The 101,829-nt window shown below is 65.4% G+C and carries 95 protein-coding genes and 1 tRNA gene; 25 read left to right on the forward strand and 71 right to left on the reverse strand.

Annotation, left to right across the window (positions count from 1 at the left end; all coding sequences use genetic code 11):
- From Q8P46_03925 to Q8P46_03935, 3 genes are all read left to right on the forward strand, one after another.
- Nucleotides 1-215 (forward strand): hypothetical protein (locus tag Q8P46_03925; protein MDP2619311.1); only part of this gene is annotated, 215 nt, incomplete at its 5' end.
- Nucleotides 212-523, forward strand: a complete 312-nt coding sequence (locus Q8P46_03930) for a hypothetical protein (GenBank protein ID MDP2619312.1) — start codon at nucleotides 212-214, stop codon at nucleotides 521-523. The genes Q8P46_03925 and Q8P46_03930, both read left to right, overlap by 4 nt.
- Nucleotides 517-1,002: an MmcB family DNA repair protein gene (locus Q8P46_03935; protein MDP2619313.1), complete on the forward strand. Its 486-nt coding sequence runs from the start codon at nucleotides 517-519 to the stop codon at nucleotides 1,000-1,002. Before Q8P46_03930 ends, Q8P46_03935 begins: the two co-directional genes overlap by 7 nt.
- Before the next feature lie 69 nt (nucleotides 1,003-1,071).
- Here the strand turns inward: Q8P46_03935 and Q8P46_03940 are convergent, their stop codons facing one another.
- The 4 genes from Q8P46_03940 to Q8P46_03955 all read right to left on the reverse strand — a co-directional run bounded on the left by Q8P46_03940 (nucleotide 1,072) and on the right by Q8P46_03955 (nucleotide 4,818).
- Nucleotides 1,072-2,136 carry a CapA family protein gene (locus Q8P46_03940; GenBank protein MDP2619314.1) on the reverse strand — a complete coding sequence of 355 codons (1,065 nt, stop codon included), beginning with the start codon at nucleotides 2,134-2,136 and terminating at the stop codon, nucleotides 1,072-1,074.
- Nucleotides 2,137-2,191: 55 nt separating this feature from the next.
- Nucleotides 2,192-2,575 (reverse strand): hypothetical protein, encoded by a 384-nt coding sequence (locus tag Q8P46_03945; GenBank protein MDP2619315.1) that lies wholly within the window; start codon nucleotides 2,573-2,575, stop codon nucleotides 2,192-2,194.
- Between the two features lie 214 nt (nucleotides 2,576-2,789).
- The gene (locus Q8P46_03950) at nucleotides 2,790-3,335 is read right to left on the reverse strand and encodes an ActR/PrrA/RegA family redox response regulator transcription factor (GenBank protein MDP2619316.1); all 546 of its coding nucleotides are present in this window, start codon (nucleotides 3,333-3,335) and stop codon (nucleotides 2,790-2,792) included.
- A gap of 148 nt (nucleotides 3,336-3,483) precedes the next feature.
- Complete coding sequence (locus Q8P46_03955; protein MDP2619317.1) at nucleotides 3,484-4,818, reverse strand: ActS/PrrB/RegB family redox-sensitive histidine kinase; 1,335 nt, start codon at nucleotides 4,816-4,818, stop codon at nucleotides 3,484-3,486.
- A gap of 80 nt (nucleotides 4,819-4,898) precedes the next feature.
- On the opposite strand from Q8P46_03955, the gene Q8P46_03960 reads away from it, so the two are divergent.
- From Q8P46_03960 to mscL, 3 genes are all read left to right on the forward strand, one after another.
- Nucleotides 4,899-5,672 (forward strand): ABC transporter ATP-binding protein, encoded by a 774-nt coding sequence (locus Q8P46_03960; GenBank protein MDP2619318.1) that lies wholly within the window; start codon nucleotides 4,899-4,901, stop codon nucleotides 5,670-5,672.
- A gap of 11 nt (nucleotides 5,673-5,683) precedes the next feature.
- Complete coding sequence (locus tag Q8P46_03965) at nucleotides 5,684-6,502, forward strand: ABC transporter permease (GenBank protein MDP2619319.1); 819 nt, start codon at nucleotides 5,684-5,686, stop codon at nucleotides 6,500-6,502.
- Nucleotides 6,503-6,593: 91 nt separating this feature from the next.
- The gene (gene mscL / locus Q8P46_03970; protein MDP2619320.1) at nucleotides 6,594-7,013 is read left to right on the forward strand and encodes a large conductance mechanosensitive channel protein MscL; all 420 of its coding nucleotides are present in this window, start codon (nucleotides 6,594-6,596) and stop codon (nucleotides 7,011-7,013) included.
- A gap of 30 nt (nucleotides 7,014-7,043) precedes the next feature.
- Here mscL and Q8P46_03975 read toward each other — a convergent pair whose 3' ends face one another.
- Together Q8P46_03975 and Q8P46_03980 are read right to left on the reverse strand one after the other, a co-directional pair.
- Nucleotides 7,044-8,522 carry a DUF853 family protein gene (locus Q8P46_03975; protein MDP2619321.1) on the reverse strand — a complete coding sequence of 493 codons (1,479 nt, stop codon included), beginning with the start codon at nucleotides 8,520-8,522 and terminating at the stop codon, nucleotides 7,044-7,046.
- A gap of 216 nt (nucleotides 8,523-8,738) precedes the next feature.
- The gene (locus Q8P46_03980; GenBank protein MDP2619322.1) at nucleotides 8,739-11,873 is read right to left on the reverse strand and encodes an EAL domain-containing protein; all 3,135 of its coding nucleotides are present in this window, start codon (nucleotides 11,871-11,873) and stop codon (nucleotides 8,739-8,741) included.
- Here Q8P46_03980 and Q8P46_03985 point away from each other — a divergent pair, their 5' ends adjacent.
- A complete protein-coding gene (locus Q8P46_03985; GenBank protein ID MDP2619323.1) occupies nucleotides 11,874-12,320 on the forward strand; it encodes a hypothetical protein in 447 nt (148 codons plus the stop codon).
- A gap of 150 nt (nucleotides 12,321-12,470) precedes the next feature.
- Here Q8P46_03985 and Q8P46_03990 read toward each other — a convergent pair whose 3' ends face one another.
- The 3 genes from Q8P46_03990 to Q8P46_04000 form a co-directional block, all read right to left on the reverse strand.
- Nucleotides 12,471-12,764, reverse strand: a complete 294-nt coding sequence (locus Q8P46_03990; protein MDP2619324.1) for a hypothetical protein — start codon at nucleotides 12,762-12,764, stop codon at nucleotides 12,471-12,473.
- Between the two features lie 35 nt (nucleotides 12,765-12,799).
- Nucleotides 12,800-13,099 carry a hypothetical protein gene (locus Q8P46_03995; protein ID MDP2619325.1) on the reverse strand — a complete coding sequence of 100 codons (300 nt, stop codon included), beginning with the start codon at nucleotides 13,097-13,099 and terminating at the stop codon, nucleotides 12,800-12,802.
- Between the two features lie 77 nt (nucleotides 13,100-13,176).
- Entirely contained in the window at nucleotides 13,177-16,323 is a 3,147-nt protein-coding gene (locus Q8P46_04000; protein ID MDP2619326.1) for a type ISP restriction/modification enzyme, read from the reverse strand.
- A gap of 376 nt (nucleotides 16,324-16,699) precedes the next feature.
- On the opposite strand from Q8P46_04000, the gene phaZ reads away from it, so the two are divergent.
- Both phaZ and Q8P46_04010 read left to right on the forward strand, forming a co-directional pair.
- Nucleotides 16,700-17,929 carry a polyhydroxyalkanoate depolymerase gene (gene phaZ, locus Q8P46_04005; protein ID MDP2619327.1) on the forward strand — a complete coding sequence of 410 codons (1,230 nt, stop codon included), beginning with the start codon at nucleotides 16,700-16,702 and terminating at the stop codon, nucleotides 17,927-17,929.
- Between the two features lie 191 nt (nucleotides 17,930-18,120).
- Nucleotides 18,121-18,891: a SprT family zinc-dependent metalloprotease gene (locus tag Q8P46_04010; GenBank protein ID MDP2619328.1), complete on the forward strand. Its 771-nt coding sequence runs from the start codon at nucleotides 18,121-18,123 to the stop codon at nucleotides 18,889-18,891.
- Here Q8P46_04010 and Q8P46_04015 read toward each other — a convergent pair.
- The 11 genes from Q8P46_04015 to mutM all read right to left on the reverse strand — a co-directional run bounded on the left by Q8P46_04015 (nucleotide 18,888) and on the right by mutM (nucleotide 32,144).
- On the reverse strand, nucleotides 18,888-20,954 hold the full coding sequence (locus tag Q8P46_04015; GenBank protein MDP2619329.1) for a PBP1A family penicillin-binding protein: 2,067 nt from the start codon (nucleotides 20,952-20,954) through the stop codon (nucleotides 18,888-18,890). The two genes, Q8P46_04010 and Q8P46_04015, sit on opposite strands and share 4 nt — an antisense overlap.
- 497 nt (nucleotides 20,955-21,451) lie before the next feature.
- A complete protein-coding gene (locus tag Q8P46_04020) occupies nucleotides 21,452-21,751 on the reverse strand; it encodes a HigA family addiction module antitoxin (GenBank protein MDP2619330.1) in 300 nt (99 codons plus the stop codon).
- A gap of 12 nt (nucleotides 21,752-21,763) precedes the next feature.
- A complete protein-coding gene (locus Q8P46_04025; GenBank protein MDP2619331.1) occupies nucleotides 21,764-22,045 on the reverse strand; it encodes a type II toxin-antitoxin system RelE/ParE family toxin in 282 nt (93 codons plus the stop codon).
- A 194-nt stretch (nucleotides 22,046-22,239) separates the two neighbouring features.
- Nucleotides 22,240-24,672 (reverse strand): DNA topoisomerase (ATP-hydrolyzing) subunit B, encoded by a 2,433-nt coding sequence (gene gyrB, locus Q8P46_04030; GenBank protein MDP2619332.1) that lies wholly within the window; start codon nucleotides 24,670-24,672, stop codon nucleotides 22,240-22,242.
- A gap of 145 nt (nucleotides 24,673-24,817) precedes the next feature.
- Nucleotides 24,818-25,966, reverse strand: coding sequence for a DNA replication/repair protein RecF (gene recF / locus Q8P46_04035; GenBank protein ID MDP2619333.1), 1,149 nt, complete (start codon nucleotides 25,964-25,966; stop codon nucleotides 24,818-24,820).
- 4 nt (nucleotides 25,967-25,970) lie between these two features.
- On the reverse strand, nucleotides 25,971-27,089 hold the full coding sequence (gene dnaN, locus Q8P46_04040) for a DNA polymerase III subunit beta (GenBank protein ID MDP2619334.1): 1,119 nt from the start codon (nucleotides 27,087-27,089) through the stop codon (nucleotides 25,971-25,973).
- Nucleotides 27,090-27,238: 149 nt separating this feature from the next.
- Nucleotides 27,239-28,777 carry a chromosomal replication initiator protein DnaA gene (dnaA, locus tag Q8P46_04045; protein ID MDP2619335.1) on the reverse strand — a complete coding sequence of 513 codons (1,539 nt, stop codon included), beginning with the start codon at nucleotides 28,775-28,777 and terminating at the stop codon, nucleotides 27,239-27,241.
- An 88-nt stretch (nucleotides 28,778-28,865) separates the two neighbouring features.
- The gene (locus Q8P46_04050) at nucleotides 28,866-29,312 is read right to left on the reverse strand and encodes a rhodanese-like domain-containing protein (protein MDP2619336.1); all 447 of its coding nucleotides are present in this window, start codon (nucleotides 29,310-29,312) and stop codon (nucleotides 28,866-28,868) included.
- Nucleotides 29,313-29,949: 637 nt separating this feature from the next.
- The gene (rpsT, locus tag Q8P46_04055; protein MDP2619337.1) at nucleotides 29,950-30,216 is read right to left on the reverse strand and encodes a 30S ribosomal protein S20; all 267 of its coding nucleotides are present in this window, start codon (nucleotides 30,214-30,216) and stop codon (nucleotides 29,950-29,952) included.
- A gap of 178 nt (nucleotides 30,217-30,394) precedes the next feature.
- Nucleotides 30,395-31,168: an enoyl-CoA hydratase gene (locus tag Q8P46_04060; GenBank protein ID MDP2619338.1), complete on the reverse strand. Its 774-nt coding sequence runs from the start codon at nucleotides 31,166-31,168 to the stop codon at nucleotides 30,395-30,397.
- 94 nt (nucleotides 31,169-31,262) lie between these two features.
- Nucleotides 31,263-32,144 (reverse strand): bifunctional DNA-formamidopyrimidine glycosylase/DNA-(apurinic or apyrimidinic site) lyase, encoded by an 882-nt coding sequence (gene mutM / locus Q8P46_04065; GenBank protein MDP2619339.1) that lies wholly within the window; start codon nucleotides 32,142-32,144, stop codon nucleotides 31,263-31,265.
- A 100-nt stretch (nucleotides 32,145-32,244) separates the two neighbouring features.
- On the opposite strand from mutM, the gene ubiE reads away from it, so the two are divergent.
- The 5 genes from ubiE (at nucleotide 32,245) to moeB (ending at nucleotide 37,502) form a co-directional block, all read left to right on the forward strand.
- Complete coding sequence (ubiE, locus tag Q8P46_04070; protein ID MDP2619340.1) at nucleotides 32,245-33,012, forward strand: bifunctional demethylmenaquinone methyltransferase/2-methoxy-6-polyprenyl-1,4-benzoquinol methylase UbiE; 768 nt, start codon at nucleotides 32,245-32,247, stop codon at nucleotides 33,010-33,012.
- Nucleotides 33,013-33,021: 9 nt separating this feature from the next.
- Nucleotides 33,022-34,614, forward strand: coding sequence for a 2-polyprenylphenol 6-hydroxylase (ubiB, locus tag Q8P46_04075; protein ID MDP2619341.1), 1,593 nt, complete (start codon nucleotides 33,022-33,024; stop codon nucleotides 34,612-34,614).
- A gap of 16 nt (nucleotides 34,615-34,630) precedes the next feature.
- Nucleotides 34,631-35,869 (forward strand): bifunctional phosphopantothenoylcysteine decarboxylase/phosphopantothenate--cysteine ligase CoaBC, encoded by a 1,239-nt coding sequence (gene coaBC, locus Q8P46_04080; protein MDP2619342.1) that lies wholly within the window; start codon nucleotides 34,631-34,633, stop codon nucleotides 35,867-35,869.
- Nucleotides 35,866-36,330 carry a dUTP diphosphatase gene (dut, locus tag Q8P46_04085; GenBank protein ID MDP2619343.1) on the forward strand — a complete coding sequence of 155 codons (465 nt, stop codon included), beginning with the start codon at nucleotides 35,866-35,868 and terminating at the stop codon, nucleotides 36,328-36,330. The genes coaBC and dut overlap by 4 nt, the downstream gene beginning before the upstream one ends.
- A 332-nt stretch (nucleotides 36,331-36,662) precedes the next feature.
- Nucleotides 36,663-37,502, forward strand: coding sequence for a molybdopterin-synthase adenylyltransferase MoeB (moeB, locus tag Q8P46_04090; protein ID MDP2619344.1), 840 nt, complete (start codon nucleotides 36,663-36,665; stop codon nucleotides 37,500-37,502).
- 9 nt (nucleotides 37,503-37,511) lie between these two features.
- Here the strand turns inward: moeB and Q8P46_04095 are convergent, their stop codons facing one another.
- Nucleotides 37,512-38,510, reverse strand: coding sequence for a D-glycerate dehydrogenase (locus Q8P46_04095; GenBank protein MDP2619345.1), 999 nt, complete (start codon nucleotides 38,508-38,510; stop codon nucleotides 37,512-37,514).
- A gap of 249 nt (nucleotides 38,511-38,759) precedes the next feature.
- Between Q8P46_04095 and Q8P46_04100 the strand changes: the two genes are divergently transcribed.
- Complete coding sequence (locus tag Q8P46_04100; GenBank protein MDP2619346.1) at nucleotides 38,760-39,341, forward strand: SH3 domain-containing protein; 582 nt, start codon at nucleotides 38,760-38,762, stop codon at nucleotides 39,339-39,341.
- A 17-nt stretch (nucleotides 39,342-39,358) separates the two neighbouring features.
- Here the strand turns inward: Q8P46_04100 and Q8P46_04105 are convergent, their stop codons facing one another.
- Nucleotides 39,359-39,793, reverse strand: coding sequence for a Fur family transcriptional regulator (locus Q8P46_04105; GenBank protein ID MDP2619347.1), 435 nt, complete (start codon nucleotides 39,791-39,793; stop codon nucleotides 39,359-39,361).
- Nucleotides 39,794-40,077: 284 nt separating this feature from the next.
- Here Q8P46_04105 and fabA point away from each other — a divergent pair, with 284 nt between their 5' ends.
- From fabA to fabI, 3 genes are all read left to right on the forward strand, one after another.
- Nucleotides 40,078-40,611 (forward strand): 3-hydroxyacyl-[acyl-carrier-protein] dehydratase FabA, encoded by a 534-nt coding sequence (gene fabA / locus Q8P46_04110; protein ID MDP2619348.1) that lies wholly within the window; start codon nucleotides 40,078-40,080, stop codon nucleotides 40,609-40,611.
- A gap of 90 nt (nucleotides 40,612-40,701) precedes the next feature.
- Nucleotides 40,702-41,919 carry a beta-ketoacyl-ACP synthase I gene (fabB, locus tag Q8P46_04115; GenBank protein ID MDP2619349.1) on the forward strand — a complete coding sequence of 406 codons (1,218 nt, stop codon included), beginning with the start codon at nucleotides 40,702-40,704 and terminating at the stop codon, nucleotides 41,917-41,919.
- A gap of 43 nt (nucleotides 41,920-41,962) precedes the next feature.
- Nucleotides 41,963-42,811 carry an enoyl-ACP reductase FabI gene (gene fabI / locus Q8P46_04120; GenBank protein MDP2619350.1) on the forward strand — a complete coding sequence of 283 codons (849 nt, stop codon included), beginning with the start codon at nucleotides 41,963-41,965 and terminating at the stop codon, nucleotides 42,809-42,811.
- A gap of 316 nt (nucleotides 42,812-43,127) precedes the next feature.
- Here fabI and Q8P46_04125 read toward each other — a convergent pair whose 3' ends face one another.
- The 28 genes from Q8P46_04125 to mutS form a co-directional block, all read right to left on the reverse strand.
- Nucleotides 43,128-43,307, reverse strand: a complete 180-nt coding sequence (locus Q8P46_04125) for a hypothetical protein (protein MDP2619351.1) — start codon at nucleotides 43,305-43,307, stop codon at nucleotides 43,128-43,130.
- 66 nt (nucleotides 43,308-43,373) lie between these two features.
- On the reverse strand, nucleotides 43,374-43,643 hold the full coding sequence (locus Q8P46_04130) for a hypothetical protein (protein MDP2619352.1): 270 nt from the start codon (nucleotides 43,641-43,643) through the stop codon (nucleotides 43,374-43,376).
- Nucleotides 43,644-43,735: 92 nt separating this feature from the next.
- Nucleotides 43,736-45,895 (reverse strand): polyribonucleotide nucleotidyltransferase, encoded by a 2,160-nt coding sequence (gene pnp / locus Q8P46_04135; GenBank protein ID MDP2619353.1) that lies wholly within the window; start codon nucleotides 45,893-45,895, stop codon nucleotides 43,736-43,738.
- A gap of 157 nt (nucleotides 45,896-46,052) precedes the next feature.
- A complete protein-coding gene (gene rpsO, locus Q8P46_04140; protein MDP2619354.1) occupies nucleotides 46,053-46,322 on the reverse strand; it encodes a 30S ribosomal protein S15 in 270 nt (89 codons plus the stop codon).
- 32 nt (nucleotides 46,323-46,354) lie between these two features.
- On the reverse strand, nucleotides 46,355-47,281 hold the full coding sequence (gene truB / locus Q8P46_04145) for a tRNA pseudouridine(55) synthase TruB (protein ID MDP2619355.1): 927 nt from the start codon (nucleotides 47,279-47,281) through the stop codon (nucleotides 46,355-46,357).
- Nucleotides 47,282-47,403: 122 nt separating this feature from the next.
- Complete coding sequence (rbfA, locus tag Q8P46_04150; protein ID MDP2619356.1) at nucleotides 47,404-47,832, reverse strand: 30S ribosome-binding factor RbfA; 429 nt, start codon at nucleotides 47,830-47,832, stop codon at nucleotides 47,404-47,406.
- A gap of 24 nt (nucleotides 47,833-47,856) precedes the next feature.
- The gene (infB, locus tag Q8P46_04155) at nucleotides 47,857-50,397 is read right to left on the reverse strand and encodes a translation initiation factor IF-2 (protein ID MDP2619357.1); all 2,541 of its coding nucleotides are present in this window, start codon (nucleotides 50,395-50,397) and stop codon (nucleotides 47,857-47,859) included.
- 84 nt (nucleotides 50,398-50,481) lie between these two features.
- Nucleotides 50,482-51,123, reverse strand: a complete 642-nt coding sequence (locus Q8P46_04160) for an RNA-binding protein (GenBank protein ID MDP2619358.1) — start codon at nucleotides 51,121-51,123, stop codon at nucleotides 50,482-50,484.
- Nucleotides 51,124-51,143: 20 nt separating this feature from the next.
- Nucleotides 51,144-52,787, reverse strand: coding sequence for a transcription termination factor NusA (nusA, locus tag Q8P46_04165; GenBank protein ID MDP2619359.1), 1,644 nt, complete (start codon nucleotides 52,785-52,787; stop codon nucleotides 51,144-51,146).
- The gene (gene rimP, locus Q8P46_04170) at nucleotides 52,787-53,422 is read right to left on the reverse strand and encodes a ribosome maturation factor RimP (GenBank protein ID MDP2619360.1); all 636 of its coding nucleotides are present in this window, start codon (nucleotides 53,420-53,422) and stop codon (nucleotides 52,787-52,789) included. The genes nusA and rimP overlap by 1 nt, the downstream gene beginning before the upstream one ends.
- 156 nt (nucleotides 53,423-53,578) lie before the next feature.
- Nucleotides 53,579-54,280, reverse strand: coding sequence for a tRNA (guanine(46)-N(7))-methyltransferase TrmB (locus Q8P46_04175; protein ID MDP2619361.1), 702 nt, complete (start codon nucleotides 54,278-54,280; stop codon nucleotides 53,579-53,581).
- A 23-nt stretch (nucleotides 54,281-54,303) separates the two neighbouring features.
- The gene (metK, locus tag Q8P46_04180; protein MDP2619362.1) at nucleotides 54,304-55,500 is read right to left on the reverse strand and encodes a methionine adenosyltransferase; all 1,197 of its coding nucleotides are present in this window, start codon (nucleotides 55,498-55,500) and stop codon (nucleotides 54,304-54,306) included.
- A 125-nt stretch (nucleotides 55,501-55,625) separates the two neighbouring features.
- Nucleotides 55,626-56,030: a helix-turn-helix transcriptional regulator gene (locus Q8P46_04185; protein MDP2619363.1), complete on the reverse strand. Its 405-nt coding sequence runs from the start codon at nucleotides 56,028-56,030 to the stop codon at nucleotides 55,626-55,628.
- 154 nt (nucleotides 56,031-56,184) lie between these two features.
- Nucleotides 56,185-57,846 carry an apolipoprotein N-acyltransferase gene (gene lnt / locus Q8P46_04190; GenBank protein MDP2619364.1) on the reverse strand — a complete coding sequence of 554 codons (1,662 nt, stop codon included), beginning with the start codon at nucleotides 57,844-57,846 and terminating at the stop codon, nucleotides 56,185-56,187.
- 89 nt (nucleotides 57,847-57,935) lie between these two features.
- Nucleotides 57,936-59,015 (reverse strand): hemolysin family protein, encoded by a 1,080-nt coding sequence (locus Q8P46_04195; GenBank protein MDP2619365.1) that lies wholly within the window; start codon nucleotides 59,013-59,015, stop codon nucleotides 57,936-57,938.
- Nucleotides 59,012-59,527 carry an rRNA maturation RNase YbeY gene (gene ybeY / locus Q8P46_04200; protein ID MDP2619366.1) on the reverse strand — a complete coding sequence of 172 codons (516 nt, stop codon included), beginning with the start codon at nucleotides 59,525-59,527 and terminating at the stop codon, nucleotides 59,012-59,014. The genes Q8P46_04195 and ybeY overlap by 4 nt, the downstream gene beginning before the upstream one ends.
- Nucleotides 59,528-59,543: 16 nt before the next feature.
- Nucleotides 59,544-60,599, reverse strand: coding sequence for a PhoH family protein (locus tag Q8P46_04205; protein MDP2619367.1), 1,056 nt, complete (start codon nucleotides 60,597-60,599; stop codon nucleotides 59,544-59,546).
- Between the two features lie 2 nt (nucleotides 60,600-60,601).
- On the reverse strand, nucleotides 60,602-62,053 hold the full coding sequence (gene miaB / locus Q8P46_04210; GenBank protein ID MDP2619368.1) for a tRNA (N6-isopentenyl adenosine(37)-C2)-methylthiotransferase MiaB: 1,452 nt from the start codon (nucleotides 62,051-62,053) through the stop codon (nucleotides 60,602-60,604).
- Between the two features lie 68 nt (nucleotides 62,054-62,121).
- Nucleotides 62,122-62,973: a lysophospholipid acyltransferase family protein gene (locus Q8P46_04215; GenBank protein ID MDP2619369.1), complete on the reverse strand. Its 852-nt coding sequence runs from the start codon at nucleotides 62,971-62,973 to the stop codon at nucleotides 62,122-62,124.
- Nucleotides 62,970-63,413, reverse strand: a complete 444-nt coding sequence (locus Q8P46_04220) for a Fur family transcriptional regulator (GenBank protein ID MDP2619370.1) — start codon at nucleotides 63,411-63,413, stop codon at nucleotides 62,970-62,972. Before Q8P46_04220 ends, Q8P46_04215 begins: the two co-directional genes overlap by 4 nt.
- A 17-nt stretch (nucleotides 63,414-63,430) precedes the next feature.
- Complete coding sequence (locus Q8P46_04225; GenBank protein ID MDP2619371.1) at nucleotides 63,431-63,931, reverse strand: GNAT family N-acetyltransferase; 501 nt, start codon at nucleotides 63,929-63,931, stop codon at nucleotides 63,431-63,433.
- The gene (gene tsaB, locus Q8P46_04230; GenBank protein MDP2619372.1) at nucleotides 63,928-64,635 is read right to left on the reverse strand and encodes a tRNA (adenosine(37)-N6)-threonylcarbamoyltransferase complex dimerization subunit type 1 TsaB; all 708 of its coding nucleotides are present in this window, start codon (nucleotides 64,633-64,635) and stop codon (nucleotides 63,928-63,930) included. The genes Q8P46_04225 and tsaB overlap by 4 nt, the downstream gene beginning before the upstream one ends.
- A 59-nt stretch (nucleotides 64,636-64,694) precedes the next feature.
- Nucleotides 64,695-65,252 (reverse strand): NifU family protein, encoded by a 558-nt coding sequence (locus Q8P46_04235; protein ID MDP2619373.1) that lies wholly within the window; start codon nucleotides 65,250-65,252, stop codon nucleotides 64,695-64,697.
- Nucleotides 65,253-65,352: 100 nt separating this feature from the next.
- The gene (locus Q8P46_04240; GenBank protein MDP2619374.1) at nucleotides 65,353-65,865 is read right to left on the reverse strand and encodes a universal stress protein; all 513 of its coding nucleotides are present in this window, start codon (nucleotides 65,863-65,865) and stop codon (nucleotides 65,353-65,355) included.
- 55 nt (nucleotides 65,866-65,920) lie between these two features.
- Entirely contained in the window at nucleotides 65,921-66,967 is a 1,047-nt protein-coding gene (gene trpS / locus Q8P46_04245) for a tryptophan--tRNA ligase (protein MDP2619375.1), read from the reverse strand.
- A 78-nt stretch (nucleotides 66,968-67,045) separates the two neighbouring features.
- Nucleotides 67,046-68,605 carry a murein biosynthesis integral membrane protein MurJ gene (gene murJ, locus Q8P46_04250; protein MDP2619376.1) on the reverse strand — a complete coding sequence of 520 codons (1,560 nt, stop codon included), beginning with the start codon at nucleotides 68,603-68,605 and terminating at the stop codon, nucleotides 67,046-67,048.
- An 11-nt stretch (nucleotides 68,606-68,616) separates the two neighbouring features.
- Nucleotides 68,617-71,436, reverse strand: a complete 2,820-nt coding sequence (locus Q8P46_04255; protein ID MDP2619377.1) for a [protein-PII] uridylyltransferase — start codon at nucleotides 71,434-71,436, stop codon at nucleotides 68,617-68,619.
- A gap of 44 nt (nucleotides 71,437-71,480) precedes the next feature.
- Nucleotides 71,481-74,162, reverse strand: a complete 2,682-nt coding sequence (gene mutS, locus Q8P46_04260) for a DNA mismatch repair protein MutS (GenBank protein MDP2619378.1) — start codon at nucleotides 74,160-74,162, stop codon at nucleotides 71,481-71,483.
- 315 nt (nucleotides 74,163-74,477) lie between these two features.
- Here mutS and Q8P46_04265 point away from each other — a divergent pair, with 315 nt between their 5' ends.
- Together Q8P46_04265 and Q8P46_04270 are read left to right on the forward strand one after the other, a co-directional pair.
- Nucleotides 74,478-76,760: an NADP-dependent malic enzyme gene (locus tag Q8P46_04265; protein MDP2619379.1), complete on the forward strand. Its 2,283-nt coding sequence runs from the start codon at nucleotides 74,478-74,480 to the stop codon at nucleotides 76,758-76,760.
- A gap of 80 nt (nucleotides 76,761-76,840) precedes the next feature.
- Nucleotides 76,841-77,851, forward strand: coding sequence for a DUF4424 domain-containing protein (locus Q8P46_04270; GenBank protein ID MDP2619380.1), 1,011 nt, complete (start codon nucleotides 76,841-76,843; stop codon nucleotides 77,849-77,851).
- A 1,012-nt stretch (nucleotides 77,852-78,863) separates the two neighbouring features.
- Here the strand turns inward: Q8P46_04270 and Q8P46_04275 are convergent.
- The 8 genes from Q8P46_04275 to Q8P46_04310 form a co-directional block, all read right to left on the reverse strand.
- On the reverse strand, nucleotides 78,864-79,643 hold the full coding sequence (locus tag Q8P46_04275) for a succinate dehydrogenase iron-sulfur subunit (GenBank protein ID MDP2619381.1): 780 nt from the start codon (nucleotides 79,641-79,643) through the stop codon (nucleotides 78,864-78,866).
- Between the two features lie 17 nt (nucleotides 79,644-79,660).
- A complete protein-coding gene (locus Q8P46_04280) occupies nucleotides 79,661-80,587 on the reverse strand; it encodes an FkbM family methyltransferase (protein ID MDP2619382.1) in 927 nt (308 codons plus the stop codon).
- Nucleotides 80,588-80,618: 31 nt separating this feature from the next.
- Nucleotides 80,619-80,939 carry a hypothetical protein gene (locus tag Q8P46_04285; protein MDP2619383.1) on the reverse strand — a complete coding sequence of 107 codons (321 nt, stop codon included), beginning with the start codon at nucleotides 80,937-80,939 and terminating at the stop codon, nucleotides 80,619-80,621.
- A gap of 54 nt (nucleotides 80,940-80,993) precedes the next feature.
- Entirely contained in the window at nucleotides 80,994-82,841 is a 1,848-nt protein-coding gene (gene sdhA, locus Q8P46_04290; protein MDP2619384.1) for a succinate dehydrogenase flavoprotein subunit, read from the reverse strand.
- Between the two features lie 5 nt (nucleotides 82,842-82,846).
- Nucleotides 82,847-83,227 (reverse strand): succinate dehydrogenase, hydrophobic membrane anchor protein, encoded by a 381-nt coding sequence (gene sdhD / locus Q8P46_04295; protein MDP2619385.1) that lies wholly within the window; start codon nucleotides 83,225-83,227, stop codon nucleotides 82,847-82,849.
- Nucleotides 83,228-83,231: 4 nt separating this feature from the next.
- Nucleotides 83,232-83,633, reverse strand: coding sequence for a succinate dehydrogenase, cytochrome b556 subunit (sdhC, locus tag Q8P46_04300; GenBank protein MDP2619386.1), 402 nt, complete (start codon nucleotides 83,631-83,633; stop codon nucleotides 83,232-83,234).
- A gap of 167 nt (nucleotides 83,634-83,800) precedes the next feature.
- The gene (locus Q8P46_04305; GenBank protein MDP2619387.1) at nucleotides 83,801-85,357 is read right to left on the reverse strand and encodes a pyridoxal-dependent decarboxylase; all 1,557 of its coding nucleotides are present in this window, start codon (nucleotides 85,355-85,357) and stop codon (nucleotides 83,801-83,803) included.
- Nucleotides 85,358-85,376: 19 nt separating this feature from the next.
- Nucleotides 85,377-86,513, reverse strand: a complete 1,137-nt coding sequence (locus tag Q8P46_04310; protein MDP2619388.1) for a sugar-transfer associated ATP-grasp domain-containing protein — start codon at nucleotides 86,511-86,513, stop codon at nucleotides 85,377-85,379.
- A 278-nt stretch (nucleotides 86,514-86,791) separates the two neighbouring features.
- Here Q8P46_04310 and Q8P46_04315 point away from each other — a divergent pair, with 278 nt between their 5' ends.
- Entirely contained in the window at nucleotides 86,792-87,364 is a 573-nt protein-coding gene (locus Q8P46_04315) for an XRE family transcriptional regulator (protein ID MDP2619389.1), read from the forward strand.
- 6 nt (nucleotides 87,365-87,370) lie between these two features.
- Nucleotides 87,371-87,907: a GNAT family N-acetyltransferase gene (locus Q8P46_04320; GenBank protein MDP2619390.1), complete on the forward strand. Its 537-nt coding sequence runs from the start codon at nucleotides 87,371-87,373 to the stop codon at nucleotides 87,905-87,907.
- A 107-nt stretch (nucleotides 87,908-88,014) separates the two neighbouring features.
- Here Q8P46_04320 and Q8P46_04325 read toward each other — a convergent pair whose 3' ends face one another.
- Nucleotides 88,015-89,067 carry a MaoC family dehydratase gene (locus Q8P46_04325; GenBank protein MDP2619391.1) on the reverse strand — a complete coding sequence of 351 codons (1,053 nt, stop codon included), beginning with the start codon at nucleotides 89,065-89,067 and terminating at the stop codon, nucleotides 88,015-88,017.
- A 255-nt stretch (nucleotides 89,068-89,322) separates the two neighbouring features.
- Here Q8P46_04325 and Q8P46_04330 point away from each other — a divergent pair, with 255 nt between their 5' ends.
- Nucleotides 89,323-89,751: a CBS domain-containing protein gene (locus tag Q8P46_04330; protein MDP2619392.1), complete on the forward strand. Its 429-nt coding sequence runs from the start codon at nucleotides 89,323-89,325 to the stop codon at nucleotides 89,749-89,751.
- Nucleotides 89,752-89,770: 19 nt separating this feature from the next.
- Here the strand turns inward: Q8P46_04330 and Q8P46_04335 are convergent, their stop codons facing one another.
- The gene (locus tag Q8P46_04335; protein ID MDP2619393.1) at nucleotides 89,771-90,781 is read right to left on the reverse strand and encodes a TraB/GumN family protein; all 1,011 of its coding nucleotides are present in this window, start codon (nucleotides 90,779-90,781) and stop codon (nucleotides 89,771-89,773) included.
- Between the two features lie 246 nt (nucleotides 90,782-91,027).
- On the opposite strand from Q8P46_04335, the gene Q8P46_04340 reads away from it, so the two are divergent.
- Nucleotides 91,028-91,103: transfer RNA gene (locus tag Q8P46_04340), tRNA-Ala, on the forward strand.
- 200 nt (nucleotides 91,104-91,303) lie between these two features.
- Here Q8P46_04340 and Q8P46_04345 read toward each other — a convergent pair.
- The 4 genes from Q8P46_04345 to Q8P46_04360 all read right to left on the reverse strand — a co-directional run bounded on the left by Q8P46_04345 (nucleotide 91,304) and on the right by Q8P46_04360 (nucleotide 93,529).
- Nucleotides 91,304-91,771, reverse strand: coding sequence for a SagB/ThcOx family dehydrogenase (locus Q8P46_04345; protein MDP2619394.1), 468 nt, complete (start codon nucleotides 91,769-91,771; stop codon nucleotides 91,304-91,306).
- A gap of 90 nt (nucleotides 91,772-91,861) precedes the next feature.
- A complete protein-coding gene (locus Q8P46_04350) occupies nucleotides 91,862-92,176 on the reverse strand; it encodes a GYD domain-containing protein (GenBank protein ID MDP2619395.1) in 315 nt (104 codons plus the stop codon).
- Between the two features lie 28 nt (nucleotides 92,177-92,204).
- Nucleotides 92,205-92,888 (reverse strand): phosphoribosyltransferase, encoded by a 684-nt coding sequence (locus Q8P46_04355; protein MDP2619396.1) that lies wholly within the window; start codon nucleotides 92,886-92,888, stop codon nucleotides 92,205-92,207.
- Complete coding sequence (locus Q8P46_04360) at nucleotides 92,885-93,529, reverse strand: dienelactone hydrolase family protein (protein ID MDP2619397.1); 645 nt, start codon at nucleotides 93,527-93,529, stop codon at nucleotides 92,885-92,887. Before Q8P46_04360 ends, Q8P46_04355 begins: the two co-directional genes overlap by 4 nt.
- A 218-nt stretch (nucleotides 93,530-93,747) precedes the next feature.
- Between Q8P46_04360 and Q8P46_04365 the strand changes: the two genes are divergently transcribed.
- Nucleotides 93,748-94,776, forward strand: a complete 1,029-nt coding sequence (locus tag Q8P46_04365) for a hypothetical protein (protein MDP2619398.1) — start codon at nucleotides 93,748-93,750, stop codon at nucleotides 94,774-94,776.
- Here Q8P46_04365 and Q8P46_04370 read toward each other — a convergent pair.
- The 7 genes from Q8P46_04370 to Q8P46_04400 form a co-directional block, all read right to left on the reverse strand.
- Nucleotides 94,718-95,713 (reverse strand): ribose-phosphate pyrophosphokinase, encoded by a 996-nt coding sequence (locus Q8P46_04370; protein MDP2619399.1) that lies wholly within the window; start codon nucleotides 95,711-95,713, stop codon nucleotides 94,718-94,720. The two genes, Q8P46_04365 and Q8P46_04370, sit on opposite strands and share 59 nt — an antisense overlap.
- A gap of 234 nt (nucleotides 95,714-95,947) precedes the next feature.
- On the reverse strand, nucleotides 95,948-97,570 hold the full coding sequence (groL, locus tag Q8P46_04375; GenBank protein ID MDP2619400.1) for a chaperonin GroEL: 1,623 nt from the start codon (nucleotides 97,568-97,570) through the stop codon (nucleotides 95,948-95,950).
- A gap of 75 nt (nucleotides 97,571-97,645) precedes the next feature.
- Nucleotides 97,646-97,792, reverse strand: coding sequence for a hypothetical protein (locus Q8P46_04380; GenBank protein MDP2619401.1), 147 nt, complete (start codon nucleotides 97,790-97,792; stop codon nucleotides 97,646-97,648).
- Between the two features lie 152 nt (nucleotides 97,793-97,944).
- A complete protein-coding gene (gene ftsH, locus Q8P46_04385; protein MDP2619402.1) occupies nucleotides 97,945-99,789 on the reverse strand; it encodes an ATP-dependent zinc metalloprotease FtsH in 1,845 nt (614 codons plus the stop codon).
- Between the two features lie 146 nt (nucleotides 99,790-99,935).
- Nucleotides 99,936-100,685, reverse strand: coding sequence for a J domain-containing protein (locus Q8P46_04390; GenBank protein MDP2619403.1), 750 nt, complete (start codon nucleotides 100,683-100,685; stop codon nucleotides 99,936-99,938).
- Nucleotides 100,658-101,317, reverse strand: a complete 660-nt coding sequence (locus tag Q8P46_04395; protein MDP2619404.1) for an Hsp70 family protein — start codon at nucleotides 101,315-101,317, stop codon at nucleotides 100,658-100,660. Before Q8P46_04395 ends, Q8P46_04390 begins: the two co-directional genes overlap by 28 nt.
- 35 nt (nucleotides 101,318-101,352) lie before the next feature.
- On the reverse strand, nucleotides 101,353-101,787 hold the full coding sequence (locus Q8P46_04400; GenBank protein MDP2619405.1) for a bacteriohemerythrin: 435 nt from the start codon (nucleotides 101,785-101,787) through the stop codon (nucleotides 101,353-101,355).
- Nucleotides 101,788-101,829 lie beyond the last annotated feature (42 nt).

Raw genomic sequence — 101,829 nt, forward strand, 5'->3', positions numbered from 1 at the left:
GCCGCAACACCGCCACGGCGCAAAAGAACCCGGCCTTCGGTGGGCCAAATCGGCCCACCGGGTTCGTTGCGGCGCTCGCCCGATATCCCGTATCGCGCGTCGCGGCCCACGCCTGCCCGGATGAACCGATTTGGCCCATCGAATCGATCCCCTATAACCATGAACCGCTCTACAATGAACGGGTAGCTCAAACCCCGTTCAGGAGGTTCCCATGAAGCGCACAGGCTCTGTCCTTGCCGCCGCGTTTTTGGCGGCGTTCGCGCTTGCCGCGCCCATCACCCTTGCCGAGGAGCCGGTCGATGCCGTGCCGTCGGCGAAGCTGCTGCTCGCCCGGGCGATCGACGCGCGAGAAGCGCCGCAATGCCTGCCCGGCGACGCCGGCCAGTGCGGCCCGGCCGGTCCGCGTCTTGCCGCCGGCGCCGAATGCCCGGCGGCGAGCGGCAAATACTGCTCCGACGAGCTTCCCTATTGCTGCGGCACCCCCGGCAACTATTACTGCGCCAAGGACGTGAACAGTTGCTGAGGAACGAAGAGAACGCGCCGGCCTTCAGCGACGGCCGCCAGTCCGAGCGCGCGCTCATGGTCCAGCGCGGCGTCTGCCGGCTGTTCGCGGCCCACGGTTTTGCCACGGTCAGCGAGGTGACGCTCGCCTCCGGCCGGCGCGCCGACGTGGTCGGCCTCGGCGCCAGGGGCGAGGTCTGGATCGTCGAGATCAAGACCAGCGTCGAGGATTACCGGGCCGACTGCAAATGGCCGGACTATCTCGATTTCTGCGACAGCTTCTTTTTCGCCACCCACGCCCAAGTGCCGGCCGCGATCTTCCCCGAGGAAACCGGGCTGATCATCGCCGATCCCTATGGCGGCGAGATCCTCCGCGCCTGCCCTCACGGCCCTCTGGCGCCGGCGCGGCGCAAGGCGATGACCTTGCGCGTGGCGCAAATCGCAGCCCAGCGGCTGCACGCGCTGACGGACCCTTCCTTCGACGGCGGCGTCAGGTCCTAACGCATGATTGGGTCAAGCGTAGCCATTTGACCCGGACGGCGCCGCCGGGTCCGGTCGGGCGACTGCTTCTTAAGGTTCGGGAAAGATCAGGCGGAGCCGCCGCTCGATCTTGTCGCGCAACCCGTCGCGGAGATCGGACACGGCCCAGACTTCCTCCCGTCCGGCTCGATGGCTGCGCACCCAGGGATGCAGACGGTAGCGGCGGATTTCGCCGCGACGCGGACCGCCGGCGCGGATGCCGATTTCGAGCAGCCCGAATAGTCTCGTCGGCCAAGTGGCCCGCGGGAACGCCGTGCCGAGAACATCGCCCAGACTGTAGGCGCAGAGCCCCCGGTCGAAGCGCTCCATCGGCTGCAGAACGTGCGGGTGTTGCCCGACGATCAGGTCGACGCCGCCGCGCGCGAGCCGCGCGGCGCGGGCGCGCGTTTCCGGCTGCGGGAAATGGCGGAACTCGAAATCCCAGTGCGGCAATGCGATTAGCGTGTCGAGACGGTGCTGTTTCTTGAGGCCGGGCCAGTCGAGGCCGTCGGCGTCGCGTCCGAACCAAACATGTTTGCGGGCAGTCTCGGGGTGCCGGTTGATCCACTCCGTCGAAGCGGTGAATCCGAGTCGCAGCCCTCGGTGCTCGACGGTCGTCAGCGGCGGCCGGCCGGCGTCGCGGCATCCGATGACCGCGATACCGCGTTCCTCCAGAACCGAGACCGTCTCCAACAAACCCTCGACGCCGCAATCCAGGGCGTGGTTGTTGGCGAGCGAGAGGCAAAGCTTGCCGGCGGACACTCGGAAGGCGTCGAGGAAGCCGTCGATAAAGCTCGCATCCGCGTAGTGGCCAAGACCGAGGCGCTGCCTGGCGCCGGGCGCGACGTTCTTCGTCACCGGCGTCTCGCAATTGCCGACCACGATATCGGCGCGGCGGAACAGTTCGCGCATCTCCTTGGGCGCGGCGGAAATCGTGGGGTTGGCGACGTTCGAGATATCGCCGAAGAACAGCAGATCGACCGTCTTTGACCTGCCGTCCTCGCCAGCCGCAAGCCCTTGCAGCGGTTGGCGCTCGAACGATTCCGGCATCCGCGCCGACGGGCTCAGAAATCGCGGCAGCCAGGACAATCTATAAGCAAGCGGAAAGTTGGACATGAAGGGCCCACGCGCCCGGTGGACCGGCGGACGCTCCGGCCGTATCCGCACGGCCTCAATAGTCCGTCAGCTCTCCATTCGTGAATTGGCAATTGCGATGGACACCGAACAATGCGTAATAGCATTCGCCCGCGCCGTGCGCGACGCCGTTCACGAACGGGCCGCGAAACCAGTTGCCGTTCTCGTCGACGAGATATCCGACTCCGGTCCGCAGGCCTTTGTCGTACCAGCCATCGAAGCGGGCGATGACTGACCCGTTCGACTTGTGCGTCCAGATCAGCGTGCCCGGCCCGTGGACCTTGCCTTCAACGCACTCCCCTATCCAGTTTGGAACATCATCCGGGCCGGGATCGCTGTTCCACACTTCACATCCGGTCGTCGTGGCGACCCATGCCCCGGTCTCCTGCGCAAAGCCCGGAGGGGCCGGAACGAAAATCATGCCGGCGACAGCCAGGAAAATCGCGGCCCCCTTCGGGCGCGGCGGACGGGCACGGTCAGGCTTGCGTACCCCACTCGACATCGGCCTTCTCCCATCTCAATGTGGTCGGTTCCCCGACATCTTAAACGAAGTCGGTGATGGGTGACAGGCGTGCCCATCCGGCGGGGACCTACGTCACGGTCGGACGGTTAATTCCACCCAGGCGCAAGAGGCTCTATCGCGGCGCGCGCTTGGCGAGGATGCGCTGCAGGGTGCGCCGGTGCATGTTCAACCGCCGCGCCGTCTCCGAGACGTTGCGGTTGCATAATTCGTAAACGCGCTGAATGTGCTCCCAGCGTACCCGATCCGCCGACATCGGGTTTTCCGGCGGCTCAGGTTTGGCGGTCGGGTCGGCGATCAGCGCCGCATAGACCTCGTCGGCGTCGGCCGGCTTGGCCAGATAGTCGATGGCGCCCTGCTTCACGGCGGTCACCGCGGTTGCGATATTGCCATAGCCGGTGAGGATGATGGCGCGCGAATCCGGGTGGCGTCTCTTGAGATGTTGGATCACGTCGAGCCCGTTTCCATCGCCAAGACGCATATCGATCACGGCGTAGGCGGGCTTGAAGTCCTCCACCAGGCGCAAGCTATCGGCGACCGTCTCCGCGGTGGCGACGGTGAAGCCGCGCATTTCCATGGCGCGGGCAAGCCGGTTGCGGAAGGGCCGGTCGTCGTCGGCAATCAGCAGCGAGCGGGGCTCGGGCGGCTTTGTCTCAGACATGATCATTCCTTCGTGTAGCTGCATGCCGCGGTTCCCTCCTTGGCCCTCAGTGCCGCGCGGTGTGTCCGGCGAACACTTTGCATGTATAATATTTGCCGAAAATATTTTCAGATGTAATTGATCGACATCAATTATCGGCAATTCCGGCTCAGGCCCTGGCACCGATATCGAGATCGATCGCCGCCCGAGGCCAGCTCACGGTCACCACCGCGCCGGTCTGCGGCGGCGGTCGGTTGGCGAGCTCAACCGTGGCGTCGAAACGCTCGAGCAGAGTCTTGGCGATGAAAAAACCGAGGCCGAGGCCGAACTCGCCCTCCGGGCTCTTGTGGCGCGAGATGCCGCGGGTCGTGACATAGGGCTCGCCGAGCTTGCCGATCACGTCGGCGCCGAAACCGGGACCATCGTCGGCAATGGTGATGCGCACCGTCTCCAGTGTCCAATCGGCGGTGATCACCACCTCGCGTCGGGCAAAATCGACCGCGTTTTCGACCAGATTGCCCAGACCGTGCAATATTGCGGCATTGCGCTGGCCGATCGGTTCGTGGGCGCCTGCGCCCTCCTTTACGCCAGACAGGACGACGCGGATGTCGACGCCGAATTCTCGATGCGGAGCCACGACTTCCTCGATCATGGCGCTGAGCGGCATGCGCGTGAAATGGGCGTCTGGCGCCTGGCTGAGGGAGGTCAGCTCGGCGAGGATGTCGCGGCAGCGGTCGGCCTGGGCTTTGAGCAGCTCGATGTCCTCGGCCGCCGGGTCGTCCGGCGCGGTTGCCCGCAACAATTCCTTGGCGACAATGGAGATGGTGCCGAGCGGCGTGCCGAGCTCATGGGCGGCGGCGGCGGCGAGGCCGTCCAGTGCCGAAAGCTCTTTTTCGCGGGCAAGCACGACCTCGGTCGCGGCCAGCGCGTCCGACATCAGCCGTGCCTCCTCGGCGATGCGCCGGGCATGCATGCCCATGAACCCGAGACAGCAGACAAGGGCGACGTAGACGCCGGCGACGTAAAGCAGCGGCAGGTCAACGGTCTCGTTGGGGAACCAGGGCAAAGGCAAATGGGCGACGATCAGGACGCTTGCGGAAAGCACGACCAAGGCCGCGAGAGCCAAGGTCGGCCGCAGCGGCAGCGAGGTCGCCGACACCATCACCGGCACCAGCAGGAGGACGGCAAACGGGTTTTGCAGCCCACCGGTCAGATAGAGTAGGCCTATGAGCTGCACGATGTCGTACCCGAGCAGCAGCGCGGCGTGCTCCGGCGCGAGTCGCACGCGGGCCGCGAAGCTGAACGAGAGATAGACGTTGAGGCACACGGAAAGCGCGATGAGCACCAGACAGGGCGCCAGCGGCAGTGGAAAGCCCAAGCCAAAATAGACAAGCAGCACGGCGGCCGTTTGCCCGGTCACGGCAATCCAGCGCAGGCGCACCAATGTCTGCAGCCGCAGATGCTGGCGACCGGGTTGCGGACCAGAGGAAGTCATGTATTTCATGCTGCCGACCGTAATTGCCGCCGATCGCAAGCGCAACGCGGCACGTTGCGGAAGGCCTAATTGCGAATATCCTGCAGACCATGAGAGCCGAACCCAACGGAGCGGCCGTCAGGGCCCTCGATCTGACCAAGCTCTACCGCAACATCCTCGCGGTCGACCGCATCAATTTCACCGTCCCGCGCGGTGCCGTCGTCGGCCTGCTTGGTGGCAACGGCGCCGGCAAGACCACGACCATCGCCATGATCTTGGGCCTGGTGCTGCCGACGCGCGGGCAGATCACCGTGCTCGGCGAAGACATGGTCCGCTACCGCCACCGTGTGCTGGGGCGGATGAATTTCGAAAGCCCCTATGTGAGCATGCCGATGCGGCTGACGGTTCGCCAGAACCTCACCGTATATGGCAGGCTCTATGGGCTCGGCGCGCTGAAAGAACGGATCGGCGCGCTCGCCTCGGCGCTCGACCTCGACGAGCTGATCGATCGCCCCTGCGGCAAGCTTTCGGCCGGCCAGCGCACCCGCGTCGGACTTGCCAAGGCGCTGATCAACGAGCCGGAACTCTTGCTGCTCGACGAGCCGACCGCATCGCTTGATCCCGACACCGCCGATTGGGTCCGCGGGCACCTGGAGCGCTATCGCAAGGCCCGCGGGGCGACGATCCTGCTTGCCTCCCATAACATGCCGGAGGTCGAGCGGTTGTGCGACAAGGTCGTCATCATGAAGCGCGGCCGGATTGTCGATGAGGGTTCGCCCGAAGCGCTGATCCGCCGTTTCGGCCGCACCACGCTTGAGGACGTGTTCCTCACCGTCGCCCGCTCCGACGACGCCGGCGCCGGAGCGCCTGCGGGGGGTGCCTGATGCCGATGGCGATGGGACCTCGCCCCGGCGCCGCGATGGCGAGCGCAAGGCGCATCGGCGCCATGATCCTGCGCTACTGGTACCTTTTGAGAAGCTCCTGGCCGCGTCTCTTGGAGCTCGTCTACTGGCCGGCGGTGCAGATGCTGATGTGGGGCTTCCTGCAGACATATCTGTACGAAAGGACCGGTATTCCTGCGGCCGCCGCCGGCGCTCTGCTCGGCGCGGTGCTGCTCTGGGACATCCTGTTCCGCGGCCAGATCGGCTTTTCCATCTCGTTCCTGGAGGAGATGTGGGCGCGCAATCTCGGCCATCTGATGATCTCGCCGTTGCGCACCGGCGAGTTCGTCGCAGCGCTCATGGTGATGAGTGTCATCCGCGTCATCATCGGCCTCGGCCCGGTGACTTTGATGGCGCTGGTCTTCTTCGGCTTCAACGTCTTCTCCCTCGGCCTGGCGCTTGCCGGCTTCTTTTTGGTGCTGATCGCGACGAGTTGGTCGATCGGTCTCGTAGTCTGCGGGCTGGTGCTGCGCCAGGGGCTGGGGGCGGAGAGCCTTGCCTGGTCGCTGATCTTCCTGCTGCTGCCGCTCGCCTGCGTCTATTACCCTGTCTCGACCCTGCCGGAATGGCTGCAATATGTCTCGCTTTCGCTACCGCCGACCTATGTCTTCGAGGGCATGCGCGCGGTCCTGATCGACGGCGTATTCCGCGGCGATCTATTGCTGCGCGGGCTTCTGCTCAATGTCGTCTACATGGCCGTTGGCCTGGCCTGCTTCTACGCGCTGATGCGGTCGGCCCGCGTCCACGGCTCGCTGCTCGTTAGCGGCGAATAGGCCGCGATGGCCTTGGCGGGTTCGCCCGGTTTCCCTAGACTGGATCACATGATGGGCGAAATGTCGCCGTCTGCATTCCGGGGAGGAGGCAATGTTCAAGGAATTCAAGGAATTTGCCATGCGCGGCAACGTCGTCGACATGGCGGTCGGCATCGTCATCGGCGCCGCCTTTTCGACCATCGTGAAATCGCTGGTCGACGACATCTTGATGCCGCCAATCGGATTGATCCTCGGCGGTGTCGACTTTTCGAACATCTTCATCACGCTCACGGGGACCGGCGACTACGCCTCGTTGAAGGCGGCCCAGGACGCAGGCGCGGTGACGCTGAACATTGGGGTGTTCATCAACGCCGTCATCAGCTTTCTGATCGTGGCATTCGCGCTGTATCTGGTCATCAAGGGAATGAACCAACTCAAGCGCAAGCAGGAGGAAAAGCCCAAGGAGGCGCCGCCGCCGCGCGAGGTCCAGCTCCTGGAGGAAATCCGCGACGCGCTCGTGAAGACCCGTTAACGGTCCGGCATCACCTGGGTCGGAAAGGCTCTAAAGGCCCTTCGTCAGGCTGCCGAGTATGCCGCGCATGAGGGCGCGACCGAGCTGAGAGCCGGCCGAACGCACGACCGACTTGACCATCGCTTCGGCTGTCGACTGCCGCCGCGAGGCGGTGGCGCGCGTGCGCTGCGCCGTCTTTTGCTGCGCCTCCACCTCCGCCTCGCGCGTGTCGAGCGTGGCTTTCTCGCGGGCCCGCGCCTGAAGGATCTCGTAGGCGGATTCCCGGTCGACACTTGTATCGTACTGGCCAAGCAGCGGCGAAGCGTTGATCGTCGCGGCGCGCTCGGTTGCCAGGAGCGGGCCGAGACGCGAGGAGGGCGGGCGGATCAGGGTACGCTGGACGACGGACGGCGCGCCCTTCATTTCCAGCGTCGATACCAGCGCCTCGCCGACGCCGAGCTCGGTGATCACCCTTGCGGTATCGATCTCCGGGTTCGGCCGAAAGGTGTCGGCCGCGACCCGCACCGCCTTCTGCTCGCGCGGCGAATAGGCCCTCAGCGCATGCTGGATGCGGTTGCCGAGCTGGGCGAGCACGCTTTCCGGTATGTCGAGCGGGTTCTGGGTGACGAAATAGACGCCGACGCCCTTCGAGCGGATCAGCCGGACGACCTGCTCCACCTTGTCGATGAGCGCCCGCGGCGCCTCGTCGAACAGAATGTGCGCCTCGTCGAAGAAGAAAACGAGCCGCGGCTTGTCCGGATCGCCGACCTCGGGCAGCTCCTCGAACAGTTCGGACAAGAGCCACAGGAGAAAGGTCGCATAGAGCCGCGGCGACATCATCAGCCGGTCGGCGGCGAGCACGCTGATATAGCCTCGCCCGTCGCGCGCGGTGCGCATGAGATCGGCGATATTGAACGCCGGCTCGCCGAAAAAACCCTCGCCGCCCTGCTGCTCCAGGACCAGAAACTGGCGCTGGATGGCGCCGATCGAGGCCTTGGAAACATTGCCGTATTCGGCGGTGACCTCGTCGGCGCGCTCGGCGAGGTCGACCAGCAGCGCGCGCAGATCCTTCAGGTCGAGCAGCAATAGCCCCTCCTCGTCGGCGATGCGGAAGGCGATGTTGAGAACCCCTTCCTGAACGTCGTTGAGGTCCATCAGTCGCGACAAGAGGAGCGGCCCCATCTCCGAGATGGTGGCGCGGATCGGATGGCCCTGGTCGCCGAACAGGTCCCAGAACATGGTTGGAAAGGTCTCGAAGACATATTCCTCGGCCAGTCCGATCTTTTCGGCACGTGCGATCAGGAAATCCTTGGACTCTCCGACCGCCGCGATGCCGGACAGATCGCCCTTCACGTCGGCGCAGAACACGGGGACACCGGCGTTGGAAAACCCTTCGGCCAGGATCTGCAGACTGACGGTCTTGCCGGTGCCCGTGGCGCCCGTGATCAGCCCGTGGCGATTGGCGAGCTTCAGTTCCAGATATTCCGGCTTGACGCTGGTGCCGATATAGACCTTGCCTTCTTCGAGCATGACCGCCTATAGCCCTTCCGCCGAAATGATGCCCCCGCGCCGGTTATAGGGTTCGGTCTTGCCGCAGACAACGGTCCCGTGCGGCCGCGCGCGCGGCCCGCTGCCGGTGAGTGGAGAAAAAAGTGGCTGCGCTATTGGCAGGTCAAAGCGGGGCAGCATTCGGGACGATCGCGCAGGTCCCTGAGCCGCAAGGCCCATAACGCGACCATGAGGCGCTCAGGCCGCACTCTCCATTTTCTTCTTACGCCGCGGCAAGAGATACGCTAAGTCCTTGGCGGGCCTTGGGGGGCTGAAGAGGTAGCCTTGCGCCTCGGTGCAGCCTTCCGCCTTGATGATCGCCAGTTGTTCTTCGGTTTCGACGCCTTCCGCGGTCGTCGCTACGCCGAGTCTGGAAGCGAGGCTGACCACCGCGTGGACGATCCCGATGTCGTCGTCGCCTGCCGAAAGATCGCTCACAAAGGAGGCATCGATCTTGATCTTGTCGAACGGGAAACTTCGCAGGTAGCTCAGCGAGGAGTAGCCAGTGCCGAAATCATCCAAGGATATCCGCGCGCCAAGCTGTTGCAGTTGATGCAGCATCGCCAGGGTCGCCCTGTCATTTTGCAGAACGACCGATTCCGTGACCTCCAGTTCCAGTCTGCGAGGGGACAGGCACGAAGCCGAAAGGGCGCTCCGGACCACCTCCAACAGATTGCCCCGCTTGAATTGGACCGGCGAGACATTGACGGCGATCTTGATGTCATCGGGCCAACTCGCCGCCTCGGCGCAGGCCTTGTGAAGTACCCATTCTCCAAGTTCGTTGATAAGGCCGATCTCTTCGGCGACAGGGATGAAATCGGCCGGCGACATGATTCCGCGCCCGGGCCGGTGCCAGCGCAACAGGGCTTCGAAGCCACTGACCTTGTTTTCCCTCAGATTGAACAATGGCTGGTAGTAAAGTTCGAATTCGTCTCTGGACAGAGCCCTGCGTAAGTCAAGCCCCAATGTGTGGCGGTCCCTCGTGTACGCTTCCATCTCCGGCTCGAAGCAGCGATGTGCGCCGCGGCTGGTGCTCTTGGCGTGGTGAAGGGCCAGATCGGCGTTTTTCAGGAGCTGATCCGGATTGGCGCCGTCTTTCGGCGCAAAGGCGATGCCGATGCTGGTTCCGACGACAACCTCATGATGACCGAGATCGATGGGGGCACGAATCGCATTGCAGATGCGTCCCGCGAGCACCGCGGCATCCGTCGTCTGCGCCCTTGTGGTTCGAATGACTGCGAATTCGTCGCCGCCCAGTCGGGCGACCATATCGGTGTCTGCAACACAACCGCGCAGCCGCTCGCCAATGACCTTCAGCAGCTCGTCGCCGGCCGAATGTCCAAGCGTGTCGTTGATACTCTTGAATCCATCGAGATCGAGGTAGAGCAACGCGAAACCGTCTCCCCGCCGGGCGCGTTTCAGGCTCTCTTCCAGCCGCTCGCGCAACACAATGCGGTTGGGCAGATCGGTCAGGGCATCATGGTGGGCCAGATATGCGAGCCGTTCCTCGATGCGCCGATAGTCGGTGACGTCTTCATGGGTGGCCAGCCAGCCGCCGTCGGCCAAGGGTTGATGCGAAATTGCGATGATGCGGCCATCGCTAAGTTCCTGAATCTTTGCCGAGGCCTTGCGCTCGAGTACCGCCGCGCAGCGTTCCTGAAGGTAATCTTCCGGTACGCCGCCGGCGTAGATGCCGCTTGCAATTCGGTGTTCAAGGATCTGGCGAAAAAGGATGCCTGGCTTCACCTGCTCGGCGGATAAGCCGTAAATCGCGGCGTAACGATTATTGGACACGACAAGGCGTTGCTCGCCATCGAACATGCAAAGGCCCTGCGACATGTTATCGAGGGCAGCGTTGAAGCGCTCGTTTTGCTCCTGCAGGGCGCGTTCGGCCTTCTTCAGGGCCGTGATGTCGTGACAGACCACGAACAGTCGCGGCTCGCCGCCAATCTCCACATACTCTCCGGAGACAAGGAAATCGCGTTGGCCATCGCTCTTCGTTTTGTACTTTGCTTCGAAATCCCGGACCGAGCCGTCCTTCTTGAGCAGATCGACGAAACGCGTGCGCTGGTCCGGATCGGCCCAGATGCCGAGTTCGACCGACGTATGGGCCATGGCCTCCTCGCGTGTGTAGCCCAACGCCGACATCCAGGCTTCATTGACATCGTAGTGAGCGCCATCCTCGGGGCGGGAGATGGCGAAGGGGGCCGGGTTCGCGTGGAAGGCCTTCGAGAACAGTTTTTCGCTCTGGCGGAGCGCTTCTTCCGCTTTAATGCGCTCGGTGATGTCCTCATGAGTGGCCAACCATCCGCCTTCGGACATCGGGTGATATGTGATTTCGAGTATCCGTCCGTTGCTGAGCTGACGTGTCTTCTTTCCGTAAGTACCCTTGTGGATTTCGTTGATAGCCTCCTTGATAAAGCCTTCCGGACTTCCTTCGGCATAGATGCCGCTGGCGGTGCGATGCTCCAGGATTTCCCGCAGCGTGATGCCAGGTTTCAAGCACTCGGGGGCCACGCCGTATAGGGCCGCGTAGCGCCGATTCCATACCACCAGCCGATACTGGCGGTCGAACATGCACAGGCCCTGCGACATGTTTTCCATTGCAGCGTTGAAGCGTTCATTCTGTTGCTGCAGAGCTTCCACCGCGTTCTTGCGCTCGGTGATGTCGATGACCACGCACTGCATGGCGGCGACACCGCACCAGACGATTTGCGTCACCCGGAACTCGAGCCAGATCTTCGAGCCGTCCTTCCTCAGTCCCTGGGCTTCGTAGATTTCGGGGGCGTATTCACCCTTCTGGCGCGCCGTCATATAGCCGCGGAGGCGCTCTCGCTCCTCCGGCGCCAACAGCGGCTCAACTCTCTCAAGGGCCAGGATTTCCTCGGCGTTCCGATAGCCGAGAATGTCCGCCAGCGCCTGATTGGCGAACAGAGAGTGCCAGTTCTGATGGACGAACACGCCCTGGATCGAGCCTTCGACCAGATTGCGGAACTGCTTTTCGCTTTCCTCCAAGGCCGTGCGAGCCTCGACCTCGGCCGTCTTGTCGGCGCCGGTGCCCCAATAGCCCCTGAAGATGCCATCGGCGTCGAACACCGGCTTGCCCCTGACCAGGACATGCCGCGGCCGGCCGTCGGACTGTGTGGTCGCGTAGGCGAAATCCCGGAACGGGCGGCGATGGGCGAGATCGTCGAGGTGCCGGCGCCAGTGTTCGTCATAGGTGCCGACACCGGCAAACTCGTCGCGGGTCTTGCCGATGAATTCCTCCGGGGCAATGGAGAAAATCTCGAAGAATCTCGGGGACATGTAGGAAAAGCGCAGGTTTTCGTCCATTTGCCAGATCCAGTCGCCGGCGCTCTCGGCGATGTCGGCGAACCGCTCCAGGCTGATCTCGAGATCCCGCTTGGCCTTTTCGGTCTCCCTGGTGCGCTGTTCCACCTGCCTTTCGAGATCGTCATACGCCGCCCGCAGCTCCTCCTGAGCCGCCGCCAGCGCCTCGTTCCTCGGGACCAGTGTCCTAAAGACCAGGAAATAAAGGAGGGGAAAGAGAATCAGCGTCAGAAGCAGGGAATCGGCAAGGACCGCGAGATTCCCATATTGATCGCGAAGCGGCCGCAAAAGGAGCATGATGGCCGTCTCGGCCGCGAATATCGAGACGGAGAGAAGGGTCAGCAGGCGAAACGTTTCCGCCCCCGCCGCCCGGCTTGGATGTCCGGTCATTCCGTACTCTGCGTATCCGGGAACGCGACTAAATCTTGCAGCGCACGCTACGGAATGTGAATTGATATATGATTATCGTTTAATACTGTTCTGGCATATCGCAAGATATGGTTGCTATTTCGCAACGAAACGATGAGAATTGCAAATATCTCCTCTCGGTTTGTCGTTGATGGAACCGCGTTTCCACTTCTGTCTGACATCAATCAACTGTTAACCGAGCGTGGCCGCCTGCAGCCGCGCCAATTCGGCCTCGAATTCGAGGCGCAATTGCGCGGCCTCCTCCTCGGGCAGCCAGTTGGTCATCCGCGGAAAGATGGCGCGGTAGAGCGAGACGGTCGCCGGCTCCCAGGGCATCGCCTTCGCGGCCCGCGCCTCGGCGAGGATCTTGTTGAGCCGCGCGCGCACCCTGTCCGGGTCCGCCCGGTAGACGCGGGGAGGGGCATCCTCGTCAAACAGCTCCGGCTGATCGTCGCCGAAAAGATCGGGTTGTTTGATGTGGGGCATGGGGTGTCCCTGAGTGGCCCGGTTGCCGAATCGCCTCAGGCGGCCGCGGCATCGAGCCGCGCGGCCTCGACCTCGATGAGAGCTCGCCAGCGCTCGGCCTCCTCGCGGTCGGGCAGCCGCTCGCACAGATAGGCGAAGGTGCGCTCGCGGTGCAGTCTCACCATCGCCGGCTCCCACGGCCATGTCTCGGCGGCCCGCATCTCGTTCAACAGCGATTGCAGCGAATTGCGCACATGCTCGGGCTTGGGCACGTAAGCGGGCGCGGCCTCGGCGTCTCCGAACAGGTCGGGCTGCGTTTCGGTGGTGAAAAGGTCGGGGTGACGAATGCGAGCCATGGGTCCGCCGCGCTCAAGGAGACGAATCACCCATATGATGCGCCAACCGGCCGCCCGGCGCGAGCGCGGCGGCGGAGTTATCCAAGGTCGGGGAAGGCCGCCCGGTAGGCTTCGTCGATTTTCGCCATCTGGTCGATGGTGAAGGCGAGGCTGTCGGCGACGGCGGCCACGTGATTGATCTCATCGAGTGACAGGGTGCGGCCCTTGCGATCCTTCAGATATTTCGAGAGCACCTTATAGCCGCCGACGTGGAAGTCCCACACGGCCTGCGGCACGGGCTTGAAACATTGTGTCTTGTTGATCCAGACCGCCTGCTCTTCGGGCGAATAGCGCACGGCCTCGACCGAATGATCGCCCTTGCCGTGATAGCTGGCGAGCCCGGACTTCGGCTGCCCACGCAGTAGGTGCGCTTCAACCAGCGCCCATCCGAGCCCGGAGATGGCATCGAATGCAGCCTTCTTGTCGGGGAACGGCACGCGCGGGAAGTCGATGCGCAAAAACTCGGCGTATTTGTCTCGATAGGTCGGCGCGTGCAGCACGGCGTAGATGTAGCCGAGGATTGCTTCCGGCGTGTAGTGGTGCTCATAGCGGGCGTCGAGGAAGACGCGGAAGTCTGGGGAGAGGTTTTCGGTCTTTGCCACTTCCACCGATTTGGACTTGTTCCCCGTAGGAACAAATAACGGAAATACATGCGTCGTCTCTTTTGATGATACGGAGTGACCATCAGGTAAAGAGGAAAAAGCAAGCACGTGCCTGAACTCACCCTCTTCGACCCTGCGGACCGTACCAAGTGCGATGCCCGACACATCGACAGCTTCGGCAAGAGGCCGACCAGGTTGACCAATCAAACCCTTCGACTGTCCGGTATAAAATACAAGCCGCTCATCAAAGGGGCGGTAGCCAACACGCCGCAAGAATTTTGGGCTAATCCCTGCATTGGCCAAATCTGCTTGCGCACTCTCAACCTTCCAATCCCGCTTGTCGGGGCCCAATCCAAATTGCGCACGCGCCTCATCCGGTTTCAAAGCGGCAAACGTTCGTAAGCGGCCAAGCAGTTCCTCTTCCTCGAATCCGATATTCAAGCCGTCTCTGGCAGTAAACATCCCGGCGCTGTGCACGCTGAAAATTTCCCCTAGCGGTATGTGGCTGTCCCAATCGGAAGCGGCTGCTGCAGTATGAGGTGAGAAAAAATAGTAGGGCTTCTCCGGCTTAATCGCCTCGCACGCGATTGCTGTAAATTGAGAACTCGCACAAATCTGATACTTCTGTAGCCGACGGCCCCAAACATCGCCGAACCACACTCCCCGTTCCAAACCGTTCCCTTTAACGAAAAGTGTGATCGCAACGCCCTTCATTATGTCGAACACATTTTCGTTTGCGAGTCCGTCTGGCGGTATCTCCTTCGGTTTAGAACTGCCATGTAGATCGACGATGTAAATCTGCTGAAAGGTGTTCATCAGCGATTGGCGCATGCCCCTAAACGTTGGATTGTAAATCCACGCATGATTGGTGATGACACCGACGACACCTTCCTCCACAGCATCCATCTTGGATTGCGCAAAGGCGATGAACTTCACGTAGTCATCGTGGAGCCAGTGCTTACGCTCGCCAAAGTGTCTACCATCCACATACTTGTATCGCTCGATGAGTGCCTTGGCCGCTTCACCCATGTTGCGTGAAAGGCCCGAATAGGGTGGATTGCCGGTGATGACGAGGATCGGCTTTTCCTTTACGGCTTGTGCCTCTTTGATCTCCGTAGCCAGTTCTGGAACTGGCCACAGCTCCTTTTGATCTGGCTCGACCGTAATCGGTTCCAGCGTATTCGTCAGGTAGATGAGCAACCGCTCATCGTCATTTAGCTCATGGTCCTTGTCTTTCAGATATTGAGACAGCTTCAGATGCGCGATGGTGTATGGCGCGATCAGATACTCGAAGCCGTAGACGTTCTTCAGCATGTGCCCGCGCACGACGAGGCCGGCCTTGCCGGAATCAAGCCCGCCGATATTCGCGAAAATGCGCTCGAACACCTCGACCAGAAATGTGCCGGTGCCGCAGGCAAAGTCGAGCACGGTGACGCGGCCATGGTCGGCCAGCCCGTCCGGTATGTTGAACGTTTCCTTGTCCTTCAGGATGTCGTCGAGGGCGCGGACGATGAAGTTAACCACCGGCGGCGGCGTGTAATAGACGCCGCGGCTCTTGCTGGTGGCTTTGTCGTAGGCCCTCAAATAATTTTCATAGAAGTAGATAAACGGGTCGCGCTCGAACAGGCGGGCCTCCTCTTCGCTTTTCGCCCTAACGCCCCGCCGCACCCTGCGGTGCCGGAACGACAGGTCCTCGTGAATCGCAGGCAGGTTAAGTCCGTTGACGATGGACAGCACCTCCTCGACCACCCAGCGCACATCGCGATATTCGCGCTTCTCAAGCTCGGTCAGGAAGTCGACCAGTTCGCGGATGAGCCGGAACGACCCCGGCACATATTCCCGCGCATTGTGCAGCGTGACGGGCTTCGCATCCGAATTAAGCCGGGCGAGGAACAGGCCGTAAGCCAGCATCTGCGCGAAGGCGTCGGCGAATTCCTTCAGCGTCAGTTCGTGGAAGACCTGATCGCGGAAGATCTGAAAAAGCCCGTAAAGACGCTCCTCTTTGTGCTCGCCCCGCTCCTGCCGCACCAGCTCCTCCCCGAGATGGTCGCGCAGCAGCCTGCTGCGCTTGGCAAGCTCCAGCGCAAGCTGCTCTGCCTCACCTATGCGTTGCGGAGCCTCGGAGAAGAAGGCGGCGATGAGCTTGCCGACCGCCTCGGCGCGCTCGGCTGCGACGCGTAGCGCGCGGCCTTCCAGATCGGTCGGAAAGGCGAGGATTTCGCGGCCCTTCACCCGCTCCCGGTCGAGCAATATCCATTGCAGGTAATCGGTGAGCAGGATGTTGCCGGAAAGGTCGCGGTATCGCTTGATCTGGTCGGACTTCAAGACCTTGTCGAGATTTTCGCCAATGGCTTTGTTCTCGACATAGCCGACGATCATTCCCTGACGCTTGATCTTGAAGTCGGGCGCGCCCTTGTCCGCCTCGCGTTTTGGCTCGTGCTGAACGGTGATGCCTTTGGCGTCCGCCTCGGCAGCGAACTGGTTCAATAAGGCTTCCAAAGCCGAGCGGCCGGTGTGCTCGGTATGCTCCTCGATCGGGATCTCGCGCAGCTTGCGCAGATAGGCATCGAACGGAGTGGCCATCGGCGGCTTTCGATTCGCGAAGCTTCCAGCGCAAATTAGAGGCAAACGGCGCGCAACAAAAGGGCGGGAGCGAAGCCCGCTTGCCCATGAGCGAAAAAGAAGGCGGTTTGCAGGCCAAGGCGATGATCCAGCACGCGATCCGGGACCCAGACTGAGCGGCGGTGCGTTGGGCACCCCTTTTCTGGACCGCGGCCGGAGCCTGTCCTCGGGCTTGCCTTTGGCAAGACCCGAGGGCCGGGGTGACGGCGACCGGGATTTACCCCCTCCCCTTGCCTTTCGTGCGCCCGCCTCCTATCGTGTTGCACTGCACAATGAGGCGGCTGTCTCCGATTCGTCGCTTGATCGCCGCGCGGACGCGCAAGCAACAAGGGGCTCCATGCTCTATCAACTCTACGAGCTGAACCACGCCGCGGTCGGCCCGGCGCGCGCGCTCGCCGAGGCCGGCCGGCTGTCTCTGCGCAACCCGTTCAACCCCTTCGCCCACACCGCCGCGGGCAGGAACGTCAGCGCGGCGCTGGAGATGTTCGAACGGGCCACGCGTCGCTACGGCAAGCCGGCGTTCGGTATCGGCGAGGTCGAGGTCGGGCGCCGGCTCGTTCCGGTGGTAGAGGAGGTGGTCTTCAAGCGGCCGTTCTGCCGGCTCGTCCATTTCGCCAAGGATCTCGTCGACGGCGAGGCGGCGGGGCCGAAGCTCCTGTTGATCGCGCCGCTCTCCGGCCATTATGCGTCGCTGCTGCGCGGCACGGTCGAAGCGTTCCTGCCCGACCACGACGTCACCATCGCCGACTGGACCGACGCGCGCATGGTGCCGCTCGCCCAGGGCCGGTTCGATCTTGACGACTATATCGACTATGTCGCCGGCATGCTGCGCGCGGTGGGCCCCGGCGCCCACGTCATCGCCGTGTGCCAGCCCTCGGTGCCGGTGCTCGCGGCGGTGTCGCTGATGGAGGAGGCGGGCGATGCCTGTGTGCCGGCGAGCATGGCGCTGATGGGCGGGCCGATCGACACGCGCGTCAGTCCGACCGCCGTCAACGAGCTTGCCGAGCGGCGCGGCACCGACTGGTTTGCCCGCAACGTCGTCGTCAAGGTGCCGTTCCCGCATCCCGGCTTCATGCGCGACGTCTATCCCGGCTTCCTGCAACTCACCGGCTTCATGAGCATGAATCTCGACCGCCACATGAGCGCCCATGTCGAGCTGTTCAACCATCTCGTCGAGGGCGACGGGGATTCGGCCGACCGGCACCGGGTCTTCTACGACGAGTATCTGGCGGTGATGGATCTGACGGCCGAGTTCTATCTGCAGACCGTGGAGACGGTATTCGTGCGCCACGCCTTGCCGAAGGGCGAGATGACGCATCGCGGCCGGCGGATCGACCCGGCCCGGATCAAGTGCACCGCGCTGATGACGGTCGAGGGCGAGCACGACGACATTTCCGGCCGCGGCCAGACCGAGGCCGCGCATCATCTGTGCACCCGCATCCCCGAGCGCAAGCGCATGCACTATGTTCAGCCCGGCGTCGGCCATTACGGCGTGTTCAATGGCTCGCGCTTCCGCCGCGAGGTGGTGCCCAGGGTCGCCGCCTTCATCCGCGCGGCCGATGGCTGAGACAGAACGCGAACGGAACGCGAACAGAACGCGGCCGGCGCGACTCCGGCGGAAACTTGCGGAAACTTGCGGAAACTTGCGGAAACTTGCGGAAACTTGCCGGCATCCCGGCGGGCGAGACCTGGTCGAGAGGCGGACGGAAGGCGGAATTCTCGGGGCGAAACCGGGCCTTCCGTGGCATGGTGGGGGCGATGACGGAAGCTGATTCCCGCCCGCCAAGAACCTCCGCCGGCGGCGACGGGTTCGAGATCGACATCGACGGGGCGCCCGTCCGCGTCACCCTGATTCGCCGTGCAGGCGCAAGGCGTTACGTGTTGCGCGTGCGCGCCGGCGATGTGCGCCTGACGGTGCCGTCGCGCGGCACCCACCATGAGGCCCGCGCCTTCGCCGAGCGCCAGCGCGACTGGATCAAGACCAGGCTTGAGCGCCTGCCCGAACCGGTGCGGTTCGAGGATGGGGCGGTGATTCCCCTGCGCGGTCAACCCCATACGATCGAGCACCGGGAACAGGCGCGCGGCGTGGTGTGGGTCGAGCCGGGCGCGGCCGACCCGCTTCTTCCCGAGGATGCCTTGCCTCGCCTGTGTGTTTCCGGCCGACATTCTCATCTTCGCCGCCGCTTGCGCGACTGGCTGGAGGCGGAAGCGCACAGGATGCTGTCGAAGCATGTCCGCGTCTATGCGGGCCGCCTCGGCATCACCGTCAAGCGTATTTCCATCCGCGACCAGAAGAGCCGCTGGGGCGCCTGCTCGGCAAGCGGCACGCTGACTTTTTCCTGGCGGCTGATTCTGGCTCCCGACTTCGTCATCTCCTATCTCGCCGCGCATGAGGTCGTACATCTGAAGGAGATGAACCATTCGGCACGTTATTGGCGTACGCTGCGGGCGCTATGCGCCGATACCGACCGCGCCGAAGTTTGGCTGCGCGCCCATGGCGGCGCGCTGCACCGCTACGATCCGAGCTAGCCCCCGAAAATGCGCTTCAGGAAACTGCCGTCGAGGGAAAAGCCGCTTCCCTCTTGGCGTGGCGCGGCTTCAGGCGACAGCGGCCGGGCGGCATCGTCACGCCTGCCGACGGCGGCGAGCGGAGGGGCACGGTCGGGATTGCGCCAATAGTTGCCGGGCAGCGGCACCGGATTCAATCCCTGATGCACGGCGACCATGAAGCGATTCCAGGCCATGGCCGGCAGGCTGCCGCCGGTGACCCGCTTCATCGGCGTGCCGTCATCGTTGCCGATCCACACCCCGGCGGTTAGCCGCGCCGTGTAGCCAATGAACCAGGCATCGCGCCAATCCTGGGTGGTGCCGGTCTTGCCGGCTGCAGGCCACGTGCCCAAGGCGGCGCGCTGGGCGGTGCCGGAGTTCAGCGCCGCCTGAAGCATGTGGTTCATCGCACCGACGTCCTCACGCCGCACCACGCGCCCGGGACCGGAGCCTGAGCGCTGATAGAGGAGCTTGCCGTCGGCCGTGCGCACGCGCTCGATCACATGCGGGAGGACGCCAAAGCCGCCGTTTGAAAACGGCACATAGGCGCCGGTCAGCTCCAGCAGGCTGACCTCCGAGGTGCCAAGTGCGATCGACAGATTGCGACTGATCGGCGCGGTGATGCCAAGCCGTCGCGCCGTATCGGTGATGCTCTTGACGCCGACCTCATTGGCAAGCCGCGCCGCGACCGTGTTGAGCGAGTTGGTCAGGCCTTCACGCAGGGTGACGGGCCCGCGATATTTGTCGTCGTAGTTTTTGGGCGACCAGTTGGCGAATTTCACCGGTGCATCGAGGCGCACCGTATCCGGCGTCAGCCCGCGTTCGAGCGCTGCGAGATAGATGAACGGCTTGAAGGCCGAGCCCGGCTGGCGAAAAGCCTTGGTGGCGCGGTTGAACTGGCTTTCGAAATAGGAGCGCCCGCCCACTAGCGCCTTTACGGCGCCGTTGGGATCGATGGCGACAACGGCGCCCTGGCTGGCCCCGAGGGAGCTGCCCTGTTCGTCGAGCACGCTGGTAAGGGCCGCCTCCGCGTCCGCCTGAAGCTTGGGGTCGATGGTCGTCTCGACGACTATGTCGGTCGCGGGTTGGCCGATGAATCCCGGCAACTGGTCGGCGATCCAGTCGGCGGCATAGTCGATGGCGCCGAGGGCATTCGGGTGCCTGACCGCGGCCGGGTGGGCGATTGCGGCGAGACCCTCCGAGGGGGAGATGAAGCCGACGGCAACCATGCGTTCGATGACGAGGCTGGCGCGGTCCTCGGCCAGTCCCGGGTTGCGTGTCGGCGCGTAGCGCGCCGGCGCCTTGAGCAGACCGGCGAGGACTGCTGCTTGCGGCAAAGTCGCCTGTCGCGCGGATTTTCCGAAAAATCGCTGGGCGGCGGCCTCAACGCCGTAGGTGCCGGCGCCGAAATAGACCCGGTTGAGATAGAGCTCAAGGATCTGGTCCTTGGAATAGTGCCACTCCAGCCAGAGCGCGAGAATCATCTCCTGGACCTTGCGGCGCAGAGTTCTGTCCGGTTCCAGAAACAGGTTCTTGGCGAGTTGCTGGGTCAGCGTCGAGCCGCCCTCGACGATGCGTCCGGCGCGCAGATTGTGGATCGTCGCGCGTATCAGTCCGATCGGGTCGACGCCGGGATGCCAGCGGAAGCGGCGGTCCTCCACCGCGATGATCGCTTGCGGCAGATAGACGGGCAGCTCGCGCAGCCGCACGTCGCGACTTGGGCCGGTGCCGCGCGTCGCCAGCGTCTCGCCGGTTGCTGCGACCATGACGATGTTGGGGGTGCGGGCCGGAATCTTCAGGTCGGCAATCGGCGGCAGGCTGGCACCGTAATAAAGCGTAATGCCGCCGAATATGAGGGCGGCCCAAACCGCGGTTACGGTGCCCCAATAGACGAGACGCCGCACGAGCCGCTGCAGAAGGTTGCCCCGGACCCGCCCGCGCACCGGCCTTTGGCCGCGCCGTCCGCCGCGCTTCGGCGCAGATTCGAATGTTGGCTCGATGCGTACCCTATTGCGGCCCCTGCGCGTATTGCGCCGTCTGAACATCGCCCTTTTCCGGCCGCAAGCGGCTTTCCGGCTCGATTGAAGAGTATTCCCACCCGCGCACGCCATTACAGGCGGGCGCTGGTCCCTCAATCAAGGCTAAATGCGGCGATTTAATGGGGGGTTAAGCCTTGGACCTCCTCCCCCCTTGTGGGGGAGGAAGGAAAATCTTGCGCTTTGGCGACGCGCATGCGGCGCCAAGCGTTAGATTTTCCAGGAGGGGGGTGAAGCCTGCCCCCCCTCTTGCAAAATTCAAGGGTTAGCCTCGCTTAAGCTCGGCTAACACCTTGATTTTGCTTTCTCCCCCGCCAAGGGGGAGACAGGTGAAGGGTGGGGATCGGCCGCTCCGCCCCGGTGTTGCTTAGAGCCATCGCCGCAACACCCAATCCACCTTTTCCCACCGGGGAGAGGTGCAGAATTGCCTTGCTACGACCATTCACGCAAACGGCGTTTGAACAACGTGCTAAACGCCGAGATTGACGGTCGTTACGCTGTCGCCTTCAAGCAGCGGATACAATGGCTTGGATGCTCCTGAGGCGACGCCCGCTCGCCTTCCGAGCCGTTCCAAGATCATAGGCCGATTGCAAGTTCAGCCAATATTCCGGCGACTGGTCGAACGCCTTGCCGAACAACAGCGCCAGTTCGGCCGTTACCGGCCGCCTGCCCTTGATGATGTGCGAGACGCGCATGGGCGAAACCCCGATGGCGCGCGCGAATGCTGCCTGGGACATTCCAAGTTCGCCGAGAATCTCCGCAAGGAATTCTCCGGGATGGATCAGGGGAAGTCCGTTCTTGGGCATGACAAACACTCGTCAGTGATAATCCACGATTTCGACATCGGCGGCGTCGCCATCCTCCCAGCGGAAGCAGACTCGCCACTGGTTGTTGATCCGAATGCTGTATTGGCCGGCGCGGTTGCCCCTCAAGGCTTCAAGACGGTTGGACGGCGGCATTCTCATGTCATCGATCCGGGTGGCGGCGTTCAACTGCTTCAACCGCAAGGCCGCCCGCCTGAGTATCTTGCGCGCCAACTTGCGCGATTTTCCGGTCATGAAAAACCGCCCGGTTTCCGCGTCGGCAAACGACCGGATCATATACCCCTATGTAAACAAAATGTTTATGACAGTCAAGGGGTGCAGGAAAGACACCCCGACCGACAAAAGTCGGTTTGTGGAGAACGGATTGCATAGTGCACTTCCTCTCAAGGAAGACGTGGCGACTTGCAACTTGAATCCAGCAGAAAATTCTGAAACTGGATGTGGCTGCGCCGCTTGATCTGCATTCCGAATCACACGTCCAGATTGGCGACGGCGAGCGCGTTCTGCTGGATGAACTCGCGGCGCGGCTCGACCTCGTCGCCCATCAGACGGGAGAAGATCTGGTCGGCCTCGTCCAGTTCCTTGATGCGGACCTGCAACAGGGTGCGGGCGTTGACATCGAGCGTCGTCTCCCAGAGCTGGTCTGGGTTCATTTCACCAAGCCCCTTGTAGCGCTGCAGCGTCAGGCCCTTGTGCCCGGCCTCGAGCACTGTGCTGAGAAGCTCACTCGGCGAGCGGATCGCTCGTTCCTCATCCTTGCGCCGCAGCACTGCCGCCTTCCCGTAGACGCTTTGCATATGGGCGGCGCGCTCGTCGAGCTTGCGCGCGTCGGCGGACGCGATCAGCGGGCCGTCGATCACGCGGACCTCCTTTACGCCGCGCACCTCGCGAGAAAAGCGCAAGCCCCCGTCGGGCATTGGTTCGCCGGTCCAGCCTTTCTCGGTCTCTTCCGAAATGGTGTCGAGGCGGCGTGCAATATATTTGGCGGCGACCTTGGCCTTTTCCGGGTCGCTGAGTATTTCCGGATTGAGGGCTCCGGCAATCGCCGTCTGCTCAACGACCCGACGCGGGTAGCGGCTGTGCAGCCCATCGAGGATGGTCTTGATCCGGCGCGCTTCCTCGACAATGGCGCGCAGATCGTCGCCGGCACGCTCCTCCCCATCGGACAGCCTCAGCGTCGCGCCGTCAAGCCCGGTGTCGATGAGATAGTTCTCGAGTGCCCGCTCGTCCTTGAGATACTGCTCCGAGGTGCCGCGCCTGACCTTGTAGAGTGGAGGCTGGGCGATGAACAGATGGCCGCGCTCCACGAGATCCGTCATCTGACGGTAGAAGAAGGTCAGAAGCAGGGTGCGGATATGGGCGCCGTCCACATCGGCGTCGGTCATAATGATGACCTTGTGGTAGCGCAGCTTATCGACGTCGAACTCGTCCTTGCCAATTCCGGTGCCGAGTGCCGTGATCAACGTGCCGATCTCGTTCGAGGACAGCATCTTGTCGAAGCGGGCGCGCTCGACATTGAGGATCTTGCCGCGCAGCGGCAGCACCGCCTGGAACTCGCGGTTGCGCGCCTGCTTGGCGGAGCCGCCGGCCGAATCGCCCTCGACCAGAAACAGCTCCGCCTTGGCCGGGTCACGCTCCTGGCAGTCGGCAAGCTTGCCAGGCAGCGAGGCGACGTCGAGCGCGCCCTTGCGCCGGGTGAGCTCGCGCGCCTTGCGCGCCGCCTCCCGCGCGGCGGCCGCTTCAACCACCTTGGAGACGATGGTCTTGGCCTCCGCCGGGTGCTCCTCAAACCAGGCCCGGAGCCCCTCGTTGACCACGCCCTCGACCACCGGGCGGACCTCGGAGGAGACGAGCTTGTCCTTGGTCTGACTGGAAAATTTCGGATCGGGAACCTTGATCGACAGGACGCAGGTGAGCCCCTCGCGGCAATCGTCCCCGGTCAGCGCGACCCTCTCTCTGCGCGAGATGCCGGCAGCGTCGGCATAGCCCGTGACCTGGCGGGTTAGTGCGCCACGGAAACCGGCCAGATGCGCGCCGCCGTCACGTTGCGGGATGTTGTTGGTGAAGCAGAGCACGTTTTCGTGATAGCCGTCGTTCCACCACAGGGCGCACTCGACCATCATCGCGTCGCGCTCGCCGCGGATCATGATCGGCGCGGCGATGAGCGGGTGCTTGGCGCGGTCGAGATAGCGCACGAAGGCTTCGACCCCTCCCTCGTAATGGAGCTCCTCGGTGCGTGGCTCGACGCCGCGATTGTCCGTCAAGGTGATGCGGACGCCGGAATTGAGAAAAGCGAGCTCGCGCAGACGGTGTTCGATCTCCGCATAGTCGAACTCGGTCATCGAAAAGATCTTCTTGCTGGGCAGGAACGTAACGTCCGTTCCGGTCTGGCCCTCGGCTTTGCCGACCATGGCAAGCGGCGCGTCCGGCTCGCCGTCGGTGAAGCTCATGGCGTGTTCCTTGTTGTCGCGCCAGATACGCAGCTTCAGCCATTGCGACAGCGCGTTGACCACGGACACGCCAACCCCATGCAGGCCGCCTGAGACCTTGTAGGAGCTCTGGTCGAACTTTCCGCCGGCGTGCAGCTGGGTCATGATGACCTGGGCGGCGGAGACGCCCTCACCGGAATGGATCTCGGTCGGGATGCCGCGGCCATTGTCGCGGACCGTGCACGAGCCGTCCGGGTTGAGGACGACCTCGACGGTATCGCAATAGCCGGCAAGTGCTTCGTCGATGGAATTGTCGACGACCTCGTAGACCATATGGTGCAACCCGGAGCCGTCGTCGGTATCGCCGATATACATGCCCGGACGCTTGCGCACGGCCTCAAGGCCCTTCAGGACCTTGATCGATTCAGCACCATATTCCTCGCCTGGCGTCGCAGCGGGTTTCTCTTTCGCCATACGTGCTCGTTCGCCTGCCTGTCGGAACTCGACGATCGGGTCGCCGACAGGCAATACAACCCGAAAGAATCATTGAACTTTTATAGCATTTTCCGCCACCCCGTACTGCCTAGATGGTGTTCCTGGAGGAAAGGTCAATCGGCGCTCAGGTAAGCCTTTTCAGCCGCCCTTCGGCGACCTGAAAAGTCTGGACGGCCTCAGCGAGGGAAGCGAAAATGACGCGTTCTGTCCCCGTCATCCAGGCCTGGGCGCCGAGTTCGCCAAGCTCGGCGAACAGTGCCTCGCGGCGGTCGCGATCGAGGTGGGCGGCGATTTCGTCGAGCAGCACCAGCGGCGTGCCATGATCGTCAAGGGCGCTGATCAGGCGGGCATGGGCGAGAACCAGGCCGACCAGCATGATCTTCTGCTCGCCGGTCGAGCATAGTCGAGCCGGGCGCGCCTTGGGGCCGTAATAGACGATCAGGTCGCTGCGGTGGGGACCGGAAAGGGTGCGCTTGGCGGCGGCGTCTGCGCCACGCGCATCGGCGAGCGCTCCCCGGTAGCGGTCCTCCGCGTCGATCGCCGGCATGCTGGCAAGGTCGGTTTCGATGCTCCCTTCAAGAGCAAGGCGTCCTTGCGGAAATGGCCCCCTGCCGCCGCGCTCGCTCAGCACGCCCTGAAGGATCCGCACATAGTCGCGCCGGGCCGCGGCGATCGCTGCGCCGTGTTCGGCCATCTGTGCCTCAAGCCCGTCGAGCCAGCGCGCATCGGCGCCCGGCGCTTCCAGAAGCGCGTTTCTTTGGCGCATCGCGGTCTCGAATTGGCCGACGCGGCTGCGGTGGTTCGCGTCCATGGCCAGCACCAGCCGGTCGAGAAAGCGGCGGCGCTCGCCGGCGGGACCGGTGAACAAGGAATCCATGGAAGGCGTCAGCCAGGCCATGCGGCAGATATGGGCAAGGTCGTTGACGGTGCGCGCCCGCCCGCCGTCGATGCGCACGTCACGGCTGGCGCGATCGTTTTGTCTCGGTTCCGCGCCGAGGCCGGTGCCAATCTCGCTCGTGCCGCTCGGCCCCTCGACGCGGGCGAAAACCGCCCAGCCGCCGGCGCCCCCATCACGCGCGATCTCCTCGTGGGTCGACCCGCGCAGGCCACGGCCCGGCACTAGGAAAGAGATGGCCTCGAGCAGGTTGGTCTTGCCGGAGCCGTTGGCGCCGACCAGCACCACTGGCCGCGAGTCGAAGTCGAGGGACAGGCGCTCATAGTTGCGAAAGTCGGTCAGGCGCAGCCTTGAGAGCCAGTAAGCGTCAGTCGACAAGATTCTAGACGCGCATCGGCATGAGCACGTAAAGCGCCGCGTCGTCGCTGACGTCGCGGACCAGCGCCGGCGATCCCGGGTCGGCCATGTCGAAGCGCGCCATGTGATGGTCCAACTGTCCGGCGATGTCCAAAAGGTAGCGCGCGTTGAAGCCGATCTCGAGCGGCGCGCCGGCATAGTCGACCTCGAGCTCTTCGCTGGCGCTGCCGGAATCCGGATTGTTGACCGACAAGATCAGCTTCTCGCCCTCCAGATTGAGCTTCACGGCCCGGCCGCGTTCGCTCGATATGGTCGAGACCCGGTCGACGGCCTCGGCGAAACGCTCGCTATCGACGCTCAGGACCCTGTCGTTGCCTTGGGGAATGACACGGGCATAGTCGGGGAAGGTACCGTCTATCAGCTTCGAGGTCAGAACGATATTGTCGAAGGTAAAGCGCACCTTGGCGGCGGAGACCTCTACGGTGACGGCTTCCTCGGCGTCCTCGATGAGCTTGTGGAGTTGCTCGACCGTCTTGCGCGGAACGATGATGCCGGGCATGCCTTCCGCGCCGTCGGGCAGCGCCAGGTCGACGCAGGCAAGCCGATGCCCGTCGGTCGCAACCGCGCGCAGAACGCTCGTGCCGTTGCCGTCGGCCATGTGCAGATAGATACCATTGAGATAATAGCGCGTTTCCTCCGTCGACATGGCAAATCGCGTCTTATCGATGAGGCGCTTCAGGTCGGTGGCGCCGAGCACAAAGCGGTGCGAAAACGCGCCGGCGGCAAGGTCGGGAAAATCCTCCTTGCCGAGGGTCTGGAGGGTGAAGTTCGAGCGCCCGGTGCGCAGCGAAAGAGAAGCGCCGTCCGCGGCCGTCTCCAGCTCGATCTGGGCGCCTTCGGGAAACTTGCGCACGATGTCGTAGCACATATGCGCCGGAACCGTGGTCGCGCTGGGAGAGGCGACGTCTGCCGGTACCGTCTCTACCGCCTCGATATCGAGATCGGTTGCCTTGAGCTTGAGGGTGTTTCCGTCCGCTTCGATGAGAACGTTGGCGAGGATGGGAATCGTGTTGCGGCGCTCGACCACGCTCTGCACGTGGCTCAGAGACTTGAGAAGCGCGGCCCGTTCAATCGTCAATTTCATGTCAAACCGTCATGTCAGGCGAAGAGGCGAGGAAATACGCGCCGCGGCCCTTCACACGCTCCCGCGGCCCGCAGGCTCAAGCAAATTGCCGTTCCCTCGCGCTCTTGGCAAGTCCGTTCGCCGAATTCATGCGCGGATCGCGCGGGCGTTCACTCCTCGACCATGCGCTTGAGCAGTTCGACCTCCTCGGCCAGCATCCGGTCCTCCTTGATCAGGCCTTCGATCTTGCGCACGGCATGAAGCACGGTGGTGTGGTCGCGGCCGCCGAAGCGGCGGCCGATCTCGGGAAACGACCGGTCGGTCAGCGTCTTGGCAAGGTACATGGAAATCTGCCGCGGACGTACGATGGAGCGGTTGCGCCGGCTGGATACGATGTCCTGGCGCGAGACGTTGAAATGCTTGGCGACGATCTTCTGAATGTGCTCGATGCGCACCCGCTTGGGCTCCTGCGACCTGACGAGATCGCGGATCGCGCGTTCGGCCATCTCGATGGTAATTTCTGCGTTGGTGAGCTGGTTGTGGGCGACGATGCGCGTAAAGGCGCCTTCCAGCTCGCGGCCGTTACCGGCGACCTGGTCGGCGACATAATCGAGCACCGCATCCGACACTTGCAGCGTCGGAAACCGCCGCATCGCGGCCTCCAGCCTGGCGCGCAGGATCGACAGGCGGAGAGACCGGCCGAGCGGACGAATGTCGACGACAAGGCCTGCCGAAAGGCGAGAGCGCATGCGATCGTCGAGACTGTCCAGCTCGACCGGCGGTCGGTCCGCCGCGACGACTACCTGGCGGCCGTTTTCCATCAATGCGTTGAGGGTGTGGCAGAACTCCTGCTGGATCGATTTGCCCTGCAGAAACTGCATATCGTCGATCAGGAGCAAATCGATGCCCCTTAAGTGATCCTTGAAAGCAAGCGTGTCCTGCGCCTTGAGTGCCGCGACGAAGCGGTACATGAAGCGCTCCGCGGTGAGATAGAGAATCCGGTCGGGCCGGCGCCGTTGCCGCGATTCCCAAGCGATCGCTTGCAACAGATGGGTCTTGCCGAGACCGACGGCGGAGTGCACGAACAGGATATTGAAGCCGGTGCCGTTTGAGGAGTCGGAAGCGGCGATCTGGGTGGCGGCGGCGTGGGCAAGCGCATTCGACGGGCCGACGATAAAGCTGTCGAAGCTGTAGCGCGGATCAAGCGGCGAGCCGATGGCGTGCGCGCGACCGTCGCTGAAGACGGTCGGTGAAAATGCCGTCGCCCCGCGCACCGCGCCGCGACCCGCGCGTCCCGCGGCAAGCAGATCCGGCTGACCGCTGGATGGCGGCAATGCGCCGTTGCGGCTGCGGCCGGCGCTGCTGAGGGCCGGTCCGCGCACGCTCAACTCGATGCGCGCGACGCGCTCTTCCTCATTTTGCCACAGGGCGAGAAGCCGGTCCAGATAGTGGGCACCAATCCAGCTTTTCAGGAACCGCGTGGGAACCGACAGATGAACCGTCTTGCCCGACATGCCTTCCGGCGTCACGCGCGCAAACCAGCTCGAATAGACGTCCTCGCCAAGCTCGACGCAAAGCCGCTTCCCGACCCGTCGCCACGTGGCCTCAAGTCCGCTATCGTCCTTCGGCCGATCATGGAAATCGCTGTTGGAGGCCGTCGCAGTCGCCGGAGGCTCGATTGTCTGCGCTTGATTATCGTTATCCCGCATCCCGAAAGTCTCCTCGTCTCCGTGGTTTCGGACCGGCTTATTTTGCGCCGCAAATCAAAACTCGCTGCTACTTACTTGGCACTCCATTTCATGATTGAACCCAGGGTAAATTCTCCGCCTTCCATCCCCGCAGCCGACCGCGGTGGCGATCAGCGTCGAGGCCACCCTCGAAACCGCCGGCGATGTTGTAACAACGGTCACGACCGGCGGCAGTAACGGCGCGCGCAGCGGCGGCGCTACGCACACCCGAGCGACACAGGAACAAGAGCGGTTCATCCGCGCCGACACCACGCCGCGACAGCTCCGCCAGCAAAGTATCGACAAATTCCGGATTGACCTGCCTGTCAGGAAAGCTTTGCCATTCAAGAAGAACGGCATCCTTTCCAAGGACACCTAGATCAACGGTGCCAACATAGGACCACTCGGCGCGCGTACGCACGTCGATCAACGTCGCATCCGGTGTTTCGTTGAGCAAGTCCCACGCTTGACGCGCAGACAAATCGCCGGAATAAGTCTGATCGCTTCCCCCATTCATGCCCTCGACCGTCTCGCCTTCGTATTCGTGATTTTGCGCCAGCCCCCCGCTTCGGCGTCATCCGCCTATCGCAACGGCGAACCTGGCTGAAATCTTCTCACGATCAGGTTCTCGGAACCCCATATTGCATTATATATTATACGCCTTAAAATACCCCTCCTGTGACTGCGCCGAAGATCCTGAACGAGACTAAAATAACACCGACCTGCAACACGCGATCACCTCCGCCGGTTCGTTTTCATCTTAAACTAACTGAAGTGAAAACTGTCGGTGACCGAATTGTCATGATCGACGATACACAGCGGCAATGCCCGCCGCAAGAGGGCTGAGCGCCGCGCTTGGCGGAATCCGACGGCAATGCGCGCGGCGCTCTCGGCACGCGCATTTCACCGTATGAGCCAAAGTCTTGAGACTCCTCGCAATCGCTGCGTCGGCGCCAAGGCGGCTCTCAGCGGGAAAATTTTTCGCTTGCGGCGCGAGAATCGGGCTTTTTTCAGGCACAATTTCGCTGCAATTTCGGTTCACCGCAGCGACATATGATTAAGCCGTTGATTCCGCGAAGGAATGGTTGAGAGGAAAAACGGTCTGCGAAAAATCGCGATTGCGGCCGGCCCGAACCCAGGAAAATCAGCCGGTTTCAGGCCGTCATGATCTTGACGCGCCGGGACAGGCGGGAAACGGTGCGGGCAGCGGCATTCTTGTGAATGAGGCCCTTTTGGGCCGAGCGCATGAGTTGCGGTTCCGCCTGGCGAAGCGCGTCGGCAGCCGCCGCCTTGTCGCCCTTGGCGATGGCATCCTCGACTTGGCGCAGGAAGGTGCGCATGCGGCTGCGCCGGCTCTTATTGACCTCGGTTCGGCGGCCGATCTTGCGAATGGCCTTCTTGGCGGACGGCTTGTTGGCCATGGGGTTCGCCTCTTGCCCTTGAATTGCGAGCGCCAGAAAAATGGTGCTGGTTGATTGGCTGCGCGACGCTCAGCCCCGCAAGGGTGCAAGAGGAAAGCTTTGCATCCCGCCAGCCGTATCGCGAACGCGTGCGCTTATACCGGCGGCTGCAGAACGCGTCAACCAGGGTGAAAAGCGCTTACCGGTTCTTGAAGTGCGGACTGCGTTTTTCGGTAAATGCCGCCATGCCTTCCTTTTGGTCCTCCATCGCGAACAGCGAATGGAACAGACGGCGCTCGAAGCGCACGCCCTCGGCGAGCACGGTTTCATAAGCGCGATTGACCGCCTCCTTGGTCATCATCACCGCCGGCAGCGACCTCTCGGCGATCTTTGCGGCAACGCGCACCGCCTCGTCGACCAATTCGTCGGCCGCCACGATGCGGCTCACCAGACCGCTTCGCTCGGCCTCCTCGGCGTCCATCAGGCGCCCGGTCAGGCACATCTCCATCGCCTTGGACTTGCCCACCAGGCGGGTCAGGCGTTGGGTACCGCCAGCGCCCGGCATGACGCCGAGATTGATCTCCGGCTGGCCGAATTTGGCGCTGTCCGCAGCGAGGATGAAATCGCACATCAGGGCGAGCTCGCAGCCGCCGCCGAGCGCATAGCCGGCAACCGCGGCGATGATCGGCTTGCGCGCGCGCGCGACCCGCTCCCAGGGGGTGATGAAATCCTCCAAATAGATCTCCGCATAGGACTTCGCCTGCATTTCCTTGATGTCGGCGCCGGCGGCGAAGGCCTTTTCCGATCCGGTGAGCACCATGCAGCCGATGCGCGGGTCAGCCTCGAAGACATCGAGTGCCTCGGAGAGCTCCGCGATCAGCGCCGAATTGAGCGCGTTCATCGCATCGGGCCGGTTGAGCGTGATCAAACCAACCTTGTCTCGGGTCTCGGCGAGAATGTTTTCGAAGTCCATGGCTCAGTTTCCTCAATGTCTTATCGCAGCGCCCAGGGCTATCCGGGCGGCGCGGCGATGGCAACAGGCCATTTGCCGCCCCGGTTGCCTCATCTCAACGCTGGCAGGCGGGGCAATAGAAGCTTGAACGGCCGGCCTGGACAATGCGCCTGATGAGGCCCGTGCAGCCCGGACGCGTGCAGGGCAACTCGTCGCGGTCATAGACCGAAAAGCGGTGCTGGAAATAGCCGAGACTTCCGTCAGCGCGAACGTAATCGCGCAGCGACGAGCCGCCCGCCTCGATCGCTTCGTCGATAACACTGCGGACGGCAAGAACCAGCCGCTCCAGGCGCCCGCCTGCGCCGCCATTGACGCGCGCCAGCGTTCCGGCCCGCCGGCGCGGCGACAGGCCGGCCCGGAACAGCGCCTCGCAGGCATAGATATTGCCGAGGCCGGCGATCAGCCGCTGGTCGATCAGCGCCGCCTTGACGCTGGTCCGGCGGCCGAGAAAGGCGGCGTTGAGATAAGCCGCGTTGAACGCGTTTCCGGTGGGCTCGACGCCGAGCCCCGCAAGCAGCGGGTGTGCCCTTAGGTTGGCCGTTTCGGCAAGGGTCATGAAACCGAAGCGGCGCGGGTCGTTGTAGGTGATCTTCGTTCCGCCGGCGAAATGGAACACCACATGGTCATGGCCGGCGAATTTGCCACGCGACAGATGAGCATCGCCGGGCTTATCCGCCTGTCCTTCGGCATCAATGCGAAACGCGCCCGACATACCCATATGCATGATCAGCGTCTCGCCGCTATCGAGCGCGGCGAGCAGATATTTGGCGCGGCGGTCAAGCGCCAAGACGGTGGCGCCGGTGAGCCGCTCGCAAAAGCGTTCCGGAAAGGGAAAACGCAGATCGCTCCGGCGCTGCTCAACCCCGGTCACGCGCACCCCCTCCATGATGCCGGCAAGGCCGCGGCGCACGGTCTCGACCTCGGGCAATTCGGGCATGGGGAAAGCCTTCGAGGAGCCTTTACGTTGTGCCGACGCGAGCATAGCGCGCACCGCGACCCTACGCTATGGTCCGCGCCGAAGCGACGGTAGAGCGACCATGACAGGCAAGATCCCGACCGAAACCACCCATTTCGGCTTCCGCACCATTGCGGCCGCCGCCAAGCAGGGGCTGGTCGACCGCATCTTCGCCCATGTCGCGGACCGCTACGATCTGATGAACGATCTGATGTCCGGCGGCCTGCACCGGCTGTGGAAGGATGCTGCCGTCACTTGGCTCAATCCGCCGGCAAGCGCGCGGCCCTTCCACCTCATCGATGTCGCCGGCGGTACCTGCGACATCGCCTTGCGGGTGCTGGACGCCGGCGGCCCGGGAACCCACGTCACGGCGTTCGATATCAGCGCCCACATGCTCGCCGCAGGCGCCAAGAAAGTCGAAAAGGCAGGGAAAGGCGAGCGCGTGCGCTTCGTCCAGGGCAATGGCGAGACGCTACCCTTCGCCGACAACAGTTTCGACGCCTATACGATTGCTTTCGGCATCCGCAACATCCCCGATATTCCGGCCGCCCTCGGCGAGGCTTACCGGGCGCTGAAGCCGGGCGGGCGGTTCCTGTGCCTTGAGTTCTCCCAAGTGACGGTGCCGATGCTCGACCGGCTCTACGATCTATACTCCTTCAACGCGATTCCGGCCCTCGGCAGGGTCGTGACCGGTGATGCCGACGCCTACCGCTATCTCGTCGAATCGATCCGCCGCTTCCCCAACCAGGAAGACTTCGCCACGCTGATCCGCGAGGCCGGCTTTCAGCGCGTCCAGCATCGCGATCTTTCCGGCGGCATCGCCGCGATCCATTCCGCCTGGCGCATTTAGAGCGCGATCATGATCAATGCTCTGATCCAGTCGTCTCGCCTGCTGCACGCCAGCATCGTGCTGGCGCGCCACGGCGCGCTCGACCTGGCGCTGCCCGACGAGCTGCCGGGGCCGGCGCGTGCCGGCATCAGACTGTTCCGGGCGCTGTTTGCCCGCCGCGCGGGTAAAGAGGGTAAAGCCGCGGAGGGCGAACGCCTGACCGCGGCGCTGACGACGCTGGGCCCGAGCTATATCAAGCTCGGTCAGTTCCTGGCCACGCGGCCGGATATCGTCGGCCAGGACCGCGCCCGTGCCCTGTCGCAACTGCAGGACCGCATGGAGCCGTTCAGCCGGGAGGAGGCGCAGGAAGCCCTTGAGGCGGCCTTCGGCGACAGGGCGCGGACCTTGTTCGGCACCCTCGGCGAGCCGGTCGCCGCAGCCTCGATCGCCCAGGTGCACAAGGCGAGAATCGAGGACGACAAGAGCAAACGCCGGGAGGTCGCGGTGAAGATCCTGCGGCCCGCCATCGAGCGGCGGTTTGCCCGCGACCTTGAGGCCTTCTATTTCGTCGCCCGTCTTGCCGATCGCTATCATCCGCCATCGCGCCGCCTGCGGCCCGTCGAGGTGGTCGACACGCTGGCCCAAACCGTCGCCCTCGAGATGGATTTGCGCATGGAGGCGGCGGCGATCGCGGAGGTTGCGGAAAACAGCGAAGGCGACGAGGGCTACCGGGTGCCCAAGATCGACTGGGAGCGCAGCGCGCGGCGGGTTCTGACGGTTGAGTGGATTGATGGCATCCAGCTCAGCGACATCGACGGGCTGAAAAAGGCCGGTCACGATTTGAAGCGGCTGGCGCGGCTGTTGATCCAAACCTTCCTGCGCCAGGCCATGCGCGACGGCTTCTTTCACGCCGACATGCATCCGGGCAATCTGTTCGTCGACGCGGACGGCAATCTGGTTGCCGTCGATTTCGGCATCACCGGACGCATCGGACCGAAGGAGCAGCATTTTCTGGCCGAAATCCTGTGGGGCTTCATCCAGCGCGACTATAAGCGCATCGCCGAAGTGCATGTCGAGGCCGGCTACGTCCCGCGCAAGCACCGCATGGAGACGTTTGCCCAGGCGCTGCGCGCCATCGGCGAGCCGCTGATGGGACGCACCGCCGAGCAGATCTCGATGGCCCGCGTTCTGACCCAACTGTTTCAGGTGACAGAGATGTTCGACATGGCGACCCGGCCCGAACTCCTCTTGTTGCAGAAGACCATGGTGGTGGTCGAGGGCGTCGCCCGCACCCTGGATCCGGAACTCGACATGTGGACGACGGCAGAGCCGGTGGTGCGCGAATGGATCGAGACCAATCTCGGGGCCGAGGGCCGGCTTGCCGAGGCCGCCGAGGGGGCTGCTTCCTTCGGCCGCTTCTTCAGCCAGGTCCCGGGTCTCCTGGCGCGCGCCGAGCACACCGCGGAGGCTCTGGCGGAGATGGCGGATGCGGGCATCAGGCTCGATGATGCGACCGTCGAGGCCGTCGCCCGGGCGCGGGCGCGGCGCGAGCGTTCCGGACGGGTCGCCTTGTGGATCGGGGCCATCGCCCTCGCGGTGATCGCCGTTACTCTGATAATGTAAGACGATGAATGCGGAGATGAGCATGGCAAGGAGCGAAAGCCTGCGCGGGAAGCGCGTCCTGCTGATCATCGGCGGTGGGATTGCCGCCTATAAGTGCCTGGAAGCGATCCGGCGCTTGAGGGAGGCTGGCGCCCGCGTGCGGGTGATCGTCACCAGAGCGGGGCAGGAGTTTGTTACGCCGTTGTCGCTCGCCACGCTTTCCGGCGAAATGGTGCATACCGACCTTTTCGACCTCACCGACGAGGTCGAGATCGGCCATATCCGCCTTGCCCGCGATACGGACCTCGTCGTTGTGGCGCCGGCGACCGCGAACCTCATCGCCAAGATGGCGAACGGCATTGCCGACGACCTTGCCACCACGGCACTGCTTGCCACCGACAAGCCTGTGCTGATCGCACCAGCCATGAATACCCGCATGTGGGAACATCCGGCGACCCGGCGCAACCTTGCCCGGCTCCTTGCCGACGGCGTCGCGACCGTCGGCCCCGGCGACGGTCCGCTTGCCGAAGGCGAATCCGGGATCGGCCGCATGGCCGAGCCTGAAGAGATTCTGGCCGCCATCGCCGCGGCGCTGGGCGGCGGCGCCGGAACGCTGCATGGCAAGAAGATTCTGGTTACGTCCGGGCCGACACACGAGGCGATCGACCCGGTGCGCTATCTCGCCAACCGCTCATCCGGCAAGCAGGGCCATGCGGTGGCCTCGGCCCTTGCCGGCCTTGGCGCCGAGGTAGTGCTAATTTCGGGCCCGGTGTCGCTCGCCGATCCGCCAGGCGTCAAGACGGTGCATGTCGAATCGGCGCAGGAGATGCTTGCCGCCTGCGAAGCGGAGATTCCTGCGGACGCCGCTGTTTGCGCGGCTGCGGTTGCCGACTGGCGGGCGGAAAAGGCAGCCGGCCAAAAGCTCAAGAAGGAAGGCAAGAAGACGGCGCTATCCCTGGTCGAGAACCCCGACATTCTGGCGACGCTTTCACGCCACAAACGCCACCGCCCGGCGCTTGTCATCGGTTTTGCCGCGGAGACCGAAAAGCTGATCGAGAACGCCCGCGCCAAGCTCAAGCAAAAGCGCTGCGATTGGATCGTCGCCAACGACGTTTCGCCCTCCCGCGGGGTTATGGGCGGCGACGACAATCGGGTGCATCTGGTGTTCGCGGGCGGAGACGAAGCTTGGCCGCTGATGAGCAAGGAAGAGGTGGCGGCAAGGCTTGCCCAGCGCATCGCCAGCCATCTCACAGCCAAGCGCAAGGCCGCCGAATGATGGCGGCGGGTGCGGCGTTCACCGTAAACGTCCTGCGTCTCGATCACGGTCGCGACCTGCCGCTTCCGGCCTATGAAAGCGCGTCCGCAGCCGGTCTCGACCTTGCCGCCGCGGTGCCGGCGGATCAGCCGCTCCTGCTTGCCCCCGGCGCGCGGGCGTTGGTGCCGACCGGCCTAGCCCTCGAGCTACCGCAGGGCTATGAGGGCCAGGTGCGGCCGCGCTCGGGGCTCGCCATCAGGCACGGCATCGGCCTTCTCAATGCGCCGGGCACGGTCGATGCCGACTATCGAGGCGAGATCATGGTCCTGCTCGTCAATCTCGGCGCGGAACCCTTCGCCGTTGAACGCGGCATGCGCATCGCCCAGCTAGTCGTCGCCCCGGTCGCCCGCGCCGAGCTTCGCGAGGTCGCGGCGCTGTCGGCAAGCGCCCGCGGCGCCGGCGGCTTCGGCTCGACGGGGTGAGGCGCGCCATCCATTGCCGAGCGCTACATCTCGACGCTCTTGTTCGAGGGTCTGCGAGGCTCGCTATCCGCCGTCACTGGCGCGAGGGCGTTCGCCGGTCAAGTGGAGCCATTTGACCGGGATGATCTTGCGTCGTGGCTCGGCGCATTTCGAACGGCGATGTGATGCATCGGAGGAGACATGCAACGACACTACGGCGCAAGAGAACCCGGCGTTCGGTGGGCCAAATCGGCCCACCGGCTGTGTTGCGGCGCTTGCCGGATATCCGGTATCGTGGCTCACGCGCCGCGCCTTGCCGGATGAACCGATTTGACCCATCAAATTGATCCCATATGACCGGTGAATGCTCTAGTCTCGCCGCCATGACGCTGAGCGAAAAGGAGCTGCAACGCTACGCCCGCCACATCGTGCTGCGCGAAGTCGGCGGGCCGGGCCAGCATAGGCTGAAGGCGGCGCGGGTGCTGGTCGTAGGCGCCGGCGGTCTCGGCGCGCCGGCGCTCATCTATCTCGCCGCCGCCGGCGTCGGCAGCCTCGGCGTCATCGACGACGACAAGGTGTCGCTGTCAAACCTGCAGCGTCAGATCGTCCACGCAACCGGCGATATCGGCCGGCCGAAGAGCCAATCGGCCGCCGACGCCATCGCCCGCCTCAACCCGGAGGTCGCCGTCGAGGCCCATCATGAGCGGCTTGCCGCGGACAATGCACTGGAGCTGATCTCGCGCTTCGACATCGTCGCCGACGGCAGCGACAATTTTTCCACCCGCTATCTCGTCAACGACGCCTGCTTCTTCGCCAAGAGGCCGCTGGTCTCCGCCGCCGTCGGCCAGTTCGACGGCTATCTGACGACCTTCCGCGCCTTCGAGCAGGACGCCGACGGCAATCCCAATCCAAGCTATCGCTGCCTGTTTCCGGAGACGCCGCCCGAAGGCATGGCGCCGAGCTGCGAGGAGGCGGGCGTGCTCGGCGCGCTCACCGGCGTCATCGGCTCGCTGCAGGCGATGGAGGTGATCAAGGAGATTCTCGACCTCGGCACCGGGCTTGTCGGGCGGCTCATCAATTTCGATGCGCGTGCCGCCCGCTTCCACGAGGTGCGCTATGGCTGGGACCCGGAAAATCCGCTGAACGGCAAGAGCCCGACCATCCGCGACCTGTCGGTTCACAAACGAGCCTAGTTCGGCCGCTCACAGCATCGACGGCAATACGCGGTCGGGTGGCGCGTGGCCGTCGACGAAGGTCTTGATGTTGATGATCACCTTCTCGCCCATGTCGATGCGCCCTTCCACGGTCGCCGAGCCCATGTGCGGGAGCAGCACCACCTTGCCCTGGTGGGCCAGCTTGAGCAGCTTGGGATTGACCGACGGCTCGTGCTCGAACACGTCGAGCCCGGCGCCGGCGAGTTCTTCGGTCTCGAGCATCCGCGCCAGCGCGTTCTCGTCGATGACCTCGCCGCGCGAGGTGTTGACGATATAGGCGCTCGGGCGCATCAGCTTCAGGCGCCGCGCCGAGAGCAGATGATAGGTCGCCGGCGTGTGCGGGCAGTTGATCGAAATGATGTCCATGCGCGCCAGCATCTGGTCGAGGCTGTCCCAATAGGTCGCCTCAAGCTCATCCTCGACCTCGGTGCGCACGCGGCGGCGATTGTGGTAATGGATCGACAGGCCGAAGGCCTTGGCGCGGCGGGCCACCGCGCGGCCGATGCGGCCCATGCCGACAATGCCGAGGCGCCGGCCCCAGATGCGGTGGCCGAGCATCCAGGTGGGGGACCAGCCCGGCCATGCCTCGCCTTCGGAAAGAATGCGCGCGCCTTCGGTGAGCCGGCGCGGCACGGCGAGGATCAGCGCCATGGTCATGTCGGCGGTGTCCTCGGTCAGGACGCCTGGCGTGTTGGTCACGGTGATGCCGCGATTGATCGCCGTTCCGACGTCGATATTGTCGACGCCGGTGCCGAAATTGGCGATCAGCTTCAGCCGCTCCCCCGCCTGGCTGAGCAGGGCGGCGTCGATCCGGTCGGTGACCGTCGGCACCAGCACGTCGGCCCGGCGCATCGCGGCAACCAGCTCGTCATGGCTCATCGCCCGGTCGTCGTCGTTGAGCTCGGTATCGAACAGCTCGCGCATGCGCGTCTCGACGATGTCGGGCAGCTTGCGCGTGATGATGACGAAGGGCTTGGTCTTCGGCATGGATTCGTATCTCCGCGGGGCGGTTTCACCTCTCGTTAATCGAATGCGCGAATGATGACACTAAGGATGAGGAAAGATCCGGCGCACTCCCATCGCCCCCTGTCTAGCAGAAGGGCCTTGGAAGACAAAGCGGATCGTCCGGCGAGCGGCAACAGCTTGACAACAGGCTTCCTTGCAGCCCTTTCTTGGCTGGATCCACGGGCATCGACCCGTGTCTGGCGACCGGGCGGGAGGGGCCGGAGCGGATACATGGTTGCGACGAAGGCGTATGCTGCAATCCGGCCGATCATGTTCGGGTTGGCCTGCGTCCTCATGCTCGGTGTCGGCCTCAAGATCACCATCGGCCTCGCGGCCAACGGCACCAGCCCGGTGCAGCAGACCGCAACGCCGATCAAGATCGGCCCCAGCGGCCTGCCAATTCCGCGTTTCGTCAGTCTCAAGGCCGACCGGGTCAATGTCCGCCGCGGCCCGAGCAAGAACTACGCCATAGAATGGGTCTATGCCCGCCAGGGCCTGCCTGTGGAGATCATCACCGAATCAGACAATTGGCGCCAAGTGCGCGATTCGGACGGCGACGAGGGCTGGGTGTTCCATTCTCTCCTGTCCGGACGGCGCACGGCGCTCGTCGCCCCGTGGATGAAGGAGACCACCTTGCCGATGCACGAGGCGCCGAAATCAACGGCGAATGTCAGCGCCGAGGTCGAGCCGGGCGTGCTCGGACGCATCGAGCGCTGCGACGGCAGCTGGTGCCTGATGGCGATCGGCGAAGTCCAAGGCTGGATGCCCCAGAGGACGCTGTGGGGCGCCTATCCGGGCGAGGTCATCGAGTAGCTGGGCGGCAGCCCAATTCAGGCGCTGGCCTTAGGGCGAAGCCGTACCACCACGTCGACACGCGAAATCTCCATGCCCTCCGGCGGCTCCGGCAACCGGTCGACGGCGACGCCGGCACCTGGAATGTCCATGATGGTGTTGTCGCCTTCGATGAAGAAATGATGGTGGTTGGAGATATTGGTGTCGAAATGGGTCTTCGATCCGTCGACCACGACCTCGTTCAGGAGGCCGACTTCGGTGAACTGGTGCAGCGTGTTGTAAACCGTTGCAAGAGAAACCGGAATCGAGCGGCGGATGGCCTTTTCATGCAACATCTCGGCGGTGACGTGCCAGTCCCCCTCGGCGAACAATAGCTCGCCGAGCGCGACGCGCTGACGCGTTGGCCTTAGACCGGCTCCCCGCAAGAGGGTGCGCACGTCCAACTTGTTGCGAATTTGCGACGGAGCATGCACGAGCTTACGATGTCCTCTGTTGGCGTTCCCGCGCCCCGCTCAAATTCGAGGCGATAGAAACTTCTGCCGCTTAGCGGCTATAATCAGAATAATAACGAATAATATGTGCAGACCGGGGCCCATGCAACTTTGACATAGGTCAAAGGTTGCCGCGAAAGGTCCGCGCCGGCGCCACCAAGGGAGGCTTCCGACGGTCTGCCGACTGTGTTAGAGGAACCGAACGTGGACCGCGGCGGATGCTCGTCAAACGGCATCCGGCAAGATCGGGACAGAGCGGAAAGACGATGCCGAAGCGGCGATCGAGTTTCGAGTATGAAGACCTTCTAGCCTGCGGTCGGGGTGAACTGTTCGGTCCAGGCAACGCGCAGCTGCCGCTGCCGCCGATGCTGATGTTCGACCGCATCTCGAAAATTTCCGCCGATGGCGGTGCGCATGGCCGCGGGCAGATCCGCGCGGAGTTCGAGGTGCGTCCGGACATGTGGTTTTTTCCTTGTCATTTCAAAGGCGATCCGGTGATGCCGGGTTGTCTCGGCTTGGACGCCATGTGGCAGCTTCTGGGCTTCTTCCTCGGCTGGCTCGGGGCGCCCGGAAAGGGGCGGGCGCTGGCCGTCGGCGAGGTCAAGTTCTCGGGCATGGTGGTGCCGGGGGTGAAGCTGATCGAATATGGCATCGACCTGAAGCGCATTATCCGGCGCAAGCTCACGCTCGGCATCGGCGACGGATGGCTCAAGGCGGACGGGAAAACCATTTACAGGGCGCTCGATCTGCGCGTCGGATTGTTCACTGCCGAGGCGCAAGCGCAGGCCGGCGCGAGATAATCCGTCTCGGTGCGACTTTTCCGCGCAGACCTTGGAAAGGGCGCGGAAACCGACCGAAAACCGGAATTTGCCGGAAAAGGGATGACGAGGATGAGGCGCGTGGTTGTGACAGGCATGGGAATCGTGTCGTCGATCGGCAACAACACTCAGGAAGTGGTGGCATCGCTGCGCGAGGCGAAGTCCGGCATCGTGCGCGCCGACGACTATGTCGAGCGCGGCTTCCGCTGCCAGGTTCACGGCGCGCCCAAACTCGACCCGTTCGAGGTGCTCGACCGGCGCCAGTCCCGGTTCATGGGCGCGGGCGCGGCCTGGAACTGGATCGCCTTGCAGCAGGCGGTGCAGGATTCCGGGCTCGAGGAGAGCGACGTCTCCAACGAGCGCACCGGCTTGATCATGGGCTCCGGCGGGCCGTCGACCAGCACCCTGGTCCAGGCCGCCGACGTGACCCGCGAGCGCGGCCCCAAGCGCGTCGGCCCCTTCGCCGTGCCCAAGGCGATGTCGAGCACCGCGTCCGCGACGCTGGCGACGCCGCTGCACATCAAGGGCATCAGCTATTCGATCTCGTCGGCATGCGCCACCTCCAGCCACTGCATCGGCAACGCGGCGGAGATGATCCAGTGGAACAAGCAGGACGTCATGTTCGCCGGCGGCTGCGAGGAGCTGCACTGGACCTTGTCGGTGCTGTTCGACGCCATGGGCGCGCTTTCGAGCAAGTTTAACGAGCGGCCGGAGACGGCAAGCCGCGCTTACGACATCAAGCGCGACGGCTTCGTCATCGCCGGCGGTGCCGGCGTCGTCGTGCTCGAAGAGCTGGAGCATGCCCGCGCCAGGGGCGCCAAGATCTACGCCGAGCTTGCCGGCTACGGCGCCACCTCGGACGGCTACGACATGGTGCAGCCGTCGGGCGAGGGCGCGGTGCGCTGCATGCGCATGGCGCTCAGCGGTCTCGACTGCCCGGTCGACTATATCAACCCGCACGCCACCTCGACGCCGATCGGCGACATCAAGGAGATCGAGGCGATCCGCGAGGTGTTCGGGGAAAAGTGTCCGCCGATCTCGGCCACCAAGTCGCTGACCGGTCATTCGCTGGGCGCGGCCGGGGTTCAGGAAGCGATCTATTCGCTGTTGATGATGAAGAACGGCTTCATCTGCGAATCGGCCCATATCGAGGAGCTCGATCGGGAGATGGCCGACATGCCGATCCTGCGCGCGCGGCAGGACAATGTGGAGCTCAACTGCGTGCTTTCGAACTCGTTCGGCTTCGGCGGCACGAATGCGTCGCTCGTCTTCAAGCGGTTCGACGCATGAAACCCGGGCCAGAAAGTTCACAGCGTACGGAGCGCCAAGCGACATGACCACAGCGTTGATGAGCGGAAAACGTGGCCTGATCATGGGGGTCGCCAACGATCATTCGATCGCCTGGGGGATCGCCCGGACGGTCGCCGAGCACGGCGCGGAACTCGCCTTCACGTATCAGGGAGAGGCCTTCGGGCGCCGCGTCAAGCCGCTCGCCGAGAGCCTCGGCGCCAAGCTGTGCATTCACTGCGACGTGGAGGACCTTGATACGGTCGACGCGGTGTTCGCGGCGCTGAAGAAGGAGTGGGGCGATCTCGATTTCGTCGTCCACGCCATCGCCTATTCCGACAGGGCGGAGCTGAAGGGCCGCTACTCCGACACGACGCGGGAGAATTTCAAACGCACCATGGTCATCTCCTGCTTCTCGTTCACCGAAATCGCCAAGCGGGCGACGCCGCTGATGGGCAAGGGCGGGTCGCTTCTGACGCTGACCTTCGGCGGCGCCACAAGGGTGATGCCGAACTACAACATCATGGGCGTCGCCAAGGCGGCGCTGGAGGCGAGCGTCCGGTATCTCGCCGCCGATTTCGGGCCGGCGCGCATCCGCGTCAACGCCCTGTCGGCGGGGCCCGTGCGCACACTTGCCGGCTCCGGCATCGCCAACGCGCGGGCGATGTTCAACTATCAGAAGCGTCATTCGGCCTTGAAGAAGAGCGTCAGCCTCGACGAGATCGGGGGCGCCGCGCTCTATCTGTTGAGCGACCTGTCGAGCGGCGTCACGGGGGGAGTGCATTTCGTCGACGCCGGCTACCACATCATGTCGATGCCGCGGCCGGGCGAGCTCAACAATGAGGAAGAAAACGGCGTCGAACTGACGGAAGCCGAGCGCGAGGCCGCGCAGTAGCCGTTCCTGGTCTCGTCACACCGTCAAAGAACAAACGGAAAATGCCCCGGAGCTGAGGGGCAAGCTTCGCCGTTGCCGCGAACCGTCTGGCTCCGGGTTTCGCCTTAAGCCCCAGCCTCAAGCCTTCACGGGCAGCCCCGCCATAGTGCGGGACGGGCGGCTTGGACGGCCTCCCCGGGCGGCCGCGCCGACTCAATAGACGCAAACCCGCCGGAGGCGCCGCTCCTCTCCGCGTGGGCGGTGTCGGGCCCTGAGCAACCGGGAACATGGGTGACAGTTCCGACCGGCGACATGGGTAACACATTTCCCGTTTTGTTCATGTCTGTTGCTGCTTCTGGGCCGGTGGGGTTGGGGGTAACCCTGCCGGGTTATCCACAAGTCCACGGGCCTTGGATTTGGGCTTTTTCAGGTGCGCGCCGCGATGCTCGATGACGCCCAGCACGACCGGGCCGTAGAAGGCGGTCCAGCCGCCATCCTCGCCTTCGAGGAGCCCCACCGGCTCGCCGGAATCTTTTGGAAATGAGGGACAGGACGGCCCTTGGAGGGTGTTCCGGGGCCTGCCCTATTCGACGGGCGCCGCCTCGGCGGTCCGCAGCTGCGGTTGCGGGCGCCAATCCATTGCGGTGTCGTGGGAAATGCGCTGCAGGGCCGTGCGCGGCCGGGACGCCGGCGTCTCAATGACCTGCATCAGAAAGAACGCCATGACGCCTACGGGCAGGGCGATACTCAGGGCGCCAGCGACCAGCAGGCGGAGCCGAAACCAGGGGGTCCTGGCGCGGCGATCGCCGATGGTCTCCGAGGCGACATTCGATAGGGACCGTCTCCGTCTCATGGGGGAGAAACGGTCCGGCGGGCCTTATGGTTCCAAAATGCGTGCGCAGCACGCGTCGCGAAGGATGAGGCCGCGGCGTTGCTCTCCGGTATTCACCCGGCGGCGCGTTCGCCCTTTTCGCGGCGCTCATCGCGCGGCTCGCGGGGGAGCTCCTGGCCGGTCTCCTGGTTGACCACCTTCATCGACAGGCGCACCTTGCCGCGCGGGTCGATCTCCAGGAGCTTGACCCACACCTCGTCGCCTTCCTTGACCACTTCGCCAACCGTTTCCGGCCGGCCCCTGGAGAGCTGCGAGATGTGCACCAGCCCGTCCTTAGCGCCGAAGAAGTTCACGAAGGCGCCGAAGTCCATCACCTTGACGACCTTGCCCCTGTAGATCTTGCCGACCTCGGGCTCGGCGACGATGGAATGGATCCAGTCGTGCGCCGCCTTGATCGCCTTGGAGTCGGCGGACGCGATCTTGATGCTGCCGTCGTCGGCGATGTCGATCTTGGCGCCGGTCTTGTCGACAATCTCGCGGATCACCTTGCCGCCGGAGCCGATGACCTCGCGGATCTTGTCGACCGGGATCACCATCACCTCGATTCGTGGCGCGTGCTCGCCAAGCTCCGGCCGGGCGCTGTCCAGCGCCTTGGCCATCTCGCCCAGAATGTGCATGCGGCCGGCCTGCGCCTGGGCCAGCGCCACCTTCATGATCTCCTCGGTGATGCCGGCGATCTTGATGTCCATCTGCAGCGAGGTGACGCCGTCGGCGGTGCCGGCGACCTTGAAGTCCATGTCGCCGAGATGGTCCTCGTCGCCAAGGATGTCGGAGAGCACGGCGAAGCGGTCGGCCTCCTTGATCAGCCCCATGGCGATGCCGGCGATCGGCCGCTTGATCGGCACGCCGGCATCCATGATGGCGAGCGAGGAGCCGCACACGGTGGCCATGGAAGAGGAGCCGTTCGACTCGGTGATCTCGGAGACCACGCGCAGCGTGTAGGGGAACTCCTCGGGCCGCGGCAGCATCGGCCGCACGGCGCGCCAGGCAAGCTTGCCGTGGCCGACCTCGCGCCGGCCGGTGAAGCCGACGCGGCCGGTCTCGCCGACCGAGAAGGGCGGGAAATTGTAGTGCAGCAGGAAGGCCTGCTTGTAGGTGCCCTCGAGCGCGTCGACATATTGCTCGTCCTCGCCGGTCCCCAGCGTGGCGACGACGAGCGCCTGGGTCTCGCCGCGGGTGAACAGGGCCGAGCCGTGGGCGCGCGGCAGGACGCCGACCTCGCACTGGATCGGCCTGACGTCGGTGAGGCCGCGGCCGTCGATGCGCACGCTCTCCTCGAGGATGCGGCCGCGCACGATCTCGCTTTCCACCGACTTGAACACGTCGCCGACGAGCTGCGGTGAAGGCGCCTCCTCAGGCCCTCCTTCCGGACAGATGTCGGCAAGAACCGTTTCCTTGATCGCGCCGATGCGCTCGTGGCGCTCCGCCTTGTTGGCGATCAGATAGGCGTTCCTGAGGTCGGTCTCGGCGATCGCCTTGACCTGCGCCGTAAGCTCGGCATTGTCGGCGACCGCGATATCCCACGGCGCCTTGGCCGAGCGCTCGGCAAGCCGGACGATGGCGTCGATCACCGGCTGGAACTCGCGATGGCCGAACATGACGGCGCCCAGCATGATCTCCTCGGAAAGCTCGTTGGCCTCCGATTCGACCATCAGCACCGCTTCGCCAGTGCCGGCGACGACAAGGTCGAGGGCGCCTTCGGCGACCTGTTCCTGCGTCGGGTTGAGAATGTAGGCGCCGTCCTTGTAACCGACCCGGGCGCCGGCGATCGGACCCATGAAGGGGACGCCGGAAACGGTGAGCGCAGCGGAACTCGCCACCATGGCGACAATGTCGGGATCGTTCTCCAGATCGTGGGAGAGCACGGTGATGACGATCTGGGTTTCGTTCTTGAAGCCGTCGGCGAACAGCGGCCGGATCGGCCGGTCGATGAGGCGCGAGGTCAGCGTTTCCTTCTCGGTCGGCCGGCCCTCGCGCTTGAAATAGCCGCCGGGAATCTTCCCCGCCGCATAGGTCCTTTCCTGGTAGTGGACCGACAGCGGAAAGAAGTCGATGCCGACGCGCGGCTGCTTCTCGGCGACCACCGTCGCCAGCACGGTCGTGTCGCCGTAGCGGGCGACGACCGCGCCGTCGGCCTGGCGGGCCATCTTGCCCGTCTCCAGCACCAGCGGGCGTCCGCCCCACTGGATTTCTTCGCGATGGATTTCAAACATAGTCATGGTCCTTCATGCATCAAGAAAGCATCCAGGGCCATGGCCAAGACGGCTCGACGCTCTCGGTTTCCCAAGAGCATCCGGCGATCCTGCCATGACCCGTTTACTTTCGTCTTAATCTCCGGCGCGGCGGCCCCTTGCCGCCGCTTCACCGGATCTACCGGCGGATACCCAGCCGGCCGATCAGCCCCTGATAGCGCTTGGCATCGACGCGCTTGACATAATCCAGGAGCCGGCGGCGCTGGCTCACCAGCTTGAGCAGTCCGCGCCGCGAATGGTTGTCGTTCTTGTGCGTCTTGAAGTGCTCGGTCAGATTGGCGATCCGTTCCGACAGAATGGCCGCCTGCACCTCGGGCGAACCGGTATCGGCGGCACCGGTCGCATATTCCTTGATCAGCTCCTGCTTGCGCTCAGGCGTGATCGACATCGTCAGCTCCCAACAATTCCGCGCCGAATGCGTCATCCAGCGATATGAAATACGCGGGTGGGATGCAATTCGCCCTGCCGGATTTCGCCCAGCGCCACCAGGGTGCCCCCGACGGTCGCATAGACGGTCCCCTGCAACAGCGGCGCGTCCCGTCCGCGCAGCAAAACGGCCTGTCCCCTCTTGAGGCGGGCCGCGTCCGGCCTGCTTATGGCCAACGCCGGGATGTCGTCCAGCGCGGTCTCGACAGGCCGCAGATACTGCCTCGGGTCGCCCCGGGCGGCGGCACTATGGCGCAACTCCTCCAGCATTTCCAGAGAAATCATGTCAGCCTCCGTGAACGGGCCGACGCCGGTGCGGCGCAGCGCGGTGACGTGGCCGAAGCATTTAAGCTCGCGGCCCATGTCGCGGGCGAGCGCGCGCACATAAGTGCCCTTGCCGCATTCGGCCTCGAACAGCGAGTGATCGGCATCGGCAAAGCCCAGATGGGTGAGCGAATAGACTGTCGCGGGGCGGGCCTGAAGCTTAAGGCGCGCGCCCTGGCGGGCAAGGTCGTAGGCGCGCTCGCCGGCGACCTTGACCGCGGAAAAGGCCGGTGGAACCTGGGAAATCTCGCCGACAAGGCGGGCCGCCGCCGCATCCACCGCCTTGGCGTCGGGGCGCGCGGCGCTCTCCGACACCACCTCGCCGTCGGCATCGTCAGTCAGCGTTTCCGCGCCCCAGCGAACGGTGAAACGGTAGGTCTTGACGCCGTCCATGACGAAGGGAACCGTCTTGGTCGCCTCGCCGAGGGCCACCGGCAACAGGCCGGAGGCGAGCGGGTCGAGGGTGCCGGCGTGGCCGGCCTTGCGGGCGTTGAACAGGCGCTTGACGCGGGCCACGGCCGCCGTCGAGGTCATGCCGACAGGCTTGTCCAAGATGACCCATCCATGGATGTCCTCGCCGGCGCGGCGCCGCGGCATCGCTCGCTTATCCCGTTTTCGGCCGCGCCGCCCAGCTCCCCCGTCCCAACCACCCGGAGGATACCGTGATGTGGGCGGTTGGGACGCAGGAGCGGGCTGGGCACGGGCAAGTTGAAAGGCCCCTATCCGTCATCATCGTCACCGGCCGCTTTGCCGGCGGCAAGATCGCGGGCCACTCGCGGCGAGCGCAACAGCTCTTCGATGCGGTCGGACTCGGCAAAGCTGGTGTCGAGGCGGAAGCGCAGCTCGGGCATGAACTTCAGCGACACCCGGCGGGCGACCTCGCCGCGCAGGAAGCGGGCGTTGCGCAAAAGGGCGGCTTCCACCCTGTCCTGGCGGGCGCCGCCGAGCGGCATCACATAGACGGTGGCGATCTTCAGATCCGGGCTCAGGCGAACTTCCGGCACGGTAACGACAAGGCCGTCAAGGTCTGCGTCCTGCACCTCGCCGCGGGCGAAGATCTCGGCCAGCGCATGGCGAATGACCTCGCCGACCCGCAATTGGCGCTGGCCCAGCACCCCGGGCCCCCGTGTGGCACGTCCCCTGGACATTGTTCACTCAAGACCACCCGTGTCCTAAAGCGTGCGCTGGACTTCCTCGACCCGGAAGCACTCGATCACGTCGCCCGCCCGGATATCCTGGTAGTTCTCGAAGCCCATGCCGCATTCCTGCCCGGCCTGGACGTCCTTGACCTCGTCCTTGAAGCGCTTGAGGGTGCCGAGCTTGCCCTCGTGGATGACCACGTCGTCGCGGATCAGCCGCACCCGGGCGCCGCGCTCGACCTTGCCGTCGGCGACGCGGCAGCCGGCAATCTTGCCAACCTTGGAGATGTTGAACACTTCGAGGATCTCGGCATTGCCCAGGAAGGTCTCGCGCAACGCCGGCGCCAAGAGGCCCGACATCGCCGCCTTCACGTCGTCGACGAGATCGTAGATGACGTTGTAGTAGCGGATCTCGACGCCGTCGCGCTCGGCCGCCTCGCGCGCCTGCTTGTTGGCGCGGACGTTGAAGCCGATGATCGGCGCCTCGGAAGCCGCCGCCAGCGTCACGTCGGATTCGGTGATGCCGCCGACGCCGGCGTGGATGACGCGGGCCGCCACCTCCTCGGTGGCGAGCTTGTCGAGCGCGCCGACGATCGCCTCGGCGGAGCCCTGAACGTCGGCCTTGACCACCAGGGGGATCTCCTTGAGGCCGCTCACATTGAGCTGCGTCATCATCTGCTCGAGCGAGCCGCGCACGCCGGCCGCGCGCGCCGATTGTTTCTCGCGGCGCTGGCGGTGGCGGTATTCGGCGATCTCGCGAGCGCGCACCTCGGTCTCCAGGACCACGAACTGATCACCGGCGCCGGGGGCCGCGTTGAGGCCGAGAATCTCGACCGGCACCGAAGGGCCAGCCTCCTCGACGGTCTCGCCGCGGTCGTCGATCAGCGCCCGCACCTTGCCCCACTCGGCGCCGGCGAGGAAGATGTCGCCGACCTTCAGCGTGCCGCGCTGCACCAGGACCGTGGCCACCGGGCCGCGGCCCCGGTCGAGCTTGGCCTCGATGACGGTGCCGCTGGCGGCGCGCTGGGGATTGGCCTTCAGCTCCAACAGCTCCGCCTGCAGCAGGACCGCGTCGAGCAGCTTGTCGAGATTGGTGCCCTTGAGCGCCGAGACCTCGACCTCGAGCACATCGCCGCCCATCGATTCGACGACGATCTCGTGCTGCAGGAGGTCGGTGCGCACGCGTTTGGGATTGGCGCCTCGCTTATCGATCTTGTTGATGGCGACGATCAGCGGCACATGCGCCGCCTTGGCGTGGTTGATCGCCTCGACCGTCTGCGGCATGACGCCGTCGTCGGCGGCGACCACCAGGATGACGATATCGGTCACCTTAGCGCCGCGCGCGCGCATGGCGGTGAAGGCCTCGTGGCCGGGGGTGTCGATGAAGGTGATCTTGTCGCCCTTCTCAGTCGTCACCTGATAGGCGCCGATATGCTGGGTGATGCCACCGGCCTCGCCGGCGACGACCTTGGTCTTGCGGATGGCGTCGAGCAGCGAGGTCTTGCCGTGGTCGACATGGCCCATGACGGTGACCACAGGCGGGCGCGGCTTGAGATCCCCGGCCTCGTCCTCGACACCGAAGATGCCTTCCTCGACGTCGGATTCGGCGACGCGGCGGACCTGATGGCCGATCTCCTCGGCGACGAGCTGCGCGGTGTCGGCGTCGATCACGTCGGTGATCTTCAGCATCTGCCCCTGATTCATCAGCAGCTTGATGACGTCGACCGCGCGCACGGCCATGCGGTTGGCCAGCTCCTGGATGGAGATGGCTTCGGGAACCACCACCTCGCGCACGATCTTCTGCTGTGGATCGAAGGCATGCACCTGCTTGCGCATGCGCTCGCGCTGGCGGCGGATCGAGGCGAGCGAGCGCGCGCGCTCGTCCTCGTTCAACGCATTGGCGATCGTCAGCCGGCCGCGCCGGCGCTCTCCGCCGCGCGGCGGCCGCGGCGGCTTAGCCTCGGCCTTCTTGCGCGTGCGCTCCTCGTCCAGCGCTTCGAGTTCGCGGCTCGATACTTCCGCGGCGACGCTCGGCTGGCCGGCTTCGCTTTCGAGGCGACGCTTTGCTTCCTGCTCGGACTTGAGACGCGCTTCGTCCTCGGCCCTGAGGCGCGCCTCTTCCTCCTCGGCGCGGGCCTCCGCCAATTCGCGTTCGCGCCGCTCGCGTTCCTGGCGCTCGCGGCGGCGCTTTGCCTCGTCGTCGGCGTGGCGGCGTTCGTCCGCCTCGCGCACGCGCGCTTCGGCCAGCGCCTGGGCGCGGGCGTCCTTTTCCTCCTCGGTCAGGGTCCGCAGCACGACGCCCGAGCGCGGCGCTGCGGTCTGCACATCGGTCTCATGCCCCGGCACTGCCGCGGCCGAAGCCATCTCGGGGACGGGCGCAGCCTCGCGGTCCGGTTCGGTCTGGCCGGCCGGCCCGATGACCCGCCGTTTCTTCTTTTCGACCAGGACAGACTTGGAGCGGCCATGCGAGAAATTCTGCCGAACCAGGCCAGATTCGACCGTGCGCTTCAGCGAAATCCGCTTTTTCGCCGGAACGCTAAGTGTCTTGTCGCCTTTATTCGTCGTCTCGCTCATTTCAACCTATCTGGCCAACCCGTCTGGTTTCGCTGTTTATACGGCCCCTCTCCCGGCCTCCCTCTCCGGCCGCCCGTACCGATCCTATGATTTGGCGCATCCCCCGCCGCGATACTGCACTAACCGCGTGGCCCGCTCCGCCAGGGCCCGGCCCATCGGCCCGGCCGGCACGGCAGCATGTATCACATTTGCAAGTCCCAATGCCAAATTCAATTCCTTCGAGGTGAATTCGCGCACCATTAGAACGGTGTCGCGCTGCCCGCCGGCGGCGAGCGCGCCGGTAATCTTTCGCAAGCCGTCCTCGGCGCCGTCGGCGGCATGGAAGACGACCGCGAGCAGGCGCCTGCGCGCCGCCTTGTCGACCTGGTCGAAGCCGGTGATCACCTCGCCCGCCTTGCGCGCCAGACCCAACAGGCCGAGCACGCGCTCGGCGAGAAGCCGGTCAACCCGTTCGGGCAGATCCGGATCGGCGGCGGCATCGGCCTTGAAGGCTCGCGCAAAAAGCCTCTTGCGGACGGCGGTCTCAAGCTTGGCGCGGGAATTGCCGACCCAGGCGCCGCGGCCGGGCAGGCGGTTGCCGAGATCGGGCACAACCGCGCCGTCGGGCGCACGGACGAAGCGGATCAAATCCTCGGGCTTAGCGGGCTCGCGCGTGACGATGCAGCTACGCTGCGGCCCTGAGCGCATATGGGGCGCGTCACGCGCTTGAGCAAGGTCTGCCATCATCGCTTCACGCTCTCCCGGCTTTATCCGGCCGCCCCGGTGTCGGTGGCAGCGGCCGCGGCTTCCGCCGCCTCGCCCTCTTCGGCCTCTGTTTCGGCTTCCGCTTCCGGCTCGGGCTCGATCCAGCCCGCCTTGAGGCGCGCCGCCATGATCATGTCCTCGGCCTCCTGGCGGGAGGTCTGGAAGCTGCCGAGAATGCCGGCGTGGCGCACCACCTCGTCGCCCGCCCGCTCGGTCCAGCCGACCAGATCGTCGGTGGCGCAGCCGGCCAGATCCTCCATCGTCCTGATCTCGTTCTCGCCGAAGGTGACCAGCATCGCCGTGCTCACGCCGGGGATCTCGGCGAGCGCGTCCTCGACCCCGAGGCCGCGGCGCTTCTCGGTCAGCTCCTGGTCGATGCGTTCGAGATACTCGCGGGCGCGGGTCTGGATCTCGTCGGCGGTACTCTCGTCGAAGCCCTCGATCGAGGCCACCTCCTCGGGCTCGACAAAGGCCACCTCCTCGATCGAGGCGAATCCTTCCGAGGCCAAGAGCTGGCCGATCACCTCGTCGACGTCGAGCGCCTCCATGAAGATTTCGGTGCGCTCGGCGAACTCCTTCTGGCGACGCTCGGATTCCTCGGCCTCGGTGAGAATGTCGATGTCCCAGCCGGTGAGCTGGGAGGCGAGGCGCACATTCTGGCCGCGCCGTCCGATGGCCAGCGACAATTGCTCGTCGGGGACCACGACCTCGATGCGCTCGGCATCCTCGTCGAGCACCACCTTGGCGACCTCGGCGGGCGCCAGCGCGTTGACGATGAAGCTGGCCGCGTCCGGCGACCAGGGAATGATGTCGATCTTCTCTCCCTGCAATTCATTGACGACGGCCTGAACGCGGCTGCCGCGCATGCCGACGCAGGCGCCGACGGGGTCGATCGAGGTGTCTCTGGATATGACCGCGATCTTGGCGCGGCTGCCGGGATCGCGGGCCACCGACTTGATCTCGATGATGTTGTCGTAGATCTCCGGCACTTCCTGGGCGAACAGCTTGGCCATGAACTGGGGATGGGTGCGCGACAGGAAGATCTGCGGGCCCCGCTGCTCGCGGCGCACGTCATAGACATAGGCGCGGATGCGGTCGCCATAGCGGAAGCTCTCGCGCGGCAGGCCCTCGTCGCGGCGGACGATGGCCTCGGCGCGGCCGAGATCGACGATGACATTGCCGTATTCGACGCGCTTGACGATGCCTGAAACGATGTCGCCGATGCGGTCCTTGTATTCCTCGTACTGGCGCTCGCGCTCGGCCTCGCGGACCTTCTGTACGATCACCTGCTTGGCGGACTGGGCGGCGATGCGGCCGAAATCGAGCGGCGGCAGCGGCTCGGCGATGAAATCGCCGACCTGGGCCGCGGGATTGCGCTTGTGCGCCTCGACAAGATCGATCTGGCGCGCCTCCTCGGTGATCTCCTCGGCCACCTCCAGCAGGCGGCTCAAGCGGATCTCGCCGGTCTTCGGGTCGATCTCGGCGCGGATGTCGTTCTCGGCGCCATAGCGCGAACGCGCCGCCTTCTGGATCGCATCCTCCATGGCGGAGAGCACGATTTGCTTGTCGATGGATTTCTCGCGCGCCACCGCATCGGCAATCTGCAGAAGCTCGAGGCGATTGGCGCTGACGGCGTGTTCAGCCATTATCTGTCTCCCTGACCGGCTTGCGGGCGTTCGTTTGCATGGTTCGTTCCTTGCTCCTCGGATTGGGCGCCGGCGCCGCCGGCGGAATGTTTCTGCGCCTTCAAGCTGGCGGCGATGAGCGCGTCGGACAGCACCAGACGCGCGGTCGCAATCGAATCGATCGGCAGCTCGAAGGTCTGCCGCTCGCCCTCGGCGTCGGGCACGGCAAGCCGCAAGCTGGCGTCGAAGACGCCGAGAATGACGCCGTGGAAACGCTTGCGCCCGTCGATGGGGGCTGCCGTCTCGACCTTGGCCTCGAAGCCGGACCAGCGGACGAAGTCTTCGACCCGGACCAGCGGGCGGTCGATCCCGGGCGATGAGACCTCGAGATGATAGCCGCCCGGAATCGGGTCCTCGACGTCGAGCACCGCCGACAGCGCCCGGCTCAGCTCCGTGCAGTCGTCGATGGTCATGGTCCCGTCCGCGCGCTCGGCCATGACCTGCAGCGTGCAGCCGTCCTGGCCGGTGACGCGCACGCGCACGAGGCGGAAGCCCATATCCTCGAGGACCGGCTCGATCAGCGCGCCGATGCGGGCCGAAAGGCCCGTCTCGCGCGAAAGCCGCGGCTGGTGCCCCGTCTGCGGTTGAGCGTTCATGACCGTCGTTTCTTCGCCGTGCGCCCGGTCCTTGTCCAAGACCTAAACTAAAAAGAGCGGGCCCCGGAGAACCCACTCTCAACGATGCGGTGTCGTTGTGAGATTAATTGACCCGGATATTAGCATTCCGCCCGTCGATTGCAATACGCGCCGCCTCTAGAGGCGGCGAAAAATGAGATAGACCGGCATCCGGCCCGCGCGCACGGCCTTCGCCTCATAGCGGGTCTGCGGCCAGTCGGCGGGGCGGGTGCGCCAATCCGCGGCGCAGCCGGCGGTCCAGACGAAGGCGGGATGGACGGTGAGCCTGCGCAGCATCCAGTCGACATAGTCGGGCCAGTCGCTGGCGATCCTGAGCTCGGCTCCGGGCGCCATGATCCGGGCCAGGCGGTCGAGATTCTCGGCGCTGACAAAGCGCCGCTTCCAGTGGCGCTTCTTCGGCCAGGGATCGGGATGGAGCAGGAACACCCGGCCGCTGGCGGCGTCGGGAAGCTGGTCGAGCGCGTCGCCGGCATCGCCGTCGTGGATGCGGATATTGGCAAGGTTCCGGCGCTCGATCTCGGCCAGGAGCTTGGCGATGCCGTTGACAAAGGGCTCGCAGCCGAGAAAGCCGATATCGGGATTTCGCGCCGCCTGCCAGGCAAGATGCTCGCCGCCGCCAAAGCCGATCTCGAGCCAGACCGCGCGCACCGGCCTTGCGAACAGCGCTGGCAGCCCGGACACCGGCTTGGACAGACCGAGGCGCAGACGCGGCAGCAGCGTTTCCATGAGCCGCGCCTGACCGGGGCGCAGACCATGGCCCTTGCGGCGGCCGAATACGACGCCGCGCGCCTCTTGCCTCGTCTCCTCGACCGGGCGCACTTGGTCGGTCCCCCCTTCGACGTTCAGCTGACGGCGGTGGCGATGGCCTCGACAAGGTCGGTGCGTTCCCAGGAAAAGCCGCCGTCGGCATCGGGTTCGCGGCCAAAATGCCCATAGGCCGAGGTGCGCGCATAGATCGGCCTGTTCAAACTCAGATGCTCGCGGATGCCGCGCGGGGAAAGGTCCATCACTTCGCCGAGCGCCTTTTCCAGCGCCGCCTCGGAAATCCCGTTGCCGGTGCCGTAGAGATCGACATAGATCGACAGGGGCTGGGAGACGCCGATCGCATAGGAGAGCTGGATGGCGCAGCGTTCGGCAAGCTCGGCCGCGACGATGTTCTTGGCGAGATACCGGGCCGCATAGGCGGCCGAGCGGTCGACCTTGCTCGGGTCCTTGCCGGAAAAGGCGCCGCCGCCATGGGGCGCAGCCCCGCCATAGGTGTCGACGATGACCTTGCGCCCGGTGAGCCCGCAATCGCCGTCCGGGCCGCCGATGAAGAATTTTCCCGTCGGATTGACGTGCCACACCGTCTCGGCCGAGATCCAGCCTGCGGGGAGCACGGCGCGCACATAAGGCTCGATGAGGGCGCGCACGTCGCCCGAACTCAGAGCCTCGTCCATATGCTGCTGCGAGACGACGATCTGGCTGACGGCGACCGGAACCCCGTTCTCGTAGCGCACCGTCACTTGGCTCTTCGCATCCGGCCCGAGCCACGGCTCCTTGCCGGAATGGCGTGCGTCGGCCAGCGCCTTGAGGATCTGGTGGGAATATTGGATCGGCGCCGGCATCAGCTCCGGCGTCTCGCGGCAGGCATAGCCGAACATGATCCCCTGGTCGCCGGCGCCTTCGTCCTTGTTGCCGCCGGCATCGACCCCCTGAGCGATGTTCGCCGACTGGGCATGGAGGAGCACGTCGATGTTCAGATTGGCCCAGTGAAAGCCTTCCTGCTCGTAGCCGATTTCCTTCACCGCGGTGCGCGCGACCTCCGAGATGCGCTGCACGGTGACGCTCTCAGGACCCCGATATTCCCCGGCGATGATGACCTTGTTGGTCGTCGCCAGGGTCTCGCAGGCAACCCGGATGCCCGCCGGATCGGAGCCGACCGCCACGGCCTCGCGAAAGAACATATCGACAACCTCGTCCGATATCCGGTCACAGACCTTGTCCGGATGGCCCTCGGAAACCGACTCACTGGTGAAATAATAGGTGTTACGAGACACGGTCCTACCTGCGGCTTGATTGCGCGAATTGGAAATATCGGCGCACCTGCGCTCAAAAGGGCAGCATCCCCCGGAGCGCGATTCTAGTCGCAAGTTTTGGGAACCGGGTCAAGCGCAGCCGCGCGTCACCTGTCCTTGGCCAGGGTCTTGGCCAGGTTGACGATGCCGCGGCGCACATTGTCGTCCTTGATCTGAACGAAGGCCTTGATCAGTTGGACGCCTTCGCTGGACTGGACGAAGTCGAGCACATAGTCGGGCTGGGCCTCTTCGGCGAAACCTTCCGCCGGCGGGCCGGTCTCCGGGCGCAGGCCCTCGAAGAAGAACCGCACCGGAACCTCGAGAATGCGGGAGATGTCCCACAATCGGCTGGCGCCGATCCGGTTTGCGCCCTTCTCGTATTTCTGCACCTGCTGAAAGGTCAGTCCGAGCTGATTGCCGAGCTTTTCCTGGCTCATGCCGATCAGCATGCGCCGCATCTTGACGCGGCGGCCGACATGCAGGTCGATCGGGTGCGGCTGCTTTTTCACCATCAAAGGCCTTTACGCGAGAAAATCGTGGCGCACTCGTCTTCGCCCGGAATGCCACGGTGAATTTTAGCGGCAAGTGCCGCAGGATGTGCCTTTATCCGATTTTCCGACATGCACGGTCAAGCGGCGGGCGCCGCCAATCTCATGATGTGGTGAATCAAGCAGGCCGGCCCGCCGTGCGCGGCGAGGCGCGGCGATCGCGCCACATGCCGGCAAAGCCGACGATAAGGCCGAGGACCATCATCGCGGCGAGGAGGCGGTTTCCGTAGCGCGAAAAGACGGTCGGCGGCAGCGCTTCGGGAAGGCCGCCATCGATGATGCCGCGGCGGTTGAGCGGCAGCCGTGCGACAATACGCCCATACGGGTCGATGATGGCCGATATGCCGGTATTGGCGGCGCGGACCACCGGCAGCCCTTCCTCCACCGCGCGCAGACGCGCCTGGTGCAGATGCTGGCGCGGTCCGGAGGAATTGCCGAACCAGGCGTCGTTGGTCACGGTCAGCATCCAACCCGGCCGGTCGGCGCGGTCGATGGCGCTGCCGGGAAAGATGATCTCGTAGCAGACCAGCGGCGCCACCGCGGGCGCGCCTTGAAGGTGCAGGGTTCGTTCCGCCGGGCCGGCGGTAAAGCCGCCCCTGAGGCGGGTCAGCTGTTCAAGGCCGATGCGCTCGAGCAGTCCTTGCAGCGGCAGGAACTCGCCGAACGGCACCAGATGGGCCTTGTCGTAGGTGGCGACGATCTCTCCCGCGCCATCGATGACGTGGACCGAGTTGAAGGCGCCCCCATTCAGATCGCCGCCATCGGGATCGGGCGGCGCGCGGCGCACCGCGCCGGTGATCAGCGTCACATTGTCGGGCAATAGCGCGGCGATGGCGGCAAGCGCTTCGGCATTCTCGGAGAGCACGAAGGGTAGCGCCGATTCCGGCCAGATCACATGGGTCACGTCGGAAACGCCGCTCGAGGCCGGCGAGGTCGCCTCGTCGGTCATGCTCAGATATTCGGCGAGGATCCTGCTGCGGTTCTCCGGCAGCCATTTCTGGCTTTGCACGATGTTCGGCTGGATGAGCCGCAGATGCACGCCGGCAACCTCGGGCTGCGCCGCACCGGGCAGCCGCCACAGGCCGTAAAGGGCGAGCGCCGGCAGGATCGCCATGAGAAGCGACGGCATCAGCCAGGCCGGCCAGCCTGCCTCCGCCTCGGCGGTGGCCAGCGTCGCAGGGGCGGCGAAGATGAGGACGGTCAGGAACGTGAGGCCGTAGAGCCCGAAAATCGACGCGCTCTGGGCCAGGGGGTCGGTAAAGGCCAGGGCATAGCCATAGAGGTTCCACGGAAATCCGCTCAACGCATGACCGCGCAGCCATTCACCGGCGGCAATCGCGACGGCGAGCGCGAAGATGCGGGCCGCGCCCGACGACCAGAACGCCGCGGCAAGGGCGCAGGAAAGCGCCGTGAACAGGGCAAGCCCGGCCGGCAGCAGGACAACCGCGAAAGGCAGGAGCCAGGCAAAGAGCTCGGCCTCGACGAGGAAGGCGAAGCCGACCCAATAAAGGCCGGCGAGAAAATAGCCGAAACCGAAGGCCCAGCCGATCATGGCCGCAGCAGCCATCCGGGAGAGAAGGCCAAAGGCGTTGCCCCGCGTCGATGCGCCGGCGCCGATGCCGTCGATGAGCCAAACCAAGACCGGCAGCGTCAACCACAGAACGGGCGCGAAATGAAACGGCGCCAGGGCCAGCACCGAGGCCGCGCCGGCAAGAAAGGCCATGAGCAGGCGGCGCCATCCCCACAGCACGATCACCGATTGTGCAAGCTTGCGCAGCATCTAGAGCGGTTCCCCGTGGCCGGACAAAGCTCTAGAACATTCGTCGGTCATATGGAACCGTTTGACGAGCGAGCGCTCCAGCGACAGCCTCAATCGCCGCCGCCCGCGGCCGGCGTCTCGCCGTGAGCGCGCTTGGCCCTGCGCTTGCGCGCTTCGCCTGGCTCCTGGATGAAAACCTTGAGCTTCTTGATCCGGCGCGGATCGGCGTCGAGCACCTCGAACTCCAGATGGTCATTATAGGTGACGATCTCGCCGCGGACCGGTATCCGCCCGAGCTCCGAGAACACCAGGCCGCCGAGCGTGTCGACCTCCTCCTCGGCCGCCGTGAGGCCGAGGTCGCGGCCCATCTTCTCGCGGAAATCCTCGATCGGAAACCGCGCGTCGACGATATAGCCGCCATCCTCGGTCGGCTCGATCCGCGCCGCATGAGCCAGGTCGTGCTCGTCCTCGATCTCGCCGACGATCTCCTCGACCAGATCCTCGATCGAGACCAGGCCGTCGGTGCCGCCATATTCGTCGACGACCAGCGCCAGATGGATATGCGTCGTCTGCATCTTCACCAAGAGATCGACCGCCGGCATGGAGGGTGGCACGAACAGGACCGGGCGGATAACCTCCGCAGAGGTGAGCGGCTTGGAAAAATCGATTCCGCGCAGATCAAGGCCGGCATCGGCGGTTGGCTTGCGCTCGGCCTCGGAGGTACCCGCGGCGGCGCCCCGGGCCCGGCGGCGGCCCTTCTGAGCCTGCTCGGTCATCCAGCTCATCAAGTCCTTGATGTGCACCATGCCGGTCGGGTCATCGAGGGTTTCGCGATAGACTGGAATGCGCGAATGGCCGGCGGAGCGGAAGATTCTCAGCAATTTGCCGATCTGCACCCGCTCCTCGCAGGCGATGATGTCCGCGCGCGGCACCATCACGTCTTCGATCCTGAGCTCGCGAAAGCCGAGAATATTGAGGAGCATGAGCCGCTCCTCCGGCGAAAAGGCCGCCGACAAATGCTCCGGCCTTTCGAGCGCCGTCTCCAGGCTTTCGCGCAAGGTTTGATCGGAGACCAGGCCGAGCGAGCTTTTCAGGCGCGCGAGCCAGCCCGTCTCGCGGCGTAATTCGGCTTCCTCGTCGGTGGGATCGGCTGCGGGGATGGGGTGGGTCGGTTGGGCTTCGCTACTCATGATGATGTCGCCGGCGCGGCTGTGGCCGGCTCGCTTTGTACCTCGTCTTCGGCATACGGGTCGGGAATGGCGAGCGCCTCCAGAACCGCGCGCTCGACGTCTTCCATCTCGGTGGCTCTTGCATTGGAATCGTGATCATAACCGAAAAGATGCAACAAGCCGTGCACAACGAGATGGACGGCATGATGCGGCAAGGGCTTGTTCGCGGCGGCCGCTTCTCGCGCCACCGTCTCGTAGGCGAGCGCGATGTCGCCGAGAAGATGGCGCGCCCCTCCCGCAATGGCGGATCCTTGCGGAAAAGACAGCACATTGGTCGCGCTGTCGCGACCCAGATAGGTGCGGTTCAAGCCGCGCACAAGATCATCGCCGGCAAGAACGATGCTCAGTTCGGCGTCGGGTTCCGTCTTCAGCCGGGCAATTTCGACGGTCTTTCGGGCGGCGTGCGCCAGGAACGGGCCCAGCTCCGGATGGGCCGCCCATTGCTCGCTCTTGATTGCTATGTCCACGTCCATTGCGGTCACGCGGCCCTCACGAATTCTCCCTCGCCTGGCCACCCGAATCCTGCTTGCGCCCGGCCTCGTCATAGGCCCGCACGATGCGGGCGACAAGCTCGTGGCGCACCACGTCCTTGTCGGTGAAGCGCAGCTCGGCGACACCCTCGATGCCGGCGAGAAGGTCAATGGCGTGGCGCAGGCCGGAAGTCTGTCCCGGCGGCAGGTCGACCTGGCTTGGATCGCCGGTGACGATCATCCGTCCGTTCTCGCCCAGACGGGTCACGGCCATCTTCATCTGCATGGACGAGCAGTTCTGCGCCTCGTCGAGAATGATGACCGCGTTCGACAATGTGCGCCCGCGCATGAAGGCCAGGGGCGCTATCTCGATAAAGCCGGATTGCAGGCCGCGCTCGACGCGCTCGAAGGCCATGACATCGTAAAGCGCATCATAAAGCGGGCGCAAATAGGGGTCGATCTTCTCGCGCATGGCGCCGGGCAGGAAGCCAAGCCGCTCGCCGGCTTCGACGGCCGGGCGTGACAGGATGATTCGGTCGGCGCGGCCGCGCTCGATCCATGCGGCGGCGAAGGCGACCGCGAGATAGGTCTTGCCGGTGCCGGCCGGGCCGGTGGCGAAGACGAGCTCGGATTGCTCCATTTCGCGGATATAGGCGTCCTGCATCGGCGAGCGGGCGGTAATCGTGCGCCGCCGGGTGGCGATATGGGCGACCCCGTGCGCCGGTTTGAGATCCGATGCGTCGCCGGCCGCGGCGACCGGCGGCTCGACGGCGGCCATGCGGATGGCGCCGTCGACGTCGCCGGCGCTGATGGCAGCCCCGGATTTGAGCCGATCATAAAGGGCGAGCAGCGCCGTCTCGGCCTGGGCGCAGGCATCCGCCGGGCCGGAGACGAAGACGTGATTGCCGCGGGCGGAGGCCTCGACGCCGAGCCGGTGCTCGATCAGCGCCAGGTTCTGGTCGAAGTCGCCCAGGAGCGCGCTCAAAAGCTGATTGTCCTCAAAGGTCAGGACCCGCTCGGTGCGCGCCAAGGTCCCGGCGCCGGCGGCCACGTCGTCCGTGCTGGGCCCGCGCATGGTCAGACAGCCCCCCCTGCCGCCACGGCCGCCCGCACCCGCCGAGAGGGAGCAGCGAGAACGCCGGAAAGGCTGTTCGGCCCGGCTTGCGCGATGCGGACCTGGCGGACGGTGCCGATCAAATCCGCCGGCGCTTCGACATGGACCGCCTGCAGATAGGGCGAACGGCCGGCAAGCTGGCCCTCTCTGCGGCCCGGCCGGTCGAGCAGCACCGGCATGGTCCTACCCAAGCTTGCCGCATTGAAAGCGCGCTGTCCGGCATCGAGCACCGCCTGCAGGCGGGCAAGGCGGTCCTTCTTGACCGTCTCGGAAACCTGCTCGGCGCTGTCGGCGGCCGGCGTTCCGGGCCTGGCGCTATATTTGAACGAGTAGGCCTGGGCGTAGCCGAGCTCGCCGGCAAGCGCCAGCGTCGCCGCGAAATCGGCCTCGTTCTCGCCGGGAAAGCCGACGATGAAATCGGACGACAACGCCATGTCCGGGCGCGTCGCGTACAGCCTTTCGACGATGTCGCGATAGAAGCCGACCGTATGGCGGCGGTTCATCCGCTTGAGGACTCGGTCCGAGCCTGACTGGACCGGCAGGTGCAGATAGGGCATCAGCTTTTCTTCTTCGCCGTGGGCCGCGATCAGCGCATCGTCCATGTCGCGCGGGTGGCTGGTGGTGTAGCGCAGGCGCTTGATGCCGGCGATGGCCGCAAGCCGCCGGATGAGCCGCGCCAGCGACGATGGCGTGCCGTCCTCGCCGGGGCCATGATAGGCGTTGACGTTCTGGCCAATGAGGGTCATCTCGACAACACCGGCATCGGCGAGCCGTTCGGCCTCCTCGACGATGGCTGCAACCGGCCGCGAGACCTCCGCGCCGCGGGTGTAGGGCACGACGCAGAAGGTGCAGAACTTGTCGCAGCCCTCCTGCACGGTGAGAAAGGCGGAGGGCCCACGCGCGGCGATGATCCTGCGCTTCGGCGCCGGCATCAGCGCAAACTTGTCCTCGACGGGAAAGTCGGTCTCCACCACGCGCTCGCCGGACCGCGCCCGGGCCACCATGTCGCCGAGGCGGTGCAGCACCTGCGGGCCGAACACGAAGTTGACCGCCGGCGCGCGGCGGATGATCTCCGCGCCCTCGGCCTGGGCGACGCAGCCGGCAACGGCAATCAGCGTCTCGCGGCCGCGCCCGGCTCGCCGGCGCGAAAGCGCGCGCATGCGGCCGAGCTCGGAATAGACCTTTTCGGCCGCCTTCTCGCGGATGTGGCAGGTGTTGAGCACGACGAGGTCGGCGTCTTCCGGCCGATCGGTCGCAACGAAGCCGTGCGGCGCCAGCACGTCCGACATCCGCTCGGAGTCGTAGACGTTCATCTGGCAACCGTAGGTCTTGACGAAAAGCTTCTTTTGGCCGGTCAACACGCTATCGAACTGCGTCGCGTCCTCGTCGTCTTGCGGAATGTCCGCTGCGTTCATCCTCATCCTTCGGCCGGTGGGCACTGCAATATAGTCACTACCATATGTCATTAGAATATCAGAATAACCTATGCCCGGCCGGCGCGATAGGCGGGGGCCAAATCTTCCTTACCCCGCGCTTTCGTCTCCGTCCGCGGCGGCGTGCCATAGACTTCGGCGGTGAACATGCGCCGCACCTCCGCTTCAAGCGCCCGGGCAAGCGCCTTGCGGTCGGCGAATTCCGTGGCCGGGTGCACCGGGCCCAGCGCGACCGAAACGTTGATCGGCCCGTGGGTCAAGACGCCCCAAATGTGCGGCAACAGGTCCATTTCGCCATACCAGGCGTAAGACGGGCGCCCGGCGCGGTCGATCGGCAGACCGTGCCGGCGCGTATAGGCGATGGCCATGGGCTGAACGGCGACCTCGGCAAGGTGCGATTCGCGCACCGCCCGCTCCGCGGCGCCGAGGATCGGCGTCTTGAACGGCAGCACCCGGTTGCCGTCGCTGCTCGTCCCCTCGGCGAACAGGACAATGACCTCGCCGGCCATCAGCCGTTGGGCCAGGGCGTGGTTGGCCTCATGGGTGCCGCGGCGGCTGCGGTCGATGAAGACCGAGCGCTGCATGCGGGCGAGCAGGCCGAAGACGGGCCAGCGCGCGACCTCCTGTTTGGCGACGAAGGACAAAGGCACGAGCGAGCCGATGACCGGGATATCGAGCCAGCTCACATGGTTGGAGACGATGAGCAGCGGACGCGCCTCGCAGACCGCGCCGCGCAAATCGATCCTCAGGCCGATCAGGCGGCAGACCGTGCGGTGGTAGCGCATCGGGAAACTGCGTGCCGCCGGCAGCCCGAGCCCGGCGAGCGCGAATTGAATGACAATGCCGACCGCCGTCACCAGAGTTAGGCTAATGACCAGGACAAGGGCGCGCAGTACCGTCACTTGGCGTCCTTGAGAGGCACGCCGTAAAGCTCCAGCCGGTGGTCGACGAGCCGGTAGCCGAGCTCGCGCGCGACGAGGCGCTGCAATTTCTCGATGTCCTCGTTCTGGAACTCGATGACCTCGCCGGTGCGCAGGTCGATCAGATGGTCGTGGTGCTCGTCGCTGGTCGGCTCGTAGCGCGAGCGGCCGTCGCGGAACTCGTGCTTCTCGAGGATGCCGGCATCCTCGAACAGCTTGACCGTCCTGTAGACGGTGGAGATCGAAATGCGCGGGTCGACGGTGGAGGCGCGGGCATAGACCTCCTCGACGTCGGGGTGATCCTCGGCGTCGGACAGGACACGGGCGATGACCCGCCGCTGCTCGGTCATGCGCATGCCCTTGTCGAGGCACACGGCCTCGATGCGGCTCAGCTTTCCGTCGGGATCATTCGCGTCCGCCATTTCGTCCGCCATTTGGCTCACACCGGCTTTTCATAGTCCGTTTCGGCGCTTTTTGAAACCATTGCCGGCACAGCCAAGCTCGCCCGCAGCACCAGGGCGTCGCCGGGCGCGCTGCCGCCATAATAGCCGGGACGGCGTCCGATTTCGGCGAAGCCGAAGCCGCCATAAAGAAGCAGCGCTGGCTTATTCTCCGCACCGACCTCGAGAAAGACCGCGGTGATCCTGCGATGTCTGAGATCGTCGAACAGACGCTTCATCAGGTTCTTGGCGACGCCGTGCCGGCGATGCTCTGGGGCAACGGCGATGGTGAGGACCTCCGCCTCGCCGGCCACCGTACGGGCCATGAGGAAGCCGGCCGGGCTGTCGTCGCTCTCCCGCCAGGCGAGGAGAGCGCGGCTCCCCGGCGCACTCAGCAGCCTGGCGAATTCATCGCGGCTCCAATCGCGGGAGAAGCTTGCCGCGTGCAGCGCGGCGAGCGTCGCAGTGTCACTCTCGCGGGCCGGGCCATACGAAATCATGGCGCACTCGCCCGGCCGTCGGCTTGCCGCGCAACCGCACCTGGCTGCGGCTTGGCGTCGGCAGGGCGCAGGTAAAGCGGCGCCGGCCGGCGGTCCGGCACGGCCTTTTCCGTCGCGAGACGGGCGATGATCATTGGGTCAGGGCCGGGCCCGAGGTCGCGCGACGACAAACGGACGGTTCGGCCCAGGGCGGAAAGCGCATCCGCGACAAGCCGGGCGCCGCTACCGGCGAGCACCGCATCGGTGCCGAGACTCTCGGCCGCAGCTTCCGGTGCCAGCGCGGCGGCTTCCGAAAGCGGCTGGCCGGCGCTATCGAAAGTCTGGAAATAGACCTCGCCGCGGCGCGCATCCAAGGCGATCGCAACGGGTGCGCCTTCACTCTCGTCCGCCAGCTCGGCCGCATAGGCTTCAAGCGTCGTGATGCCGATCAGCGACCGGCCGGCGGCAAGCGAAAGCCCGCGCCCGGCGGCAACGCCGACGCGGATGCCGGTAAAGGTTCCCGGGCCCACGGTCACCGCGTAACGGTCGATATCGGAAAAGGGCAGACGCGCGGCCGCAACCACCCGCGCGACCATCGGCATTAACGCCTCGGCGTGGCCACGCAGCATCGGCACGCTCTCCGAAACGGGGGGCGATACGCCGGTGGTGTCGAAAAGCGCGACCGAACAGGCCTTAAGCGCGGTGTCAATCGCCAGGATTTTCAACGCTTATTCCCGGTTGCAAAAGGCGACAAGCCGGGGGCAATACCGTGCCCCGGTTATGGTCAGACCGGGCGGACCTCCTGTACCTCGGGCACGAAGTGGCGGAGCAGATTCTCGATCCCGTTCTTCAGCGTCGCCGTCGAGCTCGGGCAGCCGGAGCAGGCGCCGCGCATATGCAGGAACACGACGCCGTCGCGATAGCTCTGGAAGGTGATGTCGCCGCCATCCTGGGCCACCGCCGGGCGCACCCGCGTTTCGAGGAGCTCCTTGATCGTGTTGACGATCTCGCCGTCCGCCTCGTCATACTCCTCGACGCCCGGCTCGCCGGCGCTCGCATCGGCGAGCATCGGCAGGCCGGAGAGGTAATGCTCCATGATGGCGCCGAGAATGGCAGGCTTGAGATGCTGCCAGTCGCTGCCTTCGTTCTTGCTCACGGTGACGAAATCGGCGCCCAGGAACACACCGACGACGCCCGGGATCGTGAACAGATGTTCGGCCAGCGGCGAGGCCGCGGCCGCTTCCGCGTCCCGGAAATCCTTTGTTCCCGCGCTCAGCACTGGCCTACCCGGAATGAATTTCAGGGTGGCCGGATTGGGTGTAGCTTCGGTCTGAATGAACATGGCGGTCCTGAATCTTCGGTTTGCGCAGCGATCTTATTTTAGAACTATTCTACATTATAGCCGGCTCCGGCGCCGCCTACAAGATAGGTCAGGAGTGCCCTCATGCCAACCGGTCGATCTCCGCGTCGGTGAGGTTGCCGGGCACGATGGTGATCGGGATCGGGAATGTGCCGGAGCCCTTTCCGGCGAGGTTGGAGACCAGCGGCCCCGGCCCTTCCGTGCCGCTGGCGGCGGCGAGCACGAGAATGGCGATGGCCTTGTCCTCCTGGATCAGCTTGACGATCTCCTCGGCCAGGACGCCCTCGCGTATCACCAGCTCCGGCTTGATCGGCGAATAGGACGCCACTTCCTTGGCGAACAGCTTCAGCGTCGCCTTGGCCTTCGCTTCGGCTTCCTCGCGCATGATCGATTCGACATTGAGCCAGTGCTGGAAGTTGCCCGGCACCATGACATAGAGCAGCGTCAGGCCGGCGCCGTGCTCGGCGCGGCGGGTGGCAAAGCGCAGTGCGCGGCCGCATTCCTCCGTGTCATCGATGATGACCAGGAACTTGCGCGTCGGCTTGCGCCGGTCCCGCGCGCCGGGTTTGCGGGTCTTCTTGGCCCCGTTGCTCATGGCGACCATGCTGCCATCGACGCGCAGGCGCGGCAAGTGCGCAAGCCGCCCCGGATCACGCGAAGCGAGACTGTACGAAGCCGACGACTTTCTTGACGTCGCGCATCACAGGTTCCGCGATCGCGGCGGCCTTTTCCGCGCCCTCCTTGAGCACCCGGTCGATAAAGGTCACGTCCTCGACGAGCCGGCTCATCTCCGCGGCAACGGGCCCGAGCCGATCGACGGCGAGCTCGGCCAGCGCCTGCTTGAAGGCGGAGAAGGGGCCGCCGCCGAACTGGCGCAGCACCTCGGCCTTGTCGGTGCCGGCGAGGGCGGCAAAGATGCCGACGAGATTTTCCGCTTCGGGCCGCCCGGCAAGGCCCGCTTCCTCGCTCGGCAGCGGCTCGGGGTCGGTCTTGGCCTTGCGGATCTTCAGCGCCACGGTGTCGGCATCGTCGGTCAGGTTGATGCGCGAATAGTCGGACGGGTCAGACTTCGACATCTTCTTGGCGCCGTCGCGCAGCGACATGACGCGGGTCGCCGGGCCCTGGATCAGCGGTTCGGTCAACGGGAAGAAGGGCTGCGAAAAACCGTGAGCGGCGATGGATTCGGCAAAATCGGTGTTGAATTTCTGGGCGATGTCGCGGCACAGCTCGAGATGCTGCTTCTGGTCCTCGCCGACCGGCACGTGGGTTGCCCGATAGGCGAGAATGTCGGCGGCCATGAGATTGGGATAGGCAAACAGGCCCACCGAGGCGTTCTCGCGGTGCTTGCCGGCCTTCTCCTTGAACTGGGTCATGCGGTTGAGCCAGCCCATGCGGGTGACGCAGTTCAAGATCCAGGCTAGCTCGGCATGCTGGACCACTTGGCTCTGGTTGAAAACGATGTGTTTATCGGGGTCGATTCCGCAGGCGAGAAAGGCGGCCGTCACCTCGCGGGTGTTGCGGGCGAGCTCCTTGGGCTCCTGCCACACGGTGATCGCATGCAGGTCAACGACGCAATAGATGCAATCGAACCGGTCCTGAAGGGCGACGAAGCGGGTAATGGCGCCGAGATAGTTGCCGAGATGCAGGTTGCCGGTCGGCTGGACGCCAGAAAAGACGCGGGTTTTCAGTGCGCTCATGGGCCGGTTCCTCGGCGGCTGGTCGGGGCAAGTTTCGGAGGCGGGTTATGAACAATCGCAAGAGCGAGCGCAAGCCGCTCAGCCGCCGCGCCCGAGCATTTCGCGAAGCTGGCGCAGATCGAAGGCCCCGGTGAGCTGCGCCGCGGCGGCATATAGCCCCATGCCGAGGGCGACGAGAAGCGCCAGCGCCAAGGCCCGCACCACGATCGCCGGCGCGGTCAACCATGCCTCCATCATCCAGGCGCAAAGCCACAGCGCCAGGCCCATGAGGAGGGCGGCGAAGACGATCCGCTGCAGGCGGCTTCGCAACGGCGCGTCGACGGCAAAATGGCCGCGCCTCGAAAGGGTGCCGACAAGCAGCGCCGCGTTGACCCAACCGGCGAGCGAGGTGGCGATGGCGATGCCGATATGGCCGAGGGGAATGAAGAGCACGAGGCTGCCGGCAACGTTCACGGCAACGCTGACGGCGGCATAGCGCATCGGCGTGCGCGTGTCCTCGCGCGCGAAAAAGCCGGGCTGGAACACCTTGATCAACACGAAGGCCGGCAGACCGGCGGCGAAGGCCATCAGCGCCAGGGCCACCGGCCGGACGTCGTCGCTCAAGAAGGCGCCGCGCTCGAACAGCACCTGAATGATCGGCGTTGACACAACGGCAAGCGCGACGGCTGCCGGCAGGGTCAAGAGCATTGCGAACTCCAGCGACCGGTTCTGGCTCCAATGGGCGCCGTCCTCCCGGCCGGCGCGCAGCCGGCGCGACAGGTCGGGCAACAGCACGACCCCGATGGCAATGCCGACGACGCCGAGGGGGAGCTGATAGACCCGCTCGGCGTAATAGAGATAGGATACGGCTCCCGCCTGCAGCGAGGCGATGATGGTGCCGATGACGATATTGACCTGGGTGACGCCGCCCGAAATCACGCCGGGAATTCCAAGCGCGATGAGCCGCTTCACCTGCTTGGTCAAGCGCGGACGGACGATGCTAAAGCGCATGGCGGCGCGGCGGGCGGCGAAGAGCAGCATGGCAAGCTGCAGGAATCCGGCGGCCGAGACGCCCCAGGCCAGCGATTTTCCCGACAGCGCCGTGCCGTCATCGCCGACCGCATAGAGCATCACAAGCACGCCGATGAGCACGATGTTGAGCAGCACGGGCGCCGCGGCCGCCGCCGCGAAGCGGCCCAACGTGTTGAGCACGCCGGAGACGAGCGCCACCAGCGACATGCACAACAGATAGGGAAAGGTGATCCGGGTCAGCAAAATCGCCAGGTCGAACTTTTCCGAGTCCTCGGCAAAGCCCGGCGCCAACAGATACATCAGCCAGGGCATGGCGATTTCGGCGATGGCGGTGACCGCGAGCAGCGTCCACAGCAGCACCGCCGCGGCCTGTTCGGCGAAGCGGCGCGCGGCTGCGACCCCGCCGCCCTCCAGCTCGCGTGCGAACAGCGGCACGAAGGCTGAGTTGAAGGCGCCCTCGGCGAACAGGCGGCGGAACAGGTTGGGGAAGCGGAAGGCGACGAAGAAGGCGTCAGCCACCGGCCCGGTGCCGAGCACGGCGGCGATCAGGATGTCGCGGACAAAGCCGAGCACGCGGCTTGCCATGGTGAAGCCGCCAACGGTGGCGAAGGAGCGGGCGAGACTCATCGGGAACCGCTCTAGGACGCCGCGGCAACGCGGCGGGTCGATCGCGGTTTTGCCTCCTTGTCTCCGCCGCCGACCCGTTCGGGCTCGAGCGCCTCGATCAACCGGCGGGTGATCGTCGCCTGGCGGGCCTGGGAGTCGATCTTGTGGCCGGTCAGATCGGTGACGTAGAAGACGTCGACGGCGCGCTCGCCGTAAGTGGTGATGCGCGCGGAGGCGATGTTGAGGTTGAGCCTGGCGAGCGCCGTGGTCAGAGCGTAGAGCAGGCCGGGGCGGTCGAGGCCGTTGACCTCGATGGCGGTGAAGGTCTCCGACCAGCCATTGTTGATGAACACCTGCGGCTCGACCTGGAAGGCTTTCAAGCGGCCCTTGGGCTGGGCCTTGCGGGCGACCATATCGGGCAGGCGGATCTCGCCGCGCAGCGCCTGCTCGATTCCGCGGGCGATGGTGCGACCGCGGCGCAGCTCGTCGGCCTCGCGCTCGAACTCGCGGTTGATCATGATCGAATCGAGCGCCATGCCGTCGCAAGTGGTGAAGATCTGGGCGTCGGCGATGTTGGCGTCGGCCGCCGCACAGGCGCCGGCGATGATCGACAATAGCCGCGGATAGTCGGGCGCATAGACGGTGAGCTCCGTGATCTCGCGGAAAGCGTCGGAGCGCACCGCGGTGGCGAGCGGCAGCTTGTCCTCCGTCGCCTGCCGAATCAGACGGGCATGGACGAGCTTGCGGTCCAGGTCGACATTGAGCCAGTAGGGCGCATAGTGGCGCGCCGAATATGCGGCGATGTCGGCAGCCGGCCAGTCGGCAAGCGCGACCTTGAGCTCCTCCTTGGCCTCCTCGACGCGCTGGCGCTGGCTTTCCTCGACCGGACCGCCGGCAAGCACCGGGGCGGTTTCGAAATAAAGATTGCGCATCAGCTGGCCCTTCCAGCCGTTCCAGACCCCCGGCCCCACCGCCTTGATGTCGGCGACGGTCAACATCAACAACAGCTTGAGGCGCTCCGGGCTCTGCACCAGCTGGGCGAAATCCTCTATCGTCTTGCGGTCGTTGAGGTCGCGCGACTGGGCAAAACGGCTGAAGGCGAGATGGTGCTTGACCAGCCAGGCGACGGTCTCCGTCTCGGCCGCCGTCAGCCCCAGGCGCGGACACAAGCGCCGCGCCACGCGCTCGCCGGCGGTGGGGTGATCCTCCGGTCGGCCCTTGGCGATGTCGTGCAGGAACAGGGCGACATAGAGGCCGCGGCGGTTCTTGACCTCGTGGATGATCTCGTCGGACAGCGGGTGCTCGGCGGCGAGCCGGCCGGCTTCGATCTCGGCCAGGATGCCGACGGCGCGCAAGAGATGCTCGTCGACCGTGTAGTGGTGGTACATGTTGAACTGCGTCATCGCCACCACCTTGCCGAAATCGGGCACGAAGCGGCCGAGGATGCCGGTCTCGTTCATGCGCCGCAGCACCGCCTCGGGATTGTTCGTCGACGTCAATATGTCGAGGAACAACCGGTTGGCCTCGGCGTCATTGCGCAGGCGCTTGTCGATGAGGGAGAGCGAGCGGTTCGCCAGGCGCACCGCATCGGGGTGCAAGAGCGCGTCATGACGGTCGACGAGCCAGAACATGCGGATGAGGTTCACAGGATCCCGCGCGAACACCTCCTCATCGGTGACATTGATGCGGCCGGCCTGCAAGACGAAGCCCGGCGCCTCCTTGAAGGCGCGATCGAGACGGCGGCGCAGCGGTCGCATGAAGCGGCTCAGCATCGGCGTCTTCTTGACGTGCCGCATCTCCAGCGCGGCGGAGACGATGCGCGTCAGGTCGCCGACTTCCTTGGCGATCAGGAAGTAGTGCTTCATGAAGCGCTCCATGTGCTTCTGGCCGGGGTGCTCGGTGTAGCCGAGCCGCAATGCCATCTCCTTCTGCAGATCGAAGGTCAGCCGGTCCTCGGCGCGGCCGGTCAGGAAATGCAGGTGGCAGCGCACCGCCCACAGGAAATCCTCGCATTTGCGAAAGCGCCGATACTCCTGGCGACTGAACACGCCGCGCTGGACCAGGTCGGCGCCGGTGCGCACGCGGTAGAAATATTTGGCGATCCAGAACAAGGTGTGCAGATCGCGCAGGCCCCCCTTGCCGTCCTTCACATTGGGCTCGACGAGGTAGCGGGATTCGCCGGCGCGCTGGTGCCTGATGTCGCGCTCGACAAGCTTGGCCTCGATGAAGTCGGCGCCGGTGCCCTTTACGATCCGCTTGTCGAAATCCTTAGCGAGCGCGTCGTAGAGCTCCTCGGTGCCCCAGAGGAAGCGGGCTTCCAGGGTCGCCGTGCGCACCGTCTGGTCGGTCTTGGCCATGCGGATGCAATCTTCGACGCTGCGCGTGGCATGGCCCACCTTCTGGCCGAGGTCCCAGAGCGTGTAGAGGATGAACTCGACGACGCTCTCGCCCCATGCGGTCTGCTTGTAGGGGAGCAGGAACAGAAGATCGATGTCCGAGCCCGGCGCCAGGGTGCCGCGGCCATAGCCGCCCACGGCGACAACCGCCATGCGCTCGGCGGATGACGGATTGCGCGCCGGATAGACGTGGGTGACGGCGAAATCGTAAAGCACGCGGACGATCTCGTCCTCGAGATAGGAGAGGCGCGTGGCGCAGACCGTGCCGCGTCCGTCCTCCTTCAGCCAGGCCTCGCACAGCGAACGTCCGCGCGCGAGCACCTCCTTGAGGCGCTCCAGAACGGCGCCGCGCAGCCGCGCCTCGTTGCCGCCCAACTCGCGCACCAAGTCGGTCAGCTCGGCGCGCAGGCGGTCCGAATCGATGATCGCGGTGAGTTTGCGGGTGTGCTTGGTCAATCGTTCATCCAACTGTCGCGCGGCGACGCCGGCCAACTCAAAGCCTAGTCGGCTCCGTCGTCCGACGCCAGTTTGAGCTTGATCCGGTAGACAAGGTCAAGCGCCTCGCGAGGGGTAAGCTCGTCGGGAACGGTCTCGGCGATCAGGTCGAGAACCGCCTGGGCGCGGCCATCGGGCCTGGCGACGGGTTCGCGGGCGGCGCTGAACAGCGGCAGGTCGTCGATCAGCCGGGCGCCGGCGCGCGCCGCCTCGCCCTCTTCCAGCATGGCCAGCACCTCCTTGGCGCGGGCGACGACCGAAGCCGGCAGGCCGGCGAGCTTGGCTACCTGGATGCCGTAGGAGCGGTCGGCGGCTCCGGGCACGACCTCGTGGAGAAAAACCACGTCGCCGCCCCATTCCTTGACCTTCATGGTGGCGTTTACGATGCGCTTCAAACGCTGGGCAAGGCTCGTCAGCTCGTGGAAATGGGTGGCAAAGAGGGTGCGCGCGACATTGACCTCGTGCAGATGCTCGACCGTTCCCCAGGCGATCGACAGGCCGTCGAACGTCGCCGTGCCGCGGCCGATCTCGTCGAGGATGACGAGCGAGCGCGGACCGGCCTGGTTCAGGATCGCCGCCGTCTCGACCATCTCGACCATGAAGGTGGAGCGGCCGCGGGCGAGATCGTCGGCCGCGCCGACGCGGGAGAACAAGCGGTCGACGATGCCGATATGCGCTAATTCCGCCGGCACGAAGGCGCCGGTCTGGGCGAGGATGGCGATCAGCGCGTTCTGGCGCAGGAAGGTCGACTTGCCGGCCATGTTGGGGCCGGTGACGAGCCAGATGCGGCCCCGTTCGACGCCCTCCTCCGTGTCATCGTAGGAGGCCGGGCCGAGGTCGCAATCATTGGCGATGAAGGTCTCGCCGGAGCGCTTCAAGGCCCGCTCGACGACCGGGTGGCGGCCGGCGACGATGCGGAAGGCGAGCGAGCGGTCGATCCTGGGCCGCACATGGCGCTCGGCAACGGCAAGCTCGGCAAAGGCGGAATGCACGTCGAGGCGGGCGAGCGCCGCGGCGGCGGCCTTGACGGCATCGGCCGCGGCCAGCACCTTCTCGCGCAACGCCTCGAAGATTTCGAGCTCGATGCCAAGCGCCCGCTCGCCGGCGGCGGCGATCTTGGCCTCCAGTTCGCCGAGTTCGACGGTGGTAAAGCGCATGGCGCTGGCCAGCGTCTGGCGATGGATGAAGCTCTCGTTCAAGGGCGCAGCGAGGAGCCTTGCGCCGTGGTTCTGGGTCACGTCGACGAAATAGCCGAGCACATTGTTGTGGCGCACCTTGAGCGACTTGACGCCAGTCTTTTCGACATAGCGCGCCTGCAAGCCGGCGATCACCTTGCGGCTCTCGTCGCGCAACGCGCGCTGCCCGTCGAGATCCTCGCGGTAGCCGGCGCGCACGAAACCGCCGTCGCGGGCCATCAGCGGCAGTTCCCCGCCCAGCGCCGCGGCGAGTGCTTCGGCAAGGACCAAGTCGGGCGCTTCAAGGGCCGCGGTCGCCGCGGAAATCTCGGCCGGCAGCGGGGCCAGTCCTTCAGCTTGGCCGATGAGCCCGGCAAGGGCGCGCGCGGTGGCAAGCCCGTCGCGGATGGCGGCTAGGTCGCGCGGGCCGCCGCGGCCGAGCGCCAGGCGCGACAAGGCACGGGCAAGATCGGGGGCAGCCCGCATCCTGGCACGCAGATCCTCGCGCAAACGCTCGTCATCGACGAAAAACGCAACCGCGTCGAGCCGGGAGTCGATCTCGGCCGGATCGGTGAGCGGGCCCGACAGGCGTTCGGCCAATTCCCGTGCGCCGGCCGCCGTTACCGTACGGTCGATGGCGGCGACGAGGCTTCCCTCGGCCTCGCCGCGAACGGTCCGGGTAAGCTCCAGATTGGCCCTGGTCGCCGGATCGATTTGCAGAACGGCGTCCTCCCGCTCGCGGCGCGGCGGCGAGATGGTCGGGCGCTGGCCTGCCTGGGTCAGCTCGACATAGGCGATGACGGCGCCGGCGGCGGCAAGCTCGGCCCGCTCGAAGGCGCCGAAGGCGTCGAGGGCGGCGACGCCGAAATAGTCGCGCAGGCGGCGCTCGGCGGTCGTCGATTCGAAGCTTTCGCGGGAAAGCGGCGTCAGCGCGCACCGCAACCCGCTCCATACCGGCTTCAGCGTCGTGTCCTCATAAAGCGCGTTGGAGAGCAGCAGCTCGCTCGGATCGAGCCGTGCGAGATCGCTATCGAGCGCCGCCTGCGTGGTCTTGGCGAGGTGAAACGCGCCGGTTGAAATGTCGAGCCAGGCGAGCGCCCATTCCTCGCCGCCATGGGCGCGCGCCACCGCAGCCAGATAGTTGGCGCGGCGGGCGTCGAGCAGCGTGTCCTCGGTCAAGGTGCCGGCGGTGACGAGGCGGGTGACGTTTCGGCGCACGACCGATTTTGCGCCCCGCTTCCGGGCCTCGGCCGGATCCTCGAGCTGCTCGCACACCGCGACCCGGTGGCCAAGGCGGATCAGCCGCTGCAGATATTCGTCGGCCGCCTTGACCGGCACGCCGCACATGGGGATGTCGCGGCCCATGTGCTGGCCGCGGCTGGTCAGCGTGATGCCGAGCGCGCGGCTCGCCACTTCCGCGTCCTCGAAGAACAGCTCGTAGAAATCGCCCATGCGATAGAACAGGAGGCTGTCCGGATTGGCCGCCTTGATCTCGATATATTGGGCGATCATCGGCGTCGCACGTCCGGCGTGGCGCGCCGGCCGGACGCTTGCGGGCCGCGCATCGGAGCGCGCCCTGCCGGCCGCCGCCTTTTCGGCGGCCTTGACGCCGGGTTCATCCATCGATCAGTGGCCCCTTTGTACGATCGGACGCCGTCAGGGTAGCAAAAACATCGGCGCCAATCACCGCACTTGGCAATAGGCGATCTTGCCCCGCGACGCCACGTCCGGTTGCGCCCGCAGCCGGTTCCCCGTACACACTCAAAATTTCACCATCCGTCCCGGGCGCCACGGCGCCCGCAGCACGGGTTATCACGAGAGGCAATCATGGCAACGGAGTTCAAGCTGCCCGGCAAGAGGCTGCACTTCACAGACCAGGACGCACTTCAATTTCACAGCGGCGGCAAGCCGGGCAAGCTGGAGATCATGCCGACCAAGCCGATGGCGACCCAGCGCGACCTCTCCCTCGCCTATTCGCCCGGCGTGGCGGTGCCGGTGCGGGCGATCGCCGAGGACCCGACGCTGGCCTTCGACTACACGATCAAGGGAAACATGGTCGCCGTGGTCACCAACGGCACGGCGATCCTGGGCCTCGGAAATCTCGGGGCGCTCGCCGCCAAGCCGGTGATGGAGGGCAAGTCGGCTCTGTTCAAACGCTTCGCCGACATCAATGCCATCGACCTGGAGGTCGATACCGAGGATGTCGACGCCTTCGTCAATTGCGTGCGCTATCTGGCGCCAGCCTTCGGCGGCATCAATCTGGAGGACATCAAGGCGCCGGATTGCTTCGTCATCGAGGAGAGGCTGCACGCGCTTTTGGACATTCCGGTGTTCCACGACGACCAGCACGGCACGGCGATCATCGTCGCGGCGGGGCTTATGAACGCGCTCGACCTGACCGGTCGCGACATGAAATCGGCCAAGCTCGTCTGCAACGGCGCGGGCGCTGCCGGCATCGCCTGCCTAGAGCTGATCAAGGCGATGGGCTTTCCGGGCGAGAACATCGTTCTCTGCGACACCAAGGGGCCGATCTACAAGGGCCGTAAGGAGCGCATGAACAAATGGAAGGAGGCGCTCGCCGCCGACACCAAGGCGCGCACGCTCGCCGAGGCCATGAAGGGGGCGGACGTCTTCTTCGGCCTGTCGGTCGAAGGTGCCATCGACGCCGACATGGTGCGGAGCATGGCCGACAAGCCGATCATCTTCGCGATGGCCAACCCCGACCCCGAGATCACGCCGGAGGAGGTGGCCCTGGTCCGCGACGACGCGATCATGGCCACCGGCCGTTCGGACTATCCGAACCAGATCAACAATATCCTCGGCTTTCCCTATCTGTTCCGCGGCGCGCTCGATGTCCGTGCCACCACGATCAACATGGAGATGAAGATCGCGGCGGCCCACGCGCTGGCGCAACTGGCGCGCGAGGACGTGCCCGACGAAGTGGCCGCCGCCTATGAGGGCAACCGGCCGCGCTACGGGCGCGACTATATCATCCCGATGCCGTTCGATCCGCGCCTGATCCGATATGTGCCGCCGGCCATCGCCAAGGCGGCCATGGAAAGCGGCGTGGCGCGCCAGCCAATCGCGGATTTCGACGCCTACAAGAACCAGCTTTCCGCCCGGCTCGATCCGATCGCAGGCTCCTTGCAGACCATTTTCACCAAGGCCCGGCGGGCGCCGAAGCGGGTGGTGTTCGCGGAAGGCGAGGAGGAGCAGGTGATCCGCGCCGCCTACACCTTCGCTTCGAGCGGCCTGGGCACGCCGGTGCTGGTTGGCCGCGACGAACCGATCCGCGAAACCATCGCCGCGCTCGGACTTGAGCCGCGCGAGGATGTCGAGATTCAGAACGCGCGGCTTTCCAAACGCAACCGCGACTATGCCGAATTCCTCTACACGCGGCTGCAGCGGAAGGGCTATCTGTTCCGCGACTGCCAGCGGCTGGTCAATACCGACCGCAACTATTTCGGCGCCTGCATGGTGGCGACCGGCGACGCCGACGCCATGGTCACGGGCGTGACCCGCGCCTACGCCGCGGTGCTGAAGGACGTCCGCAAGGTGATCGACCCCAAGCCCGGGCACCGGGTGATCGGGCTTTCCATCGTGATCACCCGCGGACGCACGGTCGTCGTCGCCGACACCGTCGTGCACGACATGCCGACGGCGAGCGAGCTTGCCGAGATCGCCCAGGAAGCGGCCGGCGTCGCCCGGAGGCTCGGCTACGAGCCGCGCGTCGCCATGCTCGCCTACTCTACCTTCGGCTATCCGGAAGGCGAGCGCTCCGAGCATGTGCGCCAAGCCGTCAAGATCCTCGACTCGCGCCATGTCGATTTCGAGTATGACGGCGAGATGGCCGCCGACGTGGCGCTGGACACCGAGGTCATGGCGGCCTATCCCTTCTGCCGCCTGTCGGGCCCGGCCAACGTGCTGATCATGCCGGCCTTCCACTCCGCCTCGATTTCGACCAAGATGATGCGGGTGCTGGGCGGATCGACCGTCATCGGACCGCTGCTCGTCGGCCTCGACAAGCCGGTGCAGATCGTGACCTTGGGAGCCAAGGATACCGACATCGTCAACATGGCGGCCCTTGCCTCCTTTGATCTGAGCGGGTGAGGCTCCGGTTCGGAGGCGATCCGCCCGTTTCGCGGCAGGCGCGCAGGGGAAGGCCCCAGGGGCGACACGAGGAGGACATCATGGGCAAGGGCGGAGGCGTGGCATTTTCGCGCTTCCCATCCCGGCACCGCCGAATAGGCGCGGCGACGGCAGCGGCGATGCTCGCCGCGGGGCTGGCGCTGGCGCCGGGCACACCCGCGCGCGCCAATGATTCCTCCGCCGAGCTTGCCGCCGGCGGGCTGAGGCTCACCCACAATGCCGACATCCGCATCGAGGCGGAAGACCTCCATGTCTCGCGGCGGCAGATCCGCGTCTCCTACGTATTCCGCAACCTCTCCGATCAGCCGCAGACGGTGCTTGTCGCCTTTCCTTTGCCGGAAATCGACATGGCCGAGCTCGGCGACGGGGATGTCGGCATAATTTCGGCCGACCCGGTCAATTTCGTCGACTTCACGGTCAGCGTCGACGGCGTTTCGGTGCAGCCCGAGGTGGCGGAGCGGGCGAGCCTGTTCGGCCTCGACGTCAGCGACACGCTCAACCGCGCCGGGCTGCCGCTCAACCCGATGGCCGACGGCGTCTGGCAGCAGATCCTCGCCCTGCCGGAAACAACCCAGAAGGAGCTCGTCGAGGACGGACTGGTCATCGTCGACGGCGATTATGCCCAGCCGCTGTGGCGCTATGGAGTCGTCTTCTACTGGCGGCAGACCTTCCCGCCGGGCCGGCCGGTGCGCATCGAGCATAGCTATGCGCCGGTCGCCGGCGCCTCGGTGTGGTACGAGGAGTTCTTCACCGAGCCCGCGCAGGCGCGCCAATTCTGCATCGAGCCGTCCTTCGCCCAGGCGGCGGTGCGGAAGGCAAGGGCCATGGGCGACACCTATCCGACCATCCACTGGGTTTCCTATATCCTGACCACCGGTGCCAACTGGGCCGGCACCATCGACGACTTCCGGCTTACCGTCGACAAGGGAACGCCCGAAAGCCTCGTCTCGCTGTGCCGCGACGGGATCAAGAAGACCGGGCCGTCCACGTTCGAGTGGCGGGCGGAAGACTATTGGCCCGACCAGGACCTCAAGGTCCTGTTCGTGGAATAGGGCGATATCCGTATCCGGGGGCTCGGGCGCCGGCGAGGCTCCGTTGCCTTCCCTGGTCATCGCGGGCCTTGACAAGACTGCCCTCGGAATCGGCAAAACTTGTTCTCGGGCTCGCGAAGCAAGACCCGGGGGGCAATCCATGCGGCGCTGGCACACCCCCACCCAGGTTCGGGTAAGCTCGTGCTTCGCACTCGCCAACCCTTCGCATCCCTCCCCCGTCAAGGGGTTATCGTATGCACACATCTCAAGTGAGCCCCCCAAGCCATTTCGAAAAAGCGAGTCTTTCCAACAAATGCGAAGGCACCGGATACTGACCGTTTCTCCTAAGGTAGGGCAGATAAGTTATTGGAATCATTGAGGTCAAAAGATGTGTGAATCCGATAGCCCGTCAAGGGGGAGGGGGATGGTTTCTTTGGCCGCATCCTTCGAGACGCGGCTCGTTTGGTCCCTGTCGTGGCTTCGCCCCACGCACGCTCGTCACCCCGGCGAAGGCCGGGGTCCAGTAGCAGCGTCGGCAAGGGACTGCCGCCCTTTTCCTGGATTCCGGTATGCGCCGGAAAGACGGATTGGGCAGCGACCCTGCCACACGACCACACTGTCAAAGAGCAAACGAAAGCCGCCCCTGAACCAAGGGCAAGCTTCGCCGTTGCCGCGATCCAATCAGACTCGGGTTTTGCCATTTCTTCTTCCTGGTCGCGCCCTACCGGCGCTCCCTGCCTCTTGTTGTCATCCCGGCCGCAGCGAAGCGGAGAGCCGGGACCCAGTAACCCCCAGCGTCAATGACTGAACTCCGAGGCTACTGGGTCACCCGGTCAAGCCGGGGCATGACGAATGAGGGTTGTTTAAGGCCATGCCACCCACCAAAGCGTCGTCCCCGAGCAGTCGGGGACCCATTGGCATCGCCTCTTGCTTAGTCCTGAGAGAATGATCGACCGAGTCCGCCCCAACCAAGGCCAATGGGTTGCCGATGTCTCGGGAAGGACGGGTTGAGGCAAGGCGGGCGACGGATCGGCTAGACCGAGCGTTGGAGCATCATCTTCTTGATTTCGGCGATGGCGAGGGCCGGGTTGAGGCCCTTGGGGCAGGCCTGGGCGCAATTGAGGATGGTGTGGCAGCGATACAGCCGGAACGGGTCGTCGAGCTGGTCGAGGCGCTCGCCGGTGGCCTCGTCGCGGCTGTCGATCAGCCAGCGATAGGCCTGCAGCAGGATCGCCGGGCCGAGATAGCGGTCGCCGTTCCACCAGTAGCTCGGACACGAGGTCGAGCAGCAGGCGCACAGGATGCACTCGTACAGCCCGTCGAGCTTCTCGCGGTCGGCGCGCGCCTGCGGCCACTCCCGCTCCGGCTCCGGCGTCGTGGTCTTGAGCCACGGCTCGATGTCGCGGTACTGGGCGTAGAAGCCGCTCAAATCCGGCACCAGGTCCTTGACCACGGCCATGTGCGGCAGGGGATAGATCTTCACCGGCCCCTTGATGTCGCCGAACTCGCGGGTGCAGGCCAGCGTGTTGAGGCCGTCGATGTTCATGGCGCAGGAGCCGCAGATGCCCTCGCGGCAGGAGCGGCGGAAGGTGAGCGTCGGGTCGACCTTGTTCTTGATCCAGATGATGGCGTCGAGAACCATCGGCCCGCAATCCTCGGTGTCGACAAAGTAGGTGTCGAGCCGGGGATTGCCGCCTTGATCGGGATCCCAGCGATAGATGCGGAACTCGCGCAGCCTGCCCGCGCCTTCCGGCTTCGGCCAGACCTTGCCCTTCTTGACCCTGGAGTTCTTGGGAAGCGTGAACTGGACCATTCTTCAATCCCGTATCGTCAGAGCGACCGGGCGCCGGCCGGCGCCCGCGTCAAACCCGTGTTGCCGCGGGTGCGGAAGTTCTGCGTATAGCCGCGCGCCTCGCATTCGCCGATGCAATCGAAGTCCCAACGATCGCGGCTGAGGTGCTCGACGACCAGAGCCTCCGGCCACAGCCGTTCCGGCGCCTCGCGGAAGAACGGTCCGAGGACGCGGTCCTCATAGCCTTCGACATCGATCTTGACGGCGCGAATCGCATCAAGCCGCTCATCCTCGATCAGGAGCCGGAGCGTGGTCATGGCGACGGCGATCGCGTCTTCGATGCAGGCCGTTGCGATCGCGCTCGCGCCGAGATCGTCGGCGTCGGGCCGCAAATAAGCCCTGCCCGCTCCGTCCCCGAGGGCGACTTCGACGGCGCGAATGTCGATACCGCGCCGGGCCCCGTCGAGGCCGCGGAAATTATACGCCATGCGGCGGAACAAGGACGGGTGCGGCTCGATCGAAACGATGGTCGTGCCGGCGGCCGCCTCGCCGGCGAGGAACAGGCTGAACAGCCCGACATTGGCGCCGATGTCGACGAAGACCCCGGGCGCTTCACGGAACAGATCCGCAAGGAAGGCGAATTCCCGCCGGTTGAAGCGATCCGGCCTGAACAGCGCCTTACGTTCACTGACATTGCCGGCCGGATAAAGCCTGAGCGGCGCGCCCCAGCGCTCGACATCGACCGGATCTGCATGAAGCCGCTGGAACAGGGCACCGGCGAATTTGCGCATGCGCCCGCGCCCAAGCGGCGTGTGGCGGGTGCACCAGAGCAGCAGCCGGGCGGCGCCCACCGGCGCGTAATAGCCGAAGGACGACTCATCGTCGACGTCCGCCGCGGCAGCGGGAAGCCTTGCCGCGGCACCTTCCCGGCGGTTCGATATGTAGCTGTCGGATATAGCGGCCACCGAAGTTCCCCGACCCGTCGACCCACTGCGGCTACCGGCCGGCGCAGCGCGAGGGCGCCGTCGTCATGAAATTGGCCGCCTGCATCATCTCGTCCATGGTCATCGCGCCCTGGATGCGGGCGATCTCGGCCTGGTTCTTGGTCACCTGGGCGGCGACGAAGGCCTGCTGGGTGTCGTTGAGCTCGACCGCCGCGGTGTTGGAAATGCACTTGCAGCCGCTGGCGGAAAAGCCAAGCTGCGGCCCGCATTCTCGCTCCAGCGTATCGAGATGCTCCTGGGTCGCGAGCGCCGGGGCGGCAAGACCGGCACAGGCGATCAGGATCGCCGAAACCCTGCAAAATCGCCGGGTCATTTTGTTCTTCCTCCCAAAAACGTTTGCCTGAAAAATCCCATCTTCCGTTCCCCGCTAATAAACCCGCGCCCGCGGCTCGATATAGTCGACGTCGTTGGAAAGGGTGAAGGCGTGCACCGGCCGGTCGTCGAGGCGCACGGCGCGCTTGTCGGTGTCGGCGAAGGTGAGCGTGTGCTTCATCCAGTTCTCGTCGTCGCGGTCGGGGAAATCCTCGCGCGCATGGGCGCCGCGGCTTTCGGTGCGATGCGCCGCGCCCTCCATGGAGACAACGGCCTGGGCAATCAGATTGTCGTATTCCAGCGTCTCGATGAGGTCGGAGTTCCAGATCAGCGAGCGGTCTGTGACCTTGATGTCGGCGGTCGCCGCCCACACGTCGTGGATCAGCTTCAACCCCTCCTCCAGCACCTCGCCGGTGCGGAACACGGCGCAGTTCGACTGCATGGTCTTTTGCATCCTCAGCCGCAGCTCAGCGGTCGGCGTGTCGCCGTCGGCATGGCGGAACCGGTCGAGGCGGGCAACCGCAAGATCGCCGGCATCCGCCGGCAGCTCGGCGTGCGGGCTGCCTGCCTCCACCGTCTCGATGCAGCGCTGGGCGGCGGCGCGGCCGAAGACGACGAGGTCGGTGAGCGAGTTGGAGCCGAGGCGGTTGGCGCCGTGCACGGAGACGCTGGCCGCCTCGCCGATGGCCATGAGGCCCGGCACCACACGGTCGGCGTCGCCGCCGACCTTGGTCAGCGCCTCGCCCCAATAGCTGGTCGGGATGCCCCCCATATTGTAATGCGCCGTCGGCAGCACCGGGATCGGCTCGCGGGTGACGTCGACGCCGGCGAAGATCTTCGCCGATTCCGATATGCCCGGCAGCCGCTCGGCCACGATCGCCGGGTCGAGATGCTCAAGGTGAAGATGGATGTAGTCCTTGTCGCGGCCGACGCCGCGGCCCTCGCGGATCTCGATCGTCATGGCGCGGGAAACGACGTCGCGGGAGGCGAGATCCTTGGCCGAGGGCGCATAGCGCTCCATGAAGCGCTCGCCTTCCGAATTGGTCAGATAGCCGCCCTCGCCGCGCACCCCCTCGGTGATCAGGCAGCCGGCGCCGTAGATGCCGGTGGGGTGGAACTGGATGAACTCCATGTCCTGCAGCGGCAGGCCGGCGCGCAGAACCATCGCGTTGCCGTCGCCGGTGCAGATATGCGCCGAGGTGCACGAGAAATAGGCGCGGCCATAGCCGCCGGTGGCGAGGATCACCTTGTGGGCGCGGAAGCGGTGCAGCGAGCCGTCGTCCATGTTGAGCGCCACCAGGCCGCGGCAGGCGCCGTCTTCGTCCATGATCAGGTCGATGGCGAAATATTCGACGAAGAACTCGGCGCCGTGGAGCAGGCTCTGCCCGTAGAGCGTGTGCAGGATGGCGTGGCCGGTGCGGTCGGCCGCGGCACAGGTGCGCTGCGCCGTCCCCTTGCCGAAATGGGTGGTCATGCCACCGAAGGGGCGCTGATAGATGCGCCCGTCCTCGGTGCGCGAGAAGGGCACGCCGAAATGTTCGAGCTCGTAGACGGCAGACGCCGCGTTGCGGCACAGATATTCGATGGCGTCCTGGTCGCCGAGCCAATCGGAGCCCTTGACGGTGTCGAACATGTGCCATCTCCAGTCGTCCTCGCCCATATTGCCGAGGGCAGCCGAAATGCCGCCCTGGGCGGCGAAGGTGTGGCTGCGGGTGGGGAACACCTTGGTGATGCACGCGGTCCTCAGGCCGGCCTGGCTGGTGCCTAGTGTCGCCCTGAGCCCGGCGCCGCCGGCGCCGACCACGACGACGTCGAAACTATGGTCAATCAACGGATAGGCCTGGCCGCCCAGTTTCGGCGCAGCCGCGCCGGAAGCGCGCGTCCCGCTGCCATTGGCTCCCATGTGGGTTAGCCTCCAATACTCAGCTTGAGAATGGCGAAGACGCCGATCAGCGAGATCGCGATACAGAAGAAATTGTTGGCGATGAGCGCCGTGATCCGCTGGGCCTCGCCGAACACATAGTCGTCGATGATCACCTCCATGCCGATCTGCATGTGATAGGCAAAGGCGATGACGGTGGCGATGAGGGGGACGGCAACAAACGGCGAGCCGAGGCGGGCGACGACGACCTCATAGGGTTCGCCGACCAGTGACAGGGAGAGGACGATCAGGAACACGCTCAGCACCAGGCTGGCCAGGGAGGTCAGGCGCTGGCGCCAGAAATGCTCGGTGCCGTGATTGGCGGGACCGAGGCCCCGCACGCGGGAAAGCGGCGTGCGCATGGTCATGGCTTCAGCCTCCCCGCACCAGATAGGCGATGATCCAGACGATGAGGGTCAGCGACAAGGAGCCGATCAGCGTCAGCCGGGCGAGAAGCTCGCGCCCGCGCTCGTCGAGGCCCTTGCCGGTGTCCCAGATGAAATGGCGCACCCCGCCAAGACCGTGGTGGATGAGGAGCCAGGTCAGGCCGAGCAGCACCACCCGGCCGAGGATCGAACCGGCGAGGCCGTTGACGAAATTGAAATAGGCAGGCCCGCTCGCCGCCGAGACCAGCCACCAGAGGCCGAACAGCACGCCGAAATAGAGCATCAAGCCGGTGACGCGGTGGAAACCGGACATCAGGAAGGTGAAGATCAGCTTGTAGACCTGCAGATGCGGCGAAAGGGGTCTTCCGACAGGTATGTTCTGGGCCATTGCTGCCCGCACTCCGCGCTCATATCCGACGGCTTGATGCCGCCCCAAGCGTGCAATGGTTTAGCGCGGTTAGTGCGATGCAGCAACCGGACAATTGCCGGATTTGTCAACATGTCGCGCCCCTCATGGACGCGATCTGACCCCGGGCGCGCTCTGCCACCGCGCCCTCACCCGGTCATGGCGCGGCCTCCGGCCTTCATTTCCGCCAGCCGTGTGCCGGTGGCGACGATCTCGTCGAGCAGGATGTCCATGTCGGCACGGCGCGTTCGGTGGTTGGTGATGTTGACCCGGATTACCTTGGCGTCGCCAAGCGTGGTGACGGACGGAACAGCGACGCCGCTGTTCTGCAGGTCGGTCACGATCTCGGCGTTGAGCGCGTTCAGCGCGGCCCCGGCCAGACCGGGCGCGATATAGCGCAGGCAGACGATCGCGAGCGACACGGGTGCCATGAGCTCTAGCACGGGGTGCGCGGTGACCCGCTCCGCCAGATAGTCCGCGAGCGCGCAGTTGGCGGCGATGCTGTCGCCCAGCCGCCGCGTGCCGTAGGCGCGGAAGGTCGCCCAGACCTTGAGCGCGCGGAATCCGCGCGACAGCTCGGGCCCGTAATCGCAAAACCAGGGCTCGCCGCCGGCCAGTCCCTCGCAAGTGGAGGCAAGGTAGGCGGCGCGGGTGGCGAAGGCGGCGCGGTGCGCGCACCCGTCGCGCACGAGCACGCAGCCCGCGTCATAGGGCACGTGCATCCATTTGTGGAAATCGAAAGCAAGCGACTCCGCCCGCTCGATCCCGGCAAGGCGCGGGCGCAAAGACTCGCTGAGCGCCGCCAGCGCCCCGAAGGCGCCGTCGACATGCAGCCACAGCCCCTCGGCAGCGCACAGATCGGCGAGAGCGGGGAGGTCGTCGATCGCGCCGGTATTCACCGTGCCGGCATTGGCAACGACGCAGAAGGGCTGGCGCCCGGCGCGCCGGTCGACCCCGATCTCGCGCGCGAGCGCCGCTACGTCCATCCGGTACGCCGCATCCACCGGAACGGCGCGCAGCGCCTCGCCGCCCAGCCCCAGCAACTGGAACGCCTTGGTGACGCTGCCATGCGCCTCGGTCGAGCCATAGCCGACCAGCGGTGCCGGCTGGCAGGCGAGCCCGTGGCGTTTCACCGCCCCGCCGGTCGCCCGATGGCGTGCGACGGCGAGTGCGACCAGCGTCGCCATCGAGGTTCCACTGAGCAACAGCCCGCTCGCCCCTTCCGGGAAGCCGAACAGCGACCGGCACCACTCGATGACCTGGCGCTCGACATGAATGGCGGCGTGCTCGCGTCCGCCGAGATTGGCGTTCATGGCGGCGGCGACCATGTCGGCGACCACGCCCACGGGCGTGCCCGCCCCGTGCACCCAGCCGAAGAAGCGGGGATGAGTGTTTCCGGTCGGGTAGGGCAGGATCGAGCGCACAATGTCGGCGCAGACGCGCGCCTCGCCGTCGGGCCCGACCGGCACCGGGCCCAGCAGCGCCGCCCGGACCTCGGCCGGGACGGGCGTCCAGACCGGGCGCGCGGGGTGCGTCTCGAGGCTGTCGAGCGCCGCGTCGAGCATGTCGTGGGCCAGCGCGCGGAAGACCGCCGGATCCTCGGGGTCGAGGCAGGTTTCGGCGCTTTCGGGCGGGTCGCGGCGCTCCGCGGCGCCCAAGACGGCCGCCAGCCGCCGCCAGGAGTCACGCGGGCTTTCGCTACTCATCGCACGCCCGCCGCCGGTCTCAATGCCGGGTCTTGAGCTTATAGCCGCAAGACAAGAGGAAGTCGGAATAGCGGTCGGTCAGGAACCCCTCGCCCTTGGCGAGCTGCGACAGGTTGAAGGCCGAGCCCGCATTGACCTCGACGACCACCGGCCCCTCCTCGCACAGCGCGACATCCCAGGACTGGAAGCGGATCGGCGCGAAGACGCGCGCGTTTTCGGTGACCAGATCGATCAGCCGGCGCCAGTCGGGAAGGGTCTCGCCGACCAGCGGCGCGCCGCTGTCGGGATGGTTCACGACTTCCTCCATCTCCGGGCCGTCGCCGCGCACCACGCGCCGGATCGTGCCGGTGTCGCTGTCGACCGCGGCCAGCATGTTGCCCTTGCGCCAGAAATTGTCGGCGATGTTGCCGGCGCCGGGAATCTTCCAGATCGTGTGCAGGATTTCCGGCGCTCCATTGTCGATGATAAGGATGATGCGAACCGTCGAGGTGGCGTCGGCGTATTTGCGCAGCATCGCGTGCGGACGCAGCACGGTCTGCAACAGATAGCCCTGCTCGCGGTCGAGCTCGACCGCGAACGCGTTGACCGGCACCCGCTCGCCGCCGGCAAGGCACAGCGTGTCGTCCTCGCGGCGCTCGATGCGGCAAGCGCCCAGGCTGAAGATCCCGGCAAGCGGCTTGGCGAACAGCGGGTAGCTGGCGGCGCCGGTAAGGAATCCGGCAAGGTCGTCCGCCGTCGACAGGGTCGGGACGCGGCCGAAGCGGCGCCCGTTCGCGGCATAGACCGCCTGGGTCTCCGGCACCGGCGCGCCGCAGGATTCAAGCAGGCTGTAGGTCAGGAACTTGTCGTCGGCGAGGACTCGCCATTGCGGGTCGCTGCAGCGCTCGATGACGGCGGGGTGGACGCGCTCGGAAAGGAAGCGCCGCTTCTCCTCGAAGGGATAGGCGGCGTCGTCGTAGAGGCGGAAATAGTAGTAGTCGGCCGGCTGCAGCTTGCCGTCGGCGCGCGCGAGGCGAATGATGTCGCGGACCTGAGCGCCGAACGACTTGCCGGTCTGCGCGCGGGCCGCCGTCAGGCATTGCTGGATGTTGAGCGTTTGCCGGTGGGAAATGAAATTCTCGGCATCGCGCGCAAAGCGCGTCTCTTGCGATTCCATCCGCGGTCCTCCTGCCCCGTCGGGTCAGGCCTCATCGGATAGGCCAGATTCGTTAACTTACGGTGAGTGCGGGGGGCGGTGATCACGCGCAATTCGTTGGAAAACCGCCGCCCGGTCGCCTACGCGGGCTGCCTTTCAACGTCGGCCATCAACATGGGCGCCGGTTATTCCGACAGCGAGGCGGAGTCCAACTCCGGCGGTCCGACAGGCCCATCATGACCCGATGCAGGCATTCGGCGGACTTGATTAAATCCCGTATTTGAGACAGTATCTCAGATATGGAAAATTCCAAGTCGCACTATGCCTCCATCGAGCGGCGGATTGCCCAGCGCCTCAGAAGTCTGCGCGGCGAGCGCGGCTGGTCGCTGGACGAGCTTGCAAAGCGCAGCAAGGTGAGCCGCGCCACCCTGTCCCGGATCGAGAACGCAGAGGTGAGCCCGACAGCGAGCGTGCTGGGCAAGCTATGCGCGGCCTATGGCCTGACCATGTCGCGGCTGATGTACATGGTCGAAGACGGTTTTGCGCCGCTTGTCCGCCGGGACACGCAACCGGTGTGGACGGACCCAGAGAACGGCTTCCGCCGGCGCTCCGTGTCCCCACCCGGCCAGACCTTGGCTGCCGAGGCCCTCGAGTGCGAACTCGATCCGGGCATGCGCATCGCCTACGACCGTCCGCCAAGACAGGGTCTGGAACACCATCTCATCCTCATCGAAGGGCAACTGGAACTCACAATCGACGGGCAAACCCATGATCTGCGGCCCGGCGACTGCCTGCGCTACCAGCTCTTTGGCCCCAGCGCTTTCGCGACCCCCGAACAGTGCGGAGCCAGATACGTCCTCTTCATGGTGTGAGGCGGCATGACCGGAGACGCACAAACCACCATCTCGATTTTCTCGGCGGACGACATCGCTGCCCGTGCCCGGGAACTTGGGGCGCTCCTGCATGCCTGCGTTCATGCCGGGGCGAGCGTCAACTTCGTGCTGCCGTTTACGGAAGAAGACAGCGAGGCTTTCTGGCGTGGCAAGGTGCTGCCGGCGGTGCGGGACGGCGCGCGGGTGCTGTTGGTCGCGCAGAAAGGCGGAAAGATCGCGGGATCGGTTCAACTGGACTATGACACGCCGCCCAACCAGCCTCACCGGGCGGAGGTCTCCAAGCTGCTGGTCCACCCCGATTTGCGCCGCCGGGGCATCGCTAGAGCGCTGATGGCCGAACTTGAGCGGCGCGCAGGTGGGATGGGGCGGAGCCTGATCACGCTGGACACGCGCACCGGCGACAAGGCCGAGCCACTCTATGCGTCCTTGGGCTACAAGACGGCAGGCGTCATTCCGGGATATTGCCGCGACCCGATCGAAGACCGTCTCGATTCGACCACGATCATGTACAAAGCCTTTTAAGGATGCAGACGCCCGCGCCGGTTCTCGCGGCGCCGGCGGTCCCATTCAAGCAGCGATTGCGGCCTTCGCCATCGGGCTGGCCGCACTCCTGGCCATGAGCATGCACCCTAGCGCGGCATCAGCACCCAATAGTCGAGGTCGAGAATGACGCCCTCGGCGTGGCCGTCGCTGACCGGGCCGGGAAAGTCGGCGCAGGGCAGGTCCTTTGTCGCGAAGGTGCGCACGCGAAGCGCGCCGACATCCTCGCGGCCGGACAGCGGCTGCTTATCGACTATCTCGGACCAGGCGAACACCGTGTCGCCGGCAAACAGGGGCGCTACATGGCGCCCGGCATTGATCGCCGCCAGGTGGAAGGCGTTGGCAAGCCCGTTGAAGGAGAGCGCCCGGGCGAGGCTGATCACATGGCCGCCGTAGATCAGCCGGCGGCCGAACCGGTCGGTTGCCTGCGCATATTGATTGAAATGGACCCGCGCCGTGTTCTGGTAGAGGCGGGTTGCGAGCATGTGCTCGGCCTCCTCCACGGTCATGCCGTCGACATGGTCGATCCGTTCGCCGGGCGCATAGTCGCCCCACAGGTCGCCGGAGCCCGAGGCCCAGGTGTCGTAGGCCTTGGTGTCGATGAACGGTACCGCGTCGCCGAGCTGATCGGCGTCCACGGCCTTGTGCAGATGCGGGATCGCCGGCTCGGGCGCGGGGGCGCGGGGATCGCGCTTGTGCACCATCACCCAACGTACATATTCGAGCACCTTGTCGCCGTCCTGGTTGCGGCCGGTGGTGCGCACATAGACGATGCCCGCCTTGCCGTTCGAGGCCTCGCGCAGGCCGATCACCTCGCTTTCGGCGCTGAGCGTGTCGCCGGGATAGACGGCGGCGTGGAAGATGCACTCCGCATAGCCGAGATTGGCGACCGCGTTGAGCGAGATGTCGGCCACCGTCTTGCCGAACACCATGTGAAAGACCAGGAGCTCGTCGATGGGCGCGCGCGGATAGCCCAGCGCGCGGGCGAACATGTCGGAGGAGTGTACGGCGAAGCGGCTGCCGTAAAGCGCGGTATTGAGCGCCACGTCGCCGGTGGTCAGCGTGCGCGGGGTGGCGTGGCGCAGCACCTGGCCGACGGAGAAATCCTCGAAGAAGTTGCCGGGGCTGGTCTTCACGGTCATGAGGGCTCCTTGGGGATCCTGGAGGGCTCCCGGGCGCTGGTGGCACCGACAACCGGCCATAGGCCGGCGGCGCCATTGTGTCACGGCGAGAAATGGTCGCAAGCACGCGCTTCGTGCCGCGCCGACGGGAAAGGCCCGGGACCGTAGATGACGTATACGTAATCTTGGCATCGTGCCGCAGCCCGAGGCGCGATAGCGATACAGCAAGCCGGGCCGGTGCGCTATCATGCCGGCGGGGAGACAGGGAGAGGCGGAATGACGACGGTGAAGCAATTGCTCGACGCCAAGGGTCGCGAGGTCTGGTCGATCTCGCCGGACGGCTCGGTGTATGACGCGATCAAGATGATGGCCGACAAGAATATCGGCGCGGTGGTGATCGTCAAGGACGACTTGCCGGTGGGCATCTTCACCGAGCGCAGCTATGCCCGCAACGTGTTCCTCCGGGGCAAGGCGTCACCGACGACGCGCGTCGGCGACATCATGGAGACGCGGGTGATCTGCGCCGAGCCCGACGAGACCATCGAGCAATGCATGGCGGTGATGAGCGACAAGCGGGTGCGCCATCTGCCGGTGCTCGAGAAGGGCCGGCTCGCCGGCATCGTTTCCATCGGCGATCTGGTCAAGGCGGTCATCGCCGACCAGCAATTCGTGATCGAGCAGCTCGAGCACTACATCCACCGCTGAGCGGCGGGCCGCGGGCAGGCTAATAGACGCGCGTGACCTTGTAGCCCTTTTCGCGCAATAGCGCGACGAGCCCCTTGTCGTCGATGAGATGCAGGGCGCCGACGGCGATGAAGGCGTTGCCCTTGTCGATGAGCGGCAGGGCGCGGGTGAGTATCACCGCGTTGCGCCGTTCGACAAGGCTATCATTGAAGGCGTCATAGCCGACCTCGGAGATGCCGGCCTGTTCGCTGAGGATGCGCGACAGCGCCTCGATCGACGCGATGCGGCGCTGCACATAGAGTTCCGTCATGGTCGAGTACAGATCCTCCAGCCGCGGGAACAGGCGTACGGAGGCGATCAGATATTCGGCCTGCAGGTCGAGCGGGATCGCGTCGAAGGCGGAAAGCTGCTCCTCGACACTCTCCAGGCTGACGAGGGGGAGGCCGGCCTGTTCGGCCCGATCGGCGACGATCTGGTCGACCACGGGCAGCTCCGCCTGGCGGGCGGTCTCGCAGGGCGGGGCGGCGAGCGTCGCGGCCACCACCCAGGGTTTCGCCGCGCCCAGTGCCTCGATCTTGCCGCCGAGCGATTTGAGCGCCTCGTCGAGCGCCGCGCGCCGGTCTTCGCTCAGATGCTGGGCGAGGCTGCGGCCGTCTTGGAAGAACATCAGCGGCTTATAGGTCTGCAGATTCTCCTGCATGGCCACCCTGTCGAGCGCCTCGACCGATTCAACCGCGACGCTGCCGGCTGCCTCCAGCGCCGCGCGCACCGGCGGCGCCAGCTTGGTGACCCGCTCATCGGTGATGTGGATGGTGCCGAAGAGATAGGATGGCTGGGCGCCGGCCTTTTCCACCCGCCACAAGAGCCCCTGGCCATTGGCGATGGTCGCCGCCTCCGATTGCAGCCTTGCATAGCTTTGCGGCGCCTCCTGCCTCATCCGGGCGACGAGGTCGATGCCGCCGCAGGCGGGTGCGGCGGCGGAATCGGTGACGACGAACAGCAACAACAGCACGGCGAAGAGCGCATGCTGTGCGATGGTGAGCTTTGACATCCATAAACCTCTGTGCCGGCGGTTGATCGCCGCAACATAGCGGTAGAGGGTAATTAAGGTGTTTCCCTGTCGCACTTTTTTTTAGCTTTTCCGATCCGGGCCGACACGCCGGACCGGAAGCCGTTCCAGGCGACCCGGCGGAAAGCGGCTATGCGACTTGAACGGGATTGACCGGCGAGCCATCTTTGGTTAGCGAGAAGGCGGCCGGCACGACACGCCTAAAACGGCGTCGCGCCCGCCTCGAATGGGGCCATAGCTCAGTTGGGAGAGCGCTTGAATGGCATTCAAGAGGTCGGGGGTTCGACTCCCCCTGGCTCCACCACCCAGTCTCATGTTTCCGGGCGTCTCCGGGGCGCTCCTGGAAAAAGCCCGTCATTTGCGCGAGTTAGCAGGTTTCCGCGCCGGATCATGTGGTCGTGAGACGCGGTTTCGAGGCCGATTCCGCATAATTTAGGCACTCGTCTCTGTCGGGCCTTTTTCGTGTCCACACGTTTACCGGATGCAAGGGGCAGGCTGGCGCCGCTAACGCGCCGGACTGCCAAATCCGAGCAGGTGGCGCGGGGCTGACCACTCGAAGGGCAGATGGTCTCTCCGCCTGAGCTGACTTGCGGCAACGGCGTCGTCGCTGAAAGCACCGACCTGCGTCGCGCAAAGGTCGAGGGAAAGGGCCTGCGGAAAGATGTTCTGTGCCGCGTGCCCCGCCTCTATGGCCAAATGACACCTGCAGCGCTCGCCATATTTCGACATGGTTCGGCGATGGGCGGCAGCGACGACGAAAATCACGGCGCTCCCGGCCGTCCACGCTTGGTCGAACGCCGCGGCTGCGATTTGGGCCCGGAAACAGCTGTCTGCAACCGTCTCCAGGCCGTGGTGATGTGCGAGATAGCGATAGATCCCCGCATGAAGGCCGTCGGAGCCGCTCACGATCGCGTAAAGATGAAGCGAATAAAGCGCAGCCGCCGGAGGGGGCGGTGCGCAGGCCGTCCGGATCGCTCACGCCCCGGGGCGCCCAGAGAAGTTGGCCGAGTTCGGCCTCGTTTATCGGTCGATCTTCGAATTCCCGGACCGAGCGGCCTCAGCTTACGAATTGGCCGCGGCGGGCAGGTCACGCACCACCTGCTTGAACCGGTCCCATTCGGTCGCACCCCAAATCTCCGTCCGGGCGTGACCGAAGGTGCGGATCAAAGCCGATACCCGCGTCGCCGTCTCAATGTCCGGCGCTTTGAAGATATCGACATAGTCGTAAGGGCCGAGCACGGCATAGCTGGCTTGCCACTCGACCTTAGGGCAGTTCGCCCGGATGGCATCCATCGCCTTGCGCTCGAGCTCCTCAAGCGTCTTCGGTGATGTGGCCGCACCGGCTTCCAGCCGGGTCAGCATGAGGAAGGTCTGCATGGCATTTCTCCCGTCGTTGCGTACCAAGCTACAACGTGGGGCTCGCCGCCTCTTTCGTCGGTCCGGCCGCCTCGGCCAGCAAGGCGACGACCTGTTGATCGCTCACCTGTCCGAAGTCGCGGTAATAGAGTCCGATCGCATAGAACGGCTCTGGCGTTTCGAGACAGACGATCTCGTCGACCTCGGGGCGCAGCTTTGCGACTGTGTCGGGCGGCGCGACGGCGACGGCCAGCACCAGCTTCTTCGGCTTGCCGCGGCGCAACGCCTTGAGCGCGGCGCGAACCGTGGCCCCGGTGGCGATCCCGTCATCGATGACGATGACCGTTGCGCCCGAAATCGGCACTCGCGCGCGGCCCTGCAGATAGAGCGCGCGGCGGCGCTCGATCTCGGCCAGCTCCCTTGCCTTGGCCCGCTCGATTTCCTCGTTGCTCACATGGGCAAGCCGCTGCACGTCCTCGTTGATGACGAGCTCGGGATGATCGCCGTCGACGACGGCGGCGACGGCGAGCTCCGGCTGGTAAGGCACGCCGATCTTGCGCACGAGGACAATGTCGAGCGGCGCGCCGAGCGCTTTCGCCACCTCGGCCGCCACCGGCACGCCGCCGCGAGGAAGTGCCAGCACGACAGGCTTCTCGTACTTCTTTTCGACCAGCTTCGCAGCCAGGCTGCGGCCCGCTTCGACGCGGTCGGCGAAAATATGAAACTCGTTCATGACTTCTCTTTCCGAAGGTGCACCTCAAACCAGTCGGCCGCCGCCTCGACGACCTGGTCGAGGGTCCCCGGCTCCTCGAAGAGGTGCGTGGCGCCAGGAACGACATCCAGCCGCTTCTCGCAGGTGAGGAGGTTGAGCGCCTTCTTGTTGAGTTCGATGACGATGTAATCAGCGCCCCCGACAATCAGCAGGGTCGGCGCGCGTACCTGGTCGAGTACGGCTTCGGCAAGGTCGGGCCGGCCACCGCGCGAGACCACCGCTAAGACGGAATCAGGCATCTCGGCGGCCGCCACCAACGCCGCAGCGGTACCGGTGCTGGCGCCGAACAGGCTGATCGCGAGCGCCGCGGTGTCCTCGTCCGCCTCAGCCCAGCGCACGGCCTCCATCACCCGCCCGCCAAGGAGCGGGATGTCGAACACGTTGACCCGGTCCTTGGCTTCCGCCTCGGTCAGGAGATCGAACAGGAGCGTGGCCAGACCCCGCCCGTTCAGCGCTTCGGCGACATGGGCGTTGCGCGGGCTGAGCCGGCTCGATCCGCTGCCATGGGCGAAAATGACCAGCTCCTGTGCGCCGTCGGGCACCGTCAGAAGTCCCTCGAGCCTTCTCGGCCCGATATGGACGCTGCGGGCGTCTTCCTTCATCGGCTTGCCGTTATTTGTGCTCCGCGGCGCGTCTCGCGAGTATTCCCCGCCGCTCGCATCACAAATATCGGCCAAAAACTGACTTGCCGCTTTGACCCGCATCAAGAACCGCATCATCTTCTTGTCATGGCACCCGGCAACACCAGGCTGCGGCGATGACGACCCATCCGACAGGCACGCGATCGCGAGGCCGGAGAGACGTTCCCACCCGGGAGAAGGTGGCGTTTCTCTCCTCTCGGGCGGCCTATGGCGCGCCGGTGCGCGATGTGGAGGTCAAGGAGACCCACATGTCGTGGGTCTTCCTCGCTGGCGAGCGGGTCTACAAGCTCAAGAAGCCGGTCAAATATCCATTCCTGGATTTCAGCACGCTTGAAGCGCGCGAGGCCGACTGCCGCGAGGAGGTCCGCCTCAACCGAAGGCTGGCGCCGGACGTCTATCTCGGCGTCGTCCCGCTGACCCTCGGGGCGGATGCCAGACTCGCCCTTCAGGGCAAAGGCGAACCCGCCGACTGGCTGGTGATGCTGCGGCGGCTGCCGGCCGAGAAAATGCTCGATTGCGCGATCGCGCAAGGCACGGTGACGCAAGGCCAGATCGGCGCGGTCGCGGACCTGCTCGCGCGCTTCTACCGGCTGGCCGAGCCCGCCGGCGTGACGCCGCGGGAATATATTGCGCATTTTGCCCGCGAGCAGGAGAAGAACCATTCTCTCCTGACCGAGGAAAGGTTCGAACTGCCGCAAACGACGTTGGCCGCCGTTCTTTCGGGTATCGAAGCGGTGATCGCCGACGAACCGGAGCTGCTGATGAGCCGGGCGCGCGACGGCCGCATCATCGACGGGCATGGCGATCTGCGCCCGGAGCACATCTGCCTCACCGAGCCGCCGGTAATTATCGACTGTCTCGAATTCAACAGCAGCTTCCGGCTCGTCGACCCGTTCGACGAGCTGGCCTTCCTCGGCATGGAATGCCAACGCCTCGGCGCTGGGTGGATCGGCGAGACGCTGAACGGCCACTGCGCCGATCTCTTGGGCGACCGGCCACAGCCTCGCCTGCTAGCCTTCTATACGGCCTACCGCGCCTGCCTGAGGGCGCGGCTTGCCCTGGCGCACCTGCTCGAGCCGGACTCCCGGCAACCCGAAACATGGCTGCCGCTCGCCGCCTCGTATCTCGCCATCGGCGAACGCGCTTGCCTCAAGCTTCGCCCTCGAGAAGCTCAACCAGCGAGCCTCCCTCGTGGCAGCGCCGGATAGCCTCTGCGAAGAGCGGCGCGGCGCTGACGATCTCCAGATGCCGCTTGACGAATGACGGCTTGAGCCGGAACGGCGGCACCGTATCGGTGACGATCACTTTGGCGAGCCGCGGGTAGGCGACGGCCTTGCCGGCGTCGCCAGTGAACAGGCCATGGGCGGCGAGCGCATAGACCGCCTTAGCGCCCTGGCCGAGGCACGCCTCGGCGGCGCGCAGCATGGTGCCGCCTGAGCTGATGAGATCGTCGACTACGAGCGCCGTGGCGCCCTCGACGGCGCCCACCAGAAGGGTGCCGCTGACGATTCCGGCGCTGCGCCGTTTCTCCATGAAGGCCGATCCGACGGAGCGGCCCAGCATGGCCTCGAAGGTCTCCTGGAACAGTTGCGCGCGCTTGACGCCGCCCGGGTCCGGCGATGCCACCACGACGGGCTCCTCGCCGACGCGCGCCAGCATGTGCTGCGCGAACAGACGGCGGGTGTCGAGATGATGCGAGCGGCAGCGGAACGCGTTCTGGAACGCAACGATATTGTGCACGTCGAGCGTCATCACCGCGTCGATGCCCATGGCTTCGAGAAGCAGCGCCATATAGCGCGTGGTCACCGGGTCGCGCGGCTTGGTCTGGCGGTCCTTGCGGGCATAGGCGAGATAGGGAATGACCGCGGTCACCCGCCTTGCGCCGCCCTCGCGCACCGCGCCGAGGAAAAACAAGAGCCGGCAGATCTTGTCGTTGACGCTTTGCTGCGGCCCGCCATGCAGGCTCTGGATGACATAGACATCCCGCCCGCGCACGCTGAGGCGCGGCCGCGCCTTGTGTTCGCCGTCTTCGAATTCGCGCTCCTCATGGGGACAAAGCGTCGTGCCGAGGGCCGCCGCAACCTGCTCGCCGAAAGGCTTGCTCGCATTGAGGGCGAAAAGGCGCATGGCGGAAGTATAAGGCATCGTCCGTTCGCGCATGAATGATTGCGATCAAGGGCGACGGTCTGCTCCAGACAGAAGGGGTTCCCGACCACGCTAGGGACAGATGGGCACGAGAGCTACAGAAATTAGTGTGATGGTGCCTCGGCGGCAAACGCGCGCTGATTACACGCCAAGCCTGGCTTCGGCAGCTTTGAGGCGCAACACTGAAACTCCGAGCCCCAGGCGTCTCGGGCCGGTCAGCCGCAGCTCCCCGCCTCACATGCCCATCTCGGCTTCGCTCGGGCGATGTTTCTCTTCTTCCGGAATCTCCGTCATCGTCGCTTCGGTCAGCAACAGGACGCTTGCAACAGACACGGCATTTTCTAGGGCCACGCGTACCACTTTCGTCGGGTCGACGATACCGGCCTCGACCAGATCGACATATTCGTTCAGCGCCGCGTCATAGCCCATGTTGCCCTCGCTCTCCAACATCCGCGCGACCACGACGCCGCCATCGACGGCGGAATTCTCGGCGATCTGGCGGGTCGGCGCGCTCAGCGCGCGGCGGAGGATCTCAAGGCCTGTCTTCTCGTCGCCCCGGGCCTTGGCTTCTTGCTTGGCGATCGCCTTGGTGCAGCGTAAGAGAGCAAGCCCGCCGCCGGGCACGATGCCCTCCGCGACCGCCGCCTTGGTGGCGCTGATCGCATCATCGAGCGCTTCTTTTTTGCTCTTCATCTCCGCTTCCGATGGCGCGCCGACGCGGACGACCGCCACGCCGCCGGAGAGCTTCGCCAGCCGCTCCTCCAGCTTCTCGCGGTCATAGTCGCTGGTGGTCTTCTCGATCTGGCCGCGAATTTGCCGGATGCGGCCCTCGATCGCCGCCTTGTTCCCAGCGCCGCCGATGATCGTCGTGCTGTCGCGGTCGGACACCACCCGTTCCGACCGGCCGAGCTGGGTGAGCTCGACGGATTCGAGCTTGATGCCTAGATCCTCGGAGATGAGCTCGCCGCCGGTGAGCACGGCCATGTCCTCCAGCATGGCCTTGCGCCGGTCGCCGAAGCCCGGCGCCTTGACGGCGATGCTGCGGAAGACGCCGCGGAGCTGGTTGACGACCAGCGTGGCCAGCGCTTCGCCCTCGACATCCTCGGCGACGAACAGGATCGGCTTGCCGCTTTTCGCCACCTGCTCCAGAAGCGGAAGGAGGTCCTTCAAATTGCCGACCTTGCGGTCGCAAAGGAAGACATAGGCGTCCTCAATGACCGCCTCCATCTTCTCCGCATCGGTGATGAAGTAGGGGGAGATGAAGCCGCGGTCGAACTGCATGCCCTCGACCACCTCGAGCACGGTCTCGGTGGTCTTGGATTCCTCGACCGTTATAACGCCCTCGTCGCCGACCTTCTCCATGGCGTCGGCGACCATTTCGCCGATGGACGGGTCGTTATGGGCCGAGATGGTGGCGACCTGCGCCTTCTCCTTGCGCGTCTTCACCGGCCGCGACATCGCATGCAGCGTCTCGACGGCGATGCTCAACCCCCGGTCGAGGCCGCGCTTGATGTCGATGCCGCTGGCGCCGGCGACCACGTTGCGGGTGCCGTCGGCGAAGATTGCCTGCGCCAGGATCGTCGCCGTGCTGGTGCCGTCGCCCACCGCCTCGCCGGTCTTCTCCGCCGCCTGGCGGAGCATCTGCGCGCCGAGATTCTCCTCCGGGTCCTTGAGATCGACTTCCTTGGCGATGGTGACGCCGTCGTTGCAGACGATCGGCGCGCCCCATTTCCTCTGGATCAGCACCGACTTGGATTTGGGCCCGAGCGTCACCCGCACGGCATCGGCCAACGCCGCGGTGCCGCGAAGGATCTTCTCTCGCGCCGATGAATGAAACAGGATCTGCTTGTGTGCCATGGCGAAAACGCTCCCTGGTGCGTTTGCCGGTCCGCGGTTCGGTCTCAAACACCGGCGGCCGGCATCCCCGCCGCCTCACGCGCGGCTCGTCGGCCCCGGAAGCTCGGACGGATCGAGGCCGAGCTCCTCGCATACCCGGCGCGCCACGCGCGGGTCGATGTCCTGGCGCGATCCCCCGAGAGGCGCCTGCGTCGTGCGGCCCTCGCGGTGCACCGTCACCATCACGGGACCTTCACCCCGCTTGTGACGCTCATACTTATCGAAGCGGCACCGCGTTCGGCCAGCCATTTTCGGAATGTTTCGGATTCCATTGCCGTGCTCCTGCCTATGACCTGACCTGGCCCGCTTAGCGCGAGGCCGCAAGCTACCCTGCCTCAGCCAGTCGCTTTGCTCGCCGCCGCGATGGCCGGCTTGAGGCTCTCCAGCGACGGCAACCCCTCGCGCGTGAGCGTCTCTTTCTCGAGCAGCAGCTTGGCGCCGTCCTCCAGTTGGCGGCGGTATTTGCGCAGGACGGCCGATGCCTTGTCGAAGGCGCTCTTCGTCAGCTCGCGGACGGCGCAGTCGATCTCGCGCGCCGTTTCCTCGCTGAACTCGCGCTCGGCGAAGTGGGCAAGCGCGTTCTCGCCGAGGAATGTCTGGCGCGGCGTCTCGTAGGCGACGAGCCCGAGCTCTTCGTGCATGCCGAAGCGGGCCACCATGTTGCGGGCGATGTCGGTCGCCTTGTTGAGGTCGTCGGCCGCCCCGGTGGACGCCTCGTCGAACACCAGCATCTCGGCTGCCCGTCCGCCGAGCAGCACCGCCATCCTGTTCTCTAGCTCGCCGCGCGACAATAGGAAGCGGTCCTCGGTCGGACGCTGCATCGTGTAGCCGAGGGCGCCAACGCCCCGCGGGATCATCGATACCTTGTGCACCGGGTCCATGCCCGGCAAGGCGGTGGCGACGATCGCGTGGCCCATTTCGTGATAGGCCACCACCTCCCGCTCGTGCGGGTTGAGCAGGCGGCTCCTCTTTTCGATGCCGGCGACGATGCGCTCGACCGCAGCGGTGAAGTCCTCGGCGGTGACCGCATCGGCGCCGCGCCGGGTGGCCCGCAGGGCCGCCTCGTTGACCAGATTGGCAAGATCGGCGCCGGTGAAGCCCGGCGTGAGGGCGGCGATGGCGTCGAGGTCGACGCCTTCTGCCAACTGGACCTTCTTGGCGTGCACGCGGAGGATCGCCTCCCGGCCGATCCGGTCGGGCCGGTCGACCAGCACCTGGCGGTCGAAGCGGCCGGCGCGCAGCAGCGCCGGGTCGAGGATCTCAGGCCGGTTGGTCGCTGCCAAGAGGACAATGCCCTCGCGCGGGTCGAAGCCGTCGAGCTCGACCAGGAGCTGATTGAGGGTCTGCTCCTTCTCGTCATGGCCGCCGCCGAGCGGGCCGATGCCGCGGGCCCGCCCCATGGCGTCGAGCTCGTCGATAAAGATGAGGCAGGGCTTGGCCTTGCGCGCCTGGTCGAACAGGTCGCGGACGCGCGCCGCGCCGACGCCGACGAACATCTCGACGAAATCGGAGCCGCTGAGGGAAAAGAACGGGACGCCCGCCTCGCCGGCCACGGCGCGCGCCAGCAGCGTCTTGCCGGTGCCGGCGGGCCCGACCAGCAGCACGCCCTTCGGGATGCGCGCGCCGAGACGGCCATACCTCTTGGGGTCCTTCAGGAACTCGACGATCTCCTTGAGTTCCGCCTTCGCCTCCTCCACCCCCGCCACATCATCGAAGGTGACCGGGACCTCCCTCTCCATGAAGACCTTCGCCTTGCTCTTGCCGATGGTCATCAGGCCGCCCATGCCCTGCTTCTCGGCGAAGCGGCGGATGAAGAGGGCCCATATGCCGAAGAAGATCAGAACCGGCAGGACCCAGGACAGAATGTCGCGAATGAGGTTGTTCTCGACCGCGCCTTCGACCGCGATCCCGCGCTCGGTCAGCCGCCTGGCGAGCTCGGGTTGCACCCGAACGGTGACGAAGCGCTTGCGGCCGTCCGGCAGCGTCTCCTTCAGGGTGCCGGTGATGTATTTGTCGGTGACGCGGACGCTTTCGATCTGGCCCGCGTCGACCAGTCGCTCGAACTGGCTGTACGGGATCGTCTCGACCTGTTGGCTGGTGATCCACCATTGCTGGATTGCCAGAACGGCCAACATGGCCGCCACCAGGTACCAGCCGTTGATCTGCGCTTTCCTGTCCATGGAACCGCCCCTCCTCGGGTCGCCGGTGGGTCCCAACCCGGCAGTCCGGGTTGGCCTCGATCCCTGGAATTGCTGGAGACGACGGTCATCATGAAAGGACTTGCGGGTGCTTCCAATGACCTGCGTCAAGCTGGATGGAAAGGGCCCTAACGGCTCTTGGAAGAACTCCTCCCTGCCGACCGGTCCGGCCGATGGCTGCGGCGAAGCTCTTCATAGAATTGGCGCTCGCGCTCGGAAAGGCGCTCAGGTTCGTACACCTCGATCCTCAGGAACAGGTTGCCGCGGGTCTCGGATCCGAAATGGAGCAGCCCCTTGCCCTTGAGCCTGAGGACGGAATCGGGCTGCGTGCCGGCGGGCACGTCGACCTCGACCTCGCCGTCGAGCGTCGGCGTCTTGACCTTGGAGCCGAGGACGGCATCGGCCACCTCGATCGCAACCCGCCGCCACGGATCGGCGCCATGGTGCTCGAAGCGCGGGTCCGGCTCGGTCCGCACAACGACATAGAGGTCACCCGGCGGTGCGCCGGCCTCAGGCGCCGGCCCGCCGCGCCCGGGGATGCGCAACGCCATGCCTTCGTCGGCCCCGGCAGGAATGCGGACCGTGAATAGCTCTTCGTGGCAGGTCTTTCCGGTGCCGCCGCAGGCGGGGCAGCGATTGTCGATGAACGAGCCGGAACCGCGGCAGTCGGGACAGGTCGCGGCCTGCTGTATGCTAACCGTGCCGCGCTTCTGGCTCCGCGTCAGCCGGCTGCCGCCGCTGCATTTCGGGCAAGCGCGGTGCGCGGTGCCGGGCGCCGCTCCGCTGCCCTTGCACCGGGTACACTGTCTTTCGTGCGCGACGCGCACCTCCTCTTCTCCGCCGGCGTCGATCATCGCAAGGGGAACGAAGAGCTCCACCCGGATATCGGCTCCGCGCCTGGGTCCCGCGCCGCGCCGGTAATGCGGATCGATTGCGATTTGCCAGTCGCCGTATCCTTTGCCGTGGCGTTGAGGATCCCGTCTGCGTCGATATCGAACGTCTCCTCGATCTTGGGGATTCCCCGTGGTGCCGGCGCCAGCCCCTCCTGGTTGAACTTCCCGAGACTGGTATTGTCCGCTGCCATCGGACGTTCGCCCTGGAAGACATGGACGATCACCGCCGTCTGCATATCCGCCGCAGTGGTGAAGATCTCCAACCGCTTGAGCGGAATCGGCGTGTTGCGGGCGATGAGGGGCCTCGCGACGCCGCACAGCGTCTCGATCTCCAGCATCAGGGGCGTGACGTCGACCAGCACCATCTCGCCCATCTCGCCGGCCAGCACGCCAGCCCGGATCGCCGCGCCCTGGGCGACGCATTCCATCGGGTCGACGCCCATCTCGGCCTTGCGGCCGAGCAGCTCCTCGAAGAACTCCCGCACCGCCGGCATGCGGGTCGCGCCGCCGACGAAGACGATGCGGTCGATGTCGCGGGCGGTGATCTCGACGTCGTGGAGTGCCTGAGTGACCGAGGCCCTGCAGCGCTCGATGATGGCATGAACGAGGCGGTTCAGCTCGGCGCGCGGTCCGTCCGACAGGGTGGCCGGCTTCAGTTCGTCTTCGCGGCCTGGTGGCTGTGCGGATGGTCGCCGAATTCGTCGTGCAGGAGCTGGTCATGGGTCGTGAAATGGACCATGAACCAGTCGTTCAGATGCTGCACCAGAAGCTGTTCGAAGCGCAGATAGGAGCCGTGGCGATAGGTCTCCATGATGTGCCGCAGCTCGTCGAGCAGGCGCTCATGATCCTGTTTGTGGGCTTCGTAATGGGAGTAGGACTTTTCCTCCATGAAGCGCTCGTCGAGCGCGAAGTGGGCCGAAATCTTGGCGTGGATCTCGCCGAGATAGGTTTCGATGTTGGCGATCGTGTGCAGGTCGCCGCGCAGCTCCACGGTCAGCTCGTTGATCAGCTCGACCAGCTCCTTGTGCTCCTCGTCAACGGACGGAATCCCGGTGCAATATTCATCCCGCCAACGGATCAGGGCCATGATTGCCTCCTAATCGGTCGCTTCGTGAAACAGAAAACCGCC

The sequence above is a fragment of the Hyphomicrobiales bacterium genome (assembly GCA_030688605.1).
GTDB lineage: Bacteria > Pseudomonadota > Alphaproteobacteria > Rhizobiales > NORP267 > JAUYJB01.

Excerpts from the sequence above, each read along its gene's own strand:
- Q8P46_03930 (MDP2619312.1), top strand. The coding sequence starts at position 212 with ATGAAGCGCACAGGCTCTGTCCTTGCCGCCGCGTTTTTGGCGGCGTTC.
- Q8P46_03940 (MDP2619314.1), bottom strand. The coding sequence starts at position 2,136 with ATGTCCAACTTTCCGCTTGCTTATAGATTGTCCTGGCTGCCGCGATTT.
- Q8P46_03945 (MDP2619315.1), bottom strand. The coding sequence starts at position 2,575 with ATGATTTTCGTTCCGGCCCCTCCGGGCTTTGCGCAGGAGACCGGGGCA.
- Q8P46_03950 (MDP2619316.1), bottom strand. The coding sequence starts at position 3,335 with ATGTCTGAGACAAAGCCGCCCGAGCCCCGCTCGCTGCTGATTGCCGAC.
- Q8P46_03955 (MDP2619317.1), bottom strand. The coding sequence starts at position 4,818 with ATGAAATACATGACTTCCTCTGGTCCGCAACCCGGTCGCCAGCATCTG.
- Q8P46_03960 (MDP2619318.1), top strand. The coding sequence starts at position 4,899 with ATGAGAGCCGAACCCAACGGAGCGGCCGTCAGGGCCCTCGATCTGACC.
- Q8P46_03965 (MDP2619319.1), top strand. The coding sequence starts at position 5,684 with ATGGGACCTCGCCCCGGCGCCGCGATGGCGAGCGCAAGGCGCATCGGC.
- mscL (MDP2619320.1), top strand. The coding sequence starts at position 6,594 with ATGTTCAAGGAATTCAAGGAATTTGCCATGCGCGGCAACGTCGTCGAC.
- Q8P46_03975 (MDP2619321.1), bottom strand. The coding sequence starts at position 8,522 with ATGCTCGAAGAAGGCAAGGTCTATATCGGCACCAGCGTCAAGCCGGAA.
- Q8P46_03980 (MDP2619322.1), bottom strand. The coding sequence starts at position 11,873 with ATGGACGAAAACCTGCGCTTTTCCTACATGTCCCCGAGATTCTTCGAG.
- Q8P46_03990 (MDP2619324.1), bottom strand. The coding sequence starts at position 12,764 with ATGCCCCACATCAAACAACCCGATCTTTTCGGCGACGATCAGCCGGAG.
- Q8P46_03995 (MDP2619325.1), bottom strand. The coding sequence starts at position 13,099 with ATGGCTCGCATTCGTCACCCCGACCTTTTCACCACCGAAACGCAGCCC.
- Q8P46_04000 (MDP2619326.1), bottom strand. The coding sequence starts at position 16,323 with ATGGCCACTCCGTTCGATGCCTATCTGCGCAAGCTGCGCGAGATCCCG.
- phaZ (MDP2619327.1), top strand. The coding sequence starts at position 16,700 with ATGCTCTATCAACTCTACGAGCTGAACCACGCCGCGGTCGGCCCGGCG.
- Q8P46_04010 (MDP2619328.1), top strand. The coding sequence starts at position 18,121 with ATGACGGAAGCTGATTCCCGCCCGCCAAGAACCTCCGCCGGCGGCGAC.
- Q8P46_04015 (MDP2619329.1), bottom strand. The coding sequence starts at position 20,954 with ATGTTCAGACGGCGCAATACGCGCAGGGGCCGCAATAGGGTACGCATC.
- Q8P46_04020 (MDP2619330.1), bottom strand. The coding sequence starts at position 21,751 with ATGCCCAAGAACGGACTTCCCCTGATCCATCCCGGAGAATTCCTTGCG.
- Q8P46_04025 (MDP2619331.1), bottom strand. The coding sequence starts at position 22,045 with ATGATCCGGTCGTTTGCCGACGCGGAAACCGGGCGGTTTTTCATGACC.
- gyrB (MDP2619332.1), bottom strand. The coding sequence starts at position 24,672 with ATGGCGAAAGAGAAACCCGCTGCGACGCCAGGCGAGGAATATGGTGCT.
- dnaN (MDP2619334.1), bottom strand. The coding sequence starts at position 27,089 with ATGAAATTGACGATTGAACGGGCCGCGCTTCTCAAGTCTCTGAGCCAC.
- dnaA (MDP2619335.1), bottom strand. The coding sequence starts at position 28,777 with ATGCGGGATAACGATAATCAAGCGCAGACAATCGAGCCTCCGGCGACT.
- Q8P46_04050 (MDP2619336.1), bottom strand. The coding sequence starts at position 29,312 with ATGAATGGGGGAAGCGATCAGACTTATTCCGGCGATTTGTCTGCGCGT.
- rpsT (MDP2619337.1), bottom strand. The coding sequence starts at position 30,216 with ATGGCCAACAAGCCGTCCGCCAAGAAGGCCATTCGCAAGATCGGCCGC.
- Q8P46_04060 (MDP2619338.1), bottom strand. The coding sequence starts at position 31,168 with ATGGACTTCGAAAACATTCTCGCCGAGACCCGAGACAAGGTTGGTTTG.
- mutM (MDP2619339.1), bottom strand. The coding sequence starts at position 32,144 with ATGCCCGAATTGCCCGAGGTCGAGACCGTGCGCCGCGGCCTTGCCGGC.
- ubiE (MDP2619340.1), top strand. The coding sequence starts at position 32,245 with ATGACAGGCAAGATCCCGACCGAAACCACCCATTTCGGCTTCCGCACC.
- ubiB (MDP2619341.1), top strand. The coding sequence starts at position 33,022 with ATGATCAATGCTCTGATCCAGTCGTCTCGCCTGCTGCACGCCAGCATC.
- coaBC (MDP2619342.1), top strand. The coding sequence starts at position 34,631 with ATGAGCATGGCAAGGAGCGAAAGCCTGCGCGGGAAGCGCGTCCTGCTG.
- dut (MDP2619343.1), top strand. The coding sequence starts at position 35,866 with ATGATGGCGGCGGGTGCGGCGTTCACCGTAAACGTCCTGCGTCTCGAT.
- moeB (MDP2619344.1), top strand. The coding sequence starts at position 36,663 with ATGACCGGTGAATGCTCTAGTCTCGCCGCCATGACGCTGAGCGAAAAG.
- Q8P46_04095 (MDP2619345.1), bottom strand. The coding sequence starts at position 38,510 with ATGCCGAAGACCAAGCCCTTCGTCATCATCACGCGCAAGCTGCCCGAC.
- Q8P46_04100 (MDP2619346.1), top strand. The coding sequence starts at position 38,760 with ATGGTTGCGACGAAGGCGTATGCTGCAATCCGGCCGATCATGTTCGGG.
- fabA (MDP2619348.1), top strand. The coding sequence starts at position 40,078 with ATGCCGAAGCGGCGATCGAGTTTCGAGTATGAAGACCTTCTAGCCTGC.
- fabB (MDP2619349.1), top strand. The coding sequence starts at position 40,702 with ATGAGGCGCGTGGTTGTGACAGGCATGGGAATCGTGTCGTCGATCGGC.
- fabI (MDP2619350.1), top strand. The coding sequence starts at position 41,963 with ATGACCACAGCGTTGATGAGCGGAAAACGTGGCCTGATCATGGGGGTC.
- Q8P46_04130 (MDP2619352.1), bottom strand. The coding sequence starts at position 43,643 with ATGAGACGGAGACGGTCCCTATCGAATGTCGCCTCGGAGACCATCGGC.
- pnp (MDP2619353.1), bottom strand. The coding sequence starts at position 45,895 with ATGTTTGAAATCCATCGCGAAGAAATCCAGTGGGGCGGACGCCCGCTG.
- rpsO (MDP2619354.1), bottom strand. The coding sequence starts at position 46,322 with ATGTCGATCACGCCTGAGCGCAAGCAGGAGCTGATCAAGGAATATGCG.
- truB (MDP2619355.1), bottom strand. The coding sequence starts at position 47,281 with ATGCCGCGGCGCCGCGCCGGCGAGGACATCCATGGATGGGTCATCTTG.
- rbfA (MDP2619356.1), bottom strand. The coding sequence starts at position 47,832 with ATGTCCAGGGGACGTGCCACACGGGGGCCCGGGGTGCTGGGCCAGCGC.
- infB (MDP2619357.1), bottom strand. The coding sequence starts at position 50,397 with ATGAGCGAGACGACGAATAAAGGCGACAAGACACTTAGCGTTCCGGCG.
- Q8P46_04160 (MDP2619358.1), bottom strand. The coding sequence starts at position 51,123 with ATGATGGCAGACCTTGCTCAAGCGCGTGACGCGCCCCATATGCGCTCA.
- nusA (MDP2619359.1), bottom strand. The coding sequence starts at position 52,787 with ATGGCTGAACACGCCGTCAGCGCCAATCGCCTCGAGCTTCTGCAGATT.
- rimP (MDP2619360.1), bottom strand. The coding sequence starts at position 53,422 with ATGAACGCTCAACCGCAGACGGGGCACCAGCCGCGGCTTTCGCGCGAG.
- Q8P46_04185 (MDP2619363.1), bottom strand. The coding sequence starts at position 56,030 with ATGGTGAAAAAGCAGCCGCACCCGATCGACCTGCATGTCGGCCGCCGC.
- lnt (MDP2619364.1), bottom strand. The coding sequence starts at position 57,846 with ATGCTGCGCAAGCTTGCACAATCGGTGATCGTGCTGTGGGGATGGCGC.
- Q8P46_04195 (MDP2619365.1), bottom strand. The coding sequence starts at position 59,015 with ATGAGTAGCGAAGCCCAACCGACCCACCCCATCCCCGCAGCCGATCCC.
- ybeY (MDP2619366.1), bottom strand. The coding sequence starts at position 59,527 with ATGGACGTGGACATAGCAATCAAGAGCGAGCAATGGGCGGCCCATCCG.
- Q8P46_04205 (MDP2619367.1), bottom strand. The coding sequence starts at position 60,599 with ATGCGCGGGCCCAGCACGGACGACGTGGCCGCCGGCGCCGGGACCTTG.
- miaB (MDP2619368.1), bottom strand. The coding sequence starts at position 62,053 with ATGAACGCAGCGGACATTCCGCAAGACGACGAGGACGCGACGCAGTTC.
- Q8P46_04220 (MDP2619370.1), bottom strand. The coding sequence starts at position 63,413 with ATGGCGGACGCGAATGATCCCGACGGAAAGCTGAGCCGCATCGAGGCC.
- Q8P46_04225 (MDP2619371.1), bottom strand. The coding sequence starts at position 63,931 with ATGATTTCGTATGGCCCGGCCCGCGAGAGTGACACTGCGACGCTCGCC.
- Q8P46_04235 (MDP2619373.1), bottom strand. The coding sequence starts at position 65,252 with ATGTTCATTCAGACCGAAGCTACACCCAATCCGGCCACCCTGAAATTC.
- Q8P46_04240 (MDP2619374.1), bottom strand. The coding sequence starts at position 65,865 with ATGAGCAACGGGGCCAAGAAGACCCGCAAACCCGGCGCGCGGGACCGG.
- trpS (MDP2619375.1), bottom strand. The coding sequence starts at position 66,967 with ATGAGCGCACTGAAAACCCGCGTCTTTTCTGGCGTCCAGCCGACCGGC.
- murJ (MDP2619376.1), bottom strand. The coding sequence starts at position 68,605 with ATGAGTCTCGCCCGCTCCTTCGCCACCGTTGGCGGCTTCACCATGGCA.
- mutS (MDP2619378.1), bottom strand. The coding sequence starts at position 74,162 with ATGATCGCCCAATATATCGAGATCAAGGCGGCCAATCCGGACAGCCTC.
- Q8P46_04265 (MDP2619379.1), top strand. The coding sequence starts at position 74,478 with ATGGCAACGGAGTTCAAGCTGCCCGGCAAGAGGCTGCACTTCACAGAC.
- Q8P46_04270 (MDP2619380.1), top strand. The coding sequence starts at position 76,841 with ATGGGCAAGGGCGGAGGCGTGGCATTTTCGCGCTTCCCATCCCGGCAC.
- Q8P46_04275 (MDP2619381.1), bottom strand. The coding sequence starts at position 79,643 with ATGGTCCAGTTCACGCTTCCCAAGAACTCCAGGGTCAAGAAGGGCAAG.
- Q8P46_04285 (MDP2619383.1), bottom strand. The coding sequence starts at position 80,939 with ATGACCCGGCGATTTTGCAGGGTTTCGGCGATCCTGATCGCCTGTGCC.
- sdhA (MDP2619384.1), bottom strand. The coding sequence starts at position 82,841 with ATGGGAGCCAATGGCAGCGGGACGCGCGCTTCCGGCGCGGCTGCGCCG.
- sdhD (MDP2619385.1), bottom strand. The coding sequence starts at position 83,227 with ATGACCATGCGCACGCCGCTTTCCCGCGTGCGGGGCCTCGGTCCCGCC.
- sdhC (MDP2619386.1), bottom strand. The coding sequence starts at position 83,633 with ATGGCCCAGAACATACCTGTCGGAAGACCCCTTTCGCCGCATCTGCAG.
- Q8P46_04305 (MDP2619387.1), bottom strand. The coding sequence starts at position 85,357 with ATGAGTAGCGAAAGCCCGCGTGACTCCTGGCGGCGGCTGGCGGCCGTC.
- Q8P46_04310 (MDP2619388.1), bottom strand. The coding sequence starts at position 86,513 with ATGGAATCGCAAGAGACGCGCTTTGCGCGCGATGCCGAGAATTTCATT.
- Q8P46_04315 (MDP2619389.1), top strand. The coding sequence starts at position 86,792 with ATGGAAAATTCCAAGTCGCACTATGCCTCCATCGAGCGGCGGATTGCC.
- Q8P46_04320 (MDP2619390.1), top strand. The coding sequence starts at position 87,371 with ATGACCGGAGACGCACAAACCACCATCTCGATTTTCTCGGCGGACGAC.
- Q8P46_04325 (MDP2619391.1), bottom strand. The coding sequence starts at position 89,067 with ATGACCGTGAAGACCAGCCCCGGCAACTTCTTCGAGGATTTCTCCGTC.
- Q8P46_04330 (MDP2619392.1), top strand. The coding sequence starts at position 89,323 with ATGACGACGGTGAAGCAATTGCTCGACGCCAAGGGTCGCGAGGTCTGG.
- Q8P46_04335 (MDP2619393.1), bottom strand. The coding sequence starts at position 90,781 with ATGTCAAAGCTCACCATCGCACAGCATGCGCTCTTCGCCGTGCTGTTG.
- Q8P46_04350 (MDP2619395.1), bottom strand. The coding sequence starts at position 92,176 with ATGCAGACCTTCCTCATGCTGACCCGGCTGGAAGCCGGTGCGGCCACA.
- Q8P46_04355 (MDP2619396.1), bottom strand. The coding sequence starts at position 92,888 with ATGAACGAGTTTCATATTTTCGCCGACCGCGTCGAAGCGGGCCGCAGC.
- Q8P46_04360 (MDP2619397.1), bottom strand. The coding sequence starts at position 93,529 with ATGAAGGAAGACGCCCGCAGCGTCCATATCGGGCCGAGAAGGCTCGAG.
- Q8P46_04370 (MDP2619399.1), bottom strand. The coding sequence starts at position 95,713 with ATGCCTTATACTTCCGCCATGCGCCTTTTCGCCCTCAATGCGAGCAAG.
- groL (MDP2619400.1), bottom strand. The coding sequence starts at position 97,570 with ATGGCACACAAGCAGATCCTGTTTCATTCATCGGCGCGAGAGAAGATC.
- Q8P46_04380 (MDP2619401.1), bottom strand. The coding sequence starts at position 97,792 with ATGGTGACGGTGCACCGCGAGGGCCGCACGACGCAGGCGCCTCTCGGG.
- ftsH (MDP2619402.1), bottom strand. The coding sequence starts at position 99,789 with ATGGACAGGAAAGCGCAGATCAACGGCTGGTACCTGGTGGCGGCCATG.
- Q8P46_04400 (MDP2619405.1), bottom strand. The coding sequence starts at position 101,787 with ATGGCCCTGATCCGTTGGCGGGATGAATATTGCACCGGGATTCCGTCC.